The organism is Arenibacter certesii DSM 19833 (genome assembly GCF_000429545.1).
Taxonomy (GTDB): domain Bacteria; phylum Bacteroidota; class Bacteroidia; order Flavobacteriales; family Flavobacteriaceae; genus Arenibacter; species Arenibacter certesii.
In genome coordinates this window covers 57672-173014 of record NZ_AUCB01000006.1, presented here as the reverse complement: position 1 = coordinate 173014, position 115343 = coordinate 57672, and the positions used below count along the sequence as shown (strand labels likewise).

The 115343-nt window shown below is 38.8% G+C and carries 80 protein-coding genes, 1 tRNA gene and 2 pseudogenes (2 of these 83 cut by a window edge); 44 read left to right on the top strand and 39 right to left on the bottom strand.

Annotated features, from left to right (window positions below):
- On the top strand, nucleotides 1–924 hold the 3' portion of the coding sequence (locus G466_RS0103635) for a sulfatase family protein (protein ID WP_026812428.1). It extends 594 nt beyond the left edge of the window; only the last 924 of its 1518 coding nucleotides appear in the window; its start codon lies beyond the left edge, outside the window; its stop codon occupies nucleotides 922–924.
- A 79-nt stretch (nucleotides 925–1003) separates the two neighbouring features.
- Here the strand turns inward: G466_RS0103635 and G466_RS0103630 are convergent, their stop codons facing one another.
- From G466_RS0103630 to G466_RS0103615, 4 genes are read right to left on the bottom strand one after another with little or no spacing between them, the layout of a single operon-like run.
- Complete coding sequence (locus tag G466_RS0103630; RefSeq protein WP_026812427.1) at nucleotides 1004–4504, bottom strand: efflux RND transporter permease subunit; 3501 nt, start codon at nucleotides 4502–4504, stop codon at nucleotides 1004–1006.
- A gap of 7 nt (nucleotides 4505–4511) precedes the next feature.
- Nucleotides 4512–5681: an efflux RND transporter periplasmic adaptor subunit gene (locus G466_RS0103625; protein WP_026812426.1), complete on the bottom strand. Its 1170-nt coding sequence runs from the start codon at nucleotides 5679–5681 to the stop codon at nucleotides 4512–4514.
- A gap of 33 nt (nucleotides 5682–5714) precedes the next feature.
- Complete coding sequence (locus tag G466_RS0103620) at nucleotides 5715–7049, bottom strand: TolC family protein (RefSeq protein WP_026812425.1); 1335 nt, start codon at nucleotides 7047–7049, stop codon at nucleotides 5715–5717.
- A 43-nt stretch (nucleotides 7050–7092) separates the two neighbouring features.
- Nucleotides 7093–7698 (bottom strand): TetR/AcrR family transcriptional regulator, encoded by a 606-nt coding sequence (locus G466_RS0103615; protein WP_026812424.1) that lies wholly within the window; start codon nucleotides 7696–7698, stop codon nucleotides 7093–7095.
- Between the two features lie 148 nt (nucleotides 7699–7846).
- On the opposite strand from G466_RS0103615, the gene G466_RS0103610 reads away from it, so the two are divergent.
- Nucleotides 7847–8821 (top strand): polyprenyl synthetase family protein, encoded by a 975-nt coding sequence (locus tag G466_RS0103610; protein WP_026812423.1) that lies wholly within the window; start codon nucleotides 7847–7849, stop codon nucleotides 8819–8821.
- Between the two features lie 8 nt (nucleotides 8822–8829).
- On the opposite strand, the gene G466_RS0103605 is transcribed toward G466_RS0103610, so the two are convergent.
- Nucleotides 8830–12240: a DUF7133 domain-containing protein gene (locus G466_RS0103605; protein WP_034234518.1), complete on the bottom strand. Its 3411-nt coding sequence runs from the start codon at nucleotides 12238–12240 to the stop codon at nucleotides 8830–8832.
- A gap of 99 nt (nucleotides 12241–12339) precedes the next feature.
- Complete coding sequence (locus G466_RS0103600; RefSeq protein ID WP_026812421.1) at nucleotides 12340–13488, bottom strand: lycopene cyclase family protein; 1149 nt, start codon at nucleotides 13486–13488, stop codon at nucleotides 12340–12342.
- Nucleotides 13489–13770: 282 nt separating this feature from the next.
- On the opposite strand from G466_RS0103600, the gene G466_RS0103595 reads away from it, so the two are divergent.
- From G466_RS0103595 to G466_RS0103555, 9 genes are all read left to right on the top strand, one after another.
- Nucleotides 13771–14430 carry a metal-dependent transcriptional regulator gene (locus tag G466_RS0103595; RefSeq protein WP_026812420.1) on the top strand — a complete coding sequence of 220 codons (660 nt, stop codon included), beginning with the start codon at nucleotides 13771–13773 and terminating at the stop codon, nucleotides 14428–14430.
- A 101-nt stretch (nucleotides 14431–14531) separates the two neighbouring features.
- Nucleotides 14532–15461, top strand: a complete 930-nt coding sequence (locus tag G466_RS0103590; RefSeq protein ID WP_034234557.1) for a metal ABC transporter solute-binding protein, Zn/Mn family — start codon at nucleotides 14532–14534, stop codon at nucleotides 15459–15461.
- 95 nt (nucleotides 15462–15556) lie between these two features.
- Nucleotides 15557–16294 (top strand): metal ABC transporter ATP-binding protein, encoded by a 738-nt coding sequence (locus G466_RS0103585; protein WP_026808700.1) that lies wholly within the window; start codon nucleotides 15557–15559, stop codon nucleotides 16292–16294.
- A gap of 6 nt (nucleotides 16295–16300) precedes the next feature.
- Entirely contained in the window at nucleotides 16301–17428 is a 1128-nt protein-coding gene (locus G466_RS0103580) for a metal ABC transporter permease (RefSeq protein WP_026812418.1), read from the top strand.
- Nucleotides 17421–18581 (top strand): metal ABC transporter permease, encoded by a 1161-nt coding sequence (locus G466_RS0103575; protein WP_026812417.1) that lies wholly within the window; start codon nucleotides 17421–17423, stop codon nucleotides 18579–18581. The genes G466_RS0103580 and G466_RS0103575 overlap by 8 nt, the downstream gene beginning before the upstream one ends.
- A gap of 98 nt (nucleotides 18582–18679) precedes the next feature.
- A complete protein-coding gene (locus G466_RS0103570) occupies nucleotides 18680–20713 on the top strand; it encodes a S9 family peptidase (protein WP_026812416.1) in 2034 nt (677 codons plus the stop codon).
- Between the two features lie 3 nt (nucleotides 20714–20716).
- The gene (locus G466_RS0103565; RefSeq protein ID WP_034234515.1) at nucleotides 20717–21148 is read left to right on the top strand and encodes a hypothetical protein; all 432 of its coding nucleotides are present in this window, start codon (nucleotides 20717–20719) and stop codon (nucleotides 21146–21148) included.
- Between the two features lie 144 nt (nucleotides 21149–21292).
- Nucleotides 21293–21703 carry a DUF2141 domain-containing protein gene (locus tag G466_RS0103560; protein WP_026812414.1) on the top strand — a complete coding sequence of 137 codons (411 nt, stop codon included), beginning with the start codon at nucleotides 21293–21295 and terminating at the stop codon, nucleotides 21701–21703.
- A gap of 25 nt (nucleotides 21704–21728) precedes the next feature.
- Nucleotides 21729–22115, top strand: a complete 387-nt coding sequence (locus G466_RS0103555) for a DUF423 domain-containing protein (protein ID WP_026812413.1) — start codon at nucleotides 21729–21731, stop codon at nucleotides 22113–22115.
- Nucleotides 22116–22133: 18 nt separating this feature from the next.
- On the opposite strand, the gene G466_RS0103550 is transcribed toward G466_RS0103555, so the two are convergent.
- From G466_RS0103550 to G466_RS0103525, 6 genes are all read right to left on the bottom strand, one after another.
- Nucleotides 22134–24785 carry a DUF5916 domain-containing protein gene (locus G466_RS0103550; protein WP_026812412.1) on the bottom strand — a complete coding sequence of 884 codons (2652 nt, stop codon included), beginning with the start codon at nucleotides 24783–24785 and terminating at the stop codon, nucleotides 22134–22136.
- 232 nt (nucleotides 24786–25017) lie between these two features.
- The gene (locus tag G466_RS0103545) at nucleotides 25018–26541 is read right to left on the bottom strand and encodes a carboxypeptidase-like regulatory domain-containing protein (RefSeq protein ID WP_026812411.1); all 1524 of its coding nucleotides are present in this window, start codon (nucleotides 26539–26541) and stop codon (nucleotides 25018–25020) included.
- Between the two features lie 275 nt (nucleotides 26542–26816).
- Complete coding sequence (locus tag G466_RS24065; RefSeq protein WP_169720732.1) at nucleotides 26817–26966, bottom strand: hypothetical protein; 150 nt, start codon at nucleotides 26964–26966, stop codon at nucleotides 26817–26819.
- Nucleotides 26967–27108: 142 nt separating this feature from the next.
- Nucleotides 27109–29346: a ferrous iron transport protein B gene (gene feoB / locus G466_RS0103535; RefSeq protein ID WP_026812410.1), complete on the bottom strand. Its 2238-nt coding sequence runs from the start codon at nucleotides 29344–29346 to the stop codon at nucleotides 27109–27111.
- Entirely contained in the window at nucleotides 29343–29585 is a 243-nt protein-coding gene (locus G466_RS0103530; protein ID WP_026812409.1) for a FeoA family protein, read from the bottom strand. The genes feoB and G466_RS0103530 overlap by 4 nt, the downstream gene beginning before the upstream one ends.
- A gap of 198 nt (nucleotides 29586–29783) precedes the next feature.
- Nucleotides 29784–30464, bottom strand: a complete 681-nt coding sequence (locus tag G466_RS0103525; RefSeq protein WP_026812408.1) for an SCO family protein — start codon at nucleotides 30462–30464, stop codon at nucleotides 29784–29786.
- A 161-nt stretch (nucleotides 30465–30625) separates the two neighbouring features.
- Between G466_RS0103525 and rseP the strand changes: the two genes are divergently transcribed.
- From rseP to G466_RS0103500, 5 genes are all read left to right on the top strand, one after another.
- On the top strand, nucleotides 30626–31942 hold the full coding sequence (rseP, locus tag G466_RS0103520; protein WP_026812407.1) for an RIP metalloprotease RseP: 1317 nt from the start codon (nucleotides 30626–30628) through the stop codon (nucleotides 31940–31942).
- Between the two features lie 104 nt (nucleotides 31943–32046).
- A tRNA-Asn gene (locus tag G466_RS0103515) sits at nucleotides 32047–32120 on the top strand.
- Nucleotides 32121–32489: 369 nt separating this feature from the next.
- Nucleotides 32490–32765, top strand: coding sequence for a helix-turn-helix transcriptional regulator (locus G466_RS21370; RefSeq protein ID WP_051315506.1), 276 nt, complete (start codon nucleotides 32490–32492; stop codon nucleotides 32763–32765).
- Between the two features lie 32 nt (nucleotides 32766–32797).
- Nucleotides 32798–33994 carry a primase-helicase family protein gene (locus G466_RS0103505; protein WP_026812406.1) on the top strand — a complete coding sequence of 399 codons (1197 nt, stop codon included), beginning with the start codon at nucleotides 32798–32800 and terminating at the stop codon, nucleotides 33992–33994.
- Between the two features lie 255 nt (nucleotides 33995–34249).
- Entirely contained in the window at nucleotides 34250–35110 is an 861-nt protein-coding gene (locus G466_RS0103500) for a toprim domain-containing protein (protein ID WP_026812405.1), read from the top strand.
- Between the two features lie 768 nt (nucleotides 35111–35878).
- Here G466_RS0103500 and G466_RS0103495 read toward each other — a convergent pair.
- The 11 genes and pseudogenes from G466_RS0103495 to G466_RS0103440 form a co-directional block, all read right to left on the bottom strand.
- Nucleotides 35879–37306, bottom strand: coding sequence for a Gfo/Idh/MocA family protein (locus G466_RS0103495; RefSeq protein ID WP_026812404.1), 1428 nt, complete (start codon nucleotides 37304–37306; stop codon nucleotides 35879–35881).
- A 131-nt stretch (nucleotides 37307–37437) separates the two neighbouring features.
- Complete coding sequence (locus G466_RS0103490; protein WP_026812403.1) at nucleotides 37438–38961, bottom strand: ArnT family glycosyltransferase; 1524 nt, start codon at nucleotides 38959–38961, stop codon at nucleotides 37438–37440.
- Nucleotides 38962–39177: 216 nt separating this feature from the next.
- Nucleotides 39178–39756: an O-methyltransferase gene (locus G466_RS0103485; RefSeq protein ID WP_026812402.1), complete on the bottom strand. Its 579-nt coding sequence runs from the start codon at nucleotides 39754–39756 to the stop codon at nucleotides 39178–39180.
- 717 nt (nucleotides 39757–40473) lie between these two features.
- Nucleotides 40474–40644: a hypothetical protein gene (locus tag G466_RS23750; protein ID WP_157373798.1), complete on the bottom strand. Its 171-nt coding sequence runs from the start codon at nucleotides 40642–40644 to the stop codon at nucleotides 40474–40476.
- A 331-nt stretch (nucleotides 40645–40975) separates the two neighbouring features.
- Entirely contained in the window at nucleotides 40976–41131 is a 156-nt protein-coding gene (locus tag G466_RS23745) for a hypothetical protein (protein ID WP_157373797.1), read from the bottom strand.
- A 433-nt stretch (nucleotides 41132–41564) separates the two neighbouring features.
- Entirely contained in the window at nucleotides 41565–42218 is a 654-nt protein-coding gene (locus G466_RS0103460; RefSeq protein ID WP_026812401.1) for a hypothetical protein, read from the bottom strand.
- A gap of 595 nt (nucleotides 42219–42813) precedes the next feature.
- Nucleotides 42814–43083 (bottom strand): type II toxin-antitoxin system RelE/ParE family toxin, encoded by a 270-nt coding sequence (locus G466_RS23465; RefSeq protein ID WP_084418716.1) that lies wholly within the window; start codon nucleotides 43081–43083, stop codon nucleotides 42814–42816.
- Nucleotides 43065–43190: pseudogene (locus G466_RS23460) on the bottom strand (type II toxin-antitoxin system ParD family antitoxin); the annotation flags it as partial. The gene G466_RS23465 and the pseudogene G466_RS23460, both read right to left, overlap by 19 nt.
- A 791-nt stretch (nucleotides 43191–43981) precedes the next feature.
- On the bottom strand, nucleotides 43982–44818 hold the full coding sequence (locus G466_RS0103455; protein WP_026812400.1) for a GNAT family N-acetyltransferase: 837 nt from the start codon (nucleotides 44816–44818) through the stop codon (nucleotides 43982–43984).
- A 619-nt stretch (nucleotides 44819–45437) separates the two neighbouring features.
- Complete coding sequence (locus tag G466_RS0103445; protein ID WP_026812398.1) at nucleotides 45438–46430, bottom strand: hypothetical protein; 993 nt, start codon at nucleotides 46428–46430, stop codon at nucleotides 45438–45440.
- A 15-nt stretch (nucleotides 46431–46445) separates the two neighbouring features.
- A complete protein-coding gene (locus G466_RS0103440) occupies nucleotides 46446–47753 on the bottom strand; it encodes a hypothetical protein (protein ID WP_026812397.1) in 1308 nt (435 codons plus the stop codon).
- Between the two features lie 493 nt (nucleotides 47754–48246).
- On the opposite strand from G466_RS0103440, the gene G466_RS0103435 reads away from it, so the two are divergent.
- On the top strand, nucleotides 48247–48951 hold the full coding sequence (locus G466_RS0103435) for a tyrosine-type recombinase/integrase (RefSeq protein WP_308427480.1): 705 nt from the start codon (nucleotides 48247–48249) through the stop codon (nucleotides 48949–48951).
- A 2-nt stretch (nucleotides 48952–48953) separates the two neighbouring features.
- A complete protein-coding gene (locus G466_RS0103430) occupies nucleotides 48954–50093 on the top strand; it encodes an IS91 family transposase (RefSeq protein ID WP_026812395.1) in 1140 nt (379 codons plus the stop codon).
- A gap of 275 nt (nucleotides 50094–50368) precedes the next feature.
- Here G466_RS0103430 and G466_RS0103425 read toward each other — a convergent pair whose 3' ends face one another.
- From G466_RS0103425 to G466_RS23025, 8 genes are all read right to left on the bottom strand, one after another.
- Nucleotides 50369–50869, bottom strand: coding sequence for a hypothetical protein (locus G466_RS0103425; protein WP_026812394.1), 501 nt, complete (start codon nucleotides 50867–50869; stop codon nucleotides 50369–50371).
- Nucleotides 50870–51011: 142 nt separating this feature from the next.
- Nucleotides 51012–51491 (bottom strand): phosphoethanolamine transferase domain-containing protein, encoded by a 480-nt coding sequence (locus G466_RS0103420; protein ID WP_026812393.1) that lies wholly within the window; start codon nucleotides 51489–51491, stop codon nucleotides 51012–51014.
- A gap of 165 nt (nucleotides 51492–51656) precedes the next feature.
- Nucleotides 51657–52124 (bottom strand): hypothetical protein, encoded by a 468-nt coding sequence (locus G466_RS0103415; protein WP_026812392.1) that lies wholly within the window; start codon nucleotides 52122–52124, stop codon nucleotides 51657–51659.
- A gap of 192 nt (nucleotides 52125–52316) precedes the next feature.
- On the bottom strand, nucleotides 52317–53525 hold the full coding sequence (locus tag G466_RS0103410; protein ID WP_026812391.1) for a site-specific integrase: 1209 nt from the start codon (nucleotides 53523–53525) through the stop codon (nucleotides 52317–52319).
- Between the two features lie 461 nt (nucleotides 53526–53986).
- Nucleotides 53987–54496 (bottom strand): hypothetical protein, encoded by a 510-nt coding sequence (locus G466_RS0103405; protein WP_157373796.1) that lies wholly within the window; start codon nucleotides 54494–54496, stop codon nucleotides 53987–53989.
- 29 nt (nucleotides 54497–54525) lie between these two features.
- Nucleotides 54526–55536, bottom strand: a complete 1011-nt coding sequence (locus tag G466_RS0103400; RefSeq protein WP_026812389.1) for a hypothetical protein — start codon at nucleotides 55534–55536, stop codon at nucleotides 54526–54528.
- A gap of 266 nt (nucleotides 55537–55802) precedes the next feature.
- The gene (locus G466_RS0103395; protein ID WP_026812388.1) at nucleotides 55803–56825 is read right to left on the bottom strand and encodes an OmpA family protein; all 1023 of its coding nucleotides are present in this window, start codon (nucleotides 56823–56825) and stop codon (nucleotides 55803–55805) included.
- 24 nt (nucleotides 56826–56849) lie between these two features.
- The gene (locus G466_RS23025) at nucleotides 56850–59171 is read right to left on the bottom strand and encodes an outer membrane beta-barrel protein (protein ID WP_026812387.1); all 2322 of its coding nucleotides are present in this window, start codon (nucleotides 59169–59171) and stop codon (nucleotides 56850–56852) included.
- Between the two features lie 734 nt (nucleotides 59172–59905).
- Here G466_RS23025 and G466_RS0103380 point away from each other — a divergent pair.
- Complete coding sequence (locus G466_RS0103380) at nucleotides 59906–61045, top strand: geranylgeranyl reductase family protein (protein WP_026812385.1); 1140 nt, start codon at nucleotides 59906–59908, stop codon at nucleotides 61043–61045.
- A gap of 524 nt (nucleotides 61046–61569) precedes the next feature.
- A complete protein-coding gene (locus G466_RS0103375; RefSeq protein WP_026812384.1) occupies nucleotides 61570–63303 on the top strand; it encodes a hypothetical protein in 1734 nt (577 codons plus the stop codon).
- An 84-nt stretch (nucleotides 63304–63387) separates the two neighbouring features.
- On the opposite strand, the gene G466_RS0103370 is transcribed toward G466_RS0103375, so the two are convergent.
- Together G466_RS0103370 and G466_RS0103365 are read right to left on the bottom strand one after the other, a co-directional pair.
- Nucleotides 63388–63708: a hypothetical protein gene (locus tag G466_RS0103370; protein WP_026812383.1), complete on the bottom strand. Its 321-nt coding sequence runs from the start codon at nucleotides 63706–63708 to the stop codon at nucleotides 63388–63390.
- 285 nt (nucleotides 63709–63993) lie between these two features.
- The gene (locus G466_RS0103365) at nucleotides 63994–66453 is read right to left on the bottom strand and encodes a patatin-like phospholipase family protein (protein ID WP_229797151.1); all 2460 of its coding nucleotides are present in this window, start codon (nucleotides 66451–66453) and stop codon (nucleotides 63994–63996) included.
- 359 nt (nucleotides 66454–66812) lie between these two features.
- On the opposite strand from G466_RS0103365, the gene G466_RS0103360 reads away from it, so the two are divergent.
- Nucleotides 66813–68918 (top strand): amino acid carrier protein, encoded by a 2106-nt coding sequence (locus tag G466_RS0103360; RefSeq protein ID WP_026812381.1) that lies wholly within the window; start codon nucleotides 66813–66815, stop codon nucleotides 68916–68918.
- 129 nt (nucleotides 68919–69047) lie between these two features.
- Here the strand turns inward: G466_RS0103360 and G466_RS0103355 are convergent, their stop codons facing one another.
- On the bottom strand, nucleotides 69048–69689 hold the full coding sequence (locus G466_RS0103355) for an HdeD family acid-resistance protein (protein ID WP_026812380.1): 642 nt from the start codon (nucleotides 69687–69689) through the stop codon (nucleotides 69048–69050).
- A gap of 402 nt (nucleotides 69690–70091) precedes the next feature.
- On the opposite strand from G466_RS0103355, the gene G466_RS0103350 reads away from it, so the two are divergent.
- The 11 genes and pseudogenes from G466_RS0103350 (at nucleotide 70092) to G466_RS21360 (ending at nucleotide 90432) form a co-directional block, all read left to right on the top strand.
- Nucleotides 70092–71264, top strand: a complete 1173-nt coding sequence (locus tag G466_RS0103350; RefSeq protein WP_026812379.1) for a dicarboxylate/amino acid:cation symporter — start codon at nucleotides 70092–70094, stop codon at nucleotides 71262–71264.
- A 155-nt stretch (nucleotides 71265–71419) separates the two neighbouring features.
- Nucleotides 71420–74176: a helix-turn-helix and ligand-binding sensor domain-containing protein gene (locus G466_RS0103345; protein ID WP_026812378.1), complete on the top strand. Its 2757-nt coding sequence runs from the start codon at nucleotides 71420–71422 to the stop codon at nucleotides 74174–74176.
- A 240-nt stretch (nucleotides 74177–74416) separates the two neighbouring features.
- Nucleotides 74417–77455, top strand: a complete 3039-nt coding sequence (locus tag G466_RS0103340) for a SusC/RagA family TonB-linked outer membrane protein (RefSeq protein WP_026812377.1) — start codon at nucleotides 74417–74419, stop codon at nucleotides 77453–77455.
- A 10-nt stretch (nucleotides 77456–77465) separates the two neighbouring features.
- A complete protein-coding gene (locus tag G466_RS0103335) occupies nucleotides 77466–79016 on the top strand; it encodes a RagB/SusD family nutrient uptake outer membrane protein (RefSeq protein WP_026812376.1) in 1551 nt (516 codons plus the stop codon).
- A 17-nt stretch (nucleotides 79017–79033) separates the two neighbouring features.
- On the top strand, nucleotides 79034–80788 hold the full coding sequence (locus G466_RS0103330; RefSeq protein WP_026812375.1) for a LamG domain-containing protein: 1755 nt from the start codon (nucleotides 79034–79036) through the stop codon (nucleotides 80786–80788).
- Between the two features lie 10 nt (nucleotides 80789–80798).
- Complete coding sequence (locus tag G466_RS0103325; RefSeq protein WP_034234503.1) at nucleotides 80799–82175, top strand: glucoamylase family protein; 1377 nt, start codon at nucleotides 80799–80801, stop codon at nucleotides 82173–82175.
- 216 nt (nucleotides 82176–82391) lie between these two features.
- Nucleotides 82392–83780 carry a glucoamylase family protein gene (locus tag G466_RS0103320; RefSeq protein WP_084418710.1) on the top strand — a complete coding sequence of 463 codons (1389 nt, stop codon included), beginning with the start codon at nucleotides 82392–82394 and terminating at the stop codon, nucleotides 83778–83780.
- A complete protein-coding gene (locus G466_RS0103315) occupies nucleotides 83770–84558 on the top strand; it encodes a carboxylesterase family protein (RefSeq protein ID WP_026812372.1) in 789 nt (262 codons plus the stop codon). The genes G466_RS0103320 and G466_RS0103315 overlap by 11 nt, the downstream gene beginning before the upstream one ends.
- A gap of 50 nt (nucleotides 84559–84608) precedes the next feature.
- Nucleotides 84609–86414 (top strand): family 43 glycosylhydrolase, encoded by a 1806-nt coding sequence (locus G466_RS0103310; RefSeq protein ID WP_026812371.1) that lies wholly within the window; start codon nucleotides 84609–84611, stop codon nucleotides 86412–86414.
- 37 nt (nucleotides 86415–86451) lie between these two features.
- Complete coding sequence (gene bglX / locus G466_RS0103305) at nucleotides 86452–88719, top strand: beta-glucosidase BglX (RefSeq protein WP_026812370.1); 2268 nt, start codon at nucleotides 86452–86454, stop codon at nucleotides 88717–88719.
- Between the two features lie 45 nt (nucleotides 88720–88764).
- Nucleotides 88765–90432 (top strand): annotated as a pseudogene (locus tag G466_RS21360) (sulfatase family protein).
- A 212-nt stretch (nucleotides 90433–90644) separates the two neighbouring features.
- Here the strand turns inward: G466_RS21360 and G466_RS0103295 are convergent.
- A complete protein-coding gene (locus G466_RS0103295; RefSeq protein WP_026812369.1) occupies nucleotides 90645–91637 on the bottom strand; it encodes a Gfo/Idh/MocA family protein in 993 nt (330 codons plus the stop codon).
- Between the two features lie 268 nt (nucleotides 91638–91905).
- Between G466_RS0103295 and G466_RS0103285 the strand changes: the two genes are divergently transcribed.
- The 10 genes from G466_RS0103285 to G466_RS0103240 all read left to right on the top strand — a co-directional run bounded on the left by G466_RS0103285 (nucleotide 91906) and on the right by G466_RS0103240 (nucleotide 106864).
- Nucleotides 91906–93414 carry a sodium:solute symporter family protein gene (locus tag G466_RS0103285; RefSeq protein ID WP_026812368.1) on the top strand — a complete coding sequence of 503 codons (1509 nt, stop codon included), beginning with the start codon at nucleotides 91906–91908 and terminating at the stop codon, nucleotides 93412–93414.
- 1 nt (nucleotide 93415) lies between these two features.
- Nucleotides 93416–93631 (top strand): hypothetical protein, encoded by a 216-nt coding sequence (locus tag G466_RS0103280; protein WP_026812367.1) that lies wholly within the window; start codon nucleotides 93416–93418, stop codon nucleotides 93629–93631.
- Between the two features lie 10 nt (nucleotides 93632–93641).
- Nucleotides 93642–93887, top strand: a complete 246-nt coding sequence (locus tag G466_RS0103275) for a hypothetical protein (RefSeq protein WP_026812366.1) — start codon at nucleotides 93642–93644, stop codon at nucleotides 93885–93887.
- Nucleotides 93887–96460: a glycoside hydrolase family 2 protein gene (locus tag G466_RS21355; RefSeq protein WP_051315505.1), complete on the top strand. Its 2574-nt coding sequence runs from the start codon at nucleotides 93887–93889 to the stop codon at nucleotides 96458–96460. The genes G466_RS0103275 and G466_RS21355 overlap by 1 nt, the downstream gene beginning before the upstream one ends.
- 54 nt (nucleotides 96461–96514) lie before the next feature.
- The gene (locus G466_RS0103265) at nucleotides 96515–97801 is read left to right on the top strand and encodes a DegT/DnrJ/EryC1/StrS family aminotransferase (RefSeq protein ID WP_026812365.1); all 1287 of its coding nucleotides are present in this window, start codon (nucleotides 96515–96517) and stop codon (nucleotides 97799–97801) included.
- A 151-nt stretch (nucleotides 97802–97952) separates the two neighbouring features.
- Nucleotides 97953–99734 (top strand): purple acid phosphatase family protein, encoded by a 1782-nt coding sequence (locus G466_RS0103260; protein ID WP_026812364.1) that lies wholly within the window; start codon nucleotides 97953–97955, stop codon nucleotides 99732–99734.
- 2 nt (nucleotides 99735–99736) lie between these two features.
- Nucleotides 99737–100741 (top strand): Gfo/Idh/MocA family protein, encoded by a 1005-nt coding sequence (locus G466_RS0103255; RefSeq protein WP_026812363.1) that lies wholly within the window; start codon nucleotides 99737–99739, stop codon nucleotides 100739–100741.
- A gap of 11 nt (nucleotides 100742–100752) precedes the next feature.
- The gene (locus G466_RS0103250; protein ID WP_026812362.1) at nucleotides 100753–101397 is read left to right on the top strand and encodes an HAD family hydrolase; all 645 of its coding nucleotides are present in this window, start codon (nucleotides 100753–100755) and stop codon (nucleotides 101395–101397) included.
- 325 nt (nucleotides 101398–101722) lie between these two features.
- Nucleotides 101723–105136 carry a SusC/RagA family TonB-linked outer membrane protein gene (locus G466_RS0103245; RefSeq protein WP_026812361.1) on the top strand — a complete coding sequence of 1138 codons (3414 nt, stop codon included), beginning with the start codon at nucleotides 101723–101725 and terminating at the stop codon, nucleotides 105134–105136.
- A 33-nt stretch (nucleotides 105137–105169) separates the two neighbouring features.
- Nucleotides 105170–106864: a SusD/RagB family nutrient-binding outer membrane lipoprotein gene (locus G466_RS0103240; protein WP_026812360.1), complete on the top strand. Its 1695-nt coding sequence runs from the start codon at nucleotides 105170–105172 to the stop codon at nucleotides 106862–106864.
- 118 nt (nucleotides 106865–106982) lie between these two features.
- Here G466_RS0103240 and upp read toward each other — a convergent pair whose 3' ends face one another.
- The 3 genes from upp to G466_RS0103225 all read right to left on the bottom strand — a co-directional run bounded on the left by upp (nucleotide 106983) and on the right by G466_RS0103225 (nucleotide 109127).
- A complete protein-coding gene (gene upp / locus G466_RS0103235; protein ID WP_026812359.1) occupies nucleotides 106983–107636 on the bottom strand; it encodes a uracil phosphoribosyltransferase in 654 nt (217 codons plus the stop codon).
- A gap of 158 nt (nucleotides 107637–107794) precedes the next feature.
- On the bottom strand, nucleotides 107795–108007 hold the full coding sequence (locus G466_RS23455) for a heavy-metal-associated domain-containing protein (RefSeq protein ID WP_229797154.1): 213 nt from the start codon (nucleotides 108005–108007) through the stop codon (nucleotides 107795–107797).
- 775 nt (nucleotides 108008–108782) lie between these two features.
- Nucleotides 108783–109127 (bottom strand): rhodanese-like domain-containing protein, encoded by a 345-nt coding sequence (locus G466_RS0103225; RefSeq protein WP_026812357.1) that lies wholly within the window; start codon nucleotides 109125–109127, stop codon nucleotides 108783–108785.
- 625 nt (nucleotides 109128–109752) lie between these two features.
- On the opposite strand from G466_RS0103225, the gene G466_RS0103215 reads away from it, so the two are divergent.
- Nucleotides 109753–111144, top strand: a complete 1392-nt coding sequence (locus G466_RS0103215) for a flavin-containing monooxygenase (protein WP_026812355.1) — start codon at nucleotides 109753–109755, stop codon at nucleotides 111142–111144.
- A 294-nt stretch (nucleotides 111145–111438) separates the two neighbouring features.
- Nucleotides 111439–114465: an aminotransferase class III-fold pyridoxal phosphate-dependent enzyme gene (locus tag G466_RS0103210; RefSeq protein ID WP_026812354.1), complete on the top strand. Its 3027-nt coding sequence runs from the start codon at nucleotides 111439–111441 to the stop codon at nucleotides 114463–114465.
- Nucleotides 114466–114567: 102 nt separating this feature from the next.
- On the opposite strand, the gene G466_RS0103205 is transcribed toward G466_RS0103210, so the two are convergent.
- On the bottom strand, nucleotides 114568–115343 hold the 3' portion of the coding sequence (locus G466_RS0103205; protein WP_026812353.1) for an alpha/beta hydrolase. It continues 139 nt past the right edge of the window; 776 of the gene's 915 nt are visible here — the last part of the coding sequence; the start codon falls outside the window, past its right edge; it ends in the stop codon at nucleotides 114568–114570.

Sequence of the window (115343 nt, the reverse complement as noted above, 5' to 3'; positions counted from 1 at the left end):
AAGAACTTTGATGGAGAACCTACTGGAAAAGATAATCCAGAACTTTTAAAGATGCATCCGAGTCATGGGCATGATATGAGTGTTCACAATGGTATCTCACGAATCGGCTTTATGAAAGGTGGTAAGTCTGCCCTATTCATAGACGAGGATATGAACGATGATTTTCTACGGGAATCCATAAAATATGTGACGGAAAATAAGGATAACCCATTTTTCTTATTCTATAGTCTACACCAACCTCATGTGCCTAGGGTGCCGCATCCTCGTTTTGTTGGTGCATCTGGACTTGGACCACGTGGTGATGTAATAGTGGAAGCAGATTGGTCCGTAGGCCAGTTTTTGGACAAGTTAGATGAATTGGGACTTGCGGAAAATACGATTGTGATTTTCACTAGTGATAATGGTCCGGTATTGGATGATGGCTACCACGATGATGCAGTGGAAAAAAATGGGAATCACACCCCAGCAGGTTCTCTAAGAGGTGGTAAATACAGTCTTTTTGATGCCGGTACCCACGTGCCCTTTATGGTGCGATGGAAAGGAACAATAGAACCAGGAGTCTCTGATGCGTTGGTTTCTCAGATGGATTTTACTGCTTCTTTTGCTGCCCTTACCGGGCAAGAGAACACCACCCCAGACAGTCAGGATATCTTAGATGCATTTCTAGGGAAATCTGATAGAGGAAGGGAAAGTATCATTCTGGGGCAGAACAATATATTTACTTTCCGCCAAGGTGATTGGGTGCTTATACCCCCACATAAAGGTGCTAAATTAATTAAACAAGTAAATATTGAAACGGGGAGGGATTTGGAATACCAACTTTATAATATAAAGGACGATCCAGGGCAAAGGAATAATTTGGCAACAAGCCATCCCGAAAAATTAGAAGCAATGAAGTCCGACTTTGAAAAGGAGAGGACTTAAAATCATAGAAAAAGGAAATTTACTGGATAGGGCAACGCTCTTAAAAAAATAAAGCGACCATAATTGGTCGCTTTATTTTTTATTCTGTCACAAGAACATCCTTGGGTTCTTCTTTAGATCTGTCCTTTTTGCGTCTCCACGCTATTTTCATTCTATAACTAATATAGAATAGCACTGGAACAATTATCAAGGTAAGGAAAGTGGCTACTATTAGCCCAAAAATAACGGTCCATGCCAAAGGTCCCCAGAACACCACATTGTCCCCTCCAACATAGATATGCGGGTTAAAATCAGAAAACAGGGAAAAGAAATCGATATTTAAACCAATTGCCAAAGGAATTAACCCTAAAACAGTGGTGATTGCTGTAAGAAGAACTGGTCGTAACCTAGCCTTACCACCTTGAACAATAGCCTCGGTAACTTGGGGTTTGGTTAATAGGTCAGCATCGTCCATGTCCAACTTTACTTTCTTTCTGTCTATTAATAATTGGGTGTAATCCAAAAGTACCACCCCATTGTTCACTACAATTCCTGCCAGGGAAATAATTCCCATCATGGTCATCATAATCACAAAGGACCATCCTGTAATCATTATCCCGCCAAAAACTCCAATAAAACTCAGGAAAATGGCAATCATAATAATTATGGGCTTAGATATGCCTCCAAATTGAAAAATTAATATCAACATAATAAGTCCCAACCCAGTAAAGAAAGCACCTACTAAGAAAAGCATCTGTTTGTTTTGCTCTTCAATTTGTCCTGTATAATCAATTTTAATTCCGTTAGGAAGATCTTTGAACTCTTCCATTTCTTTCTGAATTTCGGCCACTACTGCCGCTGCGTCTGTAAAACCAGGTTGCAGACCAGAGTAAATCGTAACTACACGTTTGCCATCCCTATGTTTTATGGCACTAAAAGAAGAAGTGTTCTTTTCGGTAGCTACTGCAGATATTGGAATTTCCTTGATCTGTCCGTTAGATGGATCCCTAAAAATGATGTTTTGATTAAAAAGAGCACTTCTATTATAGCGGAGTTCCTGATTAAACCTGACGTTGATATCGTAATCATCCCCACCTTCCTTATAAATTCCTGCTTTTTCCCCAAATAAAGACCTACGCAATTGGTTACCAACCTGACCAACGGATACTCCAAGTTCTCCTGCTTTTTTACGATCCACAATAACTTGCATGGAAGGCTTACTCTTATTAACATCGATCTTTATTTCCTCTATTCCAGCAATACTTTTACTATTGATAAAGTTTCTAATATTTTCGGCTGTATTAATTAGCTCGTCATAATCCTTGCCCTCTAATTCTATATTTATTGCATATCCTGCTGGTGGACCGTTGGCATCCTTTTCTACAGATATGGCCACTCCGGGATAAATACCGCTTAGACCAGCCTGTACTTTGGCTCTAATGTCTTCGGTATCTATTCCTCTACGGAATTTAAATTCACTGAAGTTTACGGTTAATTTTCCTCTGTGGGGCATTTCTGCTGTGGATCCTCCGTCGGTCATTGGGTTACCGGCCCCTTCTCCAACCTGTGAGACCGCAGAAGTAATCATAAAGTTTTCGCCATTATGCATGTATTCCCCATCATTAAGAATGGCATACACTCTTTTCTCTACATCCAGCGTTAATTCATTGGTCTTTTCAATAGAAGTACCTTCCGGGTATTCTATGTATACATAAATTTCGTTGGGCCTATTGTCTGGAAAGAATTCTATATTGGTCCTTCCACTTTCCACGGATTTGCCAAATAATATAAATACGCTCACCAATAGTAAGGCGGTTATTCCAAAATACCAGTATACATTTTTTCCCCGAAGAGCGTGAATCAATCGTTTTTCATACCAATTTTCAAAACGGGTCATCACATTTCTCTGAAACCTTATGGCCCATTTTTTAAGTAGGTACTTATAGGCCCAGAACATGATTGCGGTAACTATCATCACAGAACCAAAACCACGCATTGCACCACCGAACAATAAAATTAATATTCCAATTCCACCTAAGATTATACTTATTCTAATTAATTGCTTCAGAGTAAGTTCTTTCTCGTCTGTATCCATAAATTGGGAAACTAACATGGAATTCATAAAAATGGCCACTACTAGGGAAGATCCCAAAACAACGGAAAGAGTAATTGGGAAGAAGATCATAAATTGTCCAAAAATTCCTGGCCATAGCCCTAAGGGAACAAATGCGGCTACGGTGGTTGCCGTAGAAATAATGATCGGAAAAGCAATTTCTCCAATTCCTTTTTTGGCGGCTTCTATCCTAGGCATGCCCTCATCCATTAATCGGTAGACGTTCTCTACCACTACAATACCATTATCTACCAACATTCCCAGTCCCATGATCATTCCAAAGAGAATCATGGTGTTTAAGGTGTATCCCAACAAGGATAAGACCATGAATGACATAAACATGGACATAGGAATAGCAAACCCTACGAAAAGGGCATTTCTAAATCCTAAGAAGAACATGAGTACGGTAACTACCAAGATGATCCCAAAAATAATATTGTTAACAAGGTCATCTACCTGGTTAAGTGTTCTGGTAGATGAATCATTGGCAATGGAAATGTGAAGGTCTGCCGGAAAATAATTGGCTTGGGTGGTTTTTACAATTTCCCGGATTTGGTCTGCTGCGGAAATGGCATTACGGCCAGCACGTTTTTTAACATCTAGCATCACTACACTCTCCCCAAACTCTCGGGCATAGGTGGTTTTTTCCTTTTCCTCAAATCGTATTTCCGCAATATTTCTTAGGTATACGGCGCCATTCTCAGATTTTACTACAAAATCCTTTAATTCCTTGGGATCATCCACTTCCCCTATTATCCGGATGGTACGGCGTTGACCGCTAGCTTGGAGGTTCCCAGCAGACATGGTCATATTTCCACTGCTTATCGCTTGGATTACATCATCAAAACTAACTTTAGCCGCCATCATTTTGTAGATATCTACAGCTATTTCTACCTCTTTTTCTTGAGCACCACGGATATCGGCTTTCTTTATTTCGGGAAGATCTTCTATCTCATCTTGGAGATATTCAGCAAATTCCTTTAATTTTTCCACAGGGTAATCCCCAGTAAAATTGATGTTCATAATTGGTACTTCCTCGGAAAAATTAAGGTCGAACACATTGGGCTCTACTTTGGCGCCGTTAAATGTGGGCCAATCCTCACTAGCTTTTTCTGAGTCTACTTCATCCTTTACCTTTTGCTTTGCAGCCTCTACTGTAATTTCTTCATCAAACTCTACCGTGATAATGGCATAATCTTCTTGGGAGGTAGAAACTATCTCTACCACATTGCTCACGCTTTTTAGCCTATCCTCTAACGGGTCGGTTATCAAGCGTTCTATATCCTCAGCGGTGTTTCCGGGATAGGGAGTGCTTATATAAATCTTTGTCTCTATAATCTCTGGAAAGTCTTCCCTTGGCATAGCAAAGTAGGCGGACATTCCGATCCATAGAAATATCCCGATCATCACATAAACGACAGATGGATTATCTATGGCCCACGAAGACAGTTTAAATTCTTTGTCTGTGTTCTTTTGTAATTTGCTCATGGACTCCTTAATTAATTATTTTAACTGTTTGGCCATCTTTTACGTTGCGAGCCCCTTCTAGTATTACATGATCACCTTTGGCAATTCCAGTCAATACTTCCACCATTCCATCCTGTGTTTTTCCAGTAGTGATAATGCTTCTTTTAACCACTGCTTCCTTCTCATCATTAAGATCTTCGGCTGTAAAAGCGTACTGCTCTCCAGCTGCATTTTCGGAAATTATACTTGCTGGTATAAGCACAGCATTTTCATTTGTATAATCGTTTATTAGAACCCTTGCCGTTAGATTGGGCTTGATTTGTTCGTTATCATTGGGTACCGGAATTTCTATCTTAAAGGAGCGGTTACTGGGGTGGATAAAATTGCCCGTTTGCCTTACCTGGGTAGTAATACTATCTCCTAATATAGGAAAGTATACTTTAGCTTCCTTACCTTTTACGATACTTCCCAAATAGGTTTCTGGGACCTCTACATCCACATACATTTCCGAAAGGTTTACAATCCTGAATACTTCTGAGCCTGGACCGGGGGCTACCACGTTCCCTTGATTTTTTATCACATCGTCTATGATTCCATCAAAGGGGGCTCTTATAGTGTACTTGCCTACTTGGCTCTTAATTTGGTCTACTGAATTCATGGAGGCCTCATAATTTGTCTTCGCTTGTAAAAACTGAATTTCGGACCCTATTTTTTGATCCCATAACCTTTGTTGGCGTTCAAAAGTAGTCTTTGCTAATTGCGCTTGGGTTTCCAATTGTTGCAATTGGCTAGACATACCGCCATCGTTTATCGTGGCTAAAAGTTGACCTTTACTAACCTTCTGTCCTTCTTTTACATATACTTTTTCCAATGTACCTTGCATTTCGGGATAGATCAATACATTTTGCTTGGTTCTTACGTCCCCTTGTAGCGCTAGGTAGTGGTTAAATTTTATAGGATTGGCAACTACTGTAGATACCAAGGGAAGGTTCTTAGTACCTTCCAGTGATCCTATAACCGAATCCAAAACCTGAATTTGCTGATTAAATAAATGTTGTTGGTCAGTAAGTTCCTTTCTCTTCATCCGAAGCTCGTTAAGATTGCTCTCGGAAATTAGGTCGTCTACCGATTTCTGCTTTTCGGATCCACAGGAAATTAGTAATAGTCCTGCGGCCATTATATACATTAAGTTTTTCATTAGAAGCTATTTATTGATGGATGATCGTATTTATTATTTATTGTTAAGTACCACTTGTAGATCGGTCTTTTTATTGATGACCTCTACCATGGATTGTAGGTATTCTTGTTGGGCATTATAAAGTTGGGTTTGTGCCTGTCTTAACTCAAAGCTAGTTGCCAGTCCCTCTTCATATTTTATTTGATTCTTATTTTCTATGCGTTCTGCAAGGCCCAGATTTTCTTTTGCCGTATTATATTCCTCTATGGAAAATAAATAATTACTTTTTGCCGTTTCATATTGTAATCTAAGGTTTTGTTCGGTCTCCGAAAGTTGAGTCTTTGCCTTGTCTAGGGCAATTTTTGCCCTTTGCGTTTTTGCACTTCTTCCCAAGGAACTAAAAATAGGTATGTGGAGGTCCAAGCCAACTACGGAAGATTCAAACCATTCCACGTCATTATTGAAAAAATTAAAGGAGTCACTGTAAGCGGTGCTTCCATAATTAATAAAGGCGTTAAGTGTTGGTAAGGCCATGCTTTTTTGCAATTTTAGTTCCAACTCCCTTTGTTCAAATAAATTGGTGACAATCTTAAAGTCAACGTTATTTTCCATTACAAATTCGGTTTCCAAAAGATCGGGCCTAATTTGCTGTTGCGCTAAGTCATTAAGGTCTTCCATTAATTGGGTAGGGGCGTTAATGTCTATTCCCAAAACTAAATTCAACATCTGCAGCGTAATATCTTGAAGGCGAAGGGAATTTTTTAATTGATTGTCTATAGAGGAAAGTGTTATTTGTAACTGCTCTACGCTCTCTTCCTCGCCCAGGCCATTTTCAAATAGTTTTTGGGTTTCCAATAAATTTCTTTCCAGTGTTGTTTTGTTCTTTTTCAATATGTCTACACTTTCCTTAGCCAACAGTACATTTCCATAGGCCTCTACAACCGATTTTCGGATTTCTAGATCCGTCTTTTCTTTGTTGTTCTGGCTATATCTTATAAAAGTTCTAGCAGCTTGGATCCCTACGATATACGAACCATCAAATAACTGTTGCCTTAAGGTAGCAGAAGCATTGGCGGTCTGTGGCTGGCCAAAAACTACGGGGATAAATGTGCCTGGTTCCCCACCACCAAATTCTGCAGGAATTAGGGATACTTGTTGTTTAAGCTGATTTTGGTAGCTTACATCACCACTTATTTGAGGTAATCCCGTTGCGATGGTTTCCCATTTTTGCTTTTGAGCGTCAGTTAAGTCGCGACTTGCATTTATTGCGCTGTAGTTATTTTCGAGAGCAAAATCAATTGCTTGCTCCAAGGTGAATTTATGGGTTTGCTCTTGGGCATTCGCCCAGCTAACCAAGAGCACTATAAATATTGTTAACCTATTTTTCATAGAATTATTTTTACTGTTTAGGTAATTGGTTATACTGCGGTATTTATTCTTGATGGGAATGAATAATTTCTTCCAAAAATTTTCTTCCTTTTGGGGTTACAATACCCCTTAAATAGTACTCCAAGAAATAGCTTTGCAATCTATCCATTGGAAAAAGGTTTGTCGGAAACATTTTAGGGTCTTGTATATTAGTCATTCCAGAAATGTAAATTCTAGACACAAATTCTATATTTATATCTTCCCGGTAAATTCCCAGTTCTAAGCCTCTTTTTATATTGTTGAAAGTGCATTTCTGCATAAGGGCATTCTGCTTGGTCCTTAGATGATGGGCGATTTTAGGATAATATTTTTGTAACTGATATTGTGAGGAAGATTTTTCATCCTTTATATAAATGATTATATATTTCTTAATATCGTATAACTCCTCAATTGGGTTTTTCCCCAAGGCACATATCGTATTTATGCCTTCACTTATTTTATCAAATAGCCGAGTAGTACACTCTTGTACCAACTTAGTTTTATTTTCATAGTGAGTGTAGATTGTCTTCTTGGAAATGCCTACTTCATTTGCGAGATCATCCATGGTAACACTTTTAACCCCTAGGTTTAAAAACAGTTCCGTAGCCTTATCTAATATCAACTCCTTCATAATGGCCGCAAAGATAGTTAGGAAACTATAAAAACCAATAAAGTTTCCATGATTCTTTTCGTTTTAGATTCATGAGATATTGCGAAGCGTGCAATTCTTTATGCATACTGAGCTGATTGGCGTATTTTTGAAAAAAAAATGTGTCCCTATGCCAAAAATTGACCAATATCGATCCCATTTTACAGCTTATTTAGAAAGTAAGAGCGTGGTGAAAGAGCCGCTAAATCTTTATGAGCCAATGTCATATATACTTCATCTTGGAGGAAAACGATTACGTCCAGTACTCACTTTGATGACCACAGATATTTTTGGGGTGGATTATAAAAAGGCGATGGATGCAGCATTGGCAATTGAGGTATTCCATAATTTTTCCTTGGTACATGATGATATTATGGACGGTGCACCCCTACGTAGGGGAATGCAGACCGTGCATGAGAAGTGGGATGTAAACACCGGTATTCTATCGGGGGATGCTATGCTTATCTATAGTTATACACTTTTAGAGAGCTATCCCGACAGCTCGTATAAGGAATTGATGCACTTGTTCAGTAAAACGGCCTTGGAAGTTTGTGAAGGGCAACAATATGATGTGGATTTTGAGACGAGGGACAATGTTAGTATTCCAGAATATCTGTTAATGATTCAGTATAAGACCGCCGTTTTGGTGGGAGCCGCCATGAAAATGGGAGCAATAATCGCCGAACAGCCCAAGCCAATACAAGAAGCGATCTATAACTTTGGTAAGTATTTGGGAATCGCTTTTCAGTTACAAGATGATTATTTAGATGCCTTTGGCGATCCTAAAACCTTTGGCAAACAAGTAGGAGGGGATATTATGGTTAATAAAAAGACCTATTTGTATTTAAAGGCATTGGAATTGGGTAATTCCATTCAAAAACAAGAGTTGGAGCATTTGTTTTCCATAAAACCGGTAGACACTTCGCACAAAGTCGCCACCGTTAAGGAATTGTATGCGGAAACCGGTGCGGTAGTGCATACATTAAAGGAAATAGAAAGATACACCCAAAAAGCATTTTCTCTATTGGATGAGCTTCCTATAGAACAGTCTAAAAAGGAAATGTTAGCCCAATTTGGCACCTCCCTAATGAAGCGGGAGGTGTAGATTGGCTATTAGTTTTTCATATTAGCTAAGAATTCTATAATATCCCTAATCTCTCTCTTAGACATAAGGGAACCCATTGCTGGCATGCCAGAGGGCATGTTCTGCCGCTTAGCAATCCGTGATGTTGCGATCACCAATGGCTCTGCATCGGAAGTTCTTAAGATGATTTCATCTTGACTTTCCGATTCCAATACTCCCGTTACCACCTGTCCTTCTTTTAAGGTAAGGGTTACTGTACCGTAGCCAGGGGCCAAACGTGCACTTGGTTGTATTAGGGATTCTAAGAGTTGTTCTCTGTTTAAAATGTTTCCAATATTATCCATTGGTGGACCTACTGTCCCGCCTTGACCGTTTACGGAATGGCAGCGAACACATTGCCCTGCAGAATTAGTGTTGAAATATTGATTTCCTGCCCATCTATTTCCTCCGTTTAGTGTTTCCTTATAGGCGTCTAGGCCGTCTCCCTTAGCTTTTATTTGGTCTAATTGAGCGATTAATTCTTCAGATTCACTGGCTTCTACAGCCTCTATTAAATCTAAGATTACCCCTCTGGAAAGCGTATTGGCATTTGCCTGTTTAATTAGGGAGGCTAATACCGCACTAGTTTTTTTAGCGGGCATTTCCCCTAAAACACTTAGCATTTTTTGTTGTTCCCTAAGCGATCCGCTTTTAAAAATAGGAGTAACAATATTTGGGAGTTTTTCCTTATCAATATCCAATTGGGTAAGTAATCCCAAAGCCACGGTACGCACATGCTGATTTTTATCGCGCATACCTTCCTCCATGACTTCCTCAATATTATTGTATTTTAAATCCCCAAGCGCCACTAGCATTGAGGCTCTTACCTCTGGAGAGGAATGGGTCTTCATGAGTTTTACCATTTGGGAATGGTAACCGTCTATCTTTAGAATACCAATGGTTTTTGCCATAGCGGCTAACATTTCTGGATTAGAATCGCTAATGAATTCAGGAATATGCTTTTCCAATTTCTGGCGTACTACTTTAGCGTCCCTCCATATTTCGCCCCTGTACCTGCCATCTACCCTGTCCAATACGGAAGGGGAAGCCCATGTGCCAATTGTTGCTAAGGCTTCACTTCTTAATGTGGCAGATACATTAGATCTTCTGGCAAAATTAATTAACAGATCTAATTCTTTTTCGCCACCTACCCTAAGTGCGGCATTAATACTTCTGCGTAATAGAGGGTCCGATGTAAACCGTTCTTCGTTTAAGAGGGAGGCTAATTCTGGAAGCGCATTTTCTATGGACCAATCGTCATTGATTGCCCTTGCAGCTTCGGCCACAATATATTCGTCCTCATCATTTAAAAATAATGCCACCTTTTCGTTTTGTAGTCTTCGCAATACCAAAACAGCGGCTAAACGCAAACTACGATTATTATTTTGTGCCAATTGGACTATGGGTCGTATCTGCCCTATCCTGGACAAGGCCAGCACAGCCGCATGTCTTAGGTAAACATCCTCGTCATTATTGGTTTTTAACATTTCCAATAAAGGATTAATCGCTTCATTTTCTTGAATTCTACCTAGAGCTTGCGCTGCAAAGAACTGTACCCTAGCATTATTGTGTTGCAATAGGGGAATTAAATTATTTCCTGCCGCCTTATATTTTAAATCTCCAAGCACCTTGGCGGTCTGTGCTATAATTTCTACATCCTTGTCCTGTAATAAAGGGATTAATAAGGCTGCTCGGCCTCTTTTATACCGTGCTAATTGGCTTATGCCCCAAATACCATGGATGCGAGCTAATTGATTGTTGTTTTCCTGTATAGCATTCTTCAGCCCTATTAAGCCATTCTTATCTTTTGCAACCAGTTCAAATTGTGCTTTCTGTCTTATCCGCATATCTGGATAGGCCAACAGTTGGGTGAGCCTCTCTATACTTTGGTTTTTATAATCCAAAGTCATTAATCGCTCTGTCTCCTTTCTTTCTGCAGCTAGGTTGTTCTTGTTATCGCTTACATCCAATTTCCAAACCCTTCCGTAGTTTTTAGTGCCCCAGCCGTTAATCCAGTCGGCTAGGTACAGTGCTCCATCGGGTGCAAAGCGAATTCCTGTGGGAAGTATTCCACTAAGAATATCTTGTTCTGTATTTAACTCAAAAGAGGCTCCTTTTGGCTTTAGGTCAAAACTCCAAATATGGGATCGGCTAGGGTTACCGACAAATTCTACCAAGAAAAATTTATTTCGCCATTCTTTTCCTAATGCGGTTCCGGGGTTATAAGCCATTCCCGTGGGTCCATTATGAAAATTCGCTATCGGAGGAATAATGTATGCAGCCTGGTCTTCCCAGCGAGGAACGAAGAGTTTTTCATCCATCCAGACATTATATCCATTGTTTTTAGGATCGGTATATTTCCCGTATTGCCAATTGGCGCGCCATCCTGCGTCTGAACCTTCTACAATATATACCAATCGTTCGCTTTCCCCACGGTGGTCCCCGTCATTATCGGAACTGATTATATTCCCGTATTCATCAAATACAAATTCGTGAGTGTTTCGCAATCCCCTTGCAAAAACTTCAAAATCGCTTCCATCGGGATTAGATCTTACAATAACTCCCTGATTGGGGTATTTGTGATTTGTACCGTCTTCCGTGGTGATATTGGCCCCTATGTCGCCAATTCCCCAATATATTTTACCATCCGGTCCTTCTATAGCGCCAGACATACCGTGTCCGCTAAACCCTATATGTATTCCATAGCCATGGGAGATGGAAGTTTTGTGTTCCATTATTCCGTCTCCGTCCTTATCTGTAAAACGCCACATATCTGGAGCGATCCCCACAAACATATCGTTCTCTCTTACTAAGAGTGCGCCTGCTACATCGGACACTTCCTCATTAAAATCGTTCACTATTCTGGTAGCCATATCGGCCCTACCATTATTGTTAAGGTCTTCTAGCTTCCATACTTCGTCTTTTTCCACCGTGAGATCCCGCCAATCGTGGATGCTATCCTTATTTAAATCTTTTAACCAGTTGTTTTCTTCACTTTTATCAGTTGCAAAGGTCCGATGTAAAAAATTTCTTCTGTCTTCCACTGATTCTAATGCTATGGAAGGGGTCATCCAGTCCCTAAAGCCTCTAATATCGAACTCCGAATTTTTTTGCCGATTAGTTCTTGTTAAATAGATGTTTCCTTTGTCGTCTATAGACATCGCTACAGGATCTGGGGCCAAAGAATCCGATGCCCATAGGGAAAGGGTAAATCCTTCTGCAACTTGGGCAGGTACATTTTCTTCTATTTCCTTAAACCTAGCGGCTACGGTTAAGGAATCTTCTTGAATTACAAGCCAGGGTTCCTTGGTAATTTTCGACTCCTCTTTTTTACAGGAAGAAATGAGTAGCGTAGTTAAGATAAGGGAAAGGAAGGTGCGGTTGAAAATTATGGTTCTCATTGATCTTGATTAACGTTTTGTTTTAAGGGCATGCCCTTTAGGTTTGCAGAGGTATGTTTAAATGTAGGTATATTGATATAAGGGTTGAAATTATGCTTGTTAAAATTTAATGATTCTACGTATCAATGCTAAAATGAATTCTTTTTTGGGACAGGCGGCAATGATTTGAAGATCTTCCCAAAGATTGGTCTCTTCATCTAAAAATTTGAATATTAATTGCGGACGTTGGTTTTTAAAAAGCTGTTCAAATATTAATCGGCCTTTACTATTATCCTCGTGCAATATATCTAGTAGTAACAAGTCATAAAACCAAAACCGATTTCTTTTTCCAAACTTGTCCAAAGGTTGTCCTTTTTTTAGAAAGGGGATCAAATTTTGCACCTTTTTATAAGAATGCATAAAGGTATAACCCGAACTTGGTTTCGCCCAACCTCCGGAAATGCCTATATGCATCACATTACTGGTGTTATAGCTATTGAAATTAAAACAGCTCATGGGAATGTTCCCTTTTTCATAGGTGATAATTTCATATTCCTCACAGCCCAAGTGGTCTTTCATATATGCCTTTAATCCATCTTCATATTCTGAAGTGGACAATACCTCCTTAGAAAAAAGCGTATATTCTATTAAGGCTTCGGTAGTGGAGGTAGGCAATACGTACATAAACCGAGTGTTTCCTTTTTGGGGAATAGAAAAATCCATAAAGGTAGCTTGTTCCGGGTTAAATATTGGATGAGTTGTTTTTACAAACCAACCCAGAAAATGCTGTTGCAATACGGGATATTTATTCTGGTTCAATAGGGTTTTGTAATCAAAAGCACTGTTAAACACCTTTTTTGAGTGGTAGAAAGAAATAGATGTAGTTATTTCTACATGGGAGGTTTTGTCTTTTACGTCCGTTACCGTTTCCATGGTAAGGGAGATATTTGGATAATTTTTTATCCGCTCTAAATAGTTGTTGTAGAAACTGTCTCCACGAACCATTTTATAGGAATACGGGTCTAGGGGTAATTGTTCCGAATAAACTTTGCCAGCGAAAAATATCTGACGCCAACTTTTGTGGATTACCTCTTTAAACTGGGTTGCACCAGTTTCCCAAAAACACCAGGTACGATCATTCTCTTGTTTCTTTTCTTTTTCTATCAGTAAAATGGACTTGTCATTAAAGAAAGGGTCTTGCCCAAGGGCATCGGCAAGCATCAATCCGGACGCACCAGCGCCAACAATAATATAATCGTAATTAGTCATTAGATGTGTTGCTGTTATATATGTTTCCCTTTTTGGTGGATGTATCCTCCCAATTATTTTGAGGATTTTCAAAAATACTAAGAACTTAATTACAATTCATGATATCCTCCTGGATTGGTAGCATTTCTACCATTTTCGAAGTAGTTGAGCAATAGTTGATATCAGGAAGTCATAACAGAACTTTTAAATAATAGTATTTGTAAGGTGATGCAATATAATTTAGTCTCGACTAAATATTTGTTTTTAGGAATAAAAATGTATTTTTGCTTAAACGTTAAATTCATGACGCGTTCAGAAGAAAATTATATCAAAACCATCTTTCATATTGGAAGACAGGGAAAAGAGGCGGTATCTACCAATTCCATTGCAGAACAAATGGACACCAAGCCTTCTTCCGTAACGGATATGGTGAAGAAGCTTGCTGAAAAAGATTTGGTGCACTATAAAAAATACCAAGGAGTATCTTTAACTGAATTGGGCAATAAAATAGCCTTGGGAGTCATAAGAAAACACCGCTTATGGGAGGTTTTTTTAGTTGAAAAACTCGATTTTTCTTGGGATGAAGTACATGAGGTAGCAGAGCAGTTAGAGCATATAAAAAGTGATAAACTTATAGATCGTTTAGACCGCTTACTGAAATATCCAAAATATGATCCTCACGGCGACCCTATTCCCGACAAGGACGGAGGTTTAGAGGAACGCGACGAAAAACAGCTGAGCGAGGTACCCGTAGGAGCTGGTGGGATTTGTGTAGGAGTAAAGGATTCTTCAGCTAGTTTTTTAAAGTTTTTAGATAAAAACAATATTGGTTTAGGAGATCATATTCAAGTTTTAGAAATTGAGGATTTTGATGGTTCCTTATTGATTGGAATCGGGGAAAATCAAAAGCAAATTTCACATCAGATAGCTGCTAACCTATACATAAAGATGAAGGAAGAATGAGTTTAGAGCAGAGGACAAAAATAACAAAATGGAAAATGGGTCTAGGATACGGCTTCAATAAGTTCCCTAACGGAAAAATAGCAAAGGACTCTTTAAAGTCAATGCAACTTTTTGGAAATAAAAGCTTCCTTATTCTTATACTATTGATTGGTTTAATGGGCTGTAAGTCGAACTCCAAAAATAAGGACAATGGAAAGCTTAAAGTGGTAGCTACCACATCTATAATAACAGATCTCTTACACCAAATTGGGGGAGATGCTATAGATATTCAAGGACTTATGGGGAGTGGGGTAGATCCTCATCTATATAAGGCCAGCGAGGGTGATGTGAATAAATTATTTAATGCAGATGTTGTTTTTTATAGTGGTTTGCACCTAGAGGGGAAGTTGGTAGATATTTTTGAGAGAATGGAAAAGCAACATAAAAATACAGTTGCTATTACCGATATTTTAGATAGGAAAGAGCTATTAGCTTCCGAACAATTTGGCTCCAATTATGATCCCCATATTTGGTTTAATGTGGGCTTTTGGACACAAATAACCCAATATGTAACGGAAAAGCTTAAAGAATTGGATCCTGATAACGCAGGACTATTTACAGTAAATAGCAAGCAATATCTAAAGGAACTAGAAGCGTTGGAGGAAGAGATAAAAGGGGTCATAGAAACGCTTCCCGCTGAGAAACGTATAGTTGTAACGGCCCATGATGCCTTTAATTACTTTGGAATGGCTTATGGATTTCAGGTATTGGGCTTGCAAGGAATTTCTACCGCTACGGAAGCAGGGGTGCAAGATGTTCAGCAGCTATCCCAGTTTATAATAGATAATAAGGTGAAATCAATTTTTATTGAAACCTCCGTACCGAGACGTAATATAGAGGCGTTGCAGGCGGCTGTAACTTCCAAAGGTCACAATGTAAGTATTGGCGGCAACCTATATTCCGATGCCCTAGGAACAAAAGGAACTATTGAAGGTACTTATATAGGGATGTTCAAATACAACGTTAACACTATTGTTGAGGCTTTAAAATAGAGATGAAAACGGATCTTAAGGTAGTGGTTGGTAGTAGTGAAAAGTTTAGTAGGCATACACCTAAAGTCCATAACAAATAATACCTACCAGGAAACATGAAGGATAAAATAGCTATAAAAGTCGATGACCTAACGGTAGCTTATAACTTTAAGCCGGTGCTATGGGATGTAGATCTGTCTATTCCAGAAGGTGTACTTATGGCCATTGTAGGACCTAATGGGGCAGGGAAATCTACTTTGATTAAGGCTATGTTAGATATTGTAAAACCCATTGCAGGTACCATAGAAATATTTGGGAAACCATATAAAAAGCAATACAAGGAGGTGGCCTATGTTCCCCAAAAAGGTAGTGTAGATTGGGACTTTCCAACTACGGCCCTAGATGTTGTGCTTATGGGAACCTATGGGAGTCTGGGTTGGATAAAACGGCCGGGGAAAACCGAGAAGAAAGAGGCCTTGGAAGCTTTGGAAAAGGTTGGGATGCTGGAGTTTAGAAGTAGGCAGATAAGTCAGCTTAGTGGGGGCCAGCAACAACGGGTGTTTTTAGCGAGAGCTCTAGTGCAAAAGGCTAGTATTTATATTATGGACGAACCTTTTCAAGGGGTGGATGCCACGACCGAAAAGGCCATTATTAATATTTTAAAGGAATTAAGGAAATCTGGAAAAACAGTGGTGGTAGTGCATCACGATTTACAAACGGTTCCCGAATATTTTGATTGGGTGACCTTTCTTAACGTAAAAAAAATAGCTACGGGCTCGGTCAAGGATATTTTTAATGATGACAACCTTACCAAGACCTATGGGATTAATTATAAGGTTAGTTTATTACAATAAAATTTTATGTCCGTACAGGAATATTTTTCTTTAGTGCTCACAGACTATACCCTGCGTACTATTACCCTGGGTACTGCTATTTTGGGAATAGTCTGCGGGATGCTGGGTAGTTTTGCAGTACTGCGAAAACAAAGTCTTTTGGGCGATGCTATTTCCCATGCAGCCCTTCCAGGAATAGTAATCGCGTTTTTAATCACCGGTGCAAAAACGAGCAACACGCTATTGATAGGGGCATTGATAAGTGGACTGATAGGTACTTTTTGGATTAGTGGTATTATTAAGAAAACCCATCTAAAGTCCGACACCGCCCTTGGTTTAATCCTATCGCTATTCTTTGGTTTTGGGATGCTGTTATTGACTTTTGTGCAGAAAATGCCCGATGCTCAGCAAGCGGGATTGGATAAGTACCTATTTGGACAGGCAGCTACCTTGGTAGAAAGCGATGTGTGGTTAATGGCCGTGGTAATGGGGGTTTCCTTAGTGGTTTTAATCATTTTTTGGAAAGAATTTAAAGTGCTACATTTTGATCCAGATTACAGTAAATCCCTAGGGTTGAATACCTATGTGTTGGATGTCTTAATGACTACGCTAATTGTTATGGCTATTGTGATAGGCTTACAAACGGTGGGTGTGGTACTTATGAGTGCCATGTTACTTGCACCTGCGGCTGCAGCTAGGCAATGGACTAATAATTTGGGGATAATGGTTTTCCTAGCATCACTTTTTGGGGCATTGTCTGGAATATTCGGGACTGCAATCAGTGCTACTTCCAACAACCTTCCTACTGGGCCGGTAATTGTTTTGATCGCGGCTGCCATTGTGGTGATTTCTTTTCTTTTCTCCCCAGGGAGGGGGATTTTGTTCCGTGAGATTAGGCATTGGAAAAATAGGAACGATCTACAATTGCATAAGACGCTTTATTTTATGTTTGAAATAGCCAAGACCCATAATGATATATCTCACCCCCATAAGATTAAAATTCTTAATAATTTTCAGGGATATACCCGGAACTCTTTAAAAAACTTAGAGGATAGAGCATATATCACCGTAGATGGTCCTATGTGGTCCCTTACCCAGAAAGGGTATGATAAGGCCATGAATCTGTATAACCAGCAAGACAATACCCATGACTAGCGCGCAAATAGAAATACAACTTATTGCTTGCATTGTTGCTGTGGCCTGTGCCATTCCGGGTACCTTCTTGGTGCTTCGTAAAATGGCCATGATCAGTGATGCTATTAGTCATTCTATATTGCCCGGAATAGTAATTGGATTTTTCCTTACCGAAGACCTGAACTCTCCGTGGTTAATCTTATTGGCTGCCTTTAGTGGCATTCTTACGGTAGTACTAGTAGAATATATCCAAAAGACGGGATTGGTGAAGGAAGACACGGCCATTGGCCTGGTTTTTCCCTCTCTTTTTAGTATTGGGGTAATATTGATTGCCAAAAATGCAGGAGATGTGCATTTGGATGTGGATGCCGTACTATTGGGAGAGCTGGCCTTTGCACCCTTCGACCGTGTGATAATTGGAAGTGCAGATATGGGGCCAAAATCCCTTTGGGTAATTGGGATTATTTTATTGGTAACTCTTGCCCTTTTATTGGCCTTCTTTAAGGAATTGAAAATTAGCACTTTCGACAAGCAGTTGGCGGCCACCCTTGGGTTTTCGCCAGTTATCATGCATTATGGCCTTATGACGGTTGCTTCGGTTACTACTGTTGGAGCTTTTGATGCAGTAGGGGCAATTTTGGTAGTGGCACTTATGATCGCTCCGCCTGCTATGGCTTATCTTTTGACCAATAATCTTAAGAAAATGCTATTGATGGCCTCTGTTTTTGGAATTATTGGTGCGATACTTGGCTATTGGGTGGCCCATTGGTTGGATGCTTCCATAGCAGGTTCTATCACTACCGTTTTGGGCGTATTGTTCTTTTTAATCTATATGTTTTCACCCAACAGAGGGTTAATCTCAGTGCTATATCGTCAAAAACGACAAAAAGTGGAAGTGCATTTACTAACCTTTTTATTGCATCTCCAAAATCATTCAGAAAAATCGGAACGTCATATTAATCACCTTAACGAACATATTAATTGGCATAAAGTGCGTGCACAGTCTGTCTTGGATCTTGCGTTAAAAAATAATATGATTACCATAGATGATAGTATTATTTCCTTGACCGATAAAGGGAAAACGTTTACTTCCGAGGCTATTAATTATATCATTACCAATAAAAGTGCTGCCATAGAGGAAATGAAAGATAGATTCTTTTTGTTTAGAGGATAATCACTTTTTTTTGAAGAAATTACCAGTTATTTTTGATTTGTTATTTTATAGCCTAAGAGGCTTAGCCGAAATTTTAACAATCCAACAGCCATAATTACATGTCGTATCGATTTCTATTGTTTTTATTGATTCCTCTCCTAAATTTTAGTCAGGCAGAGGATAAAGTTTTTTCTTATTTAGATGTATTTGATCTAGAATACGTTTCCGATCCTCAAATTTCTCCTCAGGGGGATTGGATTGTATATCGGAGAATGGGGTTCGATATCATGGATGATAAAGCCGTGGGTAACCTATGGATGATTAAATCCGATGGTTCCCAACACCAAAAGATCACGTCTAGGGAAGTAAATGAATCTAGCGCAGTGTGGTCACCTAACGGCGATAGATTGGCATTTATTAGTGCTACAGACCAAGGTGCAGAAATTTTTATGTACTGGATGGGGTCCGGAAAGCTGGCTAAAATCTCGCAGCTTCCTTTCAGTCCGTCTTCCCTGTCTTGGTCTCCCCAAGGAGATCAGTTGGCCTTTTCCATGCATGTGGATAGAGATGCACCGGTAGCGGCTAAGATTCCTAAAAAACCCAAAGGGGCAAAATGGGCAGAGGCCCCAAGAATAACAGATAGATTGCACCACGAAAGGGATGGTAGCGGTTATATCCCTCCAGGATTCAACCATATCTTTCTTATCCCTGCCAATGGAGGGGCAGAAGGACAGATTACTAGTGGGGATTTTCATCATGGAGGTCCACTTTCTTGGTCGTTGGACGGACAAAAGATCTATTTTTCGGGAAATAGAAATGTAGATTGGGAATACGATTTTAGAAATAGCGAGGTCTATGCAGTAGATGTGGTTAGTGGAAATACAATACAGCTCACTCAAAAACGAGGTCCTGATAAAAATCCAATAGTCTCTCCCAACGGCAAGCATATAGCTTATCTGGGCTATGAAGATAGGGTGCAGGCGTATCAGGTTACCCGCTTATATATAATGGATGTAGACGGCCAGAACCAAAGGGAAATTCCTATGGAGCTGGATAGGGATGTAGAGAATATTGTATGGGATGCCAAAAGTAGGGGACTTTATTTTTCTTATGACGATAAAGGTAATAGTAAGATAGGATATGTTTCTTTAAGTGGAAAAACGTCTAAACTTGCCGATAATATGGGAGGGACCACATTAGGAAGGCCCTATGCTAGTGGTTCTTTTAGTGTTTCGCAAAATGGGCATATTGCCTATACCTTGTCCACTCCTTATCACCCAGCAGAACTGGCCGTGGTGAATTCTAGATCTAATAAAACGGATAAAATCACTGGTTTAAATAAGGCTTTGTTCGATTTTAGAACCTTGGGGAAGGTAGAGGAAGTATGGTATACTTCTTCAGTGGACCAAAGAGAGCTTCAAGGTTGGGTGGTTTATCCTCCCAATTATGATCCTGAAAAAATGTATCCTTTTTTGGTAGAAAACCACGGAGGTCCCATTTTAAATTATGGAGACCGATTTAGTGCAGAGATACAGCTATTTGCAGCAGCGGGATATGTAGTATTTTATCCTAACCCTAGGGGAAGTACCAGTTATGGGGAAGAATTTGGGAACTTGTTATTCCACAACTACCCAGGCGAGGATTATAACGATGTTATGGACGGCGTAGACCATTGTATTAAAATGGGGATCGCTCATGAAGATCAATTATTTGTTACAGGAGGTAGTGCAGGAGGTATTATGTCTGCCTGGATGATAGGGAAGAACAATAGATTTGAGGCAGCAGCCGTTATTAAACCAGTTATGAACTGGATTAGTAAAACATTGGTGGCCGATAATTACTTTGGGTATGCCCATTCTAGATTGCCTGGGCAACCTTGGGAGAATTTTGAGGAATATTGGAAATTTTCCCCCATATCCCTAGTGGGCAATATAGAAACCCCTACTTTGGTAATGGTGGGTATGGATGACCTAAGGACACCTCCCAGTGAGGCCAAACAATTATACCACGCGTTAAAGCTGCGTAAGATAGAGACTGTTTTGGTTGAAGTACCTGAAGCTAGTCACGGAATTGCCAATAGACCCAGTAACTTAATCACTAAAGTGGCCAATATTTTGGCTTGGTTCGATAAATATAAGACCCCTAATAATTAATATATGGCACAGAATAGTAAGAGTTCATGGTTATTGAATCTGCTTATAGTGGTGACTTTAATAGTAGTTTCTTTGGCCTTTATGGCACATTATAAAAACTGGACGAAAATAGAGAATAATTCTTTCCGCATTTTTTCAGGGATTTATTATCAGAAAATTCCATTTTCAGAAATGGACAGCCTTACTATGGTGCCTAAAATTCCTTCTATGGAACGTATAAATGGATTTTCGGTCAAAGAAATAGAGAAAGGGGTATTTAAGGAAGATAGCATAGGTGAAACGAAGGTGCATGTTTTTGTGGATAAACTGTCCCACTCTAAAATAAGAATGGTCTATAACGACTCTTTAAAAATGTACTTTAATTTGTCTGACAGTACTGCAACTAAAGCCCTTTACGATTATTTGTCGTCAAAAATTAATGTGGAGAAGGAGTAGTTTGCTGATATATAGTGACATATTGTCCGCTAAGTAAGATTTAAAGGCTCCATTAAGATGAATTTTCAGAGGTTATCGGTATATTCTTTTCGATGTCGACTGGCTTTTATTTAAGAGTATTGCCTAAAACAAAAAATCGCTATTATGAGACAGGTTTTGTTATTAGTTCTTATTGTCCCAATGCTGGGTATGTCTCAAATTAACCTATCCGTTGAGGTGAAAGGGGTTCCTTCGAACAAAGGGAAGATTAGTGTAGCGCTTTATACGGAAGCTGAAAATTTTTTAAAGTTCGATAAAGTTTTTAGGTCAAATAGTGTTGTTGCAAAAGAAAACACTACAACGGTGCTCATTGATGATCTCCCCAGTGGGAATTACGCTCTAGCGGTGTTTCACGATGAAAACGGTAATGATGAATTAGATGTGAATTGGCTAGGTATTCCTAAGGAGAAGGTGGCTTTTTCCAATGCTAAAATGAAACTTTTTGGTCCCCCTTCCTATAAAGACTGTGTGGTGTTCGTCTCCAGAGATACGATTTTAGAGGTTTGGGTTAATTAAGGTAAATTGATTAAGAAATAGGTTTATGGTATTAATAGTACATGTTATTGGGTCGCTATACGGTTTATTGGCCATCGTTTTTGGTGCTTTTGGAGCACATGCGTTAAAAAAAACGCTAACAGCAGAACAATTGACAAGTTTTGAGACGGGAGTAAAGTACCAGATGTATCATGCTATTTTATTGATAGTGTTAGGGTTTAATTTAAATTTAGAATCGCCTCTAGAAAAGTATATGGCCTATTGTTTTATGCTTGGGGTCTTTTTGTTTTCCTTTAGTATTTACGGTTTAGTTATAGGAGCTTCCAAAGGTCTTAACGTGCGATTTTTAGGTCCCGTAACGCCCTTAGGGGGATTGTTGTTGGTAGTAGGTTGGGGACTGTTATTATTTTCCTTTATTAAGGAATGGGTATAGAGCAGTTAGGAAGTTCTTCTATAGTACAAAGCGGTATGTGGCCTTTAGTAGAAAGATGTTTTTGGGTTTCTCTCCGTTAAATATATTATCCTTTAGCCCGTTAAAGAGTGTGAGTTGTGGGTCTCCGGAGCGGGATACGTCCTGTGACCACACTAAAAACAGCTCGGACCCAGGGATATATTCCCAACGTAAAACTAAATTTGATCGAAATTGAATCACCGAGAAATTTGGGTTGTCGAATGTGAAATCTACCGTGCCATCTATGTTAGAATCTACCGAATAGATATTCTCATTTAAGGTAATTTGGTTCTTTTGATAGCTAATTATCCTGTTTTCAAAAGACGTGGCCAAGGGATCTTTTATTTCCTTAAAATTAAAGTAACGGCCATTAGATATAAAGGGTTGTCCCCAATATTGAATAGATAGGTTTGGATTGATGGTATAATTTAATCTCACGGACATGCTCAAGGTCTTCTGCTCTACTGTTCCGTTGAGGTAGGTGATGCCATTGTGGGTGGTAATGTTATTTATATACTGTAAGTTGTTGTTAACGGTGCCATATTCGGGAAAGGCAGAAATACGCAATGCATTTAATGGTTGATAACTAATCCCCAATTCTATACTATAGGATTTATTGGAATTGTCCATGGCTTTGCTACCATTTTGGAATATAGATAATTGAAGTTTCTTGCGGCTATCTGTTTCCATCCCATTAGAAAAACTAATTTCTGGTGACAGTCGCAATCTTGGTCCGCCTCTTAACGCATAATTGGAATATTGTATGGGGGAGTAATTGAATCCAACATTTGTAAACCAATTATTTTTCCAGTTTTGCCAACTACTGGTATTAAATTGTAAAAGGTTATGATTGCCTCCAAAGTCCCAAACGCTCCAATGATTGTAATTGATACCCACTTTTCGGAAGTTATTGTCTGGTTTTAGAGTTTGATACCCGATCCAATTATAGTGTCTTAGGTCATCTGCCTGACGCTGAAAGCCTACATTGTTAAGTTCTAACTCCGGAGATCTCCAAGTAAATCCGGTTTCAAATTTCCAATGCCCGTTCCCTACCTTCCCTACTTGAATATTTCCTCCGGTGCCGCTCATGGAGGTTCTATTGGGATCAAGGCTTAGGTGTTTTGCACCAACTCTCTGAAACAAATGGGTGATAGATTTCTGGGTTTGAATAATGGCCGTAGTGTCTCCCTGTACGTGGCTCCATAGTATATTTCCTGCTATGTACCAGTTGCGCTCATTCCACTGATGTTTAAAGTCGAACCCTCCTGAATAGGCGGATTTGTGTAGAAAACTAAGATCTTCATTTAGGTTTTCTCTGTTAGTAGTGGTGAAAATACCTCCAATATAGCTATTACGGTTATTAAAGTCTTTTTGTAATCGTCCCACAAAATAATTTGTCAACGGTTCTACTACCTCTCTCCTTCGCTGACCGTTATTGTCTATGGTAGCATACTTTCGTGCTGTGGTGCTCTCTAGAATTCCGATAGACCATCCGTCCTTAGTTTTTCCACTGAATTTTGCAGCTCCTAGGATAGCGGTATTGTCTGGTTGGTCTACAAATTCGCCTGCTTCGGTTTGTGGAAATCCTTGTGGACTTCTTCCTATTCTTCTCGAATAAAATACATTGTCGAATCCAAAGGTATTTCCTGCTTGGGAAGGGGAGACGCGATAATCGAATATATTTTTATTCTCAACAAAGAATGGACGTTTTTCTTCGAAAAATATCTGAAATCCATCTAAAGCAATAGCCGATGGATCTGCCTCTACCTGCCCAAAGTCTGGGTTTATAGTGAGGTCTAGGGTGAGGTCATTTGTAATACCGATTTTGGCATCTAGGCCCGCAGTAAACTTTCCATCTTGTCCTGTTAGGAACGGATTGTTTTGTTCTTCTTCATACGTTTCCAGTTTTGAGATGGCGTATGGCTGAATTTCCAATTGTTTTTGGGGTTCTAGATCAATGAGGCCTTGGAGCATGCCAAATTCACTTACAAAACCAGGGGTATCTTGGGGCAGACGTTGCCATACGGATCGCTCCTCTTCCCTAAAAAGTCGGCGCATTAATTGTAATCCCCAAGTTTGCTCCTTGGTTGCACCAAATTTAAGCTGACTTAAAGGTATTTTCATTTCTGCTGTCCATCCTTCTAAATCTATTTTGGTTTTAGTATACCAGATAGGATTCCAGCTCTCATCCTCATTTTCTCCATTATTAGATTCTAAAATATCGGCCTTTACCCCTGCTGCAGTCACCAAAAAGCCGAATGCGGTGCGTTTATCAAAATAACTATCGATAAAAATAGCGATCCAATCTCCTTCAAAACCATCGCGTCTAGATAGTCGCTTTTCTATCTTGTTGGGTTCACTGTCGTAACAACGGATACCTACATAGAGGAAGTGCTTATCGTAAAGAATTTTAAATTTGGTCTGATGATCTGGCTCGGTATTTTCGTCTGGTCTCTGCTCCACAAAACCACCTTCCCATGGTACCAATGACCATGTATCCTCCTCCAAGTTTCCATCTACATAAGGGGGAAGCATATCCCTAATATATTGGGTGGTGTAGGTCTTTTTAATTAAGATTGCTGTTGAGTCTTGAGCGTAGCAAATTATTTGTGTGAATAGTAGAACACATAAAGCTAAGCAGCTCGTTTTCATGAAATTTATTCCTTAGTGAATATAAAAAAGACGTATGAAAGAGGCTGTTGTTACAATACATTAAATTTTTAATATAACTTTAACATATGCAATCAACTGGTTTTAGTCAGTGCGATTGCATGATTTCAAATAGTTTAGTTCAATTTAAGTATAGTCTCATTTTTTAAATGACCTTGGAACCAGTAGGTATACTTATTAAGATGCTACATCCATTGTTTGTGCAGTAACGCGCTTATTCAGCAGAAGTAAATTCCCTAATCGCCTTATTAGGTTCTATGATAGTATGGCCTTTCCAAAATTCTGGATCGAAATCAGGCATATAGGTGGGCAGAAGATCGTTGTTTTCTGTTACGGCTTCTAACTGTGCGCTGCTGATGGATTCCGTGTCGAAAATTATTATTTGATGTTTGCTAGTCCCCATAGTGGCCATGTCAATTTTTAAGGAAAGTTCATTCTGTTTGTTTCTTCCCTTAACGTGTTTGTTCAGTTCAATTATTTTCAGAGGCCGTTTAATTCTTACTTTTGTGCCCAACTCTTCTTCTAAATATTGAAGTTTATATTGATTATTCATTCCTTTGGCAAATAACATGGTTCCTTGTGCCAAGAATTGGTCCATGGAAACCCCTAAAAGCTTAAAGGTTTTCAGTGATTTTACATTACTATAATTAACCCGAACTATGGCAAAGTCATCTGCATTGATGTAGAGTCGTCCTTTATAATCCTCTGATCGTTTAGGTTCAAAGTCGACCAAATAAACTGGCTGATCTCCCATATAAGTGAAATCCACAATATTATATTTATAGCGTCTGTTTTTGTTGATAAAGTTGAGATTAGAATCTTCTAGAAAAAATAACTTTCCCATAATATTCCCTAATGCTCTTTTTTTGTGGGAGGCAAAATACTTCTTTCTATTCTCTTCGCGCTTTTGCTTGGCTTCCATCTCTTTTTTTAGTGCATCTACATCTGTTGAGTCGGCTGCTGAAGCCAGTATTTCATCGGCATCCATTTTGGTGCCGAACAATCCGGATTTAATCTTAAAATAGGAATCGGGTTTAATGTTTTTCTTTAGAATATCGTTGAACTTTTCTTCGAGTGCGGTAAGGTCTAATTCGTTCTGCTTATCATAAAGCTCAGATGCTTTTATAAGGGTCAGCTTTTGATTATCCTTATTGTAATCGCCGTAAAAATCGCCCAACACTTCGGTGTAATGACTGGTTTCTTTGGGAATGGTATGCAATACACTGTCTAGAAACCTTTCATTTAAAGCTTCTATAGTAGATTCTTTAAAGGTATAATCGGTTTTAGAAAGATGCTGATGATAGGATTCTCTAAAGAATAGGCGCTTTTTAGTGATATTTTGACTGTAGTTTTTATCTAGATTATTTTTTACGGCCTCTATAAGTTCTTCCGCGGTGAATTGCTTATTGCTAACGATTACCGGATTTAGTTCAATGGTCTTCGGGGTTAATAAGATAACATTTTCGGTAAACTGATTTAGGGGTTTTCCTAATCCTACATAACCCATACAGGAAATAAAAAGCGAGTCCGCTTCTTTAAATTGCTGGTCTAATTGAAGTGTGAATCTACCTTCTTCATTGGTAATTACCCCTTTTTTATTTGATAATTGAACTGTGGCATAGGGAATTGGTTGTTGTGTTTCGGCATCCTTTATTATGGAGCTAACGGTTTGTGAATATATTTGACTACAGCTTATAATAAATAGAAAAACATAAAAGCGGGTAGGGATACTTCGCATATTGGCTGATTAAATTAAAACGAATTAACGAAGAAGAAAACGTACTTCAAGTGGCTTTTGGTAAATAGTAAGAGGGTATTATTCTTTATTTAACAGATTGATGTGTATTGCATTAAATTGTTTGGGAAAGGTATCATGGTGTAAGTAACGCTTTTAACGCTTTGGAAATTTATGAGGTAATAGTTGCTCTGGAAATGGTAAGTGTACTAACGAGTGAAGCTGCATATAAGCGTGAAATAGGTAGAAAATAGATTCAGAAATTTAAAAAAAGGCAGCTAATGACAACCACAATCTCCATTTCCACAACCTTTGGAATTGCCTTTCTTCCCTGCAAATAAGGATCTGGGCAAAAGAAATTTTTTAACGAGATAGCCTACCGCTATGGCAACTGTGATGTAGACCAATATGTCTTGAAGAATACTCATTGTAATTAGTTTAAATTTTGATGAATGCCATAAGTGTGATTTTCTAACGCCTAAACATCAATGCTACTAGTTCTTTTTAAATCTACCTCTTTGCTACTACTTTATCAAAAACGATACCATTTTCGTGTCGAAACTGAGCTTTTTATTTTAATGTTTGATAAGCGATCAATGCTACAATATAAGCAAAAAGGCTCATAAACACCAATTGTGCAGCGGGCCATTTCCAAGTGTTGGTCTCCCTTTTTACAATAGCTAAGGTACTCATGCACTGCATGGCAAAAGCGTAAAATAATAATAGTGAAATTCCGGATGCCAAATTAAATAGGGGCTTTTTAGTGACGGGATCTATTTCTGCAGCCATCCTATTTTTAATGGTATCCTCCTCATCACTTCCCACGCTATAAATGGTGGCTAACGTGCCCACAAATACCTCACGTGCCGCAAAGGAGGTTAGTACGGCTATACCAATTTTCCAGTCGTAACCCAACGGATGTACAATGGGAGCAATTGCTTTCCCAGCAATACCCATATATGAGTTTTCCAGTTTGTAACTGGCTATTTCCTGGTTCTCCGCTTTTTGGCGTAATAGTATTTCTTTGACCTGTAGTGAATCGGTTATGGCTTGTTTATCCAAAATAGCACCGTTCCTAGCAAGACTGTCGTGTAGGGATTCTTTATAAGAGTTTAGGCTACTCTTCATAGATTCCACATTAAAGTCTGTAAACCCTTCCTTCTCAATTTTTTGTTTTACAATGGTCTCGGCATTGTAGAAATCATCAGAATACCCATTAGACCCTAGAAACCAGAGGATAATGGAAATGGCAAGAATAATTTTACCTGCACCTATTACAAAGCTTTTTGTTTTTTCTAAGACCGTGTAAACTACGTTTTTAAGAAGGGGAAGCTTATAGTTTGGCATCTCCATTACAAAGAATGTCTTGGTCTTAATTTTCATGATCTTATTTAAAATCATGGCCGAAAAAATAGCGGCGCCAAAGCCAATTAAATAAAGCAGCATAAGGGTAAGCGCCTGATAGCTGAGGCCTAAGAACCTACCATCTGGGATTACCAAGGCAATAATAATCAAGTATACCGGTAATCGTGCAGAACAGGTGGTGAAAGGAGTAACTAAAATGGTGATTAATCGTTCCTTCCAATTTTCAATGGTTCTAGTAGCCATAATGGCAGGAATAGCACAGGCAGTACCAGAAATTAGCGGTACTACACTTTTACCACTAAGACCAAAGGGACGCATTAATCGGTCCATTAAAAATACGACTCGGCTCATATAGCCCGACTCCTCCAATAAAGAGATAAAGAGAAATAAAAAGGCGATCTGAGGTATAAAAATAACTACGCCACCAATACCTGCTAGTATACCCTCAGCAATTAGATCCGTAAATACACCCGGGGGGAGGGTGTTTTTTACCCATTCGCTTCCCGAGGCAAAAAGCGCATCTATAAAATCCATTGGATAGCTGCTCCAATCATAGATAGCTTGAAAAATGGTAAGAAGGATGACGAAAAATATCAAGTACCCAAATACCTTGTGAGTAAGTATTTTATCTAGAGTTGCCCGCAATCCCTTAGCGGCATTTACGTCTACTTTATACGCCTGCTTTAAGATGCCATTTATAAACTGGTACCTTAGTATAGTTTCCTTTTGCTGTAAGCGTTTTAGTTCCGGTTTAGATTTAGTTTTAAAAGAAGCGGGAATAGTAATCGGATTTTTCTCTATGGGCATAAAGTTGACATCCTGCGTGATTACTAACCATAATTTATAAAGATCTTCATTTGGGAAAGTGCTCTTCAGCTTATCAAAATATTCTGGAGCAATAACAGTAGTGTCAATGTTTGGTTCAACAGAGAGATTTTTATAATCTGCTATTAATTCCTTCACCTTATCTATGCCGGTGCCTTTTCTGGTGCTTACTAAAGCTATTTTGGTGTTTAATTTTTCCTCTAATAAGTCGATATCCAGGGATATACCTTTTCTGACCATTCTATCGGCCATATTAATCACCAGAATTGCGGGAATTTTTAGATCCTTGATTTGAGTAAACAGGAGTAAATTCCGTTTCAAATTCTCTACATCACTAATAACTACAGCAACATCGGGAAAATCCTTATCATTTTTATTTAGTAACAGCTCTACCACCACACTTTCATCTAAGGAAGTGGTATTAAGGCTATAGGTTCCTGGGAGATCTAAAATATGTGCTTTTACACCCCTAGGGAGTTTACAGATACCCTCTTTTTTTTCTACGGTGATACCAGGATAGTTCCCTACCTTTTGTTTTAGTCCTGTAAGTTGATTAAAAACAGAGGTTTTACCAGTATTGGGGTTGCCTATTAGGGCTACCTTTATCTGTTTGCTCATATGGGAGAGTCTTCAATAATTTCTAATTCTATTAAACTTGCGACGGAACGTCTTATGGCGATATGCGTGCCGTTACAATTAATATAGATGGGGTCTTTTAAAGGGGCTACCTGTACTAGCTCTATCTCATTGCCTGGCAAGCATCCCATTTCCATTAGTTTCACAGGGAGAATTCCATCAGCAAATTCTTTGATGATCCCCTTTTGCCCGCGCTTTAATTGTGCTACTGTGGTAGTCAATTCTTATTTAGATTGAATTTAAGTAAGCACAAAAGTAGGGTAAAAAAATTAAAAATAGAGTAGGTCTGCAAACAAATACGCATAGTGTTGGCGTTTTGTTTTTTTACTTCCTTTAACTACTGCAATAGTGTTTACGGCTGTGTGGGTGTAGCGGATGAAACTGGGAATAGGAAGTTGAAAATTATCTAATAATCGACTTTATTCTTCTTCGGCATAGCTAGCTTTTAGAATTTCCAGATCGCTCATTAATTCTTCCATTTCCTCGGAGTTAGTGCCATCATAAAATCCTCTAATCCGCTTGGACTTATCTACTAAAATGAAGTTTTCCGTATGGATCATATCAAAAGGTCCCCCGTCTCCATCGGTTTTTACCGCCAAATAAGATCTTCTAGCAAGCTCGTAGATTTGTTTTTTATCGCCGGTAACCAAGTTCCACTTATGATCTAAGACCCCTTGTTCTTCTGCATATTTTTTTAGCTGGGGAACGGAATCGATGTCTGGGGTAACCGAATGTGAAAGTAGCATAACGTCATCGTCATCCTTAATCTTACTTTGTATATCCGCCATATTCTTGGTCATAATTGGACATATAGTAGGGCAGGTGGTAAAGAAAAAATCGGCTATATAAATTTTGTCCTCATAATCTTGTTGGGTTATTAACTCACCGTTTTGGTTGGTGAGGGCAAAATCGGCTATGGTGTGATATTTTTTTATATGCTGCATGGTACTGTCCACTAACTCAAAATTCACCATAGAAGGCTGATAAACGGGAAGTAGTTTTTTTGGCTTTACCGCATCCATAAACAGGTAGATAATTATGGAGGAAACTATAAAAAGGGCAATGCCAACATATTTTAGCTTACTAAAAAATTCGCGCATCTTTTTTTGCCAAAGGTACTTTAGTTAAGTCTATTTTTCAAGGCTTTCACAGCGGTTTCGTGCCAAATGTTTCTTAAAACAGATTGGTCAACTATAGTTTCTTTTTTTAAGAACTGTTAAAAATGTACTTTTGTTCGTTTTTAAAGATTAAACCTTAGTTAATGGCAACAGCAATTCAAATAATACAGTTTTTACTAATCATCTCTATTCTGGTGATACTTCACGAACTGGGTCACTTTTTACCGGCCAAATATTTTAAGACCAAAGTAGAAAAATTCTACTTGTTTTTTGACGTAAAATTTTCATTGTTCAAGAAAAAAATAGGCGATACCGAATATGGAATAGGGTGGTTGCCCTTGGGCGGTTATGTAAAGATTGCCGGAATGATAGATGAAAGCATGGACACCGAGCAATTGAAACAAGAACCACAACCGTGGGAGTTTAGGAGCAAGCCGGCATGGCAGCGATTGATAATAATGACGGGCGGGGTGATTGTTAACTTCCTGCTGGCTTGGATAATTTATACCATGTTGTTATTTAACAACGGAGATAGCTATATTCCTTCTGATAATTTGAAGTACGGTATTGTGGTTGATTCCATTGGTGAGCAATTGGGGTTGAGAACCGGAGATCAAATTCTACGCGTTGATGATAAGCAAACCAAAAAATTTAATGAGGCTCGATTAGATCTTATCCTTGGGGATGAAGTAACTGTTAGGCGTGATGGAGAGGAAATTACCGTACCCTTATCCGATGAGGGTAAGGAAACACTTTTTGCTACCCAAGGCATGAATTTTATAGACTACAGATCTAAGGCCATCATTAGTAAGGTGCAACCTAATTCAGTTGCTGAGGATGCAGGTCTGTTACCAGGGGATGAGATTGTAGGCGTAAACGGAGAGGAGACCAAATTTTGGGACGAGTTTAGAACGAAGATTGGTTCTTCTGTTAGTGAAAAGTTAGACATTACTGTTTTAAGGGATGGGAGAACCGAGCATTTGGATCTTGTAGTTCCACAGGAAGGGGTTATCGGAATTTTACTGGACGTTACAGATCTTAGTGTTACTGATGAGTATAGTTTCCTAGAGGCTATCCCTGCGGGCTATACAAGAACAATACAGGTGCTTACAGATCAGATTAGACAGTTTAAAGTAATTTTTAATACCAAAACAGGAGCTTACAAGCAAGTTAAGGGGCCTATCGGAATTGTGGATATGATGCCTACAGTTTGGGATTGGACTTTCTTTTGGAGTTTTATGGCGATGTTCTCCGTATGGTTGGCATTTTTAAATATTTTACCGATTCCGGCTTTGGATGGTGGTCACGTAATGTTTTTGCTTTATGAGATGATTTCGGGAAGAAAGCCTAGCGAAAAAGTGTTGGAGACGGGTCAAATAATTGGTTTTGTACTACTTATGGGGCTAATGTTGTTGGTGTTCGGTAACGATATTTGGAATATCATAAAGAAGTTTATCTAGGCGGATAAAATTTTTTTTAAAAAAATGTGTAAAACAATCATTTTTTGTTTGGCGTATTTGAAAAATCATTTATATTTGCACCCGCTAAGGCAATAGTATAACACTCCTCCTTAGCTCAGTTGGTTAGAGCATCTGACTGTTAATCAGAGGGTCCTTGGTTCGAGCCCAAGAGGGGGAGCTACTATAAACAAAGGCTTCGCAGAAATGCGGAGCCTTTTTTATTTGACCTAGGTCAAACATAGGTCAAACATTTTTTTTGCACTCTCTTTTTTTTGTACTTCCCTGTTCTCTATAAAATTACTTTCTAATTTAGAATTCCGGTTATATAAGTTAATTTCTACCCCATTCTTCTATCAAATAGTTCCATAAGTTGTGTCATGGGATTCTTGCGTGTTACATTATTCTAACCAGTTTTCGTTAATCGTTATGGATTCTTCAAAGATTGCTGATTTTATTAGTTAAAGTTCGTACGTATTCCTTTTTGGGTAGTTTCCTTCTATAAATTGAATAAAACCTAAAAACTACTATTATGGAATAGCACGAGAAAATGGTAGACCTCTTAACTGATATTAAGGGGCTACTTACCCACAACAAGAAAACAATGAACGTGGAAGACCTGGTGTTATATACAGGCCTGTCCAAGAGCAAAATTTACAAGCTTACCCAACTAAAGCTTATCCCTATGGGAAACAATCCTCATATCCGTCAGAAATTCTTTGATAAGGATACCATAGATAATTGGCTATTGGGGGAACCCGATGTTTCAGATGAAACCTTGGAACACCAGTTTAACCAGCAACTATTAAAAAACAGAAGGAGGTAGGGGATGTAATCCAGCTTCATGATGACATAGCCATGAAAGACGCAACTTACATCCGTGTGGGCACCATCTATTACAAATTGGTGCGTGTCCCGACCATAGCCGGGCATTTCAACGAAATCATTGTTCCATGGACCTTGCAAGCCATCCGTCAAGATCATGGAAGGAGCTTTATCGGGAGAATCAAAAAATATGACGGGTTCACCTGCCTTCCCAGCCATATCCATTACAAACAAGAATGTCATGGATTTTATAACACCTATGCACCCTTACAATATACCCCGGAAGAGGGTGCTTATCCTTATACCTTACAATTTCTAGAACATATCTTCGGTTCCCAGTTGGAATTAGGTCTGGATTATCTACAGCTTTTATATCTAAGGCCGGTTCAGGTGCTACCTATACTGTGCCTAGTATCCAAAGAGCGCTCCACGGGCAAGACCACCTTTCTTAAATGGCTAAAAGCCATGTTCGAAAATAACATGACCTACCTCACCAATGACAGCTTTAGCAGTCAGTTCAATGCGGATTGGGCCAACAAGCTTTTAATCTGCATAGAGGAGGTTCTTTTTAATAAAGAAGAATTGACCGAAAGGATAAAATACCTGAGTACAACCAATTTTAATAAACTGGAGGCCAAGGGGAAGGACAAGCGGGAAGTAGAATTCTTTGGGAAGTTTATTCTTTGTAGTAATAACGAGGACAATTTTATCAAGATAGATACTAACGAGACCCGTTTTTGGGTATTGAAGATTCCGTCGGTGACTAAAGAGGTAACACGATTTTTGGAATATCTCGAAAGGGAGATACCGGCATTCCTCTATTATTTGCAACAACGAAAACTGACCACCCCCAATAGGACCCGAATGTGGTTTACCCCGGCCCAGATCAAGACCAAGGCCTTGGAGAACCTGATGCAGAACAACAAGAACAGGGTGGAAAAGGAACTTGTCAGTATAATCCTGAGCGCAATGGAAACATTTGATATGGAAGAGGTGCATTTATGTCCTATGGACGCTTTACATCTTTTAAATCAAACCCGAATTAAAACGGACCTTACCCAATTGAGGCATATTCTAAAAAAGGACTGGAAACTCATTAATCAGGAAAATTCCATGGCCTATAGAAAGTTGATGATATGGCGCGAAGGAGGGATGGGGTTGACCGATACCAAGGGGAGGTATTACACCATAAACAAGGAATTCTTGTCCGACCATTTTGGGCAAGAATAGCAAAACGATGATACGATGACAAAACGATGCGGAGATAAACGTACTGTTTATAGGTGATTCGGGCGATTTCGCATCATTCTTCAAAAAAAGGGGCTAATGAAAAGAAAAACATACTACCTATTCTTCTTTTTTTTGATGAAATGATGACAGATAATGGTTAGGTCAATGACTACGGGGGCTCAGGTCGTCATCGTTTTGTCATCGTTTGGTCATCAAAAATAAACGATGACAAGAACGAGAACTAAATGTTAGGATATGCAAAGAACCAATAAAATATCGTGTGAAAGAGCCCGGGATTATCCCATCGGAAAAGCGCTGGCAAAACTCGGGCACTTTCCTACCAAAGAATCTGAGAAAGAAGCTTGGTTCCTGAGTCCGTTCCGCTCAGAAACGCAAGCCTCTTTCAAGGTGTCCAAGAAACTAAATAGATGGTACGATCATGGAGAGGGAAAAGGTGGCAATGTCATTGATCTGATCTGTTTATTAAATGGTACCTCTGTAAAAGAAACCTTGGCTTGGTTACAGAAGGATCAGATTTCTTTTTCTTTTCAGCAGCAACCTTTAGTCGCCCATCGAAACGAAAACGATATTCATATCCGCTATGCACGGCCCATAACACATTTTGCATTGATCAGCTATTTACATGGACGAAAAATTTCGGTTTCCACGGCAATCCAACTTTGTCAGGAGGTCCATTATATTTTCAGAGGCAGGGAATACTTCGCCATAGGGTTAAGAAACAATTCCGGGGGATGGGAATTACGGAACAAATACTATAAGAACTCCAATTCCCCAAAAGACATTACTCACATTATAAATGGGAAAAATAGGCTGATAGTTACTGAAGGCATGTTCGATATGTTGAGCCTAATGGAGCGGGAGAGAAATCTATTGGAAGAAAATGACATTTTAATTTTAAACTCTCTAGGCTTTATAGATAAAACGTTTAATACGTTTACCACCTATAAATCTGTAGCACTTTATCTGGATAACGACAGAGCGGGCAAAAAGGTGGTTAATCGAATGATGGAGCAAAATTCGAAATGTGAGGACAGATCAAACTTATACGAGGATTTTAAAGATGTAAACGCATGGTGGACTGATCAAAACCAATGATCCGAATTAGAAATAATCCAAGATGTGTCTTAGTCGCTATAAAGCAAACGCAATCAATGCAGTGTGAGCGAAAAGGAATAGCAAGAGGGTAACGGGCAAAGCCACGTTACGCATTTACTTCAGCACTCAACACGCTGGCTATTAGCTGTTTATGAAAATATTAATTTTTCCGATTTTACAAATTTGCGTCAAATGGCCTGTTAGCCCCCATTTTTAGGGAAGAATTTGCGTCAAATCGGAAAATCAGGGGCTTTTTTTCATTTAAAATCTCCTACAAAATCAATGATTTAGGAAAGGTGAAACTAACAAGAATTGACCAAACTTATGCAAGCTTGACTCAGAGTAGGTTGCGCCCTGTTCGATTTTTGTTTTACGATTATCTTCCCGAACACTACAAAAGTCGAATAGGATCCATGCGCAAAGTTTTTGGGTAAGATTTGGGGTCAAATTATTGCAATGTATTTCTCCAGTACTATTTTATACCTTGCAATTATCGGAAAACGGCTAATGGAAAAAGGTTCTGTTAGGTTATAAGAATTTCAGGAACGTTAAGTTTCATTATTGGACCGCCGTACATTTACCCGAATTAGATAGGCGGGCCAATTGTTAATGGAGGTCATGATTTACAAAACGTTATCTATTGGTGCCTTAATACTATTTTTCCCGTAGCTATTACAGGAGCATTTTTGTTGATGGAAATATTTAAGTTGTCTATTGCTTTATTCCATTCCCGCGATTATTAATGTAAAAATAACGATCTGTCCCTATTTACATAATCTTGGAAATATCCCATTCTTCATTGGATGGTTCCTTTACGATCGATTCTGCTTCTGGCAGTCCATTGACTTTCATATTATTGGCATCCCAATGTATCCGAGCACCATTCAGTCTAAGAGACATAACCCCCAGCAGGGTTAATTCGGTAAGCTGACTTCCATAATCAAGATTGGCACTGGATTGCCCTCCGTTTTTGATGGCATCTATCCAGTCGCGATGATGACCTTTGGATCGCGGAATCCGTTCCACAGGTGGTTGATAAGATTGTCTCAAGGATTCGGGAAATATCTGAGGAAAACGATCACCTCCATCGGTGATAATAACCCCTTTATCGCCCACGTACATGGCGCTCCTCCCTCCGAATTTATAATCCGGTGGCAAATGGGGATTCCAATCCGGTTTTAAGCCTCCGGAATACCAGTGTAATTTAAGTGCAGCCTGGCCCTTCTTTTCAGGAAAATGATAAGTGCCGGCCTCTCCATATGGAGCAATTTCACTATTACTTTGTCCGGCAGGGTAAATCTGAACCTCAGACGGGCTCGATAGATCGAAGGCCCAAAAAGGGGCATCCATATCATGACATCCAAAGTCTCCCAATGCCCCGCAACCATAGATCCAAAAATCCCGCCAAGTGACTGGCGAAAAAAGATCGTTATAGGGCCTAAATGGGGCTGGTCCCAACCATTCCTTCCAATCAAAATCATGAGGAAGTGGACTGGTATCTTGAGGAAGACCTGTAATTCCTGGGGTCCAGCGACCTGCAGGAACCCACGCATGGATTTCGCGTACTGTTCCGATAGCACCATCCTGCAGATATTCGACCAAGGAACGCATGCCGTCCTTGCTATGTCCCGAGTTCCCCATCTGAGTGGCGAGTCCCGTTTCTTGTACTACCTTACGTACCATCCTCGTTTCCCATATATTGTGAGCCATGGGTTTCTCGCAAAAAACATGCAGTCCGGCCTTAAGGGCAGCAATGGTGATAAAGGCGTGGGTATGGTCAGGGGTAGCGCAAAGAATGGCATCAATATCTTTTTCCCTATCCATCATTTCACTAAATCGTTTATATTGACGCACCATTTTGTTCTCTCCCTTTTTCTGATAATGATCCTCGATCATTTCACTGACCGGTTCCCGTCCGGCAATGGACTTGTAATAGAATCGATTCAAATCCCAATAACGACCCGGATCTGTGACCGAGGTAATCTGTACATCGTCCAGTTGAAGTAAACTGCGAACATTGCTCCGTCCCTGACCTCCCGCCCCGACAATGCCGATATTTACTTTGTCACTGGGTGCGGTATATCCAGTGCCTCCAAGAACATACCTGGGAACTATCATAATACCCCCTACTGCGGCTGTTGTGTTTCGGATAAATTGCCGTCGTCCGGCAGTAGGTGTATTTGGATTCTTCATCATGCTACGTTTTTAAATTGAAATTCAAGGTAAGGATTTATTTTGAAAATGAAGATATTAGTTGTTTAACGCAATGGGGAAGGCGTAAACTAGAAGTCGGGGTATTAATCCTTCGTTCCCGCTCGATTGCATCGCTATTCAAAAATCCTTGTTTTAAATTCAGACCGCAACTGTTCAAAATTCAAGGTTGGTTCTTTACAAATGTATATTGTTTGCCATAAATCTTTTTCGTCATCAGCATAGGGATTATAAATTTGTTTTACCGACACAACCGATCTAAAGAAGGACTGAAAAAAGTCTATTCCAGCCTCTCCGTTTGAAAACGCTATAATCGTTTTAGGTAATTCCCCTTTTTCTGGTGTCCAAAGATAGAAACTCCCGTGGTATGAAAACGCTTTAGGCATTTCATACTTTTCCCTAAACAGGTTTACTCCGCCTGCTTGACTATAATGTTTGCCCCAAATCAAACAATCCTTTCTTTCGTCCATAGGTAGACTATCGTAAACGGTTTTAAGTCCGCCCATAGTTTTTTCCCATTTTGATTTCGAGTAATACTCGTTGTATTCTATTTCGTAACGATCGTCCTTCTTTTCTATTTTCGCGAATTTAATAAATGTATCCAATGGCAGAACAGCTAACCCAAATGGTATCAGCACGAGGCCCGAAACAACAAGAAGAGTGCTTGCGGGATATAAGATCCATTGGCGTTTTGATAAGATTTTTTGTTCAAACCAGATGCTTCCGAATATTATCAAAGTAATCATTGCGGGATAAAAATAGTATGCTTTGCTTTTGTTTAACGCCAAGAGAAATATGGAAATGACGATTGTAGATGCGATGGGGCGATAATAGTCAGGATTGTTCTTTCTTCTAAACATATAGATTAAACCGCCAATCCAAAAAAACAATGTTAGTGGATTTAAGGATATAACAATACTTTCAAGAACTCCTACTATTGTCAGTTTATCCAATTGTGTCTCATAAAGACGTGAAAACATATCAAGTACCGGAAATCCTTGCTTGTATTGCCATAAAACATTTGGGGCTATCAGAATAATGAACAAGAGAATATATTTCCAAATGTCCTTTTGTAAAATTGATTTTCTTGTGCTCTTGATTAGTAGTAAACCAGAAAGGCCTGCTATGAAGAAAAGTATATCATATTTTGTGAGAAATCCAATACTAACGCAGATTGTTAAGTAAAGTAAATATTTTTTGTCACGAGTTTTGACGAACCTAACCGATTGATAAAACGATAACAACCAGAAAAAATGGGTAAAAACTACAGGTTGAAATAATTGATGTCCGCGGCCGAAAGCTGGTGCCGTCAAAATACAAAGCAGTACAATAAATACTGCTTTTGATTTTCCACCCAGTTCAATTGTCGTAATTGCGATTAATATTAAAATAAATAATGAAGCAATGTGAGAGAAGATGTGATGTACAAAAACGGATTGGGAATGAAATTGATTTTGGATAAAAGCCAGCCAACCAATAACGGGTGGAAACTCCATATATCCAAAACTTGGGTAATTTCCTGTTTCTATGTGCAATAATTCGTCTCCTTGAAATCCTGAATTTGAGTCAGCAATCAGATGAAGCGTTATTTTTACAATGCAAAAAAATGCTGTGATTATTGTTGTTTTTCTTATAGGCATCTTGATTTGTCAAATGGCAAGTAACACCTAAGCGCTATGAGTAATGCGGGAACAAACTTGCGTTTACCTTCCGTCATTCACCTAGCAAAAACTTTGCGTTTTGGTTAGTTTTTAATTGTTGAAGCAAAATTGGAAAGATCTTGCGACCTCATAAATATAGATAAAACTTGGATTCAAACATCTTGCTCGTATTGCTTATACGTACTGTTGTGCTTATTACTTTTTCACCGCTATTATCAGCCCCGTTGACCAGTTTATTTTGGTTAGGGTTAGATCTACACGACTTTCCAACGCTTCTATTAAGTCGTTAACATTGTTCTGATGTCCAGCGGGCCAATTTGGCTGTGCGGTCATGTCATCGATAATATAAAATCCGCCTATTTTTAAAAGAGCGATAGTCTCGTCCAACTCATCATATTTACCAGGCCAAGCATCCGCAAAAATTAGGTCAAATTTATCACCGTCATAATTTTTTATCCATTCCGCTCCATCTGCACAAATAAATTCTATTCGTCTTTCGTCTTTGAAGTTTTCTTTTGAGATGTCTATAAGTTCTTGGTCATTATCTAACGTGATGATGCTCGAATGCTCATCCATTCCGTCCGTCATCCAAGAAAGGGAAAGTCCTATGCCTGTACCTAATTCAAGGAATCGTCCTCTTGGTTTTGATGCTACTAGGGTTTTCAGCAAGCTACCTATATATAAATCGGAGGGCATTGTAAAACCAATTTCTTCACTTTTCCTTTCTATTATGGGATGAATTTTTGGTATGTCTAGAATATTTGAATCATTCATATGTTTAATATTATACAGAACGGTATGATTTTGCTTTCGATGTGGAATATCTCTGCATGGCGTTTAGACAGGCGTTATTAATTTTCCGTAATGAAATACTTCCGGATTAAAAGTAGTGAATTTTATCTTTTGAATTACACTAAAAGTAATTACTGAAGTTACCGAATAAGACATAGGAACTACTTTCAAATCGAGGGCAGAAACGCTATGCCTTAATGTAAATGTAAAACCAAAAAGAGACAGGACGGTTCTCGAAACCGGCGCAAAAGTTGGATTTAGGTTACAAGAATAATGTTAAAGTAGAAAGGCCGAGAGAAAACTACAGCAAGTCTGTCGAAATACGACTTGATAAAAATGCTATAAAGAATCTTTCTTTATATGAGATCGAATCCTTCAACATTATATTTAGCCCTAGCCTATCGACGATCCGAAAACTTAGTTTTTAGCATATGGTAGTATAAAAATTTACCATTCCATTTTACAGTTAAACACTCCCATAGAGTTCAATTTTCTCATCGTTTAAAATTTTTCTTACTGCTGCCCAAAAACTAAGTAAAGAGGATGTTGACCTTTCTGATAGATCAGAAAGCAGAATTAAATTGTTTACAAATTCAATTATATTACTATCATTAGGTTTGTGATAGCCCATGTTACATTCAGGAAAATATTTTTTTATCGATAGAATTTTCCCAAAGTAAAGTAACAGTATGATGCCGTTTATCCGTCTTTATTTTTTTCTGAGTTCACAGATATTGCTTTCTCCAGAATATTGTCTAAGTCTTCAAAATTTAAATCTGGTTTTGAAATTGAATGATAGTTTAGTTGGTACATAATTTTAGTTTTTAAGCGCTTTAGAACGGGAGTCTCACCAACAACCTTATTTTTCAAAAATAATAACTTTTAGGTTAGATTAAGACAATTACTGTTACGTCCGAACTTCAAATGGAACAAATCAAAGCGTTATAAGTTCAACGCTCAGCCAGAAATGGCACAAGACGAACCTACATTCTCACCTCTCGTAGTTCCAAACTTACCCAATCTCAGAATTCATAAAATTAATTGGTTTAAGACGAACCTGAACTTATTTTTAAGCTCTCCAGAATTTATCTGGACCGTCAAGTTGATAAAGCCCTGAAAAGGGATTGCAGAATTCGTTTTTCGTGGATTTATGCGCTTGTGCAACGGTTACTTTTGTTGTAGAACGTTTCTATTTCAATCTTTACTTTCCCACACTATGTTCTAATTGTATGCCGTATGGTGCATCATCACACCACCAAAAATCTTCTTTTTTAAGAATTTGACTTTCGCCATCGATAGTTATTTTTAACTCGGTTAAATTCTCTTTTTCTGATTCATTTCCAACAATGATTTTCATTGTTATTATATCAGTATACTAATCTTCAACTTTTACTTTAAAAGGGAGAGAAGGATTTTCGGCTGTAGATTCAAAATAACAACCTAATTGTTCAGGTATACAATCGTTACTAGTAATTATATAATCAACCTTCCCAGTACCATTAGCCTCAAAAATAATAGTGGACGTCTGCATTTTCTCTTCTTCTTCTTTTTCTTAGCAGGAAACTGTAAGTAGGGTGATGACAAATAAAATGATGCGATTAATTTTCATACTCTTTTTTGTAATATTTAGCACTAAAGTTTTAAGGCTAAATGTTTTAACGTTAAGCTCTGATTGGTTTCGGTGTGAAATCCGACAGGATTTCGGCCCGCAGACTAACCATACTAAATATGCCTAGATTTTCCGAGGGGAAAATCTGACCACAATTAATTATAGGTGTTGTAATTACCAATTATTTCATTTCGATAACTTCTTCAATCGGTTCATTTATGTAATCGAACTCAACACTTTTTATTCGATTTGTAGGGCTGTCAAATGCTTTAATATAATTGCCGCTGAACGACCTCAAATCCAAAACTTTAAATTTTTTCTTGTATTTGGTCAGAGTCTGATTTGTTAAATCCACCAGTCCAATTCTTTGAAATGGTCCACTTAAGAAAGCCTTGTCCCAAATCGGAACTGCTGCTTTTTGTCCATTTCGCGTCCAAATTGCAGGTCCACCACAATTTTCAGATATTACAACCACTACAGTTTCATTTAATTTTAGCTTACAGATTCCGCGCAATGGTCCACCCATTACAATTTCGTTCAGATTCGAGTATTCTAGAATTGCTTTAGACTCCTTTTTCAGTTTGTTTGAGCTTTCATTCGGGAAAGCCCAAGGATTAGGATATTTTAAAGAATCAATTGAAAACCCAACTATTCTTCCTATTGAGAGTTCGTCAAATTTTAAAGCTTCTAGAATTGTTCTAGCTAAATATTTATCTTTCTTTTTAACACTTTCAAACAAGTCCATTAAACCACTTTCAGAAAGCCGTTCATTTCCCGTCATTCCTCCAATTCCAATAACACTATCTGCCTTTTCGTAAATTTCTTTTTTGGTCATTTTTATAATTGGTGGTTAAGGGAGGGTATGCGGCGTGCCTGACCTTGTGAAGGGCATGATCGCTATACCCATTGTGTGTGGCCAGCAGGGGCATCTTTTATTTGCTGCAAAGTAGATAATTAATCTAGAGGGTGCAAGCTTGCCCGATCTGTCTAGGCGGGCGGGCCTGACGGACAGGCAGGTCCCTTATGGGCAGGGGTATTCCTTCGGCATCTTTCTGGAAAGGCTATGCAGAAACCGGATGTGAGGTTATAAGGTAGTATGAACAAGGATATTATTTTTACCCATGAAAATACTTCGAGTGGCACAAAACGAACCGAAATACTCAATGGATATTGAACAAGTATAAAAGCTTCAAGGGAAGCAAGATCAAAGCCGTAAAATGGCTTCGATTTATTACAAAGTCATATCCAAATTTGTTCTATCATTGGGAATTGGGATACAAACTGGTCTAACTATTTAGGCCTTACCGACCATATGACAAGAGCCGTATGAATCGAGAGGTTCAACAATGGTTGCCTGCCCGTACCATTCAGGCGGGTGTGAGAGGTTTTGGCGTGAGACTCAACTTTACCTACTCGACTGTGTGTAGTTTTTATTCGTTTATTCTCTTTTTTAAATCCATTCTCTCGTGTAAAATTCTTGTGATTTCAGCATAGTTATCATTCAATGTTCGATAGAAAATGATATGTCTATTCGATTTTATTCCAAGAAGATTTTGAGTAATTCCGTTATAGTTTTTTCCTAAACTTGGGTTGTCAGTAATTTTTTGACAGTCAGAAATTAGCGATTCATAGTAAATATCCGCTTGCTTTTCTGACCATACTTCAAACGTATAATCCCAGATTTTCGATAAATCCTCAATCCAGCCCGTATAACTTCGCTTACATTTTTAAATCGCCCCTCCTTGATTCGATTTTGAACGAATTCTTCAAAATAATTTCCGAGTGAAATTGATGTGTTTTTGCTCATTTTATTTCTATTTTACTCAAATGTACCAAAAATTGGTAAAACATCCAAGTCTTCGAATTCTGAGTATGGTTTTTTAAATGTTCTGAAAATCGACTTTTAGTGTTTTTAGATTTTCTTGAAAGGTTAGCTTTAAGAGATTAATTTTTTCCAGAAATGGGAGGAATTACACACAACGTTCCGCGTATGATGTCGTAGCATCCCGAAGGGTGCTATGCACTATATACTTTGTGTGTACCCAGCATGGGTATCTTTTATTTACTGCAAAGTAGATAATTAATCTAGAGGGTGCAAGCTTGCTCGATCTGTCTAGGCGGGCCTGCCTGACGGACAGGCAGGTCCTTTATGGGCAGGGGGAATCCTTCGGCATCTTTCTGGAAAGGCTTAACAGGAACTAAGTACGAAGCTGTGAGGTTAAATGAGCAAGCATTTTATTCTTGCGAATGAAAACATTTCAAGTGGCACAAAACGAACCGTTACAGGCTCATCGATCTAAAGCCAGTGGCACAAAACGAACCGAAATACTTAATGGATATTAAACAAGTATAAAAGCTTTAAAGGAAGCAAGATCAAAGCCGTAAAATGGCTTCGATTTATTACAAAGTCATATCCAAATTTGTTCTATCATTGGGAATTGGGATACAAGCTGGTCTAACTATTTAGGCCTACCGACTGTATGACAAGAGCCGTATGAATCGAGAGGTTCACGTACGGTTCCATGCCCGTTCTATTCAGGCGGGTGTGAGAGGTTTAGGGGTGAGACTCCCCTTTACCTACTCGACTGGCTACTGTTTTTATTCGATTATTTGAACGTTTATCCATTCGTATCTCTTGATGTAATTTCCTGATTTAACCGTATTGTTAGAACCAATGTTTTCTCTTTCAGTCAGAAGTCCACATTTCTTTACTCCACTTTTTAAAATTTCGGAAGTTGCAGATTGCAGTAATTCTGAAGCAAATCTTTTTTTCCGATGTTCTTTTGATGTAAAAAGAGCTCCAATCATTACATTTCGAGCGTCGTGATTTATAATTCTTAAAGAGGAAGTAATTTTGTCATCTACTTTCCAAGCAAAGATTGTTCTTTCAAAAATTCCCATTTGCACAGACATTGAAATTTCTTCGTCTGTTTGAGTTCCTTGTCCATTAAAATCCTCGTGATAATAACCTAAATTTAATTGCAATATGTCAGGAAAATTTTTCTCCGTTGCAACAATTAATTCTCCGTTTTTGATATTCAGTTTATCAATAGCTTCACAGTCATAAATTATTCGGTCATTTATTAATCTCGTTTTTAATTTTTTAAACTTTATAACATCATTAATCAAATCTTTTTGTCCTCTAAAAACGACAATATTGAAATTTTCAATATCAATAGATTCAGCCACAATTTTTATGGCTTCATCGTCCCATTTTGTTGCATATAAATAATATGAAATATCTGCCCAAACAGCTAAAATGTCAGTCCCATCTTCTCCAACTATATTATAAACGTCAAATAGTTTTCCGTTTCCGTTTTTCAAAGATTTGAATAGCGAATTCAAATGATAATGTTCAAAATATTGTTCAGATAATCTTTCGGAATTATACTCCAAAAATTCATTAGGATTGTTGAATTTTATCTTTTGGTTCATTGGTTGGTCAAATTGTAGGTAACGTTTATGTATATGAGCTGTGGCGTTTGACGGCACAGACCTTTCCTGATAAAGACTGGCTTTGGAAAATCCGCAGGATTTTCCAAGTTAGGACTGATCAAGCCATAGCTTATATACTATGTGTGTGCCCAGCATGGGCATCTTTTATCTACTGCAAAGTAGATAATTAATCTAGAGGGTGCAAGTCCCTTATGGGCAGGGGTAATCCTTCAGCATCTTTCTGGAAAGGCTATGCAGAAACCGGATGTGAGGTTGTAAGGTAGTATGAACAAGGATATTATTTTTACCCATGAAAATACTTCGAGTGGCACAAAACGAACCGAAATACTCAATGGATATTGAACAAGTATAAAAGCTTCAAAGGAAGCAAGGTCAAAGCCGTAAAATGGCTTCGATTTATTACAAAGTCATATCCAAATCTGTTCTACCATTGGGAACTGGGATACAAACTGGTCTAACTATTTAGGCCTACCGACTGTATGACAAGAGCCGTATGAAGCGAGAGGTTCACGTACGGTTCCCTGCCCGTTCTATTCAGGCGGGTGTGAGAGGTTTAGGGGTGAGACTCCCCTTTACCTACTCGACTGTGCGCTGGTTTTTATTTTCTTATTCTTTTGTCAGCAATAGCTAAATACTTTAGTCCACTTTGGTCAAATATATTTTCGGCTCTCTCAATTTGTAATGCTGAATAAACAGCATTGGCAAAACCTGGTAAAGCACCGATAATTGCACCTGTTGTTGAGGCTGTCGCAATTCCTTGATATGCTCCAATTAAACCACAAACAGTCCCGAATAAGATACTCTTAAACTTACTTTCGCTCATTTTAGCGGATAACTCATCTTTTCGTTGGGTCAATTCCGATAAACGTTGATAGAAAATTGGTGTACCTTCAATTATATTTGAGTCTAACGCAATTAACTCCACCTGAGACCTAAAAGCTTCTAATAAGTCAGAATGCTTTTCTTTAAATTTTAATAACCGTGTCAAATCTATATCTTGAGGAAATGGAATTAAGCTAGTCAATATTGTTTCCCTTTTCTGCTGGATTTTTTTAAAAGATGAACGACTATAAAAAGGTCTAATATAGTCAGTTGTTGCTAGTCTATCTGTTTTAGCACTTATCACTGTAGGTAAAAAGTTCATTAGATTGTTTGCAGTTTTCTTTTCTACAGAATACCAACGACCTTCATTACTTTCCGCAAGACCCAACTCTTCTAATTGATAGAATATTTCTTGGTCAAACTTATCTGCGTGTATGTTAGCTTTAGAAAATTTATCTCCGTGAATATTTCCACGGTATCCACCAATAAACCTTTTTTGTGCTTTTTTCAGCTTCTTCTCGTTATCTCGAATTAATTCAATAAATGGTTGTGTTGATTTCCGAGGATTATCTAGAACATCTAAAGGATTTATTGGTGTCACAAGTTCACTACGAACCAATTCAAGCATAAACTCATCATAATTTCTTTCTGGTTCGTAGAAATATTCTTGGGGTACAATCGAACCTATGTTGTCGTAGTACAAAAGAGTTCTTAAAGTCCAATCAGTTCTTGGAACGTTTATGTATGGATAATATAGTAAATTGTTCATCCTAAATCTGGTTTTTCAAAAGTCAAGTCGATAGAAGAAATTGTTAATAAATTCCCAAGCAATATCTTCTTGTCCGTTAATTCCGATTTCTCCGTATGGTGACTTGCAAATCATTCGCATAACTATCTCTTTATTCATTTCCTTGCCATTTAAGTCATATGTTATGTCCATTGTAACTTCCGAAATCGCAGGTTTGTCATCTTTGATTTTAGTTATTTTGAAATCTTTGAGAATTTTATAGTCTAGTTCACGTCTTATTTTACCAGCTTCTGCACCTACATTAATTTCCTTATCTCCAATTCTGTACATTTGAATTGCAATTTTTCCATAATTTTTATTCAACCAATTTTGAGCTAAATCATACGCTTGCTTTTCAGGACTGAACTTTTTAAAATCAGAAGGATTTAAACTCAATTCAGATTCGGCTCTCGGTTTCCAATTTTCCAATTCTTTGAGCATTTTATCGTGTTTAATTCGCCATTCGTTATGCTCAACAATTGTTTTTTTTAAATCTCTTAAACTTTCCCTTAATGATGGTTGAGTTTCGGGAATTGGTGGATTTTCTTTTTGTTCCTTTAAAGCTCTTGCCCAGTCGTTTATAGCAAAAAGTGTTGACCAACATTTGCCTGTTACATACTTGTTGTCAAATTTTAAATCTCGACCGTGTAAAATACCGTTTCTATAAGGTAGAAATATTTCGTCCGTATTAGTTCTTTTTCTTGTTGTATTGAAAATATCCCTTATAGCTGTCAATCCACTACTATGTGCAGCAATACTATCCCAAGCTGTCAAATCTGTGTTTTCTGTAAAAAAGCCTTTACTTTTACTAATATCATTAACAACTCCATCTATTACCAGTAGTATAATTGGCACACACGAATAAAATCTTCCTTCCAAAGTATCTTCATATGCTTTTTTGATTAGATCAAATCTAATTGAAAATTCTGGTAATACTTTAAACCTGTGTTGTAACCAATTGATTTGTGTTGAAGTAAAATGGTCGGAAAGTATGTCTTCAGCTTTTTGAGTTTCGCCATTATCGGCTAATTCAACCGCTTTTTCCATTAATGGAGAATTCATAGATTCGTGAGCAATCCAGCCAAGATTTGCAAAATGATTATTGAATTTATCTGGTATTGTTGATAAATGTTCTATTTCTCTTTTTAAATCAGGGATTTTAGAAAAAGCTTCATTTAGACTTTCATTCTTTAAACCAAAAAAGGAAAAGAATTTGATGATTTTGCCAATTGCATATGCTCCCTGAATTTCTTTCCGAGGTTTTGCATAAGATGGTAAATCAGCTATTTTTTTATTTTCTTCCACTTTAGTTTTTCAACTTGCTGCCAACGCCCAAGCTATGAGTAATGCGGGAGCAGAGATACATTGTCTATTCCTGCTCGCACTAAGCCAAAGCAATTTGTTTGCGTTTATTTTTTAATTTTCAAATGCCTAATCAGTTTGATTTGGCGACATTATAAATATAGACAAAACCTGGAATTGAACACCAGACCCTGCATTACTTCATAGGTTCTGTTGAACTAAACCTAAAGGTAGCTTCAAGCAAGATTTCCCCTGCTGTTCACTACCTTTAGGTATTGTCTAATTAATTCATTGTAAGTTATGAAAAAAAAGTAGTACCCTCATAGATAGGGCCTGTAATTCCATTCCAGAATTTAATGAACTGTACCGTAAGTTAAGACGATCTATCGAGCTTTCCGGTAAAAGCCAAAGTACCCTTACCAATTATGCGCGTTGCCTAGCGCATATATCCCTTCATTTTAACTGTAGTCCGCTGGTTCTTGACCAGGAGCAGGTCTTGGACTACCTGCACGTTTTGAAATCCCAGCGCAAGACCCCATCCGATAGTTTTTTCAAGCATACGGTCTATGGGCTTCGCTATGCTTATCGCATTGCCGGAATGAAGGAGATGCGTGTGGTGCTGCCTTCGATAGAACAACCAAAAAAGCTTCCGGTAGTATTGAGCCACAACGAGGTAAGGCAGCTCCTCAAGGCCCCTAGACTGCTGAAGCACCGTTTGGTTCTGGCCATGCTCTACGGTTGTGGTCTTCGTAACTTTGAACTTTGCAACCTACAACTAAATGACCTTGATTTTGATCGTAGGATGCTCCACATCCGTCAGGGAAAAGGCAGAAAAGACCGCTATGTTCCATTATCCCAGATGCAGATTCGTGGCCTAAAAAAATACATTGCCGCAGAACATCCTGCCAACTGGTGCTTTAATGGCTACGACAGGAAAGGCAATCCGTCCCAGTTATCGACAATGGGCGTGCAATGGATCGTTCGGGAAGCTCGCAAACATAGCGGGATACAGAAAGGGATCACTCCCCATATCCTTCGGCACAGTTATGCCACGCATCTTTTGGAGATGGGGTTGGACATCATCAGTGTCAAAGACTTGCTGGGACACGCACATATACAAACAACGCTTACCTACCTTCATGTGGCACAACTGGGTAGACAAAAGCCGTTCAGTCCACTGGATCGGCTTTATAAGAGGTAGCCGTGAAACCTGTTTACGAGGTGGCACAGGTATTGGAAGGCAACAGGGAACAGCTCGCCGGCATTTGTGCCAATAGTTGGCAACTAAGAACCCTGCACGCCTTGCGCAAATGCCGCACTGCTTCCCTGGGAGGCCATATTGACCGCTGTAACAATTCTTCCTGCCATAGGCTCCACCTTAGTTACAATAGTTGTCGGAACCGCCATTGTCCCAAGTGCCAGGGGCATAAAAGAGAGGAATGGATCAGGGCAAGGGAAGCGGAACTGTTGAACGTGACCTATTTCCATGTGGTCTTCACCCTCCCATCGGAACTTAACAGGATATGCCTCCATAATCCCAAAGCCATTTATAATCTGCTGTTCGGGACAGCCTGGCAGGTGATCAAAGGCTTTTCATCCAATCCCAAGTTCTTGGGAGCCCATCCTGGAATGATTGCTATCCTGCACACCTGGGGCCAGAACCTGTCTTTACACCCACACTTACACTGCATTGTACCTGGAGGTGGTATCACAATGTCTGGCAAATGGAAATCCGCTAGGAACAAAGGAAAGTATTTGTTTCCTGTAAAGGCAATGAGCAAGGTTTTTAGAGCTCGTTTTGTAGCATCCCTACGCAAGGAATTTCCACCACAACCCACGGCCTTCTACGAAAACCTGTTCAAGCACAATTGGGTAATTTATTGCAAACGTCCATTTTTAGGTCCAGAACAAGTAGTAGAATATCTTGGCCGCTATACCCACAAGATTGCCATCAGTAACCACCGTATAAAGAGCCTAGATAATAATAACGTCACTTTTACCGTCAAGGATTACCGGCATGGGGGAAGGAAATCCTTACTGCGATTAACCGATGCCGAATTCATACGCAGGTTTTCCCTGCACATCCTGCCCAAGGGATTCGTGCGCATACGCCATTATGGAATCCTGAGCAGTTCCAAGAAAAGGGAGTTGCTCCCTCTACTGCAACAGGTCCTGGGCAGACCAGTGAACCATGAACGACCGCCCTTGAAACATCGTCGATGTCCTTACTGCCTGATCGGGATTATGGTGACCATAGCGGTATTCGATAGCCGTGGCCCGCCCAAAGCATGGTCCGACAAATTGAAAAAAAATGGCTCCAGTACAACGCCCCAAAAAGCGTAAGGGGATGCCCATGGCCAAGATCAAGATAACAGGCAAGATAAGATCGTCCTAGACAGGGAAAAGGGTGCAGAAATATCATAAAGAAACCTGAGCGGACAAGGGAAAGTGATTTTTAATAACTTTATGGCCCCGACAGGACTTCGATGTTCATCTATAAAACTCATTTAAACCATAGCAATCCCCATAGTAAGGCGCAACCGGACCCGGTTCAGTCAACAAGGTCTTCATGTTTGGCCGTACCGACCACACGAAGACTTAGTTATTGTGCATAGTTTTTATTTCAGGATTAATGGTGTTAATTCAGATTTTAATTTGTCATAATCTGCTTGTGTTATTACTCCTAAATCCAATAATTCTTTCGCTTCTTTTAATTTTGAAATAGCTTGTTCTTTATTAAGCTTTATTTTAGGATTTTTAATTTCGCCAAGTTCCAGAGCTGTGTCGTAATCAATTAAGACAGGAATTAGTCCATATCCTTTAAAATGCGCATACATTTTATATCCGCTTTTTTTAGTTCCGTATGTTTTTAGTTTGTCAACGATTACTTTTTTGTCAGATAAAGTATTTGATACTCTCTGGCCACCTTGAGAAATGTATGTAAATCCTAAATCAGATGTAGGAATTCCAATTGTCAAAGTATCTCCTACTTTTAATGTATCTCCAGTTTTCGTTAGATAAATTTCGTATTCTGATTTATCGGTCAATTTTCCGTATTCTGCTGTTTGGGAATAAGTAATTGAAAAGATAAAAAATATTAATAAATTAAGTATTTTCATATTTTGGTCAAATTATGCACAACGTTTATGTATAAGGATAGTTGCGGGTTTGTATGCGAGGAATTTCCGAAGGAAATTCAGACGTTACAAACACGCAACGACCTTTGATTAATCAGTAAACCGCAATTATTTTTATACGGTGTTACCAACTGGCTTTTTCTAATATTTTATTCAATTCTGTTTCTTTTTGAGTTCCGATTAGAAATTTTTTTCCATTCTGAAGCTCAATTGCCAAACCTTTGTTTCCTTTCGTATTATATACAGTTCCATATTTTGTCCAAAGTCGGATTCCCCAACCTCCAACAAATCCATAATTCACGATTTTAGCGTTTTTTATTTCTTTCCAATTTACTTGCTTTTTAACGAAAGGGAAGAAGTTCATTCGTATTTCATTCTGGTCTATTTCAGTTTTCAGTCGCATAAACCAAAACATAGCTATTAAACCAAAAATAAGCACACAGAAAATTATAAGTCCGAAGTCGGACATTGGTTTATCTCCAAATTTTTCTCCGAGAATTAATTGCTTGTAAATTCCGAAAATAGGTAAAATTCCAATTCCGATTAAAATCAGCCAAAGCCACCATTGAGTAAATTTTTGTTCTTCTTTAAACTCGATTTTCATTTTGTGTTCGTTTTTTTTAGCTTGTTGGTAACGGTTCGGCTAAAGTTCGTTACTGTGATTCGTCCGCAGGACAATCCAGCCGAACTCAAAGTTAACTTTTTGCGCGCGATTTCCGTTTAGGAAAGCCGCAAGCAATGAACTTTAGCCGTTGTTACCAATCGTTTTTTATAACTCTAAGACTCCAGAAATTAATTCTTGATATTCTTGAGCCTTTCTGTCGAACCTGTTCTTAATAATAAACCATAAAGAAATTCCAAATATTAAGAATATTCCGCTAATTGCGTAGATAGAGGTGTTGTTAATTATTCCTGAAATCATTGCAATTAAAAGGCCTAAACCAAATATTATGTTTGTAAACACTACCAATACCATTAAAAAGTGCTGAGTAAATGAAATTTTTACGTCTGTCACATTTTCAATATCAGTTTTTAATAATTTTCCCTTAACGATCATATTATTACTAAATATCAAATACCAAGCATAGAGAATCCGTTTCCGAATTTTAAATGTTATTGAATTATTTATGCTCTCATCCATATTAAATACAAATCCGTTAGCAGGTCCAAGTGCGTCTTCTAATTTCGCACTAATCTCTCTAGGATTACTTTTTACCTTAAAATTCCATTCTTTCATAATATCTTTTTAAATGGTTGGCAACGTGTCAATATAGTAACAAGTTACTGTATTTATTAAATTTTCGGAATATAGTTAATAGTTTTTATATATTTTTATTAGGGGCACAACCAGAAGCCTATTCTTTATAATTCTGGCTGTCAAATTTATGATCTCCTTTAAAAAGGCTGTTCTAATTTCTTACCTCGTTGGTTACAACAACACCTCAAGTGCTTTATCCACAATTTCAGTATCCAGTTCTTTTAGGTAGGCCTGAGTAACACCTAAATTTTGGTGCCCCAAAGATTCACTGATTACATCCGTTGCAACCCCTTTTTGTTTAAGGCAATTGGCAAAACTATGTCGGGCAACATAACTGCTGACGTTTTTTGTAATATTACATAGTTTGGCTACTTCCTTAAGCTCCTTATTATAAATCCCTAACATTTTGTGTTTCCGATCGGCAAGTTGAGTGGGGGTATAGTCTTCGCGAAATAGTAAGGGAAATACATACTTGTTGCCATAGCCATGTACTCGATAATAATCCAATATTTTCTGAACAGGGGGCATTATGGCAATGGAGAAGTTACCCTTGGTCTTTGCTCTGGTGTAATAGATAACATTAGCTTCAACATCTTTCCATTCCAGGCACGTCATATCCGCAAAGTTCATCCCTCTGGTGTAGAAGCTAAAAACAAAATAATTCCTAGTATTCATTAAATGGGGATGGTCTGTCAAATCCAAATTGATGATGCGCATAATCTCTACAAAATCCAATGCACGTTTAAAACCTTTGCCTCTTAACCTCGATATTTTGTAGGTCTTAAAAGGATACAGGCTTTCCTTGATTACACCACGCGCTATAGCTTTATTGAACAAAGCCCTGATGGCACGCATTTTTACACCAACGCCACCGTCCGTGCCACCTCTAGATCTAAGGAAGGCATCATATTTACTTAAGAAAGCATGGTTTACCTCCCTAAATTTGAGCTTTCTTGATTTATAAAATATTTGAACGGAAGTTTTTGTGTCCTTATAGGATTTAGCGTTTCCGATTCGTCCGGCAAAAGTCATTTCTTCAATAATCTCATCAAAGAAGGTAAAGACATCATTAGTTACAGGATTGAATGTAATTCTATATCGCTTATCAAAATCTTGTAAAGTATAATCAGGATTCTCTATTTCCAGTTCTGTAACAATTTTATATGCTCTGTCCTTAAATTTTATGAGCAGTCTATTATTTTGTACATAATTGGAATTTCGCTTATTAAATACTTCATTGACTGCTACCCATTCCTCATCTTTTGCTGTGTAAGGAGTCTTATAATATTTACATTGCCTATTTTTGGTTATACGGAGATAGACAGGATGGCCATTTACATCTGATTTCTTCTTCTTTACAACAATCTTAAGAGTAGCCATGATTACTGTTTTAGGTCAAACATTTTGGTGCTATTAATCGATAACTTCCTTACTGCCTTTAAGTTATTGATTGGAATTAGGTCAAACATAGGTCAAACAAATGGGCTATTAAATGTAAATATTGTATTGCTAAATACAAAACAAATATTCATAAAATATTGATAACCAAGCAATAAGCAAGCTGATGGCACTACATGAAACCACTGCTTTTGAGGCTGTTAATCAGAGGGTCTTTGGTTCCAGTGTTAAGAGATGTGGAATAAGTGAAAAGCCATCAGAAACGATGGCATTTTTGTGTCTAAAATTTTGAAACTGCGCTCAATCCAAACCTAGGGATCATTTGAATACCTTATAGAGAAACGACTATAATACCCACTACCTGCTAGTTCTAAACACTTCTATTAATTTCGCTTGGACTCCAAAAATCCTTGAGTAGATGTATTAGTTACTAATTAAATAAATCAAAACGTACAGAAATACTCAGGATTAGACTCTTTTAATATCATCTTAAGGCGAATTTTGCTAAAGCTAAATTTAAAAGCATCCTCTTTAAAGGTAACCTCGTCAATAATAAAAAACACGTCGACTATACCATTGTTTCCATCACTTATTTTAGCAGCAGAACAACCAGAGAAAAAAGAAATAGGACCTTCCCCACCTTGGTCCTGAGCGACGTAAAGTAGTAATCCTCCAAATCCATTATTGACGGTGTATTTAAACTTTGCTGTTGCTGTAGCCAATGTATTTTCCTGTTTGGCAAAATCTTCAAAGCCCTCTAACATAAGGCTGTACTGAAATGGTTCTGAGAATTGAACAATATCTCCCGGTTCCATTGTGAAAAATTGGTTAAGTGATACCTTCTTGATGGTTACCTTTTCCTCAACGGAATCTTTTTCACAGCTGAACAGCATTATGGTGAAGAGTAACAGTAATAATGGTTTAAAGTAAAATACTATATTTTGGTTTTTCATCAATTCAACCCTATATATGTTGCAATACATTATTTTACGTCTATAATGTTAATAAGACTAGATAAATCACCATAATCATGTAAGGGAATAAGGGTTGTTTTACCTGTTTTTACTGAATGTTTCAATAGTGCATAAAATTCTTTTGTAGCTACTAGGGCCACGTGTTGTTTTCTTTTAATATCATAATATGATTTGCCGAAAACATTTATTAACGAAATATCTATATCCAAAGGTAATCGTTCATAGGTCTCTAAACTTGGATTAAATATTATAGGATAGGCTGCTTGAATTACATTAGTATCGGCGCGTCGTATGAATCCAAATAATTCGTTCTCTTCTGTATTATGGGATAATAGAATTGGTGGTGCAATTGTGTTGGGTATGTTCATAGTTCTGAGATTCTTGTCTATAATGTTCAAAACTTGAAACTGGAATCCTTCTGGATTTGCTTTTGAAAAAGATGAAATGTATAAGTTAGAATCAACCAATGTTGTAGATTGCATAACTTGTAAGTCCTCAATTTCACCGTAATTGGTTACTTCAAAGGTTTCGATGTTTATCTCAATTAATCGATATATCCCATGAGCCGCTTCTATATTATCTTTAACTACGCCTATTAACGTCTGTCCGTCTTCATACCAATCCAGAGATATGACTCCGGCAGAAGGTCCATAGACTGCCTCGGGGAGTTCTATTGGGATTCTTTTGGAGGAGGCTTCATCACGATTCTTTATATATAAAAATCCTTGTATGGGACCATAGATTTGTTCGTAAAACCACCAAGTATTTGTAGAGGTGGTGAGCGTATTGAAAATCGTATTAAATACTACACCACTAATTTTGTTGGATTGCGTTACTTTACCACTTTCGGCGCCAATTTCAAAAAGTTGACCATCGTTCCGTAAGGCGATGAATTTATGCGTATCCACTATTTGCTGGGGTTCTTCATTACGAATTTCATTACCATCCGAGGAGCAAGAGGTATTTAAAACGAAGGCCAATAAACCAGTGAAAAATAATTTAGCATACGTTGTATTCATAATCGCCATTGGATTTATCCAGTATCAAAAGTAGTGTATTAATTGATTTAAAAATCAAAAAAAAAGCAGGGAACTTAACCCTGCTTTTTTTAAATTACATGCTTTATAAAATAGGCTTTTTTACTCGATAATCGAGATTTAAATGCTCCGAGGCTTGCCTCGAAATCAATACGTTTTTTTTCTTTTAATGCCTTGTGGGCTTGCCCCGAGGTAGTTTACTAAAGCCTTTTCAACTACAGTCTAGATATTTTTTCGCTTTAACTAGTTTACTTAACAATAATAGACATATCTACCCTGCGGGCATGTTGTTCTGAGGACGTTTTGTCTTCTCCTCTGAATGCAGTTATTACGCGACTGGCATCTATTCTATTATTTAAAAATGCTTGTTTAACTGCTTCTGCTCTTCGCATAGAGAGTAATTTATTATAACTGGACTTACCTGTTGGACTTGCCCATCCCTCTAACATTAATTTTGCCTCTGGGTTATTTATTAAAGTCTGAGTCAAATCTTGAATGAACGGAATATAGTCGGCATTTAATGTTTCCGAGTTATTATCAAAATATACCTGTTGTTTAAAATAAGATTTATCTACTTCGGGCTCTTTAATTTCTACGGGTTTATCAACCTCTTTAGAAATTGTCATTTTTGTTTCTAGACTATCTAATTGACGCCTTATATCTTTAAGTCCTCCAATAACGGTATTTAGGCTGTCTGAAAGGAAATCATCTTTCCTAGCCGTAGCATCTAGAGCCTTGGTACTCATTAAAGAATCAATTTTGGCTTTTAGTTCATTAATTTCACGCAGATCGCGATTGCTGCGAGGAATTATGGTGGTTAAATCTCTATCATTCTGCGGATAGGGTGCACTAACAATAGGACTAGCGCCGGTACTGCCAGGCATAATAAGGGTAGATCTATCGCTGCCCATCATAGGTGTTCTATTAGAATTACTACCGATATCATTAATTCTTTGGTTTAAATAACGCAATTCCATTAAGATTTGCTGATTTGATATGTCATTGAATCTGGGCTCCATTTCCGGACGCCATTGGTATTCTGATGGTGCTTTATATTTTAACCTAAGTTCTGCTAAGTCCTGTTTTTCGGACTTTCTTTTCCGCTCTTGATTTTGCACACGCCTAGCTTCTGCTATAGTGTTTAAAAAAGAGTTGAGTTCAGTTTTCGTCATCACAATAGCACTATTATCACTAGTCCTTTCGCTTTGAGCGAAAAGACTAGCTGACAATAAAGTACTTATTGAGATTAGTATTATGTTTAATTTATTCATTGAGTTAAAATTTAACATCTTTGATTAAAATTCAAATTTATACCCCACAGATATTCTATGTATATCTATAAAGTTGTGAGCTGTATAATCTGCAAAAATCTTACCTCCTGCTAAATTAAATGAGGTACCTAGTACTAAATTTGGACTAAATGTGCTTTCTCCTGCAACATCATTATAACCAAAACCTAATCCTGCATATGGCTGTAGAATAATTCCGGAATCTACATTGAAGGGAAATACCACATTTGCGTTCACTCCAAATCCGGTATTTTTCCCTGGTGCTAGATATAAGTCTGGCATAAATTTAAGAGGAGAATTGGTAAAGGCATAATTACCTCTAATACCAATTGTCATTGATACATCGTCTGCAATAGCAGCTCCGGTAAATAGTGACATCCCTTCATTTAAAACCCATCCAGTAGCTACGCCTTTATTTTTACTTTCTGATGTAACCACTGTGTTTCCAGAGTCGTCGGTAATTATTCTCTGCTGAGGTTGCTGGTTTAATTGGGGTGCAGGAACTGCTGTTTGCTGACCTGGAGATATAATTACAGTTCTATCTTGTGGTTGACGCTGTTGGTTTATATCACCAAAAGAATTAATTTTATCGGTGTTTCTATCAATTTTTATATCTAATTCATTTAGCTTTTTCAAGATTTCTTGAGACGCATCTAGTTGGCGCGCAGCGGGAAGATCTTCTTTATAACTGCCTGTATTTATTTGTAACAGTAAGCGCTCTAAACGATCCATTCTATCTTCAATGGTTTGAGGTCTACTAGATTCTTCATCTACCCCTTTTATAACTTTCTCTATTAAATCTTCCAATTCTTTAGGAGTCATTTTTATCTTAGACTCTTCTACTTCGGAAGTGGAACTCGAAATAGGTTCTTGACGAACTTTATCTTTCTTTTGCTCAATTTCTTTCTTTTGCTCTAAATCTTTTTTCTCTTCAATAATCTCAACCGCTTTTTTGGTGTCATTATTTTTGTAGGCTTCAGAAAGCTCAGTTTCTAGTTCATCAATTCTAGCTTGGTATTCTTGAGTTCTATCCTCTACTCGTTGGTCTAGTTCACTTTGAAATATGTCATCCGTATCATTGGCTTTTTTACCAAGTTGGAAACGTACACCTACAGAGAACATGGTATGTTCTTTTAACTCGTCAGGATCAATAGTATTTTCTAAGTCATTGTTTTCTCTTTCTGAAGTAAACAATAGATTAGCATCTCCAAATACCTCTAAATTTCTTCCTAAAGGAACATTTAACCCTACACCGCCTTTGGCAAAAAATCCTGAGGAGGCACCAGTTAATCCATCTTTACCAATATATTGGTTATCATACACATTAAGGTAACCACCTCCTACTGTAAGGTAGGGCACCAAGCCACGAGAAACGTTCAATTTAGCGATTAAATCACCACCATACATTGCCATTTTATCCCAGTCAAAAGATATTTCCTCGTCCTTGGTGGACTGGTAGTAGAAGCCCCTAATTCCGATATATTGATTTAAATCAAATCCAACTTTACCTCCTAAAAAGTAGGAGTCTGCCAAATTAGTATCATTATCAAAATTAACAAAGGCTCCACCCGGCTCAACTATAAGTTTAAATCCGCCTAATCCTCCAGAAAACTTATTGTAGTAGGCTCTATCTAAAGGACTAAATTCTTCAGGACTACGACCTCCTAGGTATAATTGTAAACCTGCTAAAACAGACCAATTGTACATACGGGTATTTTCATTGTCTCCTAACCATCCTTCTATATCACTTTGGTCTTGACCTTCTTGATACAGTACTGAGGAGGGGTCCATATTAAATATGGTATTTTTTGCTTCTAGATTTAGGAATAATCTATTACCCAGTTTAATTTGTGTCCCCAATCCTAGGTTGGCATAAATTTGCTCCGATTCTAAATCGGATTCTGGTGCACCTATCTCGGCAACATCTACAGTAAGTTTCTGTACACCTGCACCTAACGTAAGGTAAGGCACAAAAGTACCTCGAGTTGGAATGTTGGCTTTAAACTCACCACCAATCCTTTCTACTTTAACATCTCGAGAATTAAAATTATTTATAAAATCTTCTGAGAAAGTACCCAAACCATCAACAGTATTTTTTAGATCGTTAGATACCTCATATACTCCCCTTAACTCCATAGCTTCTCCAAATCCGAAACCTAACCTTCCACCAAGCATTAAACCATCTTCAATTGCCGTATTCTTATCAAACCAGTTATAGCTAGCCGTAGGTTGTAGCGTTACTGTGATGTCCTTCATTTGAGCGTGCGTATGAGTACTAACTCCTATTCCTAGGAAAGCCAAGGCGCAAATAGTAGTAATTTTCTTCATAATAGTAATATTTTAGACGAAATTTAGCGGTTCTATTTAATTTTGATTAACTCAAACAATGCAATGTTTGCCTATAAACAATTAATGTCAGTTTTAGGCGTTTAAATAATGAAAAATTACTGTTTAGAATGGTTATTCTAAGTAACCACCTTTTATAATTGATTATAGAACTTTAGAAAGTAAACTTTTTAACTCCAGAATATTTGAGAAACGAGTTTAGCTTTTATCAGTGTTTAGTGTAAACACTTGCGGCGTAATTCTTTAATTGCCCTCATTAAGGAGTTATTTTAAATCATTTTTTTAGAATACTTCCTTCTTGCATTATTACAAACATATATAAGTATATGTAAGTTGTATATGATTTAAATCAGTTTGGGCCTTTTTATTTTCCGATACGTTTATTTGATCTATTAGGGTTAAAAAGTCTGCTGTATATTACAGTCGCTGTTTTAATGTAATTAATACTACATTACATTCGCCAATTAGAGTGTCTATATTTAAGCAGGACGTATTATTGTAGTTATGAGTATTACTCCCATTCTTTTACCTGCTCATTATGGTGAACCAATTAGTGTATCAGATCGTTTTAGTACGACCCTTATCACCCTGGTTGCCAGAATCTTCTACTTTTGTAATAGTAGATGCTACGAATTCTATGGAAACTCCATTTAAGAAATATAAAATCTACTTAGAAATAATAGCAAAAAGCATTTTTGAGCCTAAATCTATAAAGCATGAAATATTTTGATGTTGCCATAATAGGAAGTGGTCCTTCTGGAGCCTCAACTGCATATCATCTTGCTAAAGCTGGTATTTCCACTGTAATCATAGAAAAAGAAACATTGCCCCGTTACAAAACATGTGGAGGAGGTTTGGTATTTAGAGGACGTAATAGTTTGCCTTTTAACATAAATGAAGTTGTGGAAAAAGAATTTCGGACTGTAGATATCTATTTAGGAGAGAAATTACATTTTACTACGCATAGAGAAAAACCTACCATTACTATGGTAATGAGGGACTCTTTTGATAGCCAGATTACAGAGAAAGCGAAAGAAGTTGGGGCAACTTTGTTAGAGAATCATAAATTAGAATCTTTGGTGTTTAAAGACAACCTAATACGTTTAATAACCTCGCAAGAAACAATAACTTCAAAATTTATAATCGCTGCGGATGGCGCTTTGAGTCCCACCGCTAAAATGGCCGGATGGTTAGAGGATAGTAGAAAATTAATCCCCGCTTTAGAATATGAGGTAGAAATTTCTGATGAAGATTTTGTACGACTTTCCAACGATGTTCGTTTTGATATAGATGTTATTCCTTATGGTTATGCCTGGTGTTTTCCTAAAAAGAAACATCTTTCAATTGGTGTTACCTCTACAAGGAGAAGTAAAATAAATTTGAAGGAATACTATCATAAGTATTTGGAAACATTGGGTATTGCTCGCGTTGTCAATGAGTCGCAACACGGTTTTCAAATTCCTGTTTCTCCACGGTCCGATGGTTTTGTTAGAAACAATGTGTTCTTAATTGGCGATGCTGCTGGCCTTGCAGATCCTATTACTGCGGAAGGAATCTCTAATGCAATTTACAGCGGACAATTAGCTGCCGAAGCAATCATAGAAGCAGGTAAGGAACCGGAGTTAGCAGCAGCTTTATATGAAGCAAAACTAGAAGCTAGATTAATTCCAGAACTTAAAACCGCGCTCTGGCTTTCTAAATGGTTTTACGAACACAAGACGATTAGAAATCTGTTCTTAAAAAAGTACGGACAACGCGTTGTTGAGGAAATGGTAACTATTTTTCACGGTGAAAGAACGTATCCAACAGACATTAAGCAAAAGCTTAAGAATAAAATTAAAGAAATGGTCTTTTAAAACCTGAAGGGCTTATTTTTAGAAAGCACTATGTTCTCATTGGTATTCCTGATGCTTTATATCTTTACTGATAGTGGGTAACGGAAAATTGCGAATTAGACTACTACTGGGTAAAGGAAAAATTAACCTAGATTTATTCTGAAGACATTATTATCCAGCCTCCTTCTATAGGTCCTTAAAACAGTAGAAATTGCTGAGAAGGGTATCTCATTTACTGGAAATTTATTAAGTAATCTATTCGTGAAGAATTTGATTTTTTTAGGGATAATACCTACTCAAAATCGTGTATCATTTTGATTTTAGAAACTTCATAGGATATTTATTTTGAGTCTTTAATTGCACAATTCATATTTATTGGATAGACAAGGCTGAAAATTGTAGTTGGCTAAAATATCATACTCTATTATATAAGGTCCAGGTCCAGGTCCAGGTCCAGGTCCAGGTGTTTTTCAATAAAATCTCAATTTTATAAGTTGTAACTTGTTCATTGGCAAGGGTACATATAATATTTAAACCGATAAATAATGAATGGATTTTCGTATTGGGTAATATTGAATTTGGTGTTATTATTGGGTTCCTGCAAAGCAATTAAAAATGAAATTACGGAGCGTGACAAACCGGTGATGCAAATTAGCCTTGCACGCATAGATGCCATGCCCAATTTGCCCAAACCTTATAAAATAATGGACTTTAAGACGTTGGCTAAGGATTTTGACTCCCTTGCCTTTGATCCATCTCAGACTGGAGAATATTGGCCTTTAGTCTGGGAGGACGATTCCAAAAAGAACTTTGATCAAAAAACGTTTGGGATGTATACCGCAATGGGTGATATCCGGCAAGGGGAAAGCCATCATGAGGGAATTTTTCACGAATCGCTCTCGACCATGGGAACCGTTCTCGGCGCCAGTTTGGTGGGAATCGACAAATCCCAGCAAGAGGGTGAAAATTATGTGGGTATGTTGAAAAACTATTTCAATACCGAGACCAATTGGAACATTATGATGAATAATACCAGTCCTGAAGTTGCCATGTTAGGTGGTGGCTACGCCCGTGACTGGTGGTACGATGTATATCCTAATGTACTGTTTTATGCAATTGCAGACCATTATCCTAATGAACCAGATTATGAAAGTCTACAACGGACTATTGCTGATAAATTCTATGCGGCCGATTCCATACTAGCAGGTAATTATGCCTATTCTTTCTTTGATTATTCTACAATGGAGCCTAAGGAGAGCTGGATTTGCACCCAAGAAGATGTAGCAGCCGGACATGCCTATGTGCTTTATTCCGCTTATAAAAAGTTTGTTGATCCAAAATATTTGAGGGGGACTAAATCTGCTATAGAAGCACTTCTGAACCAGAAAGAAAATCGGTTCTATGAAATTTTAATGCCTTTCGGAGCCTATGTATCTGCGCGATTAAATGCCGAGCAAGGGACCGATTATGATACTAAAAAAATAATGGAATGGACCTTTGATGGCACTTCGGTATGTAGAGAAGGTTGGGGTGTATTGATCGGTAATTGGAACGGGTACGACGTCTCTGGCCTAGTAGGCAGCACAGTAGATCATGGCGGATTTGCCTTTCTAATGAATACGTATGACACCATGTGGCCATTGGTGCCTATGGTGCGGTACGACCCGCGTTATGCTAATGCAGTGGGGAAATGGATGTTGAATGCAAGCAACGCAATTAAATTTTTCTATCCTTATGAAATGCCCGACGATCATCAGACTATACCAGAGCGAAAAGACCATACTAAGGGGGTTATAGCTTATGAGGGTTTAATAAAAGAGGCTCATTTTGAGGAATATCAGCATATACCGGCTCCAGTGGCAATTGGGGATGGTCCACATTGGATAGAGGGAAACCCCGATGTTTCTCAGTTTAGTGTTTACGGTAGCGGACATGTTGGTATTGCAGCTGCCATTATAGAAAAAACAGATGTACCCGAAATTTTAAAATTGAACTGTTTGGCAACCGATTTTTATAGCGATATGGCTTATCCTACTTTTTTGATATACAATCCACATCCAGAACAAAAAGTTATAAGCTATATATGCGAAACCTTGGGAAAAGTAGACCTATACGATGCAATCTCCCATCAAATAGTAGCTAAAAACGTGACTAGAACCTCTAAAATAGAAATACCTAGTATGGCATCTCGCCTTATAGTTGAGATACCTGCTAATTCTACCATAATCCGTAAAGATGGTAAATACTATGCAAACCATATCGTGATTGCCTATAAATAGGTCGCAGGTAGGTGTTGTGAATTGAATTTATGGCAAGGTACAAGGAATCTTAAAATGTTCAAGATTCTTTAGAATATTCTTAACCTATCCAATATCAATATTATGCTTTAAGAGGTCCTCTTTAATATATTCCTTATAGAATTCCATTGCCAGTTTAGCTTCCTCAGTAGCGGCTTTGTTATGGCTAATGGTTATGTAAACCAAAACATAGTAAAGGTCGGTAGAGGTGCTACTTATGGAGCTCGTTTCTGTTTTTAAACTTTTATGGACTTTTGAGGTACCTAAAGTAACTAACTCATAGTTCGATTTCTTTAATTCAGGGAAGGTGTTAATTATTTCACTATGGATTTCTTCTCTATTAATAGCGTTAATGATAGGATGAATTTTTTTATAATTGGAATCCACGTTCGCCGATGTACAATTAATTTAAATTGTTTCAGAAATGGTAGAGGCGAAGGGGTTGCCGCAACTGGTGATGAGAAAAAGAATTAGAACCGGTAGATAAAGGTGGTTTTTCATGGTCTGATTATATTGTGCTTTTTCGCCATTTAGCCATAACAGTAGCGTAATTGATGAGTTCTGTTTGAATTTAACAGATTAAGTTAAGGAAATACAAGAACGCTCAATATTTTTTTTTACCTTTTTAAAAGTCTAAATGATTTTTTAAGCATTTTACTTAAACCACTGTGCCTAATCGGAAGCGTTAAACTGATATCCAATCCCTATAAAAAAACGTACCCTATCTGTGCTATTTACCCAAGATATATCAAAATTGATAGGTCCTAAAATGGAGTTATAGGAGAAAGTGGTTCCGGCCGACATTAAAATACTTGGCTCAGTGGAGTCTGGCCAGCTTCCCTTGGGAATAAAGGCATCTTCTAGATATTCATTAAACCTGCCAAACCCTACGGAAGCCATATCTATATGGGGTGTAATGTAAACCTTGTTTAATGCATTTACCTGCAGCCCCAGTTTGAATTTTGCAAATTGCGTTACACTTAATTCCCCCTGATGTAAACCAGGAAAAACAAAGTTGTCGTTTCCAGGATTATAGCTATTTCCTCCTAAAAAATATTTGGAGTTAAGACCTAATTCGGAAAAAGATAGGTCATCACCCGATTGAGCATCTTCAAAAATAAAATGCCCAGATAATCCCAAAATACCTACCGATCTATGATTTAAACGGAATCGTTTTTCATAATCAAGCCCTATCCTTGTATATTCATTAGTGGAGCCATTAACGTCTTTAACGGTCGGATCCGAGGAGATTACTTCTAGGTTATTATGAAGAGACCTACCCAAATACCCTTTTAAAATAGCGCCCTGTTTGGCAAAATGCACATCATTCATACTGTTATAGCGGTAATGGGCATACAGTTCGGTATCATTATTCCTGTACTTACTAATTTGGAGTACATTGTCTTTTAGCTCAGAATCTATAGTGGGTCTTAGGCGAGTATTATGGAATTTAAGTCCTAGGCCAACATAACTTCGCAATGAACTTAAATTTCGATTAAATTGATTGTCGAAATTAAAGTAACGGTATCGGATATCATCAGCATATTTTCCACCAACAAATACTTTCTGTCTTAATTTCTGTCCAAAGGCTTCCGTACGCCACCACCAGTCGCGATCATGACCAAAGTTTTTTTGGTGCTGAACCCTAAATTTAGGCTGATCAGCAATGTCAATGGTAACAAGGGAGCGGGAAGCATTACCAATAATATTCCTACCAGTATAATTTGCAATTACGCCTACCCCATTGTCCCCATCATAGTGTAAAGATCCCTTTACCTGGTGTTGTGACCTTTCAATACCATTTAAATGTAATTGTAATTTATCCCCATATATGATGGGATTATAGGTTATTTGGCTAAAAATTGTAGTTCCCATTGCCCTATTAACACCATCCATTATATCTGTAATACTATAGGGTGTATTTGCTCTTATATTGGTCCTCGCCCTAACAAGGGCCAAGTTATTTTCGCTTATTCCATGATATGCAATAGTATCTAGGCTTAGTTGCTTCTCTATAACGGGAAGTTTATGGGGCCGTTGCTCGTAATTTTTTAAACGTTCGGAAAGAGCTATTAAGCTGTTTAGGTTCTGGTGTACGGCTATTTTTCCTTCTTCATATATAATATTGCTTCTTAAAAAATCTGCAGTAGAATAAGATAGGTTCGGGGTATGGTCAATCAAGATATCACAAAGTTCCCTGTTTTGCGGATTCTTTAGGTTGCTAGTCATCATCCCTGCCTGAAACATAAGTGAACTAAAACTATTTAGTTTTTCTTTAGTGGCCATTCCTCCTCCCACATCACTGCCGATAATAATATCTGCCCCCATATCCTTCGCAATATCAACCGGAAAATTGTTCATTAACCCCCCATCTACCAATAGGGTCTCCTTATACCGTACAGGGGAGAAAACTCCTGGGATAGACATACTGGCGCGCATAGCAAATCCTAAAGAACCCTTATCTAAGATTACTTCTCTACCATTAACAATGTCAGTTGCCACGGCCCGGTACGGAATAGCTAAATCATCAAAGTTGTCCATATTGTAAACGGGATAGGTGAAAGAAGAGATAAAATCCCTTAGATTTTGATCGTTCAATAAAAAGTTGCCCAATTTTAGATTGCCATCTGCCCAATTAAATTCTACGAGGTAACGTCTGAACTCAAATTTTTCTTCAGCACTTACATCCCCTAAAGACACGCCGCCGCCAATTAAGTCGTCCCACCTGGCGTTTTTGGCAATGGTAGCAATGCTATCGCCAGAATATCCCATGGCATAAAGAGCGCCCACTATACTCCCCATACTATTTCCCACAACTAAATCTGGTACAATATTAAGGGAGTCTAGCATTTGTAAGGTAGGTATATGTGCAATTCCTTTTGCACCACCACCACTTAAAACTAGGGCTACTTTAGGTTTCTTATCTTGGGATACACTAGTCTGAGGTGCTGCCCACAAGAAAAGTAAAAGTATAAATAGTAAATGTTTTTGGAGCGCTGTAAAGCAATACCCCAGATTTTTACCTTGGGATAGGTTACTTGGTTTAAAGAGCGTCTGTTTATACATTTTTATTTTCGTCTTTTCTTCTTCCTTAATGGAACGGTAGTTTAACTGTGTTAAAAGGATTTGCAATAATTGTTGTCAAAAATAATTTATTAAACTTAGATTTGAAATGATCAGGTTTGTTTAAAATACGGTTTTTTAAGGTAAAAGAGAGATGTGAACTGTATATGTTTATGGGCCGTGCTTAATTTCCTTTTGTTAAAAATTATAATGCTTCTTAGATAAATGCATAAATGGCTTACAATTAGATGATTGCATGTATTTAGAAGCGCTTTTTAACTGCGATGAACATAGATTTAATAGCCTATATGCACACCCCTTCTTGCCGTTAAGAACTTATAGAAATATGCGAAATATCTTGGGAGGCCCTATTCTTATTGTTAAATTGGGGATTTTAAATTTTTAAACGAAAAAGAAAAAAATATTTGATGTTCAAAAAAAGACTTTTCCCCACATTACTACTCTCTTTAATTACTACAGTTCTTATGGCCCAAGACCGAGGCGGATCGGTCGGTAAAATGATGGTTGATATAATGCTTACCAATCCATCCAAGGAGATTAACAACGGAATAGCGGAGGTAAATGTTAAGGGAGGGAAAGCACCTTATCAGTATAAATGGAGTAATCCCCAGACGGCATTGGACGAAAATAGAGCCACAGGATTAATAGAAGGTATGGCGCATTCTGTTATGGTCACGGACGCAGAAGGAAATTCGATTTCTAAAACATTTAAACTTCGCGCAGAATCCATAACGGAGGTATTCAATAGCAATGTGCAACCGGCTGTTGATTATTTGGGTGCCATTTTATTTTGGGATCCTTTTGCAGCATTGGGAGTGTATGATCCAGTGGTCTATAATGATAAAAGTGCCGTAGCAGTCACTTTAGAGGAAGCGATAAATCAAAATTATAAGTTGGTAAGCTGGTTGGTCCACGAAGGCGATCAGGTTGTTAAAGGTCAAAAATTGGCAATTTTGAAAGGAGACAACACCAAAGAATTGCTGTTGTACGCTACAGCAGATGGAGTTGTAGAACAGGTAATAGAAGTAGGGACCCTTATTTCTGATATTAGGGATGGACTTTCCATAAGCCCTATTAATTTGGCCAACATTGTTTATGATTCGCCTAAGCCATTATTGTATCCTAATGGTGATACAAGAACCAGTACAATTCCTTTTATTGTTATCTGGTTAATACTAGGAAGTATCTTCTTTACCTTCAGACTAAAGTTCGTTAATATAAGAGGGTTTCTACATTCCATAGATTTGGCAAAAGGAAAATATGATGATCCCAATGCACCGGGTACCATTACGCATTTTCAGGCAATGGCCACGGCTACATCAGCCACAGTGGGCTTAGGGAATATTGCAGGGGTAGCCGTGGCCATCTCACTTGGAGGAGCAGGCGCTACTTTCTGGATGTTTACAGCCGGATTCTTTGCCATGTCTTTAAAGTTTGCAGAATGTACTTTGGGGGTGAAATATCGCTTTATTGATAAAGAAGGTCGAATTTTTGGCGGACCTATGAATTATCTGCGATATGGACTGGAAAAACGAAACTTAAAAAAGCTAGGGAAATTTCTAGCAGCACTTTTTGCGGTGTTGGGTATTGGAGCTTCTTTTGGGGGTGGCAATATGTTGCAATCCAACCAGGCATTTAAAATAGTTTCCGAACAACTGCCTTTTTTACAAGAACATGGATTTTGGTTTGGTGTTGCGTTTGCCCTACTAGTAGGAGCAGTTATAATTGGTGGAATAAAGAGTATTGCTAAATTTACAGGAAAAGTAGTTCCTTTTATGGCTATTCTTTATGTTTTGGGTTGTTTAGTAGTAATAGGAACCAATATAGAGAATATGGGTTGGGCAGTTCGCTCAATCATTGATGGTGCCTTTTCTGCCCAAGCGATGAAAGGTGGTTTTATAGGAGTATTGATTATAGGATTACAACGAGCTGCTTTTTCTAGTGAAGCAGGGGTTGGATCCGCAGCAATTGCCCATAGTGCCTCAAAAACCAACCATCCCATTGCAGACGGATTTACCTCCTTGGTAGAGCCTTTTATAGATACCATGTTGGTGTGTACAATGACGGCTTTAGTATTAATTTTTACGGGGAAACATGAAGTACACGGCTTGGGTGGAGTAGAGCTAACTTCTGATGCTTTTGGAAGCGTGGTTTCTTGGTTTCCAATGGTCTTGGCGATTGCCGTTTTACTGTTTGCATTCTCTACTATGGTTTCTTGGTCTTATTATGGAATGCGTTCTTGGAGCTACCTGTTTGGGCGTAGTAAAAAACTGGAAATGGTATATAAGGTATTGTATTTGTTGTTTATAGTTTTGGGAGCTTCTGTGAGTCTCGGAGCAGTACTGAGCTTTGCAGATATGATGATTTTAGCCATGTCATTCCCCAATATAATAGGACTTTATATTCTGGCGCCAGAGATAAGTGCGGACATGAAGGTATATTGGGAGAAATTGAAACAAGGAAAACTTTATATCAATCCAAAATTCCGAAAAGATGTAGAGGTGCCTAATTAAGGAATACAAAGTAGTATTTCATTTTCTATTGATGTAATAAACGTCCCGTTGGTATATGACACTAGATACCCATTCCATTGTCCTATAAAACTAAATGCATTTATAACTTATAGTAGAAGTGGGCTTTAATTATTGATTATTCCACTCTCTACGGATCTCTTCGGATAATGCTTCGTAGCGTTGCCTTAATTCCGAGGAAATTGTTTTGGTGTGTTTATGAAGTTTTTTTAATTGAAGGGAGAAATAAATACTGAATAATCCAGCAAAAAGAAAACTAAGGCCTACTAACAGTACAACACTCATGCCTGCAAATAACGGATTCCAAATTAAGATAAAAGAGAATATAGCTCCTAGGATACCTAATCCTAAGAGAGCTCCCCAATTCGTACTTCCGTATTCTTTGATGTCCAGAGCCAAGCTGATTGCCGCAATGGAACGGAACAGGATTATAAACCCTACATAGAAAGCTAGGGTGCTTACGGAAAGAGCCGGATTTATGAGTAGCAGGATACCAACAATAAAAGTTATAATGCCAAAGCCTAATGTCCACCCCCAATTATCCAATTGATCCCTATTTATTAAGGAGAAAATTATTTCAGAAATTCCTCCAAACAGAAATGACATTGCAAATAAAATAGCCAATGTTAGGAGTGAGCTTAGTGGTGCGGTAAAAGCAACAATACTAATGATAACAAATAACACTCCTACAAGAAGTGGAATATACCAGTTTTTAATTGCTTTTTTAATCGATTTAAGAAATAGTGTATCCATATTGTGTTGATTTATATAGTATTATCATTTTTTTTAGTTCATACCCTATAGAAAAGGCGTCAAATAACGTTTTCAGTAAATAACATCTTCGCAGAAGTTGATTTAATTAATAAAAACAGCCTGTAATTTGATGGACCGGAACTTAATAGGATCTGCTATTGTGTTATGTGGTCAGCTAAATTCTATACCTTTAACAAATATAGTTTTTAGTTCGTAACTAAACGAACTAAATAGGGTAAAGTTTTGTTAATCTTCGTAATGATTTTATTTATCCTTGGTTGTATATTAGCAAAATTTCAGCGTCTTTAGGGTGTTCAGTTATTATAATGCTTAGCCCATAGGTAGGCCTAACTTCTAAGAGAGATTTTATCGCTAGCCGCTTATTTTAAGTAAACTACATTTATGAAACGACTTTTTTCTAATCTACTATTCAAGGTCTTTTTAGGCATAGTACTAGGAATTGTATTCGGACTTGTTTTGCCTGAGTCTATTAGCAGGATTTTTGCAACTTTTAATGCTTTTTTCGGTCAATTTTTAAATTTTTCCATCCCCTTAATTATTATGGGGCTTATTATGCCGGCCATTTCCGATCTGGGTAGGGGAGCAGGAAAGCTACTTTTATTGACCGCTGCCATAGCCTATGGTTCCACTCTTTTTTCAGGCTTTATGACCTACTTTGCGGCTGCAGGAATTTTTCCAACATTGTTGGAATCACATGTCGCCGATGCCGCCAGTATTACAGAAACGGGAAAGGAACTCATGCCTTATTTTAGTATTACTATACCGCCAGCTTTGGATGTTATGACGGCTTTGGTATTTGCATTTGTAATTGGTCTTGGCCTATCTTATCAAGAAAAATCAACCTTGGGCGCTGTGGTCAAGGATTTTCAGGTAATCATTATGCAGTTGATAGTAAAGGTAATTGTTCCCCTTTTACCTTTATATATCCTAGGAATCTTTGCCGGGATGGCCTTTAATGGAAAGGTATATTCTGTTCTGTCGGTATTTGTAACAATTATTGGCGTCATTTTTGTCTTGCATATACTTTTACTAGCCATCCAATACGTTATTGCTGGCTTACTCACTAAAAAGAATCCCATAAGATTATTGGTGACTATGTTACCTGCCTATTTCACAGCTCTGGGTACGCAATCTTCAGCTGCTACAATTCCAGTTACCTTAGAACAGACACTAAAGAATGGGGTATCTGAAAAAATTGCAGGTTTTGTAATTCCTCTTTGTGCCACTATTCATCTCTCGGGTAGTATTATGAAAATTACTGCCTGTGCAATGGCTTTAATGATATTGCAGGGAATTCCGTTTACCTTCACCCTCTTTGCAGGCTTTATATTTATGTTAGGTATAGCTATGGTAGCTGCCCCAGGAGTACCTGGAGGTGCTATAATGGCTGCTATCGGCATTCTTCATTCTATGCTAGGTTTTAATGAAGAAATGCAGGGGCTTATGATAGCCTTGTATATCGCCATGGATAGTTTTGGAACCGCTTGTAATGTTACTGGAGACGGAGCCATTGCCTTGGTGGTTAATAAACTCACGAAAAAGGTTGGTAACTAGTTGGTTACTTTTTACTAAAGAGTAGGTTTTCGCTCCTCACGAACTATTACTTATTTAGTTTTAGGGTCAAACTCCAGCAATCTTAGTTCCTCCAGTTTTCGTAACTTTCAAAGCTATAGCTTATCAGTAATGTTATAGCCATACATAAGTGAAATATGAAAATTTTTATACTTATTGGTTTATTTGTCTATATTTTTACTCATCCTGCAATTGGACAGGTTCTCTTGCCACCCATTCAAAACTACCACATCTTTGAATATCAGGCTGACAGTAAAAACTGGGATCTAACCGTAGACCCAGAAGGTGAGTTGTATGTGGCTAATAATAATGGATTGCTCCATTTCAATGGAGAGCAATGGACTTTGTATAAACTTCCCAATAAAACCACCATTCGCTCTGTGGCATGGATCAAGAATAAGATCTATACCGGCTCCTATGAGGAGTTTGGGTTTTGGGAAAAAAACGTTTATGGCGGATTGGAATATACTTCCCTGACCCATCTTATTGAAGAACACGAATTTACCAGTGAGGAATTTTGGCAAATTTTGCCTTTTAAAGATGCTATAGTTTTCCGATCCTTTTCTGGAATCTATATCTACCGTGACGATGCAATCTCAATAGTTGAGCCCCATTTTGTGGTCAATCATATGGTGGTATGGGATGATGCTATATTTGTTGCAGGAGGACCAAGTGGTTTAAATTATGTTAAAGACAAGAAGTTGACTCCCGTAAACGGAACAGCCCTCCTAAATAGTAAAATAGTGGTAGATATGGTTCCTACGTCCAATGGCCTGTTGATTGGAACTAAACTACATGGAGCATTTTTGTTCAAGGATGAGGGATTAAAAGCGCTACCTGAAGAAATTAATAAGGAGCTGAAACAGCACCAATTAAACCGGATTCTTCCTTTAACCAATGAAAAGATCGCCTTTGGGACCATTAAAAACGGAATTTATTTTTATGACTGGGAGCAAAATACTTTTCTATGTCTTAATAGAGAGGTAGGATTGCAGAATAATACCGTGCTGGCATTACAACAGTATGGTGAAATGCTTTGGATAGGATTGGATAATGGAATCGACAGATTGCAAATGGAAAATCCGCTTACCTATTATACTGATTATACTGGGGCCGTTGGGACGGTGTATGACGTTGCCCTGCATAATGGGACTATATATTTGGGAAGCAATACGGGAATCCATTATTTTGAAGGGGATGTCCTGAGATTTGTGGAGGGCTCCCAAGGACATGTTTGGGACTTGGAAGTGGTAGAGGGAGACCTGTTCTGTGGTCATAATACAGGAACCTTTATTCTAGAAGATGGACGCCTAAATCTAATATCGGAAATATCTGGCGGTTACCAAGTGGTTAAGGTCCCAAGCTCTAAGTCCCTTTATCTGCAAGGAACTTATAACGGATTGGGAAGATATAGTAAGACCCAAGAAGGGCAATGGGCCGTAGAGGCGATCCAAGGAATAACTTTTCCAATAAAGTATCTAACTTTTGAAAGCCCCACTACACTCTGGGTAGCGCATCCTTATAAAGGCTTATATCGACTTACATTAAATGATGATTATAACGAAGTAGTAAATAAGCAGGAATTTGGATCTGCTGAAATCCCCAATAATTATAATGTAAAGCTCTACAATATAAAAAATCAGATTGTACTTTATAGTTCGGGAATTTGGTATAAGTATGATCCTATTCTGGCGGAAATACTAATTTTTGAGGAATTTCAAGAGTATAACAATAAGGACCTTGTTCATTTTGATGAAGATCACTATTGGTTTATAGACAATGAAGGGTCTAAAGAACTGCTAGTAACCGATCTTAAGGAGGATCGTTTTGTATTAGAAGATGCCCAATTGGGCCGCCGCTTGGTGCCAGAGGCGGAGAACGTGATAAAGCTTAATGATAGCATATACTTTTTCACCTTAAGCGACGGTTATAGTAATTTAAACTTGGCCAAACTCCGACGTCACCTGCAAAACTATGAACTCACCACACCTAAGTTCTTCCACTTTAAAGACGAGGAAAATATACATCCTTTAGAGAATGGAACTTTTATAATACCTTATAACCGATCCCATAATATATCATTAGAAATGGCCGCCTCAGAACTGGTTCGGCCAAGATATTATTATGAACTTAATGGGCCTTTGGTGCAAACGGGCAACCTTGAAAAAGGATCACTTTCCTTTCAAAATCTACCTTATGGGAAGTATACCCTAAAGGTATATACTGTGGGAATTAATAATGAACGTTCCCTGCCTCAAAGATTGCAGTTTGAGATTAAGCCCCCATGGTATTTTTCTACGGTTAGTTTTGTGATGTATGCATTGATGGGCCTTGTGGTAATTTTTGTTATCCGGGAGTACAACAGACGTAAGCTCGAAAGAAAACATGCTCTGTTAAAGAAAAATTTGGTGCGACAACAGGAAGAGCAATTGGCACAGCTTGAAAAGGAGAAATTGGCAAAGGAAGTACGGATGAAACAGAAGGAATTAACCAGTACTACTATGAGTATGGCCAGAAAAAATGAGCTCATTTTAGAGTTGAAGAATCTACTCTTGGTGAACAAAGCGAAATTTGATAATCAGCAACGCTACCGTTCATTTATGAAAAAACTTAACAGTGCTATTAGTGACGATGAAGATTGGAGGCAATTTGAAGTCAATTTCAAAGAATTGCACAATGATTTTTTTGAAATGTTATTGCATCGCTATCCTACTCTTACCCCAAAAGATCTGAAATTATGCGCTTATCTTAAAATGAACCTTGCTTCGAAAGAGATTGCACCGCTAATGGGGATTAGCACAAGGGGTGTGGAGATACATCGCTACCGTCTGCGTAAAAAACTGGAATTGGAGAGCGAACAGAACATTTCTAACTACCTAATCACTTTTAAGTAGGAAATAAGGGAGTTTGGGTAACAAGCCCTAGCTTATTTCTTACAAAAGAACACTACATCATTAGTACATCAATCTGTTAATTTGTCATAATAATATCTATTTATTGCTACTGCAAGCACTTGCTCAGCGGGGTTTAGTGTCCAATTTAATTTCTGATGTAGTTATAATGTACTCCACGCCCCTACATTGCGCTAATGTTTTATTAATTTAGTAATTATATAACTCAATACTTGCACTATTATGAAATTTAGAAACGTATTATTATTAATTTCGTTCTTGATGTTTCAGTGGTTTACCTACGCCCAGGATGATATTACTATTCGTGGTACCGTAACAGATAATGACAATCAGCCCTTACCTGGAGCTTCTGTTATTGTTAAAGAAACAACAACTGGGACGCAGACCGATTTTGATGGGAATTTTGTGTTGGATAATATTCCGGCAAAGGGAACTTTGGTCTTTAGTTACTTGGGATTTACCACTCTGGAAATTCCCGTAAATGATCAGACCTCCTTTAATATTCAACTTCAGGAAGACGCCCAGGCGTTGGATGAGGTAGTGGTGGTAGGGTACGGAACACAAAAGAAAGCAGATTTAACCGGGTCCATTACCACCATTAAATCAGAGGATATAACCAGAACACCCTCTGGTTCAGCTATGCAGTCACTTCAGGGAAAAGTAGCAGGTTTGCAAGTGGTTAGTAGTGGAGCTCCAGGTACTGCACCTACCATACGGGTACGTGGTATTGGGTCTTACGTTGGTGGTGCATCCGATCCTCTTTATGTGGTAGACGGAACCTTCTTTGATGATATTGATTTTTTGAATAGTGAGGATATTGAAACTATTTCGGTCCTTAAAGATGCATCTGCATCCGCTATTTACGGAGTGAGGGCTGCAAATGGGGTAGTACTTATTGAAACTAAATCTGGTAAAAGAAATCAAAAACCGCAAATTACGTATAATGGCTATCAGGGAGTACAAGTAGCGCAAAACATAGTTAAGCTGTCCAATGCTGAGCAATTTGCCACTTTGGCGAGAGAGTCGGGTTCGGCCGCAGAAGCTCAATTTATAGAAAATGCGATTCAGCGTTACGGGCGGAGTAGAATAAACCCAAACATACCCAATGTAAATACTGATTGGTATGATCTGGTGTTACGACACGCATTGCAACAAAACCACAGTTTAGGGGTTACCGGAGGAACGGAGGGTACCACTTACTCTGTAGGGTTAAGTTACTTTGAACAAGAAGGTATTCTTAAAATGAAGAATGACTACGATCGATTGAATATCAGGACCAAACTGGATTTTGATATAAGCGATCGTTTAAAAGTAGGTGTTTCTACACTGTTGAGCAATGCTACCAGATTCCGTCCAGAAAATACCGCTTTTGCATTGGCTTACTTTGGGGTGCCAACGATGCCTGTTCTAGATCCTTCCAAAACTGATGCCTTTCCAAGGTCTTATGCCAATGCCCAAGATTTAGGTTATAGAGGTACGCAGAACCCCTTTCCGATAATGGAAAACACGGAAAATAGAGATAAAATTCGGAATACGCTGATGACCTTTGATTTAAGCTATCAGTTAGTTCCTGATAAATTGACCTTTAAAACAGCCTACTATCATAACTTGGAAACCCTTGAAACGAGGGAAGTAAGACTTCCATTCTTTTTTGGTAATGGCAATGCTTTTAGGGAAAATGCAGAATTGGTAAAGCGAAATGAAACGTTTTCGGAACAAACTTGGGATAATACATTGACCTATGATGACAGTTTTGGAAAACATAACTTAACGGTTTTGGGAGGTACGTCTTTTAGGGACAGATCTTTAGAGCAGTTAGAGGCAAAAGGCCTTAATTTCCCAAATGGTCCTGGAATTGGTGACGAATCTTATTACTTGGATTTAGCAAAAACCATCGATGTGGATGGGGTTGGGGATAACGGAGTAAGACAGTATTTCTTTTCCTATTTTGGGCGTATCGCCTATAATTTTGATAGTAAGTATTTATTATACGGTACATTTCGTGCAGACGGCACCAGTAAATATCAGGAGAAATGGGGCTATTTCCCTACAGTAGGGGCCGGTTGGGTTGTTTCCCAAGAATCCTTTATGGATAACCAAAGTCTTTTCGATTTTTTAAAAATAAGGGCAAGTTGGGGTGAATTAGGAAATGCCAATGTCAATTCAAGTACTGGAGGTATTACTTCAAATGAAGTTAGTGCAGCTTTTGGCGATATAAGATATCCAGGATTGGTGACCAGCAGTGATTTTGAAGCTTTAAAATGGGAGGTAACTGCTGAAACAAACGTTGGTATTTCTGCCGGAATGTTCAGCAATCGATTATCTATTGAGACCGATTATTTTAATAGGGAGACTAGGGATGCGGTAATTCCCGTTTCAAGGCTCCTAGTGCCAGGAGAAACCAGACAGAATGTGGGGATAATCAGAAACTCGGGCGTTGAGGTAGTATTAAATTGGAACAATCAGGTTTCCGATAATTTCCGCTATACTGTTGGAGGAAACTTTTCAACCCTGAAAAATGAAGTGATGGATCTAGCCGGCCAAGATAATTTAACCACAGGCGGAGATACTGCACAACGAACAGTAATAGGTGGGACCATTAGCCCTTTTTACGGACTTGAGGTCGCAGGGGTATACCAAACTCCAGAGGAAATTCAAGCAGACCCCGCAGCACAAGCAGCAATTGCAGACGGATTAGTGGTAGCGCCAGGAGATTTTAGATTTGTAGACCATAATGGTGACATGGTGATAGATGCGCAGGACAGAGTGGATTTGGGATCCTACCTTCCTACCTATTCCTTCGGATTTAATCTTGGACTTAACTATAAGGCTTGGGACTTTTCCCTAAACGTCATTGGGCAGGGAGGCAATGTAATTGCAAACCAAAAACGTTTTGCTATCCGGCAAACACCCGACCCTAATATTGATAGGGATTTTGCCATCAACCGATGGCATGGTCCGGGTACTTCAAATACGTATCCTTCGGCTAGAGGAATAAGAAACCCATGGAGCAATCAATTTCTAAATAGTTATTTTGTGGAAAAGGGCGATTTTGTTCGATTGCAAAATGTTACGGTAGGCTATACATTACCCCAGCTAAAAGGGAAATTCAATCCTAATATCAGATTCTATCTGACTGCTGAAAGACCGTTGACCTTTTTTGATTACAATGGCTTTACTCCCGAAGTTTCAGATGGTAGGGACAATCAAACTTATCCAATTCCCGGTGTGTATACCATGGGTGTAAACATTAAAATATAAAAAATTAGCTATGACACGATATATAAAGACAAACAGACTCTCGGTTATTTTAGCCTTAATAGGTGTACTGCTTATTGGCTGTTCGGACCAATTAGACCAACCGGAACTCAATAATAATTTCGCTGGAGGTACAGATTTCTCCAAAACCGATAATATGGTATTCTCACTTATTGGGGTCTACCAAGCTGTTACTGCCCGGGGATGGGAACAACCATTGGTCGTATCAACAAGGGGGGATGATGTAAATGCAGCGGGAGATCAGCAGGGCCTTAAAAACCAAGATCGTTACGTATATGACAACTCATTCTTTGGTTCCAGGACCTTATGGGAAACTTATTATGGCGATATAATCCGAGCCCATACGGGAATGGAACAAATTGAACGTTATATGGAATTTGCCGATGCCGATGGAATAGCTAAGGGGAAACAATATATTGCAGAGGCAAAAGTACTTAGGGCAATTTTACTTTTTCAACTGTCCCAGGTTTATGGCGCCGTCTTTATTCCAGAATCCTCAGATCTTGATGATTTTGCCGATGTAACTTCAGTTCCTACTAAGGATGAGGTAATGCAGCATATTTCTGCGCAAATGGACGAAGCAATCCCATTTTTGGTGGATATGCGACCTAATGAGCGAACAGATCTTCCTGGAGGGGTTACTAAATACACAGGTTTAATGATAAAAGCGGTGGCAAATCAAGAATTGAAGAATTATCAGGCCGTAGCCGATGCTGCAGGCCAGATTATTAGTTCAGGAAAGTTCAGCCTCTACAACGATTTTTATGAATTATTTAAAACCCCTGGAAAATTGAGTGATGAGAGCTTGTTTGAATTTCAATATTCGGATTTTGGTACAGGTGAAGGGGAGCGAGTGGGGCATCTTTATGCGCCTTATGGACCTAATTCTTGGACTCCTACGGTACCAGGGGCTTCTAGTGGGTGGGGCTTCTTTGAACCAAGTATGAAATATGTAGCGTTTATGCTGGATAGGGGAGAAACGGAACGATTGGAAACTTCCGTGTTTTTTAGCCAGAAAGGAATCGATAGCCTAATAGCGACTACGCCTTACACGGCGGCAACGTTACCAGCATTTGTTTCTCCAACGACTAGGGATGGCGACAAAAATACTTCGGATGTCAGATCCATATTTTCCAGTGGGAAACACTATTTACCAACAAATCAGTTAATTCCAGGGCGAACAGACTACGGCAGTAATAAAAATTACATTGTATTCCGTTATGCTGAAACACTCTTAATATATGCTGAGGCGCTATTGCAAGGAGCTTCCAATTCTGTTATGACAGCAGATCAAGCGGTTAATTTAGTAAGAGGGAGAGCTGGTATGCCGCCGTTATCCGGAGTGACCTTAGATCAAGTTGTGGACGAAAAATATGCAGAACTGGCAATGGAATGGGGCAAGCGGTTTTTTGACATGGTCCGTTTGGGAAGATATGAAGAGCTCAGCTATGAGGGTAGGACATTTACAGCTAACAAAACATTTGTAACCTATCATCAGGATCAAATTGATGAATTTCCAATATTAGGGGAAATCAGTAACTAACAAACAACTTAGAAAAAATGAAAAGTATTAAACTATTATGTGCCAGCTTAATCGCCGTGTTTTTTTTCTACGGTTGTGATCAGGGAATAGATGCTATAACGCAGGTTGATCCAGGGGCCGATGCCACTGCGCCACAAATAAAGGTCAATTATCCCACAGACGGAGTTAAAATAAAAGTACTGGATGTGGTAACTTCCATTACAATCGATTTTGAGGTGACCGATGATATAGAAATCGCAAAAGTAGACGTGATGCTCAACGGGGCAAATATTGAAACCTTTAGTGAATTTAAAGATTACCGTCGATTTTTGAAAAAAGACCTTGTCTACGATAAGTTGACCGATGGTGCACATGAGCTTTCGATTACCGCAACAGATTTAGAAGGGAAAACGACTGTAGCAACAGTGAATTTTGAAAAAGAACCCGCCTACACTCCGCTCTTTGCTGGAGAGACCTTCTATATGCCTTTTGATGGAGACTATTTTGACCTAGTAGGCTTTAAACAGGCAGGCAAAGTAGGAACTCCAGGATTTGCCGGGGAGGGACTTATTGGGACAAATGCATACCAAGGAGCTACCGATTCTTATTTAATATATCCTACCGAGGGATTGTTGGGAACGGAATTTACTGCTGCCTTTTGGTATAAGGTAGATGCCAGTCCAGATAGGGCAGGTATCCTTGTAATTGGGGACGACGCTGATGATCGCAATCAAGGGATTCGGTTATTTCGGGAAGGTAGTGCTACCGACCAGACTATAAAAGCAAACATTGGGACTGGAGATAGTGATAGCTGGAACGATGGAGGAGTGCTCGATGCAACCGCTGGCGATTGGGTGCACATCGCTTTAGCCATCTCCGCTACAGAAAGTACGCTCTTCTTTAATGGAGTGGAGATTAAAACTGCACCACTAAGTGCACCTGTAGATTGGACCGGTTGTGAAGAGATAACTATAGGTTCTGGAGGGGAGACATTTAGCTATTGGAATCATAAGTCAGATAATAGCGCCATGGATGAGCTACGCCTGTTCAATACCGCACTGACCGAAGCAGATATCCAGAACATGATCAATATTACCAATCCCTATACCGGGGAATTTGATGGGGAAATGTTTTACCTGCCATTGGATGGGGATACCAAGAACAAGTTTAACGATCAAGAAGCTACCATTATGGGCACGCCTGGGTTTGCCGGAGAAGGTGTTAGAGGTACAGATGCGTATGCTGGTGCAGCGGATTCTTACTTAACATATACTACATCTGGATTGACTACACCCGAGTTTAGCGCTACATTCTGGTATAAGGTAAATGCTGCTCCGGACAGGGCCGGTATCTTGGCCATGGGTCCAGAGGATACTGAAAATGGAGATTACCCGGATAAACAAAACAATCGCAAAAGCGGAATAAGATTCTTCCGTGAAGGAAGTCCGGAAAGTCAGATCTTTAAACTTAACGTGGGCGATGGAACTGCAGATACTTGGATAGATGGTGGCGATGCAGCTAGAATTGATACCTCCGTGGGAGAATGGGTACACATGGCCTTCACCATTTCAGAAAATAAAGCAATCGTATATTTTGATGGAGAAGTTGTTGCGCAAAACGATGTTAATGGCGTAGATTGGACAGGTTGCGACCTACTTTCTATAGGCTCAGGGGCACCAAGATTTAGCGAATGGGGACATTTGTCAGATGCCAGCTTTATTGATGAAGTAAGGTTGTTCAATAAAGCTTTGTCCCAAGAAGAAATACAGAGCATACGAAACACTGATTTATAACTTTAATAATATGAGAATAAGTATAGTTGCCTTGACGTTAGGTGCTGCAGTTTTATTATTGAGTTGTAATGACCAAAAAAAAACCAAGGATAGAATTCAAGAAGTTAGTAATAAGTCAGTTGTAGATAATGATGAAGATGCTGAACTATTAGACAAAGTTCAAAGACAGACGTTCAATTATTTTTGGGAGGGAGCCGAACCTATTTCAGGCCTGGCCAGAGAACGTATCCACATGGACAATATTTATCCTAGCCACGATAAGGACATTATTACCATTGGAGGATCTGGATTTGGATTAATGGCTATTTTAGTTGGAGTAGAACGCGGATTCATTACTCAAGAGCAAGCAGCGGAACGCTACCTAAAGATATTGGACTTTTTAGAGAAAGCAGACCGATTTCACGGCGTGTGGCCGCATTGGTTAAAACCGGATGGAACTACGGCCCCCTTTAGCAAAAAAGATGATGGGGGAGATCTTGTGGAGTCTGCATTTTTAGTGCAAGGCTTACTTACCGTAAAAGAATTTTTTGATAGGAGGGGAACTACCGAGGCAGAGAAAACCATTAGTGCAAGAATCCAAAAACTATGGGAAGAAGTAGAATGGGACTGGTATACCAAAGGCGGGGAAAAGGTACTTTACTGGCATTGGTCCCCTAACTACGGATGGGATATGAACTTCCCTGTTGGAGGTTATAATGAAGCTTTAGTGATGTACGTGCTTGCTGCAGCTTCTCCCACGCACCCAATAGATAAAGAGGTTTACGATAAGGGATGGGCACTAAATGGTGAAATTGCCAAGGACACGGTCTTTTATGGTCTTCAGACCGAACTGAATCATTATGGGGACGGTAGAGCGCACGTTGGACCCTTGTTTTGGGCACACTACTCCTATTTAGGATTAAACCCAAAAGGATTAAAAGATCAGTATGGTGATTATTGGAAATTAAATCGTAATCACGCGCTAATAAACTATAACTACGCAGCTGCCAATCCTAATAATTATAAGGGATACGGGGAGAATTTATGGGGACATTCATCAAGCTATTCCATGGAAGGATATTCGGCCCACCGGCCAGATAAAGATTTAGGCGTAATTACACCTACAGCTGCTCTATCGTCTATGCCCTATACGCCAGAAGAGAGTATGCGATTTTTACGGTATATGTATCAGGAGCAAGATTCCCTGATCGGGAAATATGGTCCATATGATGCCTTCAGTTTTGAACATAATTGGAGCATTCCACGCTACTTGGCTATAGACCAAGGACCTATTCCTGTTATGATAGAAAATTATAGATCCGGAATGTTATGGGAGTTGTTTATGAGCAATAAGGATGTGCAGAAAGGATTGCAAAAATTAGGGTTTCAAAGTAGCGCTTCCAAGTAACATACGCTACTCCAAGAAACTTGCTAAAATTGATTATTAGTAATTGTGTTGGATTAAAATAAAATTTACACCATATACAATGTCTTTCATCTGGTATATCTAGGTAAATAATTATTCCGTAGCTATTGCTAGGGGATAGCTTTTTACCTAGAAATGCAACAGATTTCATGATGGCCATATATGCCATTTCAGCTTCAACCTAACATCGGAGATAAAATGAAAATGAGACCTATTTTTATATTCCTACTGCTTGCTCTAGTCTTTTCCTGCTCCGAGGACGGTCCGCCAGGACCCACCGGGGAATCGCAATTGCCCGATCCGCCTAAAGAGGAACCACCGGAAGTTGCGATAATTTCGGATGAGGATTTGATGGAGCTGACCCAAAAAGAAACTTTTAAATATTTCTGGAATTATGCCGAACCTAATTCGGGCTGTGCAAGGGAACGCTTTCATCCAGATAATCCGACCTATGATATCAGTACCGTGACCACAGGTGGCACCGGTTTTGGCCTTATGGCGATCTTAGTGGGTATAGAACGTAATTATATTTCTAGGGAACAAGCTGTTACAAGATTGCAAAAGATGTTGAATTTCTTAGAGAATGCAGACCGCTTCCACGGTGCATGGCCGCATTGGCTAGACGGGAGTACAGGAAAGGTGAAGCCTTTTAGTGCTATGGATAATGGGGGCGATTTGGTAGAAACCGCTTTTGTGGCCCAAGGCCTAATTACCGTAAAAGAATATTTTAAGGAAGGTTCGCCCGCAGAAAAAGAATTGGCTACCAAGGCAGATGCCCTGTGGAAAGGGGTAGAATGGGATTGGTATACCCAAGATGAGAATGTACTCTATTGGCATTGGAGTCCTAATCATAATTTTGCCATTAACCTACAGCTTAAAGGGTATAATGAAACCTTAATAGCATACATACTGGCGGCAGCCTCTCCAGATTATTCTATTATGAAAGAGGTATATACCAATGGATGGGCTTCCAATGGAGGCATTAAATCTAATAAAACTACCTATAATTACCCGCTGCTTGTGAAGCATCCCGGCTCGGAAACTTACGGGGGCCCTTTATTTTTTTCGCATTACTCGTTTTTGGGCCTAGACCCAATTGGTTTAAAAGACGCGTATGTAGATTATGGGGAAGTAAGTATCAATCATGCCAGCATCAATTATCGGTATGCTGTAGAGAATCCCAAGCAATTTATAGGGTACGGTCCAGATTGTTGGGGTTTATCCGCTAGTTATTCAAGAAATTCAGATGGCAGTCTGGGGTATAGCGCCCATTCCCCCGCTAATGATGTGGGTGTAATTTCCCCCACGGCGGCCATAAGCTCTATACCCTACACCCCAACAGAATCGCTAAAGGCCATGCACTATTTTTATCAACATAAAGATAAACTGTTGGGACCGGCGGGATTTTACGACGCCTTTAGTCCGCAGTATAATTTTTGGGTGGCAGAAGCATATCTGGCAATAGACCAAGGACCACAGATCATCATGATTGAGAATTACAGAACGGGACTGCTGTGGAAACTGTTTATGCAGAACAAAGAGGTTAAAGCAGGTTTAACAAAATTAGGATTTACATATGGGAACTAAAATAAGACTATTATTATTCATGTTTTATCTGGGTAACGTTGCTACCTACGCACAAAAGGATCTTTACCAAGCGGCAACTTTTAAGAAAGGGGCAGATTCTTTAAAATATCGAATTTTATATCCTAAAGATTTTTCGGACTCCGAGCAGTATCCTGTGGTGCTTTTTTTACATGGGGCAGGAGAAAGGGGTAGTGATAATACCAAGCAATTGACTCACGGGAGTTCTTTGTTTTTAGAAGATGCTAATAGGGATAAATACCCTGCTATTATCATTTTTCCACAATGTCCGCAAGAGGATTATTGGTCCAGCGTAAAAGTAAATCGCAATAAGCAACCCCTGGAATTAGCCTTTCTATATAGTGAGGGGCCTACAAAGGCATTAGATCTGACTATGGCGTTGATGGATTCTATCGTAAAGAAACCGTATGTAAAAACGGATCAAATCTACGTAATGGGATTGTCTATGGGAGGTATGGGTACTTTTGAGATGCTGTATAGAAAGCCAGATATGTTTGCCGCTGCAATACCCATTTGTGGTGGGGGAGATTTAAAAGCATCGGAAGCCTATGCAGATAAAGTTCCCTTGTGGATTTTTCATGGGGCAAGGGATAATGTAGTAGACCCACGATTGTCATTGGATATAGCTGCAAAAATCATGGAATATGGTGGGTATCCAAATCTCACCCTTTATAGTGATGCCCATCATAACAGTTGGGATTCGGCTTTTGCTGAGCCTGATTTATTGCCCTGGTTGTTTTCACTAAAACGATCTGAATAGAGAACGACCAAAGAATTTTGCAATTATAAAATTGTGTAAAACAGAACCAGATGAAAAATTTAAAAAAAATAATTACAACAGCGGTTTTACTAGTAAGTGTAATAATATATGCACAGGAAGTGGTTCCGGAAACTTATATCAATCCTCTGGATATTGATTATACCTATATGGTTTATAATTCGAGTAAGAATATTTCCTACCGTTCTGGTGCAGATCCCGCAGTAATCGAATTTCGTGGTGAATACTACATGTTTGTCACTCGGTCTTTTGGTTATTGGCATTCCACCGATTTGATCAATTGGGAATTTATTAAACCTAAACAGTGGTTTTTCGAGGGTTCCAATGCCCCAACCGCATTCAATTATAAAGATTCGCTGGTATATTTTGCAGGTGATCCCGCAGGTTACGGAAGTATTCTTTATACCGATGACCCAAAAAAAGGGGAGTGGACACCTACCGCTTCAATTACCAAAAACCTCCAAGATTCGGAGTTGTTTATTGATGACGACGGGAAAACCTATCTGTATTGGGGCTCGTCAAACAAACATCCCCTTCGTGTGAAAATGCTGAATAAAGACGATCGTTTTCTTGAAACCGGAGTTGAGAAAGAACTTTTCAATTTGGTTGAAGAAGAACATGGTTGGGAACGTTTTGGCGAAAATAATTACCATCCAACCTTAAAGGAAGGATACATGGAAGGTGCCTCGATGACAAAACACAACGGGAAATACTATTTACAGTATGCAGCGCCCGGGACGCAATTTAATGTGTATGCCGATGGTGCTTATATTGGTGAAACCCCACTTGGTCCTTTTACTTACATGAAAAATAATCCCATGAGTTTCAAGCCGGGCGGTTTTGCTAATGGGGCAGGACATGGTATTACCGTGAAACAAACCAATGGCCAATACTGGCATTTTGCCACCATGGCATTGGCTTCAAATGCTCATTGGGAACGTCGTCTATCCATGTTCCCCACTTATTTTGATGATGAAGGATTAATGTATTCCAACACCAGCTATGGCGATTACCCCTTATTCGGGCCAAATCATCCAACAAAAGCAGGACAGCATAGTGGCTGGATGTTGCTTTCTTATAAAGGAAAAACAACGGTTTCATCTTCGCAAATACAGGTGAAAAAAAGCACTTCTGCCTATGATGATTATGACATTACCGAAATGCCACTTGAAAAGAATAGTGAAGGTGAAATTATTTCGAAGCTGTTAACCGATGAAAGCCCAAAATCCTTTTGGGTTGCTGCATCCAATGATGATGAGCAATGGGTTAAGATCCAAATGCTTTCACCTGGGAAAATTTATGCTTTTCAATTGAATTTTCATGATCAGGAGTCGGGCATTTATACCCGTACCGAGGGCCTACGACATCGATTCACATTGGAAGTTTCAGAGGATGGAAAAAATTGGGAAACAGTTGTCGACAGAAGTAGGAGTTATAAAGATGCGCCAAATGCCTACATCACCCTTAATCAACCCGTACGAGGAAAATATGTACGTTATAATAATGTGGAGGTTCCGGGGAATAACCTGGCATTATCAGAAATAAGGGTATTTGGAAAAGGTATAGGAAAGAAACCGGAAAAGGTGAAGGGATTTAAAGTATCCCGGGAGGAAGACAGAAGAGATGCCTCTTTTACATGGAACCCGGTGAAAGGGGCACAGGGCTACAATATCCGATGGGGTATTGCCCCAGATAAATTATACCATTCCTGGTTGATTTATGATGTAAATGAACATTTTATGCGCAACCTCGATCGCGATACGCGATATTATTTTAGTATAGAAGCATTTAATGAAAATGGAATTTCAGATAAAACTGAGGTACAGGAAGTGAAATAAAGAAAAGAAATTATCAATTTTTTACAGTAAAACTAAGATGAGAAAATTTAATCTGTTTGTCGCTGTTCTCTTTTTTACAGGGCTTTCAAGTCTTCAAGCCCAGGAAAGGATCCCGCTAGTTGAAGAACTTCTGGCAAAAATGACCCTTGAAGAAAAAATAGGACAACTAAACCTACTTACTCCCGGTGGTGGAGTAGCCACAGGTGCGGTGGTGAGCCAAAATGTGGAAGCCAAGATCAAAGCCGGTCAGGTAGGCGGACTCTTTGGTGTGGCGAGTCCAGAAAAGATGAAGGTCGCTCAGGATTTCGCTGTAAATGATACCAGATTAAAAATTCCATTGTTATTCGGTTCTGATGTGATTCACGGATATAAAACAACTTTTCCCATTCCCTTGGGACTTGCGGCGAGTTGGGATTTAGACCTAATTGAAAAAACGGCCCGGATTGCTGCTATTGAAGCGACTGCCGATGGAATAAACTGGAATTTCTCTCCAATGGTTGATATCGCCCGTGACCCTAGGTGGGGCCGTATTGCCGAAGGAGCCGGCGAAGACCCGTATCTAGGATCGGCCATTGCCAAGGCAATGGTAAAAGGCTATCAAGGAAACGATCTTTCTTTAAATAATACCATGTTGGCAACGGTAAAGCATATAGCGCTCTATGGGGCTTCAGAAGGAGGCCGCGATTACAATTCCGTAGATATGAGCAAGGTGAAAATGTACAATGAATATTTGCCTCCCTATAAGGCGGCAGTAGATGCGGGGGTCGCAAGCATAATGACCTCATTTAACGATATAGATGGTGTTCCCGCTTCTGGAAATAAATGGCTCTTAACCAATCTATTGAGAGAGCAATGGGGCTTTAACGGGTTTGTAGTATCAGACTACACCTCCGTGAACGAAATGATTGCCCATGGACTCGGAGATTTGCAGGCCGTATCTGCCTTGGCCCTTAATGCCGGATTGGATATGGATATGGTGGGGGAGGGTTTTCTAACCACTTTAAAAAAGTCCTTAGAAGAAGGGAAGGTCACCGGAGACCAAATAACCCAAGCCTGTCGTAGAATTTTAGAAGCAAAGTATAAGTTGGGCCTTTTTAATGATCCTTACCGTTACATTGATGCTAGCAGACCCGCTAAGGATATTCTTAACGAAGAACATAGAAAAGTAGCAAGGGAAGCTGCGGCGCGTTCTTTTGTGCTCTTTAAAAATCACAATAATATTCTTCCCTTAAAAAAGGATATTAAAATTGCACTAGTAGGACCGCTGGCAAACAATAAAAACAATATGTTGGGCACTTGGGCACCAACGGGAGATCCACAATTATCGGTTCCTATTCTGGAAGGATTAAAGTCGGTAGCCCCCAAGGCTACTATTAAGTACGCTAAGGGAGCCAATATTTCGGATGATCCGGAACTGGCGAAAAATGTAAATGTATTTGGTCCTAGAATAGAAATTGATGAGCGTTCCCCAGAGGAAATGCTCAGTGAAGCCCTAAGTTTGGCCAATAAATCTGATATTGTAGTTGCTGTAGTAGGGGAAGCAACTGAAATGAGTGGGGAAGCGGCCAGCAGATCAGATCTCTCTATTCCTGCAAGTCAGAAAAAGTTGATTCGTGCCCTAGTAGCCACTGGTAAGCCTGTTGCTTTGGTACTTATGAGCGGCCGTCCTCTAACCATACCTGAGGAATTGGCCCTTCCAGTAAGTATCCTACAAGTTTGGCATCCTGGGGTAGAGGCTGGGAATGCCGTTGCAGAGGTACTATTTGGGGACTATAATCCGGCAGGAAAACTAACCGCCACCTGGCCGGTAAACGTTGGACAGATCCCTATATATCACAGCATGAAAAATACCGGTAGGCCAGCAACTACCGAAAGTTTTCAGAAATTCCAATCCAATTACTTAGATGCCCCCAATGCGCCATTATTGCCTTTTGGTTACGGACTTAGTTATACACAATTTGAGTATACCGATCCTAGTATTGAGAAAAAGGAAATTGGGCAGGGAGAATCCGTGACTATTACAGTAAGCCTTAAGAATACCGGTAACTATGACGGGGAGGAAGTGGTGCAACTCTACCTAAGGGATGTGGTGAGAAGTATTACGCCTCCAATGCGCGAACTAAAAGGTTTTAAAAAAGTATTTCTAAAACAAGGAGAGAGCAAGTCGGTCAGCATTACGCTTACCCCAGATGATTTAAAATTTTACAACAGTCAATTAGATTTTGTTTCGGAACCGGGAGAATTTGAGGTGTTTATCGGTACGGATTCCAATGCTACGGACAAAGTAACTTTTACATTGAAGTAAAACTGCACCGTTGACCAGTATGGGTAGACCCTTATAAAGTTTAAAATGCATAATTATAGTAAACTACTGCTTTTAGTTTTTGTAGTATTTGGCTTATCGTGTAAACGAGAGCAGCCAAAGAAAACAGTTGAAATTAAAAGACCCAATATTCTTTTTATAATGGCTGATGACCATGCCACTCAGGCAATTAGCGCCTATGGGCATCCTATCAGTCAACTAGCGCCAACACCAAACATCGATAGAATTGGGACCGAAGGAGCAATTTTCCAAAATAATTTTTGCACCAATTCCATCTGTGGGCCAAGCAGAGCGGTAATTTTGACAGGAAAGCACAGCCATATTAACGGGTTTAGAATGAACGGGGACCGTTTTGATGGGGGTCAGCAAACGTATCCAAAGCTGTTACAAAAAGCAGGTTATAAAACCGCCCTTTTTGGGAAATGGCATTTGCACGGGGAACCAGAAGGTTTTGATTTTTGGAACATACTACAGGACCAAGGCAATTACTACAACCCTAACTTTATTTCTGTAAATCCAGAAACAAATAAAGTGGATACTACTATGGTTCACGGCTATGCAACAGATATTGTTACCGATGATGCCATTCGTTATTTAGATAGAATTAAAGATGGCGGCCAACCTTTTATGCTTATGGTGCAGCACAAAGCCCCACATAGGAACTGGATGCCTGCGCTACGCCATTTAAATTTATATGATTCCATACAGTTTCCGGTACCGGACACCTATTATATGGATTACGAAGGTTCCACGGCTTCCAAAGAACAGTATCAAACCATTTACCGAGATATGTATGAAGGTCATGATTTAAAAATGACCAAGAAAAAGGGCAGTCCGGAATTGGCGCACAACCCTTGGACAACTGACTTTGACCGTATGACGCCAGAACAACGCTAAGCCTGGGATAAAGCATATCAACCTAAAAATGATGCCTTTCACGATGCTAATCTATCTGGGGAAGGCTTGGATCTATGGAAACTCCAACGCTATTTACAAGATTATTTAGCTACTATCGCAGCAGTTGATGAGGGTGTTGGTAAGATTTTGGATTATTTAGAAGCCAATGATCTGGCGGAAAACACTATTGTAGTATATACAACCGATCAAGGGTTTTATTTGGGCGAAAAAGGTTGGTTTGATAAGCGATTTATGTATGAGGAATCTCTAGGAATGCCCATGCTTATGAAATATCCCGCGCTAATAAAGCCTAGAACAGAAATTACAGCATTGACCCAGAACCTAGATTTCGCGGAAACGTTTTTAGATTTTGCACAAGTAGATATTCCTAAGGATATGCAAGGAAAATCATTAAAGCCACTATTGACCAATTCCATAAAGGATGAAGATTTTAGAGATGCTATCTACTATCATTATTACGATTTTCCTGCTTTTCATATGGTTAAGAAAATGTACGGTATTAGAACCGATCGTTATAAACTGATTCATGTGTATGATGATATTGATGAATGGGAATTATACGATTTAAAAGAAGATCCCTCAGAAATCAACAATGTAATCCATGATGATATGTATAATGAAGTAGAACAGCTTTTAAGAAAACGATTGGCCCAACTGCAACAACAATATCAAGTGACGCCAAAGGAATTTGAACGGGCAAAGCCCGAGGCCATCCAACGGGCCTATAAAGTTTTTGAACGTTTAAGGGGACAACCCATGAATGCTTATGAGCATTAGTTGCAAGGCTAGTCTCCTGGATTTAAATGCCGGCACAATTTAATAATTGCGTTTCATGAAATAGTTGGTTCTAGAACAAATGTTCTCAGCTTGGGAAATGGTATTATCAGGCATCTTTGAATTGCATCCAGATTTATCTGGGGGTATATTATAGTCCAAAATTATAGGGCTTTAGCCCAACTCCACTCTCCCTTTTAGAGTGGTCTTTATAATTACAGCAAAACCCTTAGCCCTTTCTCATGACTTTCTTCCAACTTTTCCAATACCGCCATATTATTAATACCATCCTGCAAGGGAGTAGGCACAGCGGTATTATTTAGTATCGCCAAATTAAAGGCATCTATTTGTAAGGTGTACTGATTGCAAATATTAAAGGTGATGGGTTCTGAGCCACTTTCCCTATGGATCCAGATTTTTGTAGGCCTGTCTATTGGCGGATTAAAAGGATGTTGGAACTCTATACTTCCTTCCGTACCATATATTTGGGCTTTTTGATGATCTATAAGTCGTATTGAGCTAAAAAAGGTGGATGTCCCATCCTTAAATTCCAAAATACCGTTCGCAGTGAGATCTACTTTCGTTTCTGGATCCAACTCTAGTAATCCCGAAACAGCGATAGGTTCAGATTCAAAAATATAACGGGATAGGGAAAGGGAATAACACCCAATATCCCTTAGGCTGCCGCCACCATATTCCTTTTTATTGGTGATGCTATTTGGGTCATTATCATAGAAAGAAAACGAGGAGCTAATAATACGCACCTTGCCAATTGCATTTTCCGAAATCAGCTCTTTTGCTTTAATCCATTGAGGGTGAAATCGGTACATAAAAGCTTCCATTACTTTTAGATGAGGAAATTTCCTAGAAGCCTTTAGTAGCAATTCTCCTTCTTTTTTAGTGGTACCAACAGGTTTTTCTATCAAGACGTGTTTGCCTGCCTCAAGTGCTTTTATAGCCCAGGGTACATGGAGATGGTTGGGCAAGGGGATGTAAACGGCATCAATACTGGGATCGTTCAACAATTCCTGGTAATCTCCATAAGGTTTTACCTCTAAATAGTGATTCGCAACTTCCTTAGCATTAGATATATTTCGGGAAGCAATAGCATCTAACTTACCATAAATGCTCTCTTGTATGGCAGGAATAACTTGTTCCACCGCAATGGTTGCCGTACCTAAAATTCCCCATCTTATTTTTTTATTCATGCTTCCCCGTTATTAATTGAATATTTAGTTCGATTTAAAATTATACAATAATATTAACTCATTTTTTAAGAATAATCCAATAAAATATACGATTGGGATAATATCTAATGCGAATTGAGTAATATATGCTAAGAGATTCATATTTAATATTTTTTTCTTTGTTAGGATTGGAAAACAGAAAGGAGGTAGATGTAGGTCAAATTATGGTGGTCTGGAGAAATGAATCCAGTTCGCTAAAAAGATAACTTCAATAATAAAGTAGAGGTGTATGTTAGCAGGAATCGATTATTTCATTGTAATAGCGTACATAATAGGAATGTTATTGCTAGGCCTCTATTTTAAAAAATATGTCAATAGCTCCGAAGACTATTTTCTAGGAGGTAAAAGTTTGCCTTTTTGGGCTATTGGGATGTCTATTGTAGTATCGGATATTGGTGCCCTAGATTTTGTTGGAGTTTCGGGGCAAGCTTATAGATATGGTGTTTCTGTAGGTAATTTTGATTGGGTAGGTTCTGTACCTGCCATGTTATTGGCTGCATTTATTTTTATTCCTTATTTCTGGCGTGGCGGTATGTATACTATCCCTGAATATTTGGGTAGAAGATATAATCAAAAGGTAAGGACCATTGCTTCGGTAACATGGATATTATTTTTCGCCTTGGATTTGGGGGTTCTTTTTTGGGCAAGTGCAGTATTACTAAACGTGCTAATGGGTTGGCCCATATGGATTTCTATAATTTCTACTGCTGGGGTAGTGGGACTATATACTTATTTCGGTGGAATTACCGCAGTTATAATGACCGATGTGGTGCAGTTTATAATCATGTTCATTGGAGGTTTTGCCTTGGTTTTTCTCAGTCTTTACGAAGTTGGTGGTTGGGATAATATGGTAGAAAAAATAAGCACTATGGGTCCAGAGTATCGAAACCATTTTGATATCATTCAACCACAGGATACAAAATCTCCCTTTCCATGGACAGGGATTTTATTCGGACTAACCTTTGTTATGGCAAATGCGTATATGATAGGTAACCAATCTATTGTACAGCGTTGTCTCACCGCCAAAAATGAATGGCACGCAAAAGCAAGTATGATTTTTGGCTCTGCCTTAAAAATGTTTATTCCGATCTTGGTATTATTTCCTGGTCTTATGGCTGTAGTGGTACATCCCGGATTGTTAGATGGGGATCAGGCGCTGCCCATGATGATTAAATCCATTCTACCACCTGGGCTAGTCGGACTTATGTTCGCTGCGTTTTTTGCCGGACTCATGTCTAGCGTAGATTCGTTATTAAATTCTACGGCCACCTTATTTACCAAGGATATTTACGAACCCTTTATTAAAAAAGGAGCCGATGACAAGCATTATCTAAAAGTAGGGCAGATTACTACGCTGGTTTTATTGGTGGTTGGGGTGGCTACCTCACCGATTAGTAGTGATTTTCCAGGGATTTACGTGGCTATTCAAACCTTTATGTCCTACTTCCAAGGCCCCATATTCGCTATTCTTCTACTGGGAATATTTTGGAGAAGAACTACAGAATGGGGTGGCCTTTCCGCATTGGTAATCGGAATTGGATTTGCTGTTTATTTAAATGTGTTTAAAGAGCAATTCTTTACGATAGAAGATCCTTTTCTATATATTTCTTGGTGGTCTTTCTTACTAAGCTTTATCATAAATATTACGGTTAGCTTATTAACAAAGAAGCATACCGAAGAGCAATTGGAAGGCTTGGTGTTTAGTTCTAAAATTTTGGTTAAAAATAAAAATCTGTAACATGTTCAATTTTGACTGGCTTTCCGGTGTTTCTCAAGAAACGGCAAAAATGATATTCCTTAGCTTGTATGGGCTTATTGGAGTGTTGGTACTATTGTTACCCACCGAGTACGTTTACGAGGGTATAGCGAAGGAAGACCGACATTGGTATAACAATTTAAAACTGTGGTCTATTTGTGTTCTGGCCATTTTGGCATCTATTTACTATCATTTTTAAACTATTTATTATGGACGAAACTGAATTTAATGGAAGATTAAAGGAAGCCCAAATTAACAACGCCCTAGGGGTTTTTATATTGGTGTTTGGTATAATTATTCTCTTCGCCATGATTTATACCGAAACATTTGTGGAACATATGACGGATATGACTGCTGGTTTATTATTGATTTCTATTGGAGGTGGTATGGTATGGAAGGCTAGAAAAACCATGAAGAAATTAAGAGAAAAGAAAAAAAATAATATGGAAATATAATGAATAGAGGGTTTAAGATCGCTTTAAGGAACAATTGGATCATTCAAAATTCGGACAAGGTTACCGCAACAGGCGATGAAATTTCTACTTCTTTTTCGGATTTTAGTACATGGATTCCGGCTAAAGTACCATCAACTGTTTTAAGTACTTTGGTAGCTAATGGAACATATCCTGATCCTTATTATGGGGAAAATCTAAAGCGAATTCCAACTGAATTTTTTAAGGTGCCATGGTGGTATGCTACTAATTTTGAGCTTACTCAAGAACAAGCCGAAAATTTTGCTAGTATAACTTTCGACGGAATTAATTATAAGGCTAATGTATGGCTAAACGGTCATCTTATAGCCAGCACCAAGGATATTGATGGAGCCTTTAGGATTACTTCTTTTAATATAAGTAATTCCATTATTAGTGGGACCAATATACTGGCAATTGAGGTTATTCCACCTAAACCCGGAGATTTCAGTACGGGCTTTGTAGATTGGAATCCTGCGCCCCCAGATGGAAATATGGGCTTATTTAGACCCGTGACCTTGCATCTTCATGGCGGGGTGCAGATTGAAAAACCTTTTGTGCAGACTAAAGTCAATCTTAACACTTTAAAAGAAGCCAAGCTTACCGTTTCAGCGGAATTAACCAACTATTCTGATACTACTATTTCTGGGGAGCTTATTGGGGCTATAGAATCCATTTCGTTTAAAAAAGAAGTTACCCTTGCTCCCAAAGAAAGGAAGCTGGTCATCTTATCAAGTGATGAAGTTCCCGAACTCAATTTTAAGGACCCAAAACTTTGGTGGCCAGTACAATTGGGGGAGCCAAACTTATACCATTTGGGATTGGAGCTTGTGCAAGAAGATAGCATTGTGGATGCCGCCACCCTAAAGTTCGGAATTAGAGAAGTGGAAGATTATTGGTTAGACGATACGCATCGTGGCTTTAAAATTAACGGTGAAAAAGTTATGATAAAAGGAGGTGGGTGGACAGATGATATGCTTCTGATGGATACCGATGAAAATATAGAAACCCAAGTAAAGTATGTAAAACATATGAACCTCAATTGTATCCGTTTGGAAGGGTTTTGGGGGAAAGATCACAAATTGTACGATCTATGTGATGAACATGGAATTTTGCTGATGGTGGGATGGAGCTGTCATTGGGAGCATGAAATTCATATGGGGGTGCCCGTGAACGAGCGTTTTGGAGGGGTTTATAAACCCAAAGACATCGCCCATATTGCCCAGGCGTGGGAAGATCAAGTAATATGGTTGAGAAACCATCCTAGCATTTTTGTATGGACCGTAGCTAGTGATAAGGTGCCCATTACCCAACTGGAGCAAAAGTACGTGGATACCTTTGCTAAATATGATCCTACCCGACCTTATTTAAATTCTACTGGCGGAGTGGGGAGCGACCAACATGTAGTGGGTAGTGAAGACGTAATTAGTGAGATTAGCGGATCTTCAGGAGTAAAAATGTTAGGTCCGTATGCCTATACGGCACCGGTATATTGGTTTAAGGATACCCAATTTGGGGGTGCCTATGGATTTAATACAGAAACAGGTCCTGGAGCCCAGGTTCCTCAATTAGAAAGTTTAAAAAGAATGATCCCTAAAGACCAGCTATGGCCAATTAGTGAAGTTTGGGATTACCATTGTGGGAGATACGAGTTTTCTGATTTAAGTCGGTTTACCAAAGCGATCAACGAACGATATGGAGCACCAAATTCGCTAACGGAATTTGATAAGAAGGCCCAAGCGATGAATTATGAGCTAATGAGACCCATGTTTGAAGCATTTCAGGTGTACAAAGAACGATGCACGGGGTTAATTCAGTGGATGCTAAATGCAGCTTGGCCCAAAATGTATTGGCAATTGTACGATTATTATTTAAACCCAACTGCCGCCTTTTACGCCACTAAAAAAGCCTGTGCCCCTTTAAATCTTATCTATAATTATGGGGATAAACATATTTATGCTGTAAATGATCATCGGTATCGTATAGAAAATCTAGTGGCGCATATTAGGGTGTTTTCCATAAATTCAGAGATAGTATTAGATGAAAAATTGCCACTTTCCTTGGAAGCAGATTCATCAGTATCCATTTTTAAATTGGAGGAATTTACGAGCTTATCTACTACTTATTTTGTTGATTTACGATTATTAGATGAGGAGACTAACGAAATAGCTACTAATTTTTATTGGCTATCCAAAAAAGAGGAGGTATTAGATTATGAGGCAGACTTGGGGGATTTTGCCTTTCATACCCCTAGTAAAGAATACGCTGACCTTACAGAACTAAATCTCTTGCCATCTGTTCAGGTATTAGAGACGCATCATTTTAGTCAAGACGAGAAAAATCAAAACATTGAGGTCCAACTAAAAAATGATAGCAACCATATTGCCTTTTTAATAAATCTTAAGATAGTGGATAAATCCACGGGGGTTTTGATTCTCCCCATTTTTTGGGAGGATAACTTTATAAGCTTACTACCCGGAGAAGAACGACTCCTTTCTGCTACTTATACCTTCAAAGGGGAAGCAGAATTAAAGGTAGAAGGATGGAACTTAAAATAATGTTGATATCTTAAGATAGTAAGGTATGTAGTAATAACATCAATCTAAAAGAACATGAAAAAACTAGCAATAAATGGGGGGACACCTAGTAGGGATACCACCAAAAATCCCTGGCCAAAATGGCCGGTGTGGGGTACGGAAGAAGAAAAGGGTTTACTAGAAGTTTTACATAGTGGGGTGTGGTCTTATAACGGTCCCAAAGAAACCGAATTTAATAGGCTTTTTGCAGAATATACTGGGGTTAAACATGCCATCTGCACGGTGAATGGTACAGTAACCATGCAAATAGCTTTAGAAGCATTGGGAGTTGGACTAGGAGATGAGGTTATAGTACCCGGACTCACCTGGCAGGCCACAGCAGCTACGGTACTAGATGTTAATGCCATCCCTATATTAGTAGATGTAAGTGAGGATAACTGGTGTATAGACCCAAAAGAAATAGAAAAAGCCATCACCCCAAGGACAAAGGCTATAATTCCAGTACATCTGTATGGTGCCTTTGCCGATATGGATGCCGTTATGGAAATTGCCAAGAAACATAATTTGTATGTAATGGAGGATTGCGCCCATAAACACGGTGGAGAATGGAATGGGAAAAAAGCAGGAAGTATTGGGGATATAGGAAGTTTTAGTTATCAACTTTCCAAGCATTTAACGGCTGGTGAAGGGGGTTCATTAACTACTAATAACTCTAAGCTTGCAGAAAGGTTGGATGCGCTGAGGAATTGCGGGCGTAGACCAGAAGTAGGTATGTTAGAAGGAGTAGATAAGGGTGCGGGTGATTATGGGGACGATGATGGTAACTTTATTCAGTCTGGGAATCTTAGGATAACCGAATTTCAGGCGGCCATTTTAATTGAAGGTCTAAAACGCCTGCCAGCTCAGAATGCCAATAGAGATGATAATGGGGAGTATTTAAATTCCCTGTTGGAGGATATTGATGGGGTTGCTCCTATAAAACGAGATAAAAGGGAAACCAAAAAAGCGTATTTTAATTTCGCCTTTAAGTACCGTAAAGATGAATTTAAGGGCTTGCCCATAGAGAAGTTTAGAAGTGCGCTGGAGGCCGAATTAGGAATTGTAGTTGACGCCAGTTATGAACCTTTAAACAACTGTTCCTTATATGTGCCACATACCAAGCCAGCCCGCCATAAGTTGGACGATGCCTACTGGAAGGCCATTGATCCGAAACGATTTTCACTACCCGTTTGTGAACGTGTATTTAAGGAAGAATCGGTTTGTTTACACCACAAAGTGCTGATGGGAACCAAGTCAGATATGGAGCTAATCGCATCGGCTATAAAAAAGATATTTAACTATGCAGAGGAATTAATTACTTAAAGAATTATGACTAGTAGGAGGTTGCGCTAACTTTTAGGAAGTTTATTATTTAAATGATCTGAGATTTTAATATGGTCTTTCACCTATTTTAAAAGCAGTTAATTATTAATTAAAATTATATAAAAAAACTAGAAATAAACACATTGAATAAATGAGGAATTTTACAATAGTTTCGATCCTTTTTTTGATCTTCTCTTGTTCAGAATCTAAGATGATGGCCCAAAGGAGCAATGCCTCAATAAAAGAGGTTATGGATAATGTAATTACAAGGTTGTATAATGAGGTAGAATTTAACAATTACGAATCAATTGATGATACTTTTTTGCTTGATTTTTTGGACGATAGCGAAAAATTAACACTGGCTACTCGCTACCAGTATTTTAAAGTAAATGTGCCTGTAACTGTGTCTCTTATGAGACATACTAATCAAAACACAATTCCTTTTTGGCTTGAAGATAGTGGGTTTGTAAAAACCAACCATCGTGTAAAAAATGAGGTTTTTGAGTATGAGGTATGGCAAAAGGACTTTGAGCCAGGATGGGTTAATTTGGGAGTTCCAGGATTCGATTTGGACAGAGTCACCTATTTTATTTCAGTGGGATCAAAAAATAGTAATGATGAACTTATAATTTCAGAGCGTTATCCTGAGCAATTTTCATTGGAAGAATTTAAAGTAGGAGCTTTTACCTATCATGATTGGTCAGGTTTAAAAATAACTGACCTGCCTAAGGAACTTCAAGGTCATATTTTATTCACTACTGTTAGAGGTAGGGCTAGAGAATCGAATGTAGTTGGAGCGTTTAGACACAGCCTTTTTCCTTCTTCGCAACAACCCGATCAAATTATGCTTACATGGAGCAAGGACCCTACGAACTCTATTGATATCCAATGGAGAACGAATACTTCCGTTAACGATGGAACAGTAATGTATTGGAAGCAAAACACTAAAGACACTATTATCTCTAAAGCTAGTAAATCTGGCATGGAAGATCGAATGTTGTACAATGATAGATATATTAACCGCTTCACAGCTAATCTAAAAGACTTAGAGGCCGGCACCACCTACGAATATCAAGTAGGTTCAGTGGATAGTAAATCATGGTCTTCTGTTCTATCATTTAAATCCGAAGCGAAGGATGCCAAAGAGTTTTCGTTTGTTTGGTTCGGAGATACCCATAAAGACCCCGATTGGGCTGAAATGCTTAATGATGCACATATAAGGCACCCAGAAACTACGTTTTATTCAATTGCTGGGGATATTGTAAGTACAGGGCTATACCGAAACGAATGGGATGAGTTTTTTGGCTATTCTAAAGACGTGTTCTCTTATAAACCCTTAATGCCCGTCCCTGGAAATCATGATCGACAAGATGGGTTGGGCGCTTGGATGTATTATGAACTTTTTAGTTTGCCTAAAAATGGACCAGATAAGGTAGATTCCGAAAGCACTTATGCGTTTACCTACGGAAATGCTTTGTTTTTAATGATCGATTCTACCCAGCCCAATGATGCGCAGACCCAATGGATACAAGAACAATTAGAAAACTCTAATGCCGTATGGAAATTTGCTATTTTTCATTTTCCACCTTATAATTTTCAACAACCTTATTTTGATATTCAAAAGGAATGGGGAGTTCTTTTTGATAGGTACCATGTGGATATGGTGATGTCTGGCCATATTCATTACTATATGCGCTCCAAACCAATAAATAACGGTAAGGTGGTGGACTCATTTCAGGATGGAACTGTTTACGCAATATCTATAGGGAAAAATGAGGACAGGCATGATAATATAGGAGAGGAGCCTTATGCTGAAAAGAGATTTAAGAAAGGTCAATTTTATCAATATATGACAGTATCCGATAAAGCTATGAAATACAAAGCTTATAATAAATCAGGAGAAATTGTAGATGAATTTGTAATAGAAAAATAACTATGAAAACTAAAATAGCCCTTATTGGTGCAGGTTATATCGCAGATTATCATGCCCGCGGTCTTCAGACAATACCCGAAGTGGAAATAATTGCCGTGGTTTCAAAAAATATCGGGAATGCTGAGAGATTTGCGGTTAAATATGGGATTGAAAAAGCCTATAATGAAATTGCTATTTTGGTTGAAGATAATACCCTAGATGCGGTAATTATTAGCACCCCAAATCAATTTCATGCGCCCTATGCTATTGCTTTTCTAGAAAAAGGCAAGGACGTTTTTCTGGAAAAACCTATGGCAATGAGTGGAAATGAAGGTAAGCAAATAGCGGAAGTGGCCAATGAACATAACCAATTGGTGATGGTAGGGCATATGTGGCGCTTTGATGCGGATATACAGTATATTAAGGAAAAAGTGGCAGCAGGCACGTTAGGTAAAATCTTTAAGACCAAAGGATACGGAATACATGAAAATTGGGGACCTTCGGGATGGTTTACCAAGAAGGAATTGGCCGGGGGCGGAGCCTTGGCAGATATGGGTGTACATGCCATTGATGCCGTAAGATATATTTTAGGAGACCCTAAACCTAGGAAGGTTTATGCTAGAATTTCTACAGAATTTGGTGATTATGACGTGGATGATACCGGTATTTTGATCATTACATGGGACAATGGGACAGAAAGTATTATTGAGAGCGGATGGTGGCATCCCCACATGGATGGACCAGAAGCTAGTACCAGCCTTTTTGGTACTAAAGGGTATGCCAATCTCTTTCCCACATATTTAAAAATGAAGAATGGAGAAGATGCTATTACAACAGTGCCAGAACTTCCTAAAAGGGATGAGCACTGCGATCAAATAATCTATACCCGCCAAATGGAACATTTTGTATCTTGTATTAAAACTAGGGATCAACCTGTTCCAGGACTTGTTGAAGGCCAAACGGTGCTAGACATTGTGGATGCAGCCTATACCTCTGCCAAAACGGGTGAGGTAGTAAATTTAAGTTAGATGGCAATAAAATGGGGCTTAACGGATTATTAAGTAATTTAGAAAATATCATTTTTGACCTAGATGGTACGCTTTGGGACCCCATGCCCATGAGTGTTAAAGCTTGGCATACCTCCCTAAATAGATTCGATTGTATAAAAAATCCTGTTTCCAAGAAAGATATACAAGGTATTATGGGGATGCAACATAGTTTAGTGGGAGAGAAGCTTTTTCCCTATCTCTCCAAAGAACAGCAAGACGAAATTATGAACAGTTGCTTTGAACAGGAGGTTAAGGATATTAAGGAAGCTGGCGGTTTTTTATATCCTGGATTAGAAAAAACATTAAAGGCCTTAAGCAAGAAGTATACGCTATTCATAGTCAGTAATTGTCAAGCTGGGTATATCGAAGCTTTTTATGAGTATCACAAATTGGAGCACTATTTTAAAGATTTTGAATGCTCGGGAAATACAGGCAAGTCTAAGGCTATGAATATTGAAATGCTTATAAAAAGAAATGGGTTAACTAACGCAATCTACGTAGGCGACACACTAGGGGACTATTTGGCGGCAGAAGACAATAATCTACCATTTGTTTTTGCTGAATACGGATTTGGACAAGTTCCTCATGCCCCATACACCATATCCCAAATAGGAGATTTAGAACAAATGCTCTAAAGTAACGCAATACCTCTCCCTGATGTATTAAATGAAATTCGGGTCCAATTAATAAGCTCCATAATCTGGACATCCGATTTAACTGGATTTTAAAAGCTTTCTAGCGCTTTTAAGGTTAATCTTCTCCCCAAATTCATCTATCATTTTAATAAAGTAATCGCTTAATAGCTAATATTAAATTAACAATATAATCCATTTTAATTAACATATGGATAATATGGGTTAAGATTTACTGTATAATTAATAATATGTAATGCAGTATACTGTTTATTATAGAATAGATTTGTTTGGAAAGAATTAACCAAACCGATTAAAATACTAGAATATGGAAAAATATAATTTTAAAATCTTATTGCTCCTTTTGTTCTGCATGTTGTCGTCATTCATGTATGGGCAGCAGGAAGTGATAGGAGTTATCAGTAGTGATGCGGGAGAATTACTCCCAGGGGTCTCTGTTGTAATCAAGGGAACAACTACTGGAGTAACCTCCGACTTTAATGGAAACTATAACATTACTGTACCCAGCGGGAATGGCATACTTGTTTTTTCATATCTGGGCATGAAGGATAAAGAGGTAAGTGTAGGAAACCAATCTAATATTAATGTGATAATGGTAACCGCTTCGGAAGAATTGGATGAGGTGGTCGTTACAGCACTTGGTATTTCTAGGGAAAAGAAATCTTTAGGGTATGCGGTGAGTGAAGTTAGTGGGGATGCTATAGATAACGTCCCTCAAGAGAACGCCATGAATGCTCTTTCTGGGAAGGTTTCGGGGGTAGCTATCAATTCCACAGGAGGTCCTGGTTCAACAGTGAATATAAATATTAGAGGGGCCTCATCTTTATCGAGTGACAACCAGCCACTTTTTGTAATAGATGGAACACCTGTTATTAGTTCCGTGAATAATATAGGTGAAATAGGTAGGGACAATAAAGCGGATTATGGGAATGCTATTTCCGACCTTAATGCGGATGATATAGCGAGTATGACAGTGCTTAAAGGAGCTAGTGCTGCAGCCTTGTATGGTTCACGGGCTGCAAACGGGGTAATTTTAATTACTACTAAATCTGGAAAAGCAAAAAAGGGACTCGGAGTAACCGTTAATTCTAGTACTGTTTTTGATATCCCTTACCGCTATTTGGATACCCATAGAAAATTTGCAGCGGGTTCTAGGCCGTATACCGAAGATAATTTTCCATCTAATTCGTATGGAGCAATTCTTATAGGGGAAACCGCTTCCGCTTGGGCAGGTCCAGCATTGGATCAAGGTATAAAGGCTATTCACTGGCCTTACACCCAAGAAGAAATAGCTAGCGGGATTCCAGTACCAAGGGAATTGAAATCCTATGACAATGCTCCTAATTTCTTTAATACTGCCGTTTCTACTACCAATAATATTTCTATTCAAGATAATACGGAAAGAATAAATTATAGGTTATCATATTCAGACTTGAAGCATAAAGGATTTATTCCAAATTCAGATCTTAGTAAACACAGTATTAGTTTAAATTCTGCTCTGAATTTAACTGATGCAATACAGGTGAGCTCTAGTTTAAATTATACAAAATCAGGAGCTGATAATAGGCCTGCAACCAATCGGGGAGCAAACCCTATCCAAGCACTATATGAAATTGCACCTCATATAGATGTGCGAAAAATGAAGGATTACTGGCTGCCTGGTTATGAAGGTTTTCGCCAATACTCTCCCTTTGCTTTTGGGGACGATCCAACCGACACGGAATGGAACAACCCTTATTTCTTGGCGCATGAAATAAATAATGGCTTTGAGAGGAATCGATTTTATGGGAACGTTAAGGCAGAATGGAAGATAACGGATGAGTTCTCCGCCATGGCTCGCTACAATTTTGATGAGATAAATGAAGTTAGGGAAACTAAAATGTCCAAAGGTTATACGGGGGATATTAACGGAGCCTATGGTATTCAGGATATCTTAAGCAATGAAATAAATGTTGATTTCTTGCTAACTTATGCGAAGAAATTTAACGACTGGGATTTCTCCGCTTCTCTAGGTGGAAATAAAAGATCTACTAAATCTTCTTCTGTAATTAATTCCACTAAAAATAGAGGGTCTGGTATCTTGGCTCCTGGACTCTTTACATTGACTAATATAGCTCCAGATAACCTTAATTATGCTTCTTATAAGAGTGAAAGGCAAGTAAATAGTCTGTATGGTTTAGTAAGCGTTGGGTTTAAAGATATGTTTTACATAGATGCAACTGGTAGAAACGACTGGTCCAGTACGCTTCCAGATAATAATAATTCTTATTTCTATCCTTCCATATCTTCAAGTTTATTGGTTCATAGGGCGCTGAATTTAGCGGGGGACATTTCTTTGATAAAACTACGAGCTGGTTATGCAGAGGTAGGGAACGATACCAATCCCTATAATTTGCAACCTGTTTTAAATAGTGGTAACTCATGGGGCAACGGATCCATGTTGTCGGTGCCAGGAACCCTATTAAACCCAGATTTAAAGTCAGAATCTCAAAATTCATGGGAAGTAGGAACCGATTTGGCATTTTTTAGAAATCGCCTTCGATTGGATTTCACCTATTACGAAAGTGAGAACAAAGATCAAATTTTCCCTGTAAACACCCCCATTTCATCGGGTTACGGATCAAGATTTATTAACGCAGGGTTAATTACAAGTAGCGGGGTAGAAGCTGGACTAAGTGGCACAATTGTTAGTAATGCTGACTGGAACTGGGACATGGGATTTGTATTTGGACGTAACCGTACCAAAGTAATGGAATTGGTAGACGGAATGAATTCGGTTACTTTTTGGGAAGATGCAAAAGGAGGAGCAATTACCTGGTTGGGAGAAGAAATAGGTAATATTATTGACCGTGCCCTAGTACGTGTGGACGATCCAAGTTCACCTTATCATGGTTGGCCCATTATAGATGACTCTGGTTTTGAGGATAGCGATAGAACATTAGAAGACGCAGACGGAAAGAGGGTGGCTCCTATTATTGGCAACTTTAATCCCGACTTTAACCTTGGGATGACTACTTCCGCTTCCTATAAAAACTGGTCTATTTCTATGAATTTCGACTGGAGAAAAGGCGGCCAGTTTATTTCACAGACCCATAGGTATGGTGAGTCCGATATGCACACCCAACGTTGGTTAGATGGACTTCATAATTTCAGCAATGTAGGCGATGTGCCATCATTTTTGAAAAATAACGCAGATAAATACCTTTCTGAAAATGGTGAGTTTTATGTATTAGTTGGTGGAGCTACTGCAGATGCGGGCGGCTATCCGGTAACCGAAGGAGGAATTACACTTAATGATGGTGTGTTTATGCCAGGAGTACAAGGAGATTATGACGATAATGGAAAATTTGTTGCCGTAGCTGAGAATTTAGGAGGGCCAGGGACAGTTTATACCAGATACCAAGATCATTATGGTTGGGATTTTGCTAGAACAGCAACTTTTGACGCTGATTTTTTAAAATTACGAGAAATCTCCCTTACCTATACTGTGCCCAATAGGGCTATACAGCAAATAGGGCTGCAAAATTTAGCCATCTCTTTATTTAGCCGAAATATCATGTTATGGACTAAAGCAGATATAGGGATTGATCCTGAAATGGCTTTCCAGCAAGAATCTTCTACCCAAGGACGTAGCGGTATTCAGTTTAAGCAAGGTATAGAGCGCTTTAATGTTAATCCCTGGGCAATTCCAATTGGTTTTAAACTTAATGTAAGTTTCTAAATAAAGGTTATTAATACTTAATACGATATAATTATGACTTCTATAAATAAACTATTAAAACTAATGTTTGTAATGTGCCTCTTGTCCACGTCTTCCTGTGACAATGACATTACAGATATAAATAGCAACCCCAATGGGCTAAACCTGGATGAAGCAAATCCTAGTTTTTTACTTACGGATGTAATGGCTAATACGGCGATGGATGTTGGGAATAAAGGGTATAGCGATCCGTTATCTGCCTTTGTACAGTATACTCAAAAAGATGCTTGGGGAAATAATAATTACGACTGGGCTGGTAGTGGTTGGGAAAGCTATTACAATAATTTACGAACGGCAAAACTTGCCCTGAAAAGATCTAAAGAGCTTGAGTTTAAATTTCACGAGGCCGTGGCCACCATTCTAATTGCACATAACTTTGCATTACTTGCCGATTTCTACGGGGATGTACCCTATACCGAGGCCTTACAAGGAGATGGAGAGATCCTTTTACCTAAGTATGATTCCCAAGAATCTGTTTATAAGGGAGTTATAGCGGATTTTGAAGCTGCTTCTGCCATGCTATCATCCAATATGGGGAACCTAGAGGTATTTGGGACCACACAGGATATCTTTTTTCAAGGAGATGCAGAGAAATGGATGAAATATGCTAATTCCTTGGCGCTAAGATATTATATGAGATTATCAGAAAAAGACCCAGGATTTGCAGGTACAGGAGTACAAGCTACCTTAGCAAAACCTTTAATTGCGAGCGTAGATGAGGAGTGTGCTATTCCTTATTTAGGAACAGGGCCATCAGATTCCCAACCTAGTAATGGACAGCAGGGTTCTCCCTCTAGCTTTACTAGGGTTAAACCTAGTGCTACATTTACCTATAAATTGGCAGAATTAGAGGATCCAAGAAGGTCTATTTGGTTTGATGCTGTTGAAATTCCTATTAAAGTTGTCCCAGCCTCTGAGGTTCCTGGTGGTGCCGATGATACGGTGGTAGATGGTGTTCGCTATTTAAACGAAGAGACGCTGGCACCAAACGGACTAAAGATATTTGATCCTGCCACCTGGTATGCCGATCGGAAGGCTGGCTTAAGTCTAATCGACACCAATAGTGTTTATGTGGGTATACCAGTTTCTTATCAAGGTTCTGAACCGTATACCTATAATTTAAACCCAAACCCTGTTCAGGGAGGTGGAAATCCACATGTATCCTTGATGAATCCAATGTTTGATGCAGTAAAAGGGCCTTATCTTAAGGCAAGGGTTTTCTCGTACGCAGAAATATGTTTCCTAAAAGCGGAAGCAGCATTAAAAGGCTGGGGTTCAGATGCAGAAGGTAACTACAAAAAAGGGGTGGAAGCTTCTTTTGAAACATGGGGAATAGGTGATCAATTTGCAGATTATATAAGTAATCCTGGCGTAGCTTTTGATGGTAGCTTAGAGCAAATTATGGAGCAAAAGTGGATAGCCAATTTTAGTTCGGCATCAGAAGCATATTTGGATTGGAGGCGTACAGGTCTACCCGATCTTAAAACAGGTCCTTTCGCAAAATCAACCGCAATCCCAGTACGTTTTGTGTATCCAACTTCAAATAGCACCCTAAATAGAGAAAATTATTATTCTGCTTTAAATAGTTTGGAGACTACATCGCACACAGATGATGTTCCAGGATATATAGAAAATGACACTCCTTGGTCCAAACCTTGGGTACTACAGGGCGTATCTAAGCCGTGGTAGTGAATAAGTTTGTTTTGTTTGAGTTACTTAATTTTAAAATACCTGGGGGAGCCCAGGTATTTTTTATTGATTTAAGTTGAGGTTTGGATTATATCAGATATTGAAATTGCCATTGCCTTTAAAGCTTGCTTCCATAGCAGAGGTCGCCTGCATCTCCAAGGCCAGGAAGAATATACCCCCTGCTGTTTAACGCCTCATCAACGGCGGAAATCCACAAATGGGTGTTGTTGGGAAAAACCTCTTCAACATGTGCTATTCCTTCTTTGGAACCAATGACCGATACAAGGTGTATCTGTTTAGGGATACCATACTTTTCTAAGCACTTTAGCACATTTTCCATGGTTCTACCAGTAGCTAACATAGGATCTATCAAGATCAATGTTTTATCCTTTAAAGAGGGGGTGGCAAAATATTCTACTACTACTTCAAATTCGTCACCATCGTTTGGATGGTGTCTGAATGCAGAAATAAACCCATTTTCAGCCATGTCAAAATAATTAAGGATTCCTTGATGTAAGGGAAAACCGGCCCTTAAAATAGAGCACAATACCAAATCATTGTTGGGCATGCTCATTTCTTTGGTCCCCAATGGGGTAGTAATGGTCTTTTGTTGATAATCTAGGGTCTTACTCAACTCATAACTAAGAATTTCCCCTATGCGTTCTATATTTCTTCTAAAACGCATCGCATCTTTTTGGATATCCACATCCCTTAATTCGGCAACAAACTGGTTTAACAAAGAATTTCCTTCCCCTAAATTATGAATAATCATAGATCCTTTAATTTGGTATAAAATTACAAATTTATTGTGGGGATTAACACCCTTAACAGCGGGTTTGTAAAGTGCTATACGGTGCAGCTAACCTCTTCTTTTTTATCATATAAACGTAAACACTAATTTATCTATTCTAGAAGTTACATCCTCTTAACTTATTTAAATCTTCCTGTAGCACAACTATCATAGGACTTTGCCTTGTCTCCCAAACCATTTTTCTCGTTAACTGCTGGGTATCCCAACGCCTTTAACTTGTCTTTTAATTCTTGGGTCCCAGTAGTGCTTTCGGACTCAAAGGATACCGTTCCAGAAGCTACGTCTACCGAAACATCTGAGATGTCATCTAATTCCGATAATTTGGAAGTAATGGTATTGGCACATCCTCCACATTTTATATTCTGTACTGAAATTGTTGATTTTATAGTGTTATATAATTATTTATAATCGTTTTTTTTTTTAGTTTAGTATTGAGTCCCTCCATCGGGCTGACACGAGAACATGAACATTAGCTAAAATAAGTTTGGGTGTCTTTTTTATAATATCCTAATTAAATAGCGAAGCATAACTCCTTATCCGCAGAATAATGGACTATCCCGAGGTTTCGGGACCGAGAGCAGGAGCGGAGGAACGTAGCGACGCGGAGTTTCGTCTATGGTTTTTCGACCTCGATGTCGAAAAAATTCATTAGGACCGAACGGAAAATGCAACGATTTGCATTTAAAGTGAGGGGCCAGTTGGCGCGCTGGCCTTCGCTGCGGCTGGCTCCACTAAGCCAAGGTTCACCGTACCTTAGTTTATCAGCCCTGTTCGTTTCTTTTATTCATACGCTTGTTTATTTTTATTAACGCAATTCATGAATGCTAGGCATTTGGGCGAGCAAAAGAAACCGACGAAGGAGGTTCATGAATACCTTTAAAAAGGAAATAGAAAGCAGTGAACTAAATGAAAGCAAGTAGGTTAGAAATTGTTTAAAAGCGTTTGTGATTCATTTACAAATCGAATAATATAATACATACCCAATATATACTTAGATATTATCCTAAAAAACTTAAAAATGAAATCATAAACAAAACAACTTAAACACCTTAAATGCAATGTTTTACGTTTTTAGTTAGATGATAGTAGAGCCCATGATAATGAAATTTACTTCCATCGCAAAAATCCACCTTTTAAATCGTACACTTTTTCAAAGCCCATGTTGATCAGTTTTTTTGCTGCTTTCTGACTCCTAGCTCCAGAACGGCAATAGAGATACACAGGTTTATCTTTGTCCATTTTTTCACACGCTTTAATAAAATTGGTAGCGTTAAAGATATCTAAGTTTACTGCCTTTTCTATATGTCCGTTCATAAACTCTTCTTTAGTCATAACGTCTACCAATTGTACCTTTTTGCCCGCGATTCCTTGTGAATAGGCGGCAGGATCTAGGATTTCAATTTTATCAGATACTTCTTTATTGAATCCGAATAGTTTAGCTAAAAATGACATATTTACAATTTTTCATGGTAGCAGGGATTGGCCTAGGTGATGTCGGGAAATTATCTTAAAACGACCAACATATTAGCTTAGACCAAAGCTTTCCGTTTCTACAAAGTTAGGCGATAGTAAAATAGTGGAAAGTAACTAATGTTACCAATAATAAGGCGCCTATGTATTGTTCCATAATTAACGATTTTTATATAAGTGATATAGGAATATAAGGAACAATTAATAATAAATGATAAGCCATAAATCCTCGCTTCGAGTGTAGTATTTAAGAGATTTTAAAGCTTGTAAATCAGCGTATTAGGTGGAGTCTTGTCTAGTCATCCAAAATTTTGTAAATTTGCAGCACCAAAAAAATTTAAAGGAGTATAATCAAAAATGAGGCTTAAGGCATCTGAAAGGACCTTATTTTTTTTTGGATTGCATATACGGCAGCATAGAGGCAAGAACCTGGTTTTAGTAAAAACAACGCCTCTACCACTCGAGAGTTCTATATCGGGTGCCAGCGAAAACATATTAGGAAAGTAGCACTGTGCTATTTCAATAACTAGCTCATACTCTCAGTAGGGGAGGTTGTGGTTTGGTGCGAACCTTTCTTTTGTAATTGGAACAAACAAATGATAGATATATGAAGTTAAGAATTGGCATTATTGGAGCCGGACCTAGTGGTTTGGCACAGTTAAGGGCATTTGATTCCCTAGAAACGAAAGGACAGGAAATACCTGAAATAGTTTGTTTTGAAAAACAAAGCGACTGGGGCGGATTATGGAATTATACTTGGCGTACAGGGGTTGGAAAATACGGAGAGCCTATACATGGGAGTATGTATAAATACCTATGGTCCAATGGTCCCAAAGAATGTTTGGAATTTTCTGATTACAGTTTTGATGAACATTTTGGAGAGCCTATATCTTCTTACCCCCCAAGGCCAGTTCTATTCGATTATATACAGGGAAGGGTCAAGAAAAGCGGACTCCGCAAACATATTAGGTTTAATACCGCTGCCCGATGGGTATCCTTTAATGAAGAAACCCAAAAGTTTTCAGTAGTTGTAGATGACTTGGTAAATGATAGAACATATACCGAGATTTTTGATTATTTAGTTGTGGCAAGCGGACATTATTCCACTCCAAATATGCCATACTACAAAGGATTGGAAGACTTCCCTGGTATTGTTATGCATGCGCACGACTTTAGGGGAGCAGATCCATACGAAGGAAAAAATATCCTTTTAGTGGGAAGTAGTTATTCTGCAGAGGATATTGGAGTACAGTGCCATAAGCACGGTGCCAATTCTGTGACCCTAACCTACCGTACTACACCTATTGGAGTTAATTGGCCAGAAGGAATTAAGGAGGTACCGTTACTTAAGAACTTTGAAGGAGATGTAGCTCACTTTAGTGATGGTAGTAAAGAGCGTTTTGATGCAGTTATAATGTGTACTGGTTATCAGCATAAATTCCCATTCCTGCCAGATGAAATGCGACTGAAGACCCATAACTGTCTATTCCCTGATCATGTGTATAAGGGAATTGTTTTTAATGATCTTCCAAGGTTAATCTATCTTGGAATGCAAGATCAATACTATACATTTAATATGTTTGATGCACAGGCTTGGGTGGCAAGGGATATTATGTTAGGGAATCTTCCACTACCCGAAAAAGAGGAGCGTACTAAAGATATTGAAAAGTGGATGGATAAGTCGCTCGCCTTAAAGACACATGATGATGAGATAGATTTCCAAACAGATTATATTAGGGATCTTATTAGAATGACAGATTATCCGGAATTTGATTTGGATACGGTAGCTGCTCATTTCAAAAAATGGTTAAAAGACAAGGACGAAGATATCTTAGGATACCGAGACCAAACCTTTAGATCGGTAATGACAGGAACTATGGCCGATAATCATCATACCAATTGGATAGATGAAATGGATGATAGCTTTGAAAGGTATTTTTCTGACCCTGAAACTATTGAAGAAGAGGAGTCACCAAAAAAAGAAGCCTTGGTGAAATAATAAAATACACGCTACCCAATAACGCCCTAAAACAATCGACTGTTTTTAGGGCGTTTTTTTATGTCTTATTTTAAGGAAGTTCAAGAAATTAAATATATTTTCTATCAGGAAGATATATTAGAATAATTCAGCATTACCCTATTTCTAGAACTAATTATTTACTGCTATTATCTCCCTTCTTTAGATTTAAAAAGTGCAGATTTAAATGCCCATTTCTAGGCGGTAGCATTAGGTGAAATGGAACTTAAGGTACAAGTACATAGAATTGGATTGCCAATAATAAAACTAGGTTTAATGGAATATAGCAACTTACATATAACCACAGAGAAGGCCGAAAAGATAGCCTTTGAAATCTTTAATGTCCAAGGATCCGCAAAATCCCTTCCTGGGGAGGTCGACTTTAATTTTAAAATAAAAGCAGAAGACGGAGAATCATATATCCTAAAAGTATCCCGTCCAGGAGAAAATGAGAGCTATCTGGATTTTCAACAACAATTATTACAGTATGCTGCAATCCATGGTAGAGATTTAATTATCCCGAAAGTAATACTTGATAAGGAGGGAAATACAATGTCCGATATCCAAGACGATTATGGTCAGATGCGGAAAGTGCGGCTCTTGTCATGGATATCCGGGCGAGTGTGGAGCGGGGTAAATCCGCAGTTAGACCATTTGCGCTATAGTCTAGGGGAACACTGTGGAAGTCTTACCCATGCCTTGCAAGGTTTTAATCATACGGAAGCGCAACGCAAGTTTGTTTGGGATGTAGCCCAAGGAGAGTGGACAACCAATTACCTGCATCTTTTTGATGACGAAGAGAAAGAGATTATTTCCTTTTTTCAGGAACAGTTTCAAAATGCTCAACCAGAATATGCGCAGTTGAGGAAAGCGGTAGTGCATAATGATGCTAATGACAATAATGTAATAGTTTCTGAAGATTTGGTGCATCCCAAGGTGGTATCTGCAATCGATTTTGGAGATGCTGTTTACACACAGATAATTAATGACTTGGCCATTGCCTGCGCCTATGCCATTATGGGTCATAACGACCCCTTGGAAGCGGCATTGCCTATTGTTAAAGGCTATCACCATACATTTCCTTTAGAAGAGAGGGAGTTGAAGCATTTGTACATGGCCATTGCTATGAGGCTGGTAATATCAGTAACCAAAAGCGCCCTCAATAAAATAGAAGAGCCAGATAATACCTATCTATTAATTAGTGAAGAACCTGCCTGGGAGGTACTAAAAAAATGGCGTTATATCCCCGCAGATTATGCCTATTTTAGTTTTAGGGAGGCTTGTGGGTATACCGCCCATCCCCAAGAAAATAGGTTTGCGAGATGGGCCGGAAAAACAGCTTTTTCCATAGAAAAGTTGTTTCCCACTATAGGCCTTAATGAAATTCATACTATAGATTTAAGCGTTTCTAGTACCTGGTTAGGGCACGAAAAGGATTATAATGATCTAGATTATTTTCAATACAAAATCAATAAATTACAAAGCCAATATCCTTCTAAAATAGTGGCGGGTGGGTATTTAGAACCCCGACCCGTATATACTACATCCTCCTATGATAAAATAGGAAATAAGGGCCGGGAGAGTCGCACTATACATTTGGGGGTCGATTTCTGGTTGCCTGCAGCTACAACCGTACACGCTTTATTGGATGGAGAAGTGGTAGTGGCGGTAAACGACGCTGGTGAAAAGGAGTATGGGGGAATGGTAATTTTAAAACATAAGGAAGACGGATTAGAATTTTATTCGCTTTATGGGCATTTATCTGTAGAAAGTGCTACCCAACATAAGTTGGGTGATAGAATTACTAGCGGACAACAGATTGGCGTTTTGGGAGAGGTACATGAAAATGGGAATTGGGTGCCTCATCTACATTTCCAGGTGATGCTTTCCCTGTTAGAGTATACCGAGGATTTCCCAGGAGTGGCTTATTTTAACCAACGCTCCGTTTGGGCAAGTATCTGTCCAGACCCCAATCTTTTATTTAAGTCAGATGCTTTAGGGCATTATGCTGAGGTATCCAATAACGAAATCATCGCCTATAGAAAAGAACATTTGGGGAAAAGCTTAAGTCTGCAATATAAAGTTCCTCTTAAAATGGTTCGCGGTGCGGGTCAATATTTAATGGATCAATATGGTCAAAAATATTTGGATACGGTAAACAATGTGGCGCATGTAGGGCACGAACATCCTGCGGTGGTAACAGCTGGGCAGGAGCAGATGGCCTTGATCAATACCAACAGTAGGTATCTGCATGAAAATATTAATGAACTGGCAAAAGAGCTTTTAGAAACATTACCTCCAGAGCTGAGTGTGCTGCATTTTGTGAATTCGGGGAGTGAGGCTAATGAGTTGGCGATTAGAATGGTAAAGGCTGCCACAGGGCAACGAGATATAATTGCTTCTGAAGTGGGATATCATGGTAATTCAAATAGGTGTATCGATATCAGTTCCTATAAGTTTGATGGAAAAGGAGGTCAGGGCGCTCCTGAGCATACCCATATCTTTCCTCTTCCAGATGCATTTAGAGGGAAATATAGAGGGAATAATACCGCTTTAAATTATGCAGAGGAAGTAAAAAAGCAGCTGGATAAAATTCAGGCTAAAGGCAGGAATGTAGGGGCTTTCATTATTGAACCTATCATTAGTTGCGGGGGACAGATAGAACTACCTGAAGGGTTTTTAACCAAGGCTTATGAGATGGTGAGGGAAGCAGGCGGACTCTGTATTTCCGATGAAGTACAAGTGGGTTGTGGCCGAATGGGGAAAACATTTTGGGGCTTTCAATTGCACAATGTTGTCCCAGATATTGTAACCATAGGGAAACCCTTAGGAAATGGACACCCACTAGCAGCAGTAGCGTGTACCCCAGCGGTTGCAGAAAAATTCGCGAATGGTATGGAATACTTCAACACCTTTGGTGGGAATCCGGTTTCTTGTGCCATTGGCGCAGAGGTGCTAAAGGTGGTGAAACGGGAAAAGTTACAAGAACATGCCTATAAAATAGGAGAGTTTTTAAAGGCGGAGTTGAGGGAATTAGCAGTCGATTTTCCAATTATCGGGGATGTAAGAGGGCAGGGGCTGTTCTTGGGGATAGAATTGGTAAATGAAACTATGGAGCCCCTGGCTGAGCAAACTGATTACTTGGCCAACAGAATGAAAGAGCACGGTATTCTAATGAGCACCGACGGTCCCGATCATAATGTGCTTAAAATTAAACCACCTTTAGTATTAACCCTTGAAAATGCAGAAGAGTTGGTTTTCTATTTACGAAAAGTTCTGAAAGAGGATTTTATGCAATTATAAGCTGTAATAGCGTTTTTAGGGATAGAAATTATACGCAAGTTGTCTGGTTGAGCTTGTCTGCAGCAGGCAGGCTCAGTCCTAAACATAACTATCTAGCGCCAGTTAAGGCTTTAGTCCAGACAACCAACCTATCCATTGGTCTGTCCAACTAGCAAGGTGTGGATCGTCTAATCCCAATGCAAAGCCATGTCCGCCAGTAGGATAAATATGCATTTCTACGGCGACCTTATTTTTACGAAGTGCCGAATAAAAAAGAAGGCTATTTTCTACGGGCACCGCGGTATCATCCGTGGCGTGGACCAAAAATGTGGGCGGAGTGTCGGTTGTTACCTGCAATTCATTAGAAAAGTGATTTATCATTTTTTGGGATGGATTCTCACCTAACAAGTTTTTTCTAGATCCCCCGTGCGTATTTATTTCTCCCATGGTAATAACGGGGTAGGCTAAGGTCATAAAATCGGGCCGTGCGCTTTGTTGGTCAATTGCATCTCGTTTGGAATACACTTCCTCGTTGTAATGTGTTCCCAAGGTAGAGGCTAGGTGTCCACCGGCAGAGAATCCAATTATACCAACATGGTTAGGGTTAATATTCCAATCCACTGCTTTGGAACGCACCAAGCGCATAGCGCGTTGCGCATCTTGTAAGGGTACATTATGTTTGTCTGTTGCCCATTTGGAATTTGGGAGGCGGTATTTTACTACTATACCAGCGATGCCTTTGGAGTTCAGTAATTTGGCAAAATCGGTTCCTTCCCAATCATAAGCCAATATCCCATAACCGCCACCCGGAAATATTAAAACCGCCTGTCCCGTAGCAGTTTTTTTTGCGGGGAGGTACACTTCTATGGTCGGATTTTGAACTTTGGATATCCTTACAA

Bases quoted from the DNA above. Each gene is read 5' to 3' on its own strand.
- G466_RS0103630 (WP_026812427.1), bottom strand. From the start codon at position 4,504: ATGAGCAAATTACAAAAGAACACAGACAAAGAATTTAAACTGTCTTCG.
- G466_RS0103625 (WP_026812426.1), bottom strand. From the start codon at position 5,681: ATGAAAAACTTAATGTATATAATGGCCGCAGGACTATTACTAATTTCC.
- G466_RS0103620 (WP_026812425.1), bottom strand. From the start codon at position 7,049: ATGAAAAATAGGTTAACAATATTTATAGTGCTCTTGGTTAGCTGGGCG.
- G466_RS0103615 (WP_026812424.1), bottom strand. From the start codon at position 7,698: ATGAAGGAGTTGATATTAGATAAGGCTACGGAACTGTTTTTAAACCTA.
- G466_RS0103610 (WP_026812423.1), top strand. From the start codon at position 7,847: ATGCCAAAAATTGACCAATATCGATCCCATTTTACAGCTTATTTAGAA.
- G466_RS0103605 (WP_034234518.1), bottom strand. From the start codon at position 12,240: ATGAGAACCATAATTTTCAACCGCACCTTCCTTTCCCTTATCTTAACT.
- G466_RS0103600 (WP_026812421.1), bottom strand. From the start codon at position 13,488: ATGACTAATTACGATTATATTATTGTTGGCGCTGGTGCGTCCGGATTG.
- G466_RS0103595 (WP_026812420.1), top strand. From the start codon at position 13,771: ATGACGCGTTCAGAAGAAAATTATATCAAAACCATCTTTCATATTGGA.
- G466_RS0103590 (WP_034234557.1), top strand. From the start codon at position 14,532: ATGCAACTTTTTGGAAATAAAAGCTTCCTTATTCTTATACTATTGATT.
- G466_RS0103585 (WP_026808700.1), top strand. From the start codon at position 15,557: ATGAAGGATAAAATAGCTATAAAAGTCGATGACCTAACGGTAGCTTAT.
- G466_RS0103580 (WP_026812418.1), top strand. From the start codon at position 16,301: ATGTCCGTACAGGAATATTTTTCTTTAGTGCTCACAGACTATACCCTG.
- G466_RS0103575 (WP_026812417.1), top strand. From the start codon at position 17,421: ATGACTAGCGCGCAAATAGAAATACAACTTATTGCTTGCATTGTTGCT.
- G466_RS0103570 (WP_026812416.1), top strand. From the start codon at position 18,680: ATGTCGTATCGATTTCTATTGTTTTTATTGATTCCTCTCCTAAATTTT.
- G466_RS0103565 (WP_034234515.1), top strand. From the start codon at position 20,717: ATGGCACAGAATAGTAAGAGTTCATGGTTATTGAATCTGCTTATAGTG.
- G466_RS0103560 (WP_026812414.1), top strand. From the start codon at position 21,293: ATGAGACAGGTTTTGTTATTAGTTCTTATTGTCCCAATGCTGGGTATG.
- G466_RS0103555 (WP_026812413.1), top strand. From the start codon at position 21,729: ATGGTATTAATAGTACATGTTATTGGGTCGCTATACGGTTTATTGGCC.
- G466_RS0103550 (WP_026812412.1), bottom strand. From the start codon at position 24,785: ATGAAAACGAGCTGCTTAGCTTTATGTGTTCTACTATTCACACAAATA.
- G466_RS0103545 (WP_026812411.1), bottom strand. From the start codon at position 26,541: ATGCGAAGTATCCCTACCCGCTTTTATGTTTTTCTATTTATTATAAGC.
- G466_RS24065 (WP_169720732.1), bottom strand. From the start codon at position 26,966: ATGAGTATTCTTCAAGACATATTGGTCTACATCACAGTTGCCATAGCG.
- feoB (WP_026812410.1), bottom strand. From the start codon at position 29,346: ATGAGCAAACAGATAAAGGTAGCCCTAATAGGCAACCCCAATACTGGT.
- G466_RS0103525 (WP_026812408.1), bottom strand. From the start codon at position 30,464: ATGCGCGAATTTTTTAGTAAGCTAAAATATGTTGGCATTGCCCTTTTT.
- rseP (WP_026812407.1), top strand. From the start codon at position 30,626: ATGGCAACAGCAATTCAAATAATACAGTTTTTACTAATCATCTCTATT.
- G466_RS21370 (WP_051315506.1), top strand. From the start codon at position 32,490: ATGGTAGACCTCTTAACTGATATTAAGGGGCTACTTACCCACAACAAG.
- G466_RS0103505 (WP_026812406.1), top strand. From the start codon at position 32,798: ATGAAAGACGCAACTTACATCCGTGTGGGCACCATCTATTACAAATTG.
- G466_RS0103500 (WP_026812405.1), top strand. From the start codon at position 34,250: ATGCAAAGAACCAATAAAATATCGTGTGAAAGAGCCCGGGATTATCCC.
- G466_RS0103495 (WP_026812404.1), bottom strand. From the start codon at position 37,306: ATGATGAAGAATCCAAATACACCTACTGCCGGACGACGGCAATTTATC.
- G466_RS0103490 (WP_026812403.1), bottom strand. From the start codon at position 38,961: ATGCCTATAAGAAAAACAACAATAATCACAGCATTTTTTTGCATTGTA.
- G466_RS0103485 (WP_026812402.1), bottom strand. From the start codon at position 39,756: ATGAATGATTCAAATATTCTAGACATACCAAAAATTCATCCCATAATA.
- G466_RS23745 (WP_157373797.1), bottom strand. From the start codon at position 41,131: ATGAAAATCATTGTTGGAAATGAATCAGAAAAAGAGAATTTAACCGAG.
- G466_RS0103460 (WP_026812401.1), bottom strand. From the start codon at position 42,218: ATGACCAAAAAAGAAATTTACGAAAAGGCAGATAGTGTTATTGGAATT.
- G466_RS0103455 (WP_026812400.1), bottom strand. From the start codon at position 44,818: ATGAACCAAAAGATAAAATTCAACAATCCTAATGAATTTTTGGAGTAT.
- G466_RS0103445 (WP_026812398.1), bottom strand. From the start codon at position 46,430: ATGAACAATTTACTATATTATCCATACATAAACGTTCCAAGAACTGAT.
- G466_RS0103425 (WP_026812394.1), bottom strand. From the start codon at position 50,869: ATGAAAATACTTAATTTATTAATATTTTTTATCTTTTCAATTACTTAT.
- G466_RS0103420 (WP_026812393.1), bottom strand. From the start codon at position 51,491: ATGAAAATCGAGTTTAAAGAAGAACAAAAATTTACTCAATGGTGGCTT.
- G466_RS0103415 (WP_026812392.1), bottom strand. From the start codon at position 52,124: ATGAAAGAATGGAATTTTAAGGTAAAAAGTAATCCTAGAGAGATTAGT.
- G466_RS0103410 (WP_026812391.1), bottom strand. From the start codon at position 53,525: ATGGCTACTCTTAAGATTGTTGTAAAGAAGAAGAAATCAGATGTAAAT.
- G466_RS0103405 (WP_157373796.1), bottom strand. From the start codon at position 54,496: ATGAAAAACCAAAATATAGTATTTTACTTTAAACCATTATTACTGTTA.
- G466_RS0103400 (WP_026812389.1), bottom strand. From the start codon at position 55,536: ATGAATACAACGTATGCTAAATTATTTTTCACTGGTTTATTGGCCTTC.
- G466_RS0103395 (WP_026812388.1), bottom strand. From the start codon at position 56,825: ATGAATAAATTAAACATAATACTAATCTCAATAAGTACTTTATTGTCA.
- G466_RS23025 (WP_026812387.1), bottom strand. From the start codon at position 59,171: ATGAAGAAAATTACTACTATTTGCGCCTTGGCTTTCCTAGGAATAGGA.
- G466_RS0103380 (WP_026812385.1), top strand. From the start codon at position 59,906: ATGAAATATTTTGATGTTGCCATAATAGGAAGTGGTCCTTCTGGAGCC.
- G466_RS0103375 (WP_026812384.1), top strand. From the start codon at position 61,570: ATGAATGGATTTTCGTATTGGGTAATATTGAATTTGGTGTTATTATTG.
- G466_RS0103360 (WP_026812381.1), top strand. From the start codon at position 66,813: ATGTTCAAAAAAAGACTTTTCCCCACATTACTACTCTCTTTAATTACT.
- G466_RS0103355 (WP_026812380.1), bottom strand. From the start codon at position 69,689: ATGGATACACTATTTCTTAAATCGATTAAAAAAGCAATTAAAAACTGG.
- G466_RS0103350 (WP_026812379.1), top strand. From the start codon at position 70,092: ATGAAACGACTTTTTTCTAATCTACTATTCAAGGTCTTTTTAGGCATA.
- G466_RS0103345 (WP_026812378.1), top strand. From the start codon at position 71,420: ATGAAAATTTTTATACTTATTGGTTTATTTGTCTATATTTTTACTCAT.
- G466_RS0103340 (WP_026812377.1), top strand. From the start codon at position 74,417: ATGAAATTTAGAAACGTATTATTATTAATTTCGTTCTTGATGTTTCAG.
- G466_RS0103335 (WP_026812376.1), top strand. From the start codon at position 77,466: ATGACACGATATATAAAGACAAACAGACTCTCGGTTATTTTAGCCTTA.
- G466_RS0103330 (WP_026812375.1), top strand. From the start codon at position 79,034: ATGAAAAGTATTAAACTATTATGTGCCAGCTTAATCGCCGTGTTTTTT.
- G466_RS0103325 (WP_034234503.1), top strand. From the start codon at position 80,799: ATGAGAATAAGTATAGTTGCCTTGACGTTAGGTGCTGCAGTTTTATTA.
- G466_RS0103320 (WP_084418710.1), top strand. From the start codon at position 82,392: ATGAAAATGAGACCTATTTTTATATTCCTACTGCTTGCTCTAGTCTTT.
- G466_RS0103315 (WP_026812372.1), top strand. From the start codon at position 83,770: ATGGGAACTAAAATAAGACTATTATTATTCATGTTTTATCTGGGTAAC.
- G466_RS0103310 (WP_026812371.1), top strand. From the start codon at position 84,609: ATGAAAAATTTAAAAAAAATAATTACAACAGCGGTTTTACTAGTAAGT.
- bglX (WP_026812370.1), top strand. From the start codon at position 86,452: ATGAGAAAATTTAATCTGTTTGTCGCTGTTCTCTTTTTTACAGGGCTT.
- G466_RS0103295 (WP_026812369.1), bottom strand. From the start codon at position 91,637: ATGAATAAAAAAATAAGATGGGGAATTTTAGGTACGGCAACCATTGCG.
- G466_RS0103285 (WP_026812368.1), top strand. From the start codon at position 91,906: ATGTTAGCAGGAATCGATTATTTCATTGTAATAGCGTACATAATAGGA.
- G466_RS0103280 (WP_026812367.1), top strand. From the start codon at position 93,416: ATGTTCAATTTTGACTGGCTTTCCGGTGTTTCTCAAGAAACGGCAAAA.
- G466_RS0103275 (WP_026812366.1), top strand. From the start codon at position 93,642: ATGGACGAAACTGAATTTAATGGAAGATTAAAGGAAGCCCAAATTAAC.
- G466_RS21355 (WP_051315505.1), top strand. From the start codon at position 93,887: ATGAATAGAGGGTTTAAGATCGCTTTAAGGAACAATTGGATCATTCAA.
- G466_RS0103265 (WP_026812365.1), top strand. From the start codon at position 96,515: ATGAAAAAACTAGCAATAAATGGGGGGACACCTAGTAGGGATACCACC.
- G466_RS0103260 (WP_026812364.1), top strand. From the start codon at position 97,953: ATGAGGAATTTTACAATAGTTTCGATCCTTTTTTTGATCTTCTCTTGT.
- G466_RS0103255 (WP_026812363.1), top strand. From the start codon at position 99,737: ATGAAAACTAAAATAGCCCTTATTGGTGCAGGTTATATCGCAGATTAT.
- G466_RS0103250 (WP_026812362.1), top strand. From the start codon at position 100,753: ATGGGGCTTAACGGATTATTAAGTAATTTAGAAAATATCATTTTTGAC.
- G466_RS0103245 (WP_026812361.1), top strand. From the start codon at position 101,723: ATGGAAAAATATAATTTTAAAATCTTATTGCTCCTTTTGTTCTGCATG.
- G466_RS0103240 (WP_026812360.1), top strand. From the start codon at position 105,170: ATGACTTCTATAAATAAACTATTAAAACTAATGTTTGTAATGTGCCTC.
- upp (WP_026812359.1), bottom strand. From the start codon at position 107,636: ATGATTATTCATAATTTAGGGGAAGGAAATTCTTTGTTAAACCAGTTT.
- G466_RS0103225 (WP_026812357.1), bottom strand. From the start codon at position 109,127: ATGTCATTTTTAGCTAAACTATTCGGATTCAATAAAGAAGTATCTGAT.
- G466_RS0103215 (WP_026812355.1), top strand. From the start codon at position 109,753: ATGAAGTTAAGAATTGGCATTATTGGAGCCGGACCTAGTGGTTTGGCA.
- G466_RS0103210 (WP_026812354.1), top strand. From the start codon at position 111,439: ATGGAATATAGCAACTTACATATAACCACAGAGAAGGCCGAAAAGATA.